Source organism: Halarcobacter ebronensis (assembly GCF_013201825.1).
Taxonomy (GTDB): domain Bacteria; phylum Campylobacterota; class Campylobacteria; order Campylobacterales; family Arcobacteraceae; genus Halarcobacter; species Halarcobacter ebronensis.
The window spans coordinates 692,057-807,399 of record NZ_CP053836.1 but is presented as its reverse complement, the minus strand read 5'-3'; the positions used below and the strand labels follow the sequence as shown (position 1 = coordinate 807,399).

Here is a 115,343-nt window from a genome sequence, read left to right as displayed (position 1 = left end):
ATAAAAGAGTATAGATAAAACTTGCATAAAATTTTCTCATGCTTTATCCCTTGAAGACTCTATTTTTTGTGATTTTGCTAAAAATGCCAACATTATAAACATAATAATAAGCAAAATAACTGATGCTGCTGAACCAAACGGCCAATCCCTAAATAGTAAAAATTGATTTCTGATAAAACTTCCAACTATAAGCTCTTTTGCACCACCTAAAATATCAGGAATAAAGAACATTCCAAGTGCTGGTAAAAAGACCAAAGTACTTCCTGCTATAATTCCAGGAAGTGAAAGAGGAATAATAATTGTTTTAAAAATATTTAGTTTTGAAGCTCCCAAATCTTTTGCTGCTTCTACAAGTTTAAAATCTATTTTTTCTATTGAAACATAAAGTGGAAGTATCATAAAAGGTAAAAGAGTATATACCATACCAATAAAAACTGCAACTTCTGTGTACATTATCTGTAAGGGTTCATTTATAAGTCCAAGGCTAAGTAAAAAAGCGTTTAAAAGACCTTTTGTTTTTAGTATTGCAATTAAAGCATAGGTTCTAACTAATGAACTTGTCCAAAAAGGAATTATTACAAGAAGTAGTAGTAAAAACTTATACTTTTTTGGAACAGTTGCTATTATATATGCAAAAGGATAAGCTAAAATCAAAGTCATAACTGTTGTAATAAAAGCCAAATATAAAGAGTCTAAAAATACAGACAAATAGACTGGATTTAAAAGTTTTGTATAACTCTCAGTTGAAAAAGCAAAGGTAAAAAAATCACTTTCGCTTTTTGTTAAAAAACTAATTCCTATTACAAGAAGATTAGGGAAAAGTGCAAAAAGTATTAACCAAAAAACAACCAAAGAGATTGAGAGTTTAGCAAACAATGAGAGTCTATTCATGAGGCAATAAAACCTCCCAACCCTCTACCCAATACAAGAATAGTTTAATTCCAACTTCATAACCTAAAGCATCACTATCCTCGTTGTAAAACTCACTTGCAATAACCTCTTTACCATCTTCTAATTTAACTAAAAGATCAATAGTAGTTCCTTTGTAGATAATATTCTCTAACTCTCCTATAAAAAAGTTATTACTCTTTACATCTTCAAGATTTTTTTCAACTCTAAAATCTTCTGGTCTTATTAAAATAGTGCAATATTCTGTTTTAAATGATTTTTTTGATTTAAGGCTAAAAGTTTTATCACCATAAGCCAAAGAAACACTGTTATCACTCTCTTGCAAAACTTTTGATTCAAAACAATTTGCTTGTCCAATAAATTGTGCAACAAAGAGATTTTTTGGCTCCTCATATATCTCTTTTGGTGTCCCTATTTGTTCAATTTTACCTTTATTCATAACAACAATTCTATCAGACATTGATAATGCTTCTTCTTGGTCATGGGTAACAAATAAAAAGGTGATACCAAGCTGTCTTTGAAGCATTTTAAGTTCAATTTGCATCGCTTTTCTAAGCTTATAATCTAAAGCACTTAAAGACTCATCAAGAAGTAAAATCAAAGGTTTATTTACAACAGCTCTTGCAATTGCTACCCTTTGTTGTTGTCCTCCACTTAATTCATGGGGTTTTTTATTCATAAATTTTGAGAGTTTTACCATCAATAGAGCTGTCTCAACCTCTTTTTTTATCTGCTCTTTTGGAATTTTTTTCATCTTTAATCCAAAAGCAACATTATCAAAAACACTCATATGAGGGAAAAGTGCATAACTTTGAAATACTGTATTTATGGCTCTTTGTTCAGGAGGAAGGGAGTTTATATTTTTTCCATTTAAAATAATCTCTCCACTGCTTGGCTCTTCAAAACCAGCTAAAAGTCTTAAAATAGTAGTTTTTCCACAACCACTTGGACCTAAAAGTGTAAGAAATTCTCCTTCATAAATATCTAAATTTATACTCTTTAATATTGTGTTATTATCGTAATCTTTACACAAATCTTTTAGTATAAATAACTCTTTTGCCATCTTACATCCTAAAAATAAAATCTCGAAAGATTATCACATCTACAATTAATTTTATCTTTTTATGATTACAATAAATCTTCAATTTTTAGAGGTTTTTTAATTCTTTTATATACTTTGTCAAAAGCCCCATTTTCATCACTGTTTTCACATAATACAATCAAATCATCTTTTTGGATATTTTCATTAACAAAAGATATCTGTGCATCACTTAATTTCTCTTCATCAATAATAACTTTAGCTTTAACTTTACTATTTTTATACTCTGTTACTATCTCATTTAGATTTGAAGTCAATTTAAAATCAAAATATTTTTTAATCTCTTGGGCAATATTTAAAAAACCTATTGGATCACTATTATAAAGAATTATTTTCTCTTTTTTTGATTGAGTATTTTTTTCATTACTCTTTATTAAACTATTTTCTTCACTATTTTCTTCACTATTTTTAGGAATTACAGCTTCAAAGGTACTTCCTTTGTCAACCTCACTTTTTACACTAATTTCACCATTTAAAAGTTTTATAAGATCTTTACAAATAGCAAGACCTAAACCTGTACCACCATATTTCCTTGTTGTACTTGAATCTGCTTGTTTAAATCTATCAAAAATATGTTCTAACTTATCAGAAGCTATTCCTATACCTTCATCTTTAACTACTATTTTTATATTTTTATTATCATCTTTTATATCAAAAGAAATCTTTTTACCTTTAGGAGTAAATTTCAAGGCATTTGAGAGAAGATTTTTTATAATTTGTTTAATTCTAGTCTCATCACTATATATAAAATCTAAACTCTCATCTATATGATAAGTAAAATCTATATTTTTCTCTTCTGTTTGAGTACTAAACATATCATAGATATTTCCCATTAGCTCTTTTAAATTTATCTTAGAGTTATCAAGCTCTATCTGTCCTGCTTCAAGTTTTGATAAATCTAAAACATCATTTATTAAAAATAATAAATCTTTACCACATTTGTTTATAATTTCCAAACTCTTTATCTGTTTTTCATCTAAATTTTTAGTGCTATTATTTTTCATTAGTTCGCTAATAACGTTTATTGAGTTTAAAGGAGTTTTTAACTCATGGCTCATATTTGCCAAAAAATCATCTTTTGCTTTTGATAATTCTTCTGCTTCAACTTTTGCTTCATAAAGTTTTTGAGTACTCTCATTTAGTTCATTCATCATACTAATAAAGTTGTGGTTTAGTTGGGAAATCTCTTTAATATCTGTCTTGATAAATTCTATTTTTGAATCTGTAGATTTAATCTCTGAAGTTTGATTAGAGAGTTTGATTAAAGGTTCAGTAATAACATGTGAAAACTTATTGATTCTTTTTAAAAGCATATAGAAAAATACAATATAAAAAAGAAGCAAGAAGCCAATTGCCAAATATCCAATCTGATTTGATAGATTTCTTAAATATTCAATTGAACTAAAAATCTCTTTTTTATCTATTAAAACCATTAACTTCCAGTTTGTAGATTTTACCGTTTGTTGTAGTGTCAAATACTCAGCATTTGCAATATCTAAAGAGGATGAAGAGATATTTTCTCTCATAAGTTTTTTGAAATGTTCCGCAAAAGGAGAACTGTTTTTAAGAATATTAAACTCTTCTGGTTTTTCAATTGTTTTTAATATTTTATCTGTATAAAGGTGCTCTTTTAACTCTTTTAAACCAAGTAAAGCTTCAATCTTTTCTGGCATTGCTATTATCATACCATCGTCACTTACCATAAAAAGATTTGCATTGTATGCTAATTTTGTATTTAAAATATTTTTTATAAAACTATCTATTGTTATATCAAGACCTGTAACACCTTCCAAAAACTCTTTATTATATATTGGAACAATACATGAAAGCATCCAACCATTTCCAGCTGGATCCAGATATGCACCTGTCCACACAGGTTTTTTTTCAGGATTGTGTTTTAAATCAGCCAAATAGTAAAAGTTATAATCTTCCATTTGGATATGGTTTCCATACTGCTCATAAACTTCATCAATAAAAGGGTAGAGTCTATTCATATTGTCCCAACTATTAAAATAAACAGCAACAATTATCGGGTTTATCTGGGTCACACTTTTAAAAGTTGTATCCATACTCTCTGTAAATCTGGCTTTGTCTTTTGCCTTTTCATCCATTTTAGTTTGTGAAGAATAATATAGACTTGATCCAACTTTGTTTGTTTTATAAAATACTCCATTGGGTGCAACTTCAAAAGTTGGTTCACCATTTGGAAGAGAAAAATTATTTGAATTTTTAAATAGTGTTTCATGTTCATTTTGTAGAAGTTTTGCCAACATAGAGACTTCGTTTAACTTATCTTCAATCATTTCAGCTTCATTTTGAAGAATCTCTTTTGCATGTGATTGTGCTTCACTTAAAAGTAAGTCTGTATTTTTTGATGAGATAAAAGCATTAATTGAAAAATATAGAATCAATAATGCAACTTCCACAACCAAAATTGGGATTAGAGAAAATTTAATAAAATGCGAAGACAAGACTTGTTGGAGAAATTTGTTTGCCATTTATAAACCTACTATTATATGTTTTTTTATTATATTGAATAATTCTTTGAATTATACATAAAGATGATATTGGAAAAGTATTTTTACTAAAAATTAATCTTTTCAAATCAAATATTTTTTTTAAAATATAGATTTTTATCACGCCATGAGTCACTAATTTTTAAGATTTTTTAAAGAGATTATCCAATACAATACACTAATTAATAATTATTATTAAAATCATAATTTATCAAAGGACAAAAATGGAAGATTTTATTTTATTAATAATTGCCCTACTAGCACTATTTTATATCTATAAAAAACTTTTTAAAAGTGGTAGTTGCAATTGTGGAAGCAAAAATTGTTCATCAAAAAAATAGAAGAAAATTAAAAAATAGAGATTTCGATTAAAAACTATAATACTTCAAATAGTTCCAATTCCTAAATATCATTATATTAAAAAGAAGGATATAAACTATAAAAAGCCTTAACTATTTTTTATGAAAAATCTTTAAGGATTAGAATGAATACAAATGAGACAAAAACACTAAACCTACTAAAAAAAGGTGAAAAAGCAAGGGTTAAGAAAATCCATGCAAAAGGAAAACTTCTACACAAACTTTTAGATATGGGATTTGTAAACCGTGTTGAAATTGAAGTGATAAGAGAGGCTCCTTTATATGATCCCATGCAGTTAAAACTACACAACTATCATCTAAGTGTCAGAAAAAGTGAAGCAATGTTAGTAGAGATTGAGGATTGTAAATGAATAATATAAAAGTTGCCCTTGCAGGACAACCAAATTGTGGTAAATCTACAATTTTTAATATGGTTAGTGGGATAGAACAACATATTGCAAACTATCCAGGTGTAACAGTTGATAAAAAAACTGGATTTTTTAAATATGGAAACTATAAAATTGAGATGGTTGATCTTCCTGGAACCTACTCTTTTAGTTCATATTCCCTTGAGGAGAGAGTTGCAAAAGAGTTTATATTAAATGAAACTCCAGAAGTTATTGTAAATGTTATTGATGCTTCGAATATAAAAAGAAATCTATATTTGACTTTTCAGTTACTTGAAATTGGAATTCCAGTTGTAGTTGTATTAAATATGATGGATGTGGCAAAAAGAAGAGAAATAGAGATAGACTCAAAAAAAATCTCTGAAATGCTTAATTGTCCCGTTATTGAAGCAACAGGAGCAAAGGGAGTTGGAAGCAAAGAGATTATGAAAAGTATTGTTGATGTAGCAACAAATAAAAAAAGCTATGAAGATTTCAAAATCAATTACGAAGAGTTAGAACCTCACATAAACTCAATTGAAAAGAAAATCCAAGAGAATACTTTTCATCTTAATAAAAGATGGCTTTGTATTAAACTACTTGAAGGTGATACAACTATAATTGAGTATTTAAAAAAAGATTATCCTAAGATTGAAGAAGAGATAGAAAAAGAGTCTAAAATTTTCCATGAAAAGTATGATAAAGATTTTCCTTCATTTTTAGCTTCTATTAGATATGACTCTGCTGATATTATCTACCATAATGCAATTGAAGACAAAAAAAGTGGAATCGAAACTCTAACAGATAAAGTTGATAAAATCATCCTAAATAGATTTTTAGCCCTTCCTATTTTGATTTTACTTATGTTTTTGGTTTATCAAATCTCAATTGTATGGGGATATAAACTTACAGATTATACTTGGCCGATTTTAGCAAGCTTTAAAAATTTTGTTATTGATATTCTTCCCCAAGCAGATTTAATCGATGTTCCTATGATAACAGATTTGGGTGTTTGGATGGTAAATAGTGCAAATGCTTTAATGAACTATATTCCAATATTTTTTATTCTCTTTGCGCTGATTGCAATAATGGAAGATGTGGGATATATGCCAAGAATGGCTTTTATTCTTGATAAAGTATTTAAAAGATTTGGACTTCACGGACAATCAACTCTACCTTTGGTTTTAGGTGGTGCAATGGTTGGAGGTTGTGCAGTTCCTGGAGTTATGGCAACAAAAGGAATAGCAGATGATAGAGCAAGAATGGCAACAATCTTTTCAGTTCCTTATATGAACTGCCTTGCAAAAGTGCCTTTTTATACCCTACTTCTTGGTGCTTTTTTTAAAGCACAGATGGCAATAATGATGTTTTTTATCTCTACAGTTACCCTTTTTGTTGCATTAATTGTGGCAAAACTTCTAACCTCTACAATTTTAAAAACAAGGGAAACTGCTCCTTTTTTAATGGAGTTGCCACCATATCATCTTCCAACAGTAAAAGGTGTTGTAATAAGAGCTGTTCAAAGGGTTTGGATATATATAAAAAAAGTAGTAACAATTGTATTAGCAGTTGCCATAGTTCTTTTTGCCCTATTGCAATTTCCAGGAATAGATGAAACTTCAAAAGCAAATTTTGAAAATGATATTGAAGTAGCATTAACTAAATTTGATAGGGCAACACAAAGTAGCAGTTACTATAGTGAAGTTGATTCAAAACAAAAAGTATCACAACTACTAAACTATTATGATAGTTATAGAGCAAAAAAGATGACTCTTTCATCACCTGAAGAGTCTAAAAAAGTTGATGAAGATTTCCTTCAAAAAAACAGCATATTTTTTAAATTTGTAAAACCTCTAAGGGATGCAGAAGCAAAAAAAATAAATGCAGCATTAAGAAAATTATCAACAGATAGAAAAAGAGTTTTAAGAAGTATAAAAAATGAAAAAATTGAAAACTCTCTTCTTGGAATGGCAGGTCGAGCAATTGAGCCAATAACAAAATATGCAGGTTTTGATTGGAGAATAAATGTAGCTTTCTTAAGTTCTTTTGCAGCAAGAGAGAGTGCTGTTGCAACTTTAGGTTCAATTTATGAAAATAATAAAGCTGATAGCATGAGAGCAGAAGAAGCTATGTCATTAAATAGTGGATATACACCTTTACATGCAGCTGCAATTATTATTTTTATGCTTTTAACTCCACCTTGTATAGCTACAATGATTGTAGTAAAAATGCAAACAAATAGTTATAAGTGGATGCTTTTTGCAATATTTTTCCCAGTTACACTTGGGATAGTTTTATCCTCAATTGTATTTTCAATTGGTTCATATAATAACTACACAGGAGTTGAAGCAATGACATATTTCTATTTTGCCATTGTTTTTATTGCTCTTATAGTGGCACTTTTCCCTAATAAAAATATAAATTGGGAAGGTGGAATAAAACCAAAAATTTCAACGAAATAAAAAATAAATTTAAAAAAGGAGAGAATATGAAAAAAATTTTTATAGGTGTAGCTCTTTTAGCTAGTTCAATGTTTGCCCATACTGCTATTATGAATTGTTTTGACAATGGAGATGACACTATTACTTGTGAAGCTGGATTTAGTGATGGAAGTAGTGCAAGTGGAGTAAATTTTTATCTTCTACAAAATGATAAAAAAGTATTTGAAGCAAAAATAAGCGAAGATAGTGAAATCTCATTTAAAAAACCAGCTGGAACTTATAGTGCAGTTTTTGATGCGGGAGAGGGACATCAAGTATTTGTTAGTGGTTCAGATATAGCTGAGTAACTTAACAAAAGGGGAATAAAAGATTTATTCCCTAAAGTATATTATGCTTTTAACCACTCTTTAGCTTTTGAATACTCTTCAAAATACTCTAAAGAGAAAGGGAATACTCTATTTGCAAAACTTGTTGAGTACTCTTCAGCTTTACTGTTACCAACAATTGCAACTTTTTTCATCTCTTTTATATGTTTTAGAGTAAAAAGAATATCATCCCACAATACTTTGAACTCAACTCCCTCTAACTTTGTAATATCTATTAAAATATTCATAGAAGGGACTTCATAACTTGAAAGTAAAGTCTCTATTTTCTCTTCAAAAGATTTGAACTCATTGTGGGTCAACTTTCCTGTTATTGCCATCTCTGCAAAAAAGCTATTTAAAGATATTGCAACATTTTGATTCTCTTCAACAATTGTTTCACTCTCTTTAGAGTTAATCTTCTCTGGCAATGCTTTTTTACTCTCTTTTTTCTTTGCAGGTTGATATAAAGTGTGATGCCAGTATGAAAATCCTACAAGGGCAACCCCTGCAACCACATGTAGTCTTTTCATAAATTTATTTTTCATATACATAGAAGTTGCAACAGTAATTCCCATTGTTGCTGTCATACCAATTTTAGCAATCTCTTTTTTTGTATCTAAATCAATATCTTTTAATAGATTTAAACTCTTTTTTTCAATTATCTCTTGCTTTTCCATATTACCTCTATTTTTTTAAGCTTATGCCCTTCATAGAATTAATAAGTAATCCTATGGTAGTTCCATTATGCAAAACAGCTGTTGTGATAGGATTAAACAATCCTATTGTTGCACCTGCTAGAATAATAGAGTTTATTCCAACTGTTGTATTAAAATTGTAGTTTATTAGTTTCATTGTCTTATTTGCCAACTCTTTTACTTGGGCAACTGAATCCAAATCATCTTTTAAAAGCCCAATATCAGCTGTTGCTTTTGCTATATCCGCACCTTTACTCATACTAATACCAACATTAGCACTCATAAGTGCTGGAGCATCATTTATTCCGTCCCCAACAAAGGCAACATTAGCACCTTTTTCTTTTAACTTATTTACAATCTCAGCTTTATCTGTTGGTCTCATATTTGCAAAAACTGTATCAACACCAAGCTCTTTTGCTAAAACATCAGCTTTCTCTTGGATATCTCCTGTTAGCATTACAATCTCTTTGACACCAAGGTCTCTTAATCTTTTAATTGTATCTTTGGCATTTTCTCTTACTTTGTCTCGCATACCAATTGTTCCAAGAAGCTCTTTATCATATCCAACATAAAGCATTGTTTTACCATCTAACAAAGCTTTTTCAATCTTATCTTCATATTTAGAGAAATCTATCTTTTCATCATCCTCTAAAAAGTGTCTGCTCCCTATTACAACCTCTTTGTCTTTTACTATAGTTTTAACACCATGGGCAACTATAAACTCAACCTCTTCATGGTGCATATGAACAAAACCTTTCTCTCTTGCTGCTTTTACAACAGCTTCTGCTACAGGATGAAAATAGTGCTCTTCTGCACTTGCAGTTAAGTTCAAAATATCATCCTCTTTCCATTTATCATCAAAAGAGGTTATTGACTCTACTTCAAGCTCTCCATAAGTTAGTGTTCCTGTTTTATCAAAAACAAAAGTGTCTGCGCTACTTAAAGATTCAATAGATTTTGCACCTTTAATCATTACACCATCTTTTCCAGCTTTTGAAATAGATGATTTAAAAGCAACAGGAGTAGCTAATTTAAGTGCACAAGAGTAATCTGCTTGTAAAACTGCTGCCACACTCTCAAAATTTCTATTTATTAGATAAGAGACACCTGCAAGGCCTAAAGTGACAGGAACTAATTTATCAGCTAATTTTGTAGCTTTTAATCCAATTGCTGATTTCTCATTTAAAGAACTAGCTATATAGTTTTTTATTCTAGCTGTTGCCGTATCTTCTCCAACATATTCAGCCCAGATTTTTAATCTTCCATCTTCTACAACCGTTCCAGAGATAACCCTATCACCTCTTTGTTTTGATACAGGTTCACTCTCTCCTGTCATTGAGACTTGATTAACAGAAGCATTTCCAGAAATAATATGTCCATCAATTGCAATTGTATCACCAGCACCAACAATTACAATATCGCCAACTTTTATAGTTGCCGTATCAACTAATTTTTGAGTAAATTTTCCTTTTTCCTCAACTTCAATCCAAGCTTTTGTAACATTTGGTTTTGCTAACTCTTTGATTAAATCATCACTTTTATGTACAGTTGTTTCTTCAATATATTCACCAAGTTCAAGCATAGTATTTGTACTATTTGCTGCTAAATAATCTTTTCTTGCCAAACTTACACCAACTGCCATTGCTTCTAAAACCTTTGAAGTTAGACCTTCAGTAAAAAGCTCCTTTGTTCCTTCAAATAAAAGTGGTTTTGCGGCAAAAAGTGTTATTAAAAATTTAGCTGTATCATTTGAGATAAAACGCTCAGTTCCCAAAGCTGTACCTGCTCTGATTACACCATTTAAGCTTGGTTCTTCATCTTTTATGCAAGGGAAACAACTACTTAAAAAAGTTTCACAAACTTTGTATCTATTTATATCTAGATTAGCTAATAAATCCTCTATTGTACTTAAAGCTTTTCCATCATGTTCAAAAACAATTGAACCAATTTTTTTGTTTATTCTTACTCTATTGATTCCATCAATAGACTCTAAATATTGAATTAAAGAGGAGTTATTAAAATCACTACTTTTTAATTCATCACAATAAAATCTTACACGTTTTGTGGTCTTATGTAAAAGTTTTATGTTGTTACTCATACTCTCTCTTACTCTTGCTCAGCTTCCATCTCAGCTTTTGCATCTTCGAATCGCTCTTTCATCTCTTCAATTCCAGCACTAAAAAGAGCACTTCCCTTTGCAATAGTTTTAAAAATAGCTTTTTGTGCATTTTCATTTGTTAAAAGATATGCACCAACTGCACCCACAACTGCACCTATCAAAAATTTATTTGTATCAAAACTACTTAAAAGATTTGAAGCAGTTGTATCACTATTTATGTATGGATTTTGATTTACTATATTAACATCTTCTGCTTTGTTGATGTATGGATTTGTACCTAATGAACTTTTTTCTTGCATTATTTTTCCTCTTCAATTAACTCTTTTTTACTTAGTTTCTCACTTAGTTTTTCAACAGCATAAATACCCATTGCACCAACTGAAACTGCTGTTAACATTTTTACTACACTACCATTTCCAAGATAGTTTGCCGCAGCAATAGCACTTCCTGTAGCAATTCCACCTTGAGCTGAAAGCTTAATTGAGTTGTTTATAGCCTCATTTTTTGTAGCTTCACCCTTTTTGTATTTATTATAATTTACAGCTGCTGCAAGTGCTCCTGCTGCTAAAGCTCCGCTTACTACATGTCCAGTTACATTTCTTGGAGCACCTGTATTTATTGATAAATTATTTGCCATTAGCTACTTCCTCTTTCTTCTGAATTTTTTCTGTTTTTTTAGATTTTAGACTATCTACTTTGTCTTCAATAGTAGCCTTTATATCTTTGGCAAGTTCTTTAGTTTTTTCAAGACCATCTTCTGCAATTTTTTTAGCTTTTTTTGCACCTTCATCGACACTTTTTCTGATTTTTTTATTGTTGTTATAAGCAACAACAGCAACAGCACCAGCTGCTACACCTGCAATAAATGGTAACATTTTACTTCTCCTTTTTATTTGTTTTTACTTTTTTAAACAAAACTACTGTAGCACCACCTAAAAGTGCACCTAAAGCAAATGGTATAATTGGCATTTTCACTCCTCTTCTTCGCTGTTTTTTCTCTCTTTAGAGATCTGAGAAAACATTGTTGCACCTACTGCACCAACTAAAGCTCCACCAATAAAAGAGATATTTGAGTTACTTAAAAGCTTTAGAATATCCTCTTGACTAACATCTCCTGACGCAAATTTTGAAGCCATAACACTAAATTCATCTAGTTTTCCTAGTGCTTCTTCAATATTATGATTAGAATATTGTTGATAAATATTATTTACATCTACTTTTTCCGCTGTAACATTTAGATGTTTTGCTACATTTTGTCTTAGAGCGGGAAGATGATTGTTGTATGAAGCTGCTTGAAGTCTATACAAAGTATCTAAAACATCTGGATACTCTTTTGAGTAAGAGATTAAATTATCATACATTTTAATATTGTCTATCTCTTCGGCAACAGCAATCTCAGAAGCTTCTAGTATTGAATTTGGTTCATCAACTTTCTCTTCCCAATCATTTATAGGAGCTGGAACTTGATATTTATTTAGTAGTGTGGTAAGCTCTTCATAGTGTCTTATCTCTGCTTCTAAAATATTAGAAAAAGGAGTTATCTCTCCAAATTTTTCTATTACTTTTTTATATGTTTCATAGGCATGATACTCATCATATACAGCAATTCTTAGAACTTGATGAAGAATGGGTTCATCAAAATTTGGATCAACTCTCATTTGTGCTAATATCTCAGCATCTAAATTTGTTGGAACTTCTAATTCTTCTATTGCTGTTTGAGTCTTACTATTTTTTTGCATCTAGTTTACCTCTTTTGAAAGTTTGTTTAAAATCTCTACTATCTCTTCTAGATTTTTTTGATTTATTAAATCTATCCACAAATTATCAGGAAAAATGCCATTATCATACTCAATTGTTATAGAACCAACAATTTTATTAATCTTGATTTTTTTTATACCCTCTATTCTATTTGGAATATCCTCAATATCTTCTAAAGTAATTTTATTACTTTGCTCTTTAATTTTTGGATTAACCCTAACTCTAATTCTACCTTTAATATGGTGAATAAGGGTTAGATAAGAGCTTATTTCTATTAATTTATCAACTGTTACCAAACTTTTCTTTCCTTTTTATGTTCAAAATTATTATATATTAAAATAAATCTAACCTTAAAAATTTTTAAGAATTATTATCAATTGCAAGCCTTGAAGAGTTTGCCATAATTCCAACAGTATGTCCTATATGTATAAGTCCTGCTCCAACTGGCGTTAATCGTCCTAAAGCTGAAAGGGCAACACCTATTAGATTTGTTCCTGTACCTATATAGTAGTTTTGATTTACAACATTAAGACTTTTTTTACTTAAATCATAAAGATTTACAACATCTTCAGGATGAGAGTGTGTAATTGCAATATCAGAAACAGCAATAGCAGCTTCACTTCCCCCTGCTGCAAATGATATTGCAACATCAGCTTTACTCATTGCATAAGTATCATTTACTCCATCTCCTACCATTACAACACCATTGTATCTGTTTTTTAACTCATTTATTGCATCTGCTTTACCTTGTGGTGTTTGATTTGCAAAAACTGAATCAAAACCAAAATCAAGGGCAAAAGCATTAGCAACTTTTACCTCATCTCCTGTTAATAGTGCAATATGTTTAACTCCCCTACTTCTTAAATCTTCAATCATCTCTTTAGTTCCAGGTCTAACTTCATGACTAAAACTTAAAAGCCCTAATAATTTATCTTCTAAAGCAACAAGAACTACAGTTTTCCCACTATTTAAGAGGGTAGTAACTTCATGTTTATGCTCTTTTATTGATACTTTAAATCTAGTTAATAAAGCTTTATTTCCTATTAAAACCCTTTTTCCATCTATATTTGATTTAACTCCAAAGCCTGGAATTATCTCACTTAAAACATCTTGTCTTATCTCTATATTTTTCTCTTTTGCATATTTTACTATAGAGTTTGCGATTGGATGAGAGTTTCTATACTCTGCCATTGCGGCATAAGAGAGAAGAGTCTTTTCATCAATATCATCAAAGGTTAGAATATCATTTATTACTGGTTTTCCTGTGGTTAAAGTTCCTGTTTTATCAAAACAAAACACTTCACTTTTGCCAACACTCTCTAAAGCCTCTCCACCTTTTATCAAAATTCCTTGTTTTGCACCATTTGCAATACCACCACTAATGGCAGTTGAAGCAGCTAATACAGTTGCACAAGGGCAAGACATAACAATCATTGTTGAAAATGCTGCTGTAAAAGAACCTGTTAGGAAAAATGTTCCTACAGTTAAAAGTGTTCCTAATTTGAGTAATTTATTAGCAAGTCTATCTGCTTCTAACTCACTTGGAGATTTTTGCATTAAAGAGAATTCAACCTCTCTCATTGTTCTTGAGATATAAGTTTCATTTCCTAAAGCAATAACATTTATAAATATTCTTCCTCTTTCACAAACAGTTCCGGCAAAAACTTCATCATCTTTTTGTTTAAAATCAGGTTCACTTCTTCCATTTATTATTGCTTCATTTATCTCTGCGCTTCCATCAATTATTACTCCATCAACTGGTATTTTTTCTCCACTTCTGCAAACTAAAGTATCATTTTGTTTTAACTCTTCTATATCTATTTCAATCTCTACACCATCATTTAATATATAGACTTTTTTTACATCTAACTCAACTAGATTTTGTATCTCTTCCCTTGATTTATTGGCAATATACTCTTCTAAAAGCATTCCACCTCTTAAGATATAAATTATCTCAAAAGCTGCAGTTGCTTCACCAAAAAATACTGCAAGAAGAAGAGTGCTACTCATAAAAGTATGAAGTGTGAATTTTTTCTGTTTTATATCTTCATAAGACTCTTTTAATAGTGGAATTGCTGCTATTAAAGAGATAATTCCAACCAAACTAAAAGGAGTTGCAGCGATTGTTAAACCTAATATATTTTCACTAACAAAAATATATATTGCATAACCACTTAATAAAACAAACTCAAAAATCTTACGTTTCCAACTCTTTTCATCATGTTTTTTCAAATTACAATTACTACAACTGCTCTGCTCACATAAGGCATTACTTGCAGGTATTGAAACGCTTATATTAAAAAGTCTGTTTAATTTCTCAAATATCTCATCAAAAGTTACATTTAAAGAGTAGGTAAATACAATTGATTTACAGGCAATATTATCCCTAAAAGAGGTAAAAAGATCTTCAAACTCTTTTTCTATTAGCTGGATATTTGTTTTTGTAGAGAAAATATCTGATTTTAGACGTACTCTATTGCTGGCAATACTTTTTATTATAATTTCATTGGTCATATTAGTATCCTTGTTTTATCATAATAGGATTATGCTTAAATTTAATCTATGTATATAGTGCAATTACTATTCTTGAAGAGTATATTGAGTATAAACTATTTTATGATTCTATTGTATAATTTTAATAATTAGTATCATAAAGAATCATTAAACAAAAGATTTAGTTCAAAAAATTGCTATTTAAATTAGCTTGAATCTTTTTGATTCAAGCTAAAATTTATGCAACTACCTCTTTAGTGATTTTAATAATCCTATCCATTTCAACTTGTTTATGTCTCATTTTCATTATTCTAATAATCGAGCACACACAACTCTTTGGTTGGCTTATATTAGCCTCTTGTATTACTCTGTTTACTTCTGTTCTTAATCTATAATCTGACATCTTCTTCTCCCATCATTTTGATAATCAATATCAAATAATACAAGTTGGTAACTTAATTTTTCATAAATCATTAACTATTTTTATTTTTCTAAAAAACAGATATTTAAGAATTAATAAATTTCTCCAATTATTTATTGATAACCATTATTAATATTAAGTTACTGTTAAGGAACTAGATACTACAATTCTTTCAAATTTTGATAACAATTATTAAAATACTATTTATGAAATTAAGGTAAAGGAAGATAAATGAAGAAAACAAGATTAATTGCAGCTTCTATTAGTGTTGCAGCAGCGTTGGCATTTAGTGGTTGTACTACTAACTCTCAAACTACAGAACCAACTGTAAAAGTTGAAAATAAAGCAGAGAAAATATTAGCTTCTTATGCAAAAATTGCACAAACTAATTATAATGATGCCCTTGAAGATGCAAAAAAACTTCAAATTGCTGTTGATAAATTTGTAACTTCTCCAAGTGAAAAAACATTAGAAGAGGCAAAAAATGCTTGGGTTGCTTCTAGAGAATCTTATGGACAAACAGAGATATTCAGACTATCTAATGGTCCAATTGATGCTGAAGAGGGATGGGTTGCTGAAACATATGGAGCACTTGAGGGACAAATTAATGCTTGGCCTTTAGATGAAAACATGATTGATTATACTATTGATGCAGAGGGGAAAAGAACATCAGGAAATATTATTGACACAGCAGGAAACTTTAATCCAGGTGGAGAAGATTCTACTTCTGTAGATGTTTCAAAAATTACAGTTGATGCAATTACTGCTTTAAATGAAAATGGTGGAGAAGCAAACGTTGCAACAGGATACCATGCAATTGAATTTTTACTTTGGGGACAAGATCAAGATTACTCTAACTTTGTAAAAGATGCAATTACTCACGGGCCATTAACAGCTGGACAAAGACCTCTATCTGATTTTACTACAGACAAAAATGCACAAAGAAGATTAAACTACTTAAAAGCTGCAACAGATAAAATTGTTTCAGATTTAGAAATAGTTGCAGGTGCTTGGAATGATGGTGGATTATATAAAGATGCATTTTTAGGAAAATTATCAGGGGAAAATTCTTCTAAAAATATTCCTAGCCAAACTGCTTTAAAACAAATAATTGCTGGAATGGGTGTATTTATTAAATCAGAACTAGCTAATGAAAGAATTGCAGTTGCTGTATTAACTCCGTCAGAAGAGGATGAACACTCTTGTTTCTCTGATAATACACACAGAGATATTGTACAAAACTATCAAGGTTTTAAAAATGCTTTAACTGCTTCATATATGGGTAAATCATATGGAGTTTCTTTACTTGATGCAGTTCCTAGTGAGCAAAAAGCAAAAATTGAAACATTAATGTCTTCAATTGAATCAAAAATTAAAAGTATAGATGAAGTTGCGAAAACAAAAGAGCATTTTGATTATCAAATACAACCAGATAATCCTCAAGCAAAAGTTATTGTAAAACTTAAAAATGAGATGAGAAAACTTGGTGATGCAATGGTTGATGTTGCTATAGCAAATGGTATCTCTTTAAGTACAGATGATGTTACAGATCCAGAAGAAACAAAACTATAAATCATTTGTATCAAAAACTATTTTAGTAAAAAGCCTTATAGCAACACTTGCTATAGGGCTTTTTGCCGTTAATGGTTTGGGCAAAGATTTATCAAGTGAAAAAAATGAGTCACTTTTACTAAAACCTATTGATGGTTTAAATGATGAAGAGTATGACAAATTTATGTTAGGAAAGAGTTTTTTTAGAATTCCTTGGGTTGAAGCACCAAGTGCAACAACTGCAAGGGATGGTTTAGGACCACTTTTTAATGCTAATACCTGTATTAGTTGTCACCCATCAAATGGGAAAGGAACTCTATATAATACAAATGATGATTTTTCAAGAAGTTTAATTCCAAAATTGTCAATTAAAAGTGATGGTTCAAAAGAGCATAAAAAACAACTTGAACTTTATGGTCTTGTAAAAGAGCCTAATTATGGTAATCAAATCTCAATAAATGGAATCCATGGTGTAAAATTTGAAGCAAAAGCAAATATTACTTTTAGTGAAATAGAAGTTAGATTTCCTGATGGGGAAGTTGATACTATTTTAAAACCACACTATGCTTTAAAAGATTTGCAGTATGGAGAACTTCATAAGGATACCACTCTTACTTTTAGACTTGCACCAACTCTAAATGGAATGGGACTTTTAGATGATATTCCAAATGAACAAATATTAAAAAATGAAGATGAGTTTGACAAAGATGGTGATGGCATTTCAGGAAAAGCAAACTATGTTTACTCTCCTATTACAAAAAAAATTCAACTTGGAAAATTTAGCTGGAAAGCAACCACAACTTCAATAAAACACCAAGCAGCAGATGCAGCAAATAATGATATGGGACTTACAACCATCTATTATCCAAATGATACTTGTACAGATACTCAAGTTGGGTGCAAAAAATCTCCAAAAGCAAGAGATGCTATTGATTTACCAGAGTTAAGACTTGATGCAATGACATATTATATAACCCATAGAAAAACCTATAGTGCAAAAGAGACTAAAGAGTATAAAGAGGGTTTAGCACTATTTAAACAAATAGGTTGCAATAAATGTCATGTGGACTCTTTTACTACAAAAGCTGGAATAAAAATTTCACCTTTTACAGATCTATTGCTTCATGATATGGGTGAAGGTTTAGCAGATGGAAGAAGTGAATTTAAAGCAACGGGAAATGAGTGGAGAACTGCACCTTTATGGGGACTTGCTCTTCATGAAAAAATAAATAAAAAAACCCCTAGACTCTTACATGATGGTAGAGCAAGAGATTTTCAAGAGGCTATTCTTTGGCATGGTGGAGAGGCTGAAAATATTAAAAAAACATATATGAATCTTGAAAAGAAAAAAAGAGAAAAACTAATTAAATTTTTAGAAGAGGTATAGAGATGAGATTAATTAAAGGTTTGTTAATCATTGCAATTACATCAATTCTTTGTTTTGCAGATGATACACAAGAGAATAAAAGTGTTTTAAACTCTTTATATGAAAAAGTTATCTTAAAAGATCTAAATAGTTCACTTAAAAGTATAGATGAGTTAAAAGAGGCAATAAAAAAAAGTGATGTAAAAAAGAGTAAAGAAGGGTTTACAAAACTTGTACAAACATGGAAAAGTGTAGAAACTTTTTATATTTTAGGTGATTTAAATGATGATTTTATTGATACTCCAAGATATATTGACACTTTTCATAATTTAAGTGAAGATATAACTGCCCAACTTGATAGAGCAATAAAAAGTAGTGATGAAGTAAGAGTTGCACTATTTAAAAACTCACTTAAATCAATAAGTGCTTTAGAGTATATTCTTTATAAAAAAGATATAAAAGATAAAAGAGTAAATGAGATAGCTTTAACAATAGTTAATAAAATTGGCTCATATCTTAATGATATAAATGAGGAGTATTTAGCACAAAAAGAGAATTTTTTAAAAGATTTAAAAAAAGCTAACTCAATTACCATAAATGCCATTATTCAAAGTACTTACAAGTTAAAAGAGTGGAGAATTGGTGATATTATGGGTGCTACTAAAAAATATGAAGGGAAACCTGATAATAGTAGAGCTGAATACTATATTAGTAAAAATAGTGCAAATGCAATTGAAGCTATATTAAAAACATACAAAAATATTTTTGATAATAAGAGCTATGAAGATTATGGAGATTATCTACTAAAAATCACAAATGGCGAACAAATACAAAGATTAAGAGAGTCAATAAACAAATCCCTTGAATTAGTTAAAAAAATAGAGAATGATGATCTTTTAAAAGCAGATGATTTGTATGAAGAGATTAGTGAAATTCATGTTATTTTGTTTTTAGAGATAATTGAAGAGTTATCAATAAATGCAAAAATTATTGAAGCAGATGGTGATTAATAGGATTTTATATGCATGATTTATTAATCTTAGAGTACCTAATAGACCCAGATAGAAGAACATACTGGGTCTATTTATTTTCATCAATTGCTATTGGTATGATATATATTGCAGCAAATAGTAGATACAAAAGAGTGAATTTTAGCTCAAAACTGTGGTTACACCCTAGTGCAAAGCTTGATTATTACTATTTTATTTTATCTTACTTTATAAAAATGCTATTAATTATTCCAATAGTAATTAGTGCAAAGAGTGTTGCTTTTTTTGTAAATAAGCAGTTATATTATAACTTTGGTTATAATCATATTCAGCATATCTCTTACGAGACAACACTTGTTCTATATACTATTACACTATTTGTTGTAAGTGATTTTACAAGATATTGGTTACATAGATTTCTTCACACTATTCCTATACTTTGGGAGTTTCACAAAGTACACCATAGTGCAAAAGTATTAAACCCTTTAACTTTTTATAGAGTTCATCCAGTTGAAAATATTCTTTTTGGATTTAGATATTCACTTGGAATTGGAGTTGTTACAGGTGTTTTCATATACTTTTTTGGTTCAAGAATAGGAGTGCATGAAGTTTTAGGAGCAAATATTTTTGTTTTTGTTTTCTCTCTTTTGGGTTCAAATTTAAGACATTCGCATATCCCTTTTGCTTACTTTAAACCTTTGGAAAAGTGGTTTATCTCACCAAAGCAACACCAAATTCACCATAGCAAAAAACATTTTGATAAAAACTATGGAAGTTATTTAGCCGTTTGGGACAGAATTTTTGGAAGTTTAAAACTCTCTTGTGAAGTCAAAACTTTAAAATTTGGATTAAAAAAAGAGCAAATGAATAACTATAATTCACTTAGCAACATCATATTTTATCCATTTGTAAATATTTTAAGAAGGAGAAATTAATGAAATATTTAAAATTAGGTACTCTAATAACTGCTACTATGCTTTTTAGTGCCTGCAATAGTGCTAATGTTTCAAAAGAGGACTTAGCAAAAAAAGTAAAAATGAAAGAGAGTTTGGGGCAGGCTCTATTTTTTGATAAAAATCTATCAAAAAATAGAACTATGGCTTGTGCAACTTGCCACAATCCAGAGGCTGCATTCACAGACAACAGAGATAACGGAGTTGATTCAATGGCGTCTTTAGGAGATGATGGTAAATCTTTAGGAGATAGAAAAGCTCCAATGGCAGCTTATGCAATGTTTAGTCCAAAATTTCATTATGACGAAAAAAAGAAAAAATATATTGGTGGACAATTTTGGGATGGAAGAGAAGCAACTTTAGCAGGACAAGCTGGTGGTCCTCCATTAAACCCAATTGAGATGGGAATGCCTGATAAAAAAGCTGTTGTTGATAGATTAAAAGAGAATGCTTATTATGTAGAGAGTCTAAAGAAGATTTATGGAGAAGATATCTTTAAATCAGTGGATAAAGCATATTTTGCAATGACTGATTCTATTGAAAAATTTGAAATGACAAAGGAGTTTGCTCCTTTTGATTCAAAATATGATAAGTTTTTAAGGGGTGAATATGATTTAACTCCTTTAGAGGATTTAGGAAGATCAATCTTTTTCTCAAACAATAATAACTCTTGTGCAACTTGCCATGTGTTAAAAGGTGAAGATAAAAAGGGTGAAACTTTTACAAATTATGAATACCATAATATTGGAGTTCCAGAGAACAAAGCTTTAAGAGCTAAAAATGGTGTAAAAGTTAAAGATGATGGATTATTAGCAAACCCAAATGTAAATGATGAAAATCAAAGGGGAAAATATAAAGTACCTAGTTTAAGAAATGTAGCTGTAACTGCTCCATATATGCATAATGGTGTCTTTAAAGATTTAAGAACAGTTGTGGAGTTTTATGATAAATATAACAATAAAGACAGAACAATCAATCCTGAAACAGGAAAACCTTGGGATAAACCTGAAGTTGAAGAAACAATCTCTTTAGAAGAGCTAAAAGCTAAAAAGCAAAATGATAGAAAAATTGACGCTTTAGTTGCTTTTATGAAACTACTAACAGATGAGAGATACGAGCACTTACTCAAAAAATAAGAGGTCTTTTTGACCTCTTAATATTATAAAGAAATATTTACTATTTTTTAACCTAAGATTTACTACAATATTATTAAACACAGATGGGATGTTTAGTGGTTAAATACTTTTTTTTAATACTGCTTTTTTTTAATATTACTTTTGCCTCAACCTTAGAATCCTTGTTAAAAGAGTATGAAGACACTTCAAAAGAGTCTTTAGAAACACTTAATGAAAAGATGGGATATGCAATAGTTTACTCTCAAAAAGAGTTAAAACTTATGCAATATAATAGATTAAGTGATATTTTAAAAGAACTTCCAATTCTAACACTTAACAGAAGTAAACATGGAGCAAATAATTTATCTCTTGTTGGAAGTAAAGCAGAAACAAGTGGATATTTTAGACTTTTTATAAATGACCATGAAGTAAGTTCAACATATACCCAAAGTCCTTTTTTAAACTGGTATGACTTACCAATAAGCCTTGTTGATCATATTGAAGTATATTATGGTGAGGGCTCTTTTACTTTAGGTAATGAAACTGGAATGAAGTTTATTAGAGTCTATACAAAAAAAGGTACAAAACAAAATGGTGGAAATTTAAAAACAACATTTACAAATAGGAATTCAAACTCACAAGAGATGAGTTACTCTGACTTTTTGGAAAATGATTGGTCATATTTTGCCTATTTTGCAAATCAAAAAGACTCTTTTGAAAGATATAATAAAAATGACGATTTAGATGCAAATAGCAAAAGACAATACTTTTTTATGGATTTTTCAAACTCTACTGACAAAATTAATATAGGTTATAACTCAACAAAACAAGATAGCTATCAAGGTCTCTCTTTTGATTCAAATAGTGATGATGGGAAAATCAACTCAGAAAACTTTTATATTAACTATTCAAAATTTTTTTTAAAAGACAAATCTTTAAAATTGCAACTTTCAACAGATATAATAAATAGTAAATATGAAGAGAGTAATAGTGATGGTTTAGCAATTGTTGGTGTTACAGGATACCTTGGAAGATTTATAAAATCATATAATGAAAATACGCAACTAATAGAAAAGAGTGCTTCTTTATCAAAAAATTTTAACTATAAGAACAATAACCTTTTTACCGCTATCAATGTTAAAAATAGTAGATATAAAGTAAAAAATAGAACAATAAATAACGCAACAGAGATTGGAGCATTAAGTAGTTTTGATGAAGAAACCTCTTACTCTATTGCTTTCCAAGATGACTATAAAATCTTAGATAATCTTGTTTTAGTAGGAAACTTTAAATTTGAAAAATATTTAAGAAATGGTAATATGGATGATAGTAATGAAAAGTTATATAGAATTGGAGCTATTTATTTACCAACAAAAGATTTAGGATTTAAAACATTTTATACAATAAGCCATGTACCTCCAAGTTTTTATGATGTTGATTATGCCTACAGAAGTAATCCAAAATTAGCATCGCAAGAGTATAAATATTTCACCGTTGAGGGTACATATACTTTAAATAAATCAAAATTTGCTTTAGACTATTTTAATGTACATATTGATGACTATATCTATTATGCTGACCCTATAGGTTTTATAAATGTTGATCATACAATTAAAATAAATGGTTTCATTTTTGAATATATATATAATCTTGATAGAAATAGTAAAATCCAATTTAACTATTTTGTAAGTCAACTAACTGAAATAAAAAATAACTACACAGATGGTGGATATCTAAAATATATGCAAGATCTTGGTAATTTTAGTTATTTTGCTTCTGTTATTTATAGAAAAGGTTTTGAATATACTAATGTAGATTTTAGGGATAGTTATGAGCTAAGTTTAGGAGCAAGTTACACTATTAATAAAAACTTAACATTTAGTGTAAAAGGGACAAATCTATTAAATAAATCAACCCAATCAGCTTTAAGGGATTATACAACAAGCTATACAAATCCTAAGATCTATTTAATTGATGATAATGATAGAACTATTTCATTTAGTATGGAGTGGAAATTCTAATGAAAAAGATATTATTAATCCTCCTACTATCTCTTAGTATAAATGCCCAACAACACTACACTTATTTGATTGATGAATATGACAAAGTAATAGAACTAGAAGCTAAAATCATAAGCAAAATTGCAAAAGATATATTAAAAGATAAAGAGATAAATCTATTTATACCTGATATAAAAGATATTGATAAAAAAGTCTATTCAAAAAAAGTACATATTGTTGATAGTTGTGATAAAGCAAACTTTATATTTGTTAAATATACAAGCAATTTAGGAAATTGTTACAAGATAAATGAGAAACATCTTTTTACAAATAATTACAAAAGACTTTTACATAATCATCAATATGTTGGTGCATTTTTTTGGAGTAAAAGTAGACCAAATATTATATTTATAAAAGATAGACTCTCTAAAAATAATATTATATTATCAGATGAGTATAAACAGTTTGTAGAAGATTATAATGAAAACTAAATCTATTACCAAAAATCCAAAATATTTAATCCTTTTTTCACTTTTTATGTCCCTTTGTATGGGTTTATTGCTCTATGGCACAATTAAATTAGAAAAAAAACTCTCAAGTAAAATGCTTGAGATATCAATCTCTGATGTAATTTCAATCTCTCAAAATAGTTCAGAGGCTATATATTGGCTTCTAAAAGATAGTAAAAACTATGTTAAAGATATAAAAGAAAATGTTGAGTTACACACTAAGATTGAAAGATTTTTAACAATTTTACTTACAAAAAATATAAAATACTCCTATCTTGTTTATAGGGATAAAAATGGAATATTTAGATTTCTAGTAGATGGAACAAAAGGTGAAGAGAAGGCTTTTATAAACCAAAAATTTGATGTTGATAACCCAAAATGGTTAGAGATATATGAAACTAAAAATCCCCAACTAATAAAACAACCCCTATTACACCAACTCTCAATTACTTACTTAATTCCTATTATCTATGAAAACAGAGTTGAACTGATTTTGGCTATTGATTTTTCTGTAAAAAAGATTGAAGATATTAATAAAATCATAACCGTAATAAAATATATTATTGCGGGAATTATATTTATTATTCTTTCTATAATTATTGCTCTTATTATCCAAACTGCAAAATATATTTCAGTAAAACACACTGCTTTTGTGGATAGTTTAACAAATGTTTACAATAGGAACTATCTGCAAGAATCAAAAGACTTTATAAATCTTTCAGACTTTATATTAGCTGCTTTGGATATTGACCACTTCAAGCAGATAAATGACTCCTACGGACATACAGTTGGAGATAGGATTCTAAGACAAATTGCTGATGTAATTAAACATGCAACAAGGCAAAATGATGATATTGTTATAAGATATGGAGGAGAAGAGTTTCTTATATTAATAAAAAATAAAAGAAAAAACAATGTTCTTCCTCTTGATACTTTAGAGAGAGTCTTTAGCAATATCCAAGAGTATAAGTTTAGAATTTCAAATACTGAGACTATAAATGTGACTGTCTCAATTGGTGTAAATTTAGTACCTGGTAAATCAAGAACTTTTCAAGATGCTTTTAAACTTGCTGATATAGCTTTATATAATGCAAAAAATAAAGGACGAAATAAAATAGAAATCTACTCAAATGAGCAAAAAGATGATTTTTATATGACAATAAATGAGATAAAAGATGCAATAGAAGAGAATAGAGTAACTTGTTTTTATCAAAAAATAATTGATAATGATACAGACAAATTATCACATTATGAAGCTCTTCTTAGAATTATTTCAAAAGAGGGAACAATAATTACCCCTGATAAAATTCTTCCAGTAATAAAAGGTACTTTTATCTCACGAAACATAACTAAACGTGTTTTGAAAATTTGCTATGAAAAACTTAAAACAAATCCTGATTTGGCTTTAAATGTAAACTTAAATCCACAAGATATTATCAATGACTCTATATTATCAATTCTAAAAGATTATGGAAAAGATAAAAATATTTCAACTAGGCTTGGAATTGAGATAGTTGAGAGTGAAGATATTGTAAATTATAAAGATGCAAAAACAAATCTTCTAATACTAAAAGAGTTGGGTTATAAAATCTATATTGATGATTTTGGAAGTGGTTACTCAAACTTTATCTACTTAACTGAGATTAAAACAGACTTTATCAAAATAGATGGGAATATTATCAAAAAAATATTAGAAGATGATATCTCATTTTTAGTTGTAAAAAGTATTGTAAGCTTTGCAAAAGAGGCAAAAATAAAAGTTATTGCAGAGTATGTAAGTGATGAAAAAATATATGAAAAGATTCGTGAGTTAGGGATTGAATATTCACAAGGGTTCTATTTTCATATTCCAGAAGAGTTTAGCAAATTAAAGAGATAAATAAAAGGAGAAAATCTCCTTTTATTAGTTTTACTACTTACTATTTTTTTTGAAAGAAAAAAGAGATTATCTCTTTTTATCAAATGACAAATTCGCGACTTTTGTATTTTAAAATGTATATTGTAAAGTTAAACCAAATCTATTGTAATCATCATCACTATCTTGCGCATTTACATCCACATATAATGCCCCAAGAGAAATAGACTCAGTTATATTATAATCTACAGTTAGGTTTAGCTCTTTCTCTTCATTTGAACCATATTCAGTTTTTCCATAAAGTGCCCCTAACTCAACTCCAGCAATCTCATATCCAAGAGAGAAATATGTAGTATCTGCATCTGCTTCATATACTTGGTTTCCATCTTCAAAAGGACTTATATTATCTCCTAATGAGTCCATATATCCTGCACCTTGATCTTTATCAGTTGAGATATAACCTAGTTTTAATCCTACATTAGCAAGATTTAATCTACCCTCTAAATGGTAAATTTCTCCATCTTCTGATAGATTTTCAATATCACTTTGTGCACCATGTAAAGTAACACCAAAAAGATCTGTATCATAATCAACTTTTAAACCATACCATTTAGCTAAATTATCTGCATCATAAAAATATGGATTTAAAACTAAACCTTCAATTCCTTCATATTTTACATCTAAAACAGCTGCAAAATCTATATCTTCACCACTATCATTTTTTCCAAAATCATGAAAGTTATCAAGTGCCGCATCTTCATCTGCAATTGCAATTCTTCTTGTAACACCAAATACAACAGTTGTATCAGGAATAGCTGTAATTCCTAAAACAGCAGCTTCATGATAATCGCTTAACCACTCTAAATCGACTTCTTGTCTACCTACAGATAGATTAAAGTATTGATTAGTATAAGAGATCGTAGCAGTATGAAGTAGAGCATCAGTTTGTTCTGATACTTCACCTAAACTCTCAAAATCTCCATCTTCAACTTCTGAGAAATCATGATTTCCTCTAAATCCAAATGTTAATTTAAAACCATTTAATTGGGCAGTTTCAAATCCAAGATTAACAGATCCCATAGAAAAACCTGCATCTTTGTTACTTCCACTGTTATTTTGTCTCTCTGCATGTAGAGTTATATCTCCACTTACAGTACCATCTTTAAATGCCTTTTCAAAACTGTTTTCTGCAACTGCATTACCTGCAAGTAATAAAGATGCCGCCATAGCTAAACTAATTTTTTTCATTAAAATATTCCTTTTTTGTGTGTATAAATAAATTTTTAATATATAAGCTTTTTTTTCTTTCCCTCCTTTTATAGCTTATTTGATATTTGATTACACCAATCTTCTACTCTTTGTTTTGTTAGTTCTGATTGATTATCTTCATCAATTACAAGTCCCACAAACTGACTATCTACTACAGCTGTTGACTCTTCAAATTCATAACCATCTGTTGATGTAAATCCAATAATATTTGCTCCATTATTTTTTACAACTTCATATAAAGTTCCTAATGCATTTACAAACTCATCATAATAGTTATCCTGATCACCTAAACCAAAAAGAGCTACTGTTTTTCCAGAAAAATCCATCTCTTTGAGTTCTTCAAAACAATCTTCCCAATCATCTTGTAAATCACCCTCACCCCAAGTTGAAGCACCAATAATAATAGAGTCACACTCATTCATTTTTGATATACCACTACTTGCAATATCAACTAACTCAAAACCCTCTAAATTTTTTTTGATTGTTTTTGCAACTTGTTCTGTATTTCCTGTACTACTTGCGTAGAATATTGATTTCATTTTTTTCCTTTATCTTAATGTTGAACGCATTGAATATGGTATTAGTTTGATCATATATTCACTACCTGCTAATTCTTCACACTTTATTTGTATGTGTCTGTTAAAATTTTCATTTTTGGGATAGACTAAATATACTTGTTTAAACTCTAAGGTTTTAATGCACTTGACAGCTTTATCAATGTGCTCTTCAATATTTAATTTTTTCGAATTAATCAACTCCCAAAAAGTAAATATTTTAGTGCTTGCAAACTCACTGCTTTTTATATCAATTGAGTCGCTATTTATAAATACTTCTCTTTGTTGCTTTGAACGTAGAATTTTTCCTACAACAAAACTTTTAAAAGTTTTCTCCCCATCTAAGAAAAAAGAGTAATTACAATTTTCCAGTAGAGATATAAGTTTTTTTGCTGTCTCAATAGAGGTCTCTTCTAAAGAGTTTTTTAAAGTAAACCTAGCTTTTATTGAATTTAGATTATTCTCTTTTAAAAAGCTATTGATTTTATTTGTCAATTTTGCATCAACACTTACAAGAGGAGATTTTATATAAGCAGTTTGTTGAAGATTTTTCAATATCTTATTTATAAACATATCAATAAGGGTAAATTTTTTACACTCTTTTAACTCCTCTTTTGAGAACTTCATACTTGAAGGAACATCTTGATTGAAGAGTTTTAGAAACATTACTCTTTTGTTCACATTAGAGTGAAACATATCAAAAGAGGGAAGAAATTCATTTTTTGCATCAAAACCTATTTTACTCATTATCTTTTTCCTATTATTCTAATATCTATATTTGTTGAAAACTTATATTTAATATAGTTTGAGTCTAATATATGTGCAATTGCCAAAAACTCATCCATATCTGCGTTATTAACACCTTTTAAGTTAACAATTCTATTTGTTGTAGCCTCATATCTATAGTTTTTGAAGCTATTTAACTTTACAACTACCCCTTCACTCATGGCTTACTCCTCGCAATTATTCATTTTTAAAAATTTGCAAACTTCACAGTGAATTGAACTTGCACTTCTTTTTGTACAAATTAGAGGTATATTTTTCTTTTTTGCCTCTTTTCTATATTTGTACATTGCATTGTGATTTAAAAAATCTGTTAGCATCAAAATATAATCTGTATTTTGAGGTATCTCTTTTCTACAAGCACTTGATTTTTTTCTTGTGTCCCAATGGGTTACTGAAAAATCTCCAAATTGATCTAAGATACCCTTTATAGTATCGATTTTATCTCCTCCAATTATAAGTACTGACATCTTTTTCTCCTCTTTTTTGATAATAGTTATCAAAATATTACACTTTCAAACCTTAAAGTTTTATAATTTTGAGAATTGTTATCAATAAAATTTAATTAATCAAATAAGTCAATTTTTTATATAATGTCATTTTAAATTTATGGAGATAATATGTATTCAACTATTCTAAGAACCCTCTTTTTTATTGCCCTACTTTTGGCATCAACTTTAAATGCTCAAATGTCACTTTTACAATCAAATACTACTGAAGAGCAAACAAAAGAGAAAAAAAGTGTTGATGATAGGCTAAAAGAGCAGTTTGATGTTGCTCAAAAAGTGATTGATAATATTAATAGTGAAGTCTATCTTCTAAAAGAGTTTAATAATAAAGATTACAATACAAGAATAAACTATTTAGAAAATAGAATAAATATAAACCAAAGAGAAAACAATGATATAGCAGTAAAAAGAGATGAGATTGAACTTATATATTTAAATGAACAAAAAAAGTATGATGAGACTCTAAAAGAGCTTATTGATGCAAAACACACCTTTAAAGATAAAAAATATTTTTTAAATGTAATTGAAAAGAATTTAAACTTTCTAGAGAAGAGTGATATAAATAAATATAAACCTTATTTTGACCAAGAGAAGAATAATGTAAATCCTGTATCAATTGATTTAGTTGAAAACTACAAAAAACTTGTAGAACAGACAAATCAACAGATTTTTATCTTAACTTATTTAAAAGACAATATAAACAAATTTAGAAAATCAAACTTTTTTATTGACAATTTTAATGTTCAATACCTTATTACTTTGATTGATAATACCTCTTTTATCTCTTCTATCTCTAAATTTACATCTTACCACTTTAACTTTTCAATAGGTGATATTGTTGTTGTATTGTTAATCTTGCTTTTTTTCAAACTTTTTATTACAAAATTTATAGATATATTTATTGCCATATTAAATAAAATTTTTATAAAACCTAAAAAAAGCAAATATGCTGATAGTGATGAAGAGGAACAAGAGGTTCAAGAATATATTGAAAACTCTATTGAAAAGCCATTAATTATAGGTCTTTATACTTTATCTATTCATCTGTCTTTACATATTTTAGTAAAAGATGCAGAGCTTTTAAATAAAGTCATTCCTTGGATAAATACTTTTTATATGGGACTATTTACTTGGGCAATCTACTCTTTAATCTCAAATAGTATTACAAATTTTGCACAGCATTTAGTTGAAAAGTATCCAAATGTAAGAAGAGAGATGATTGTTTTTCTACTAAGGATCACAAAAATACTACTTGTCTTTTTTGTAATACTTTTTCTCTTTACCCAATTGGGCATTGATATAAAAGCAATAGCAGCTTCACTTGGGGTTGGGGGTATCGCTATCGCTCTTGCTGCAAAAGATACTTTAGCAAACTTCTTTGGCTCTTTAAATATTATGAGCGATAACTCATTTTCCCAAGGAGATTGGATAATTGCAAACGATGTTGAAGGAACAGTTGTTGATATTAGAATGAGAACAACAAGAATAAGAACTTTTGATAATGCAATGATTACAGTACCAAATTCAGAACTTGCAAATACACATATTAAAAACTTCTCAAAAAGAAGAATTGGTAGAAGAATTAAGATGACACTAAATATTACCTATGAGAGTTCTATGAATGATATCTACAATCTAAAAAATGATATTTTAGATATGTTACAAAACCATACTGGAATTGCCAGTGAAAGAACAATAAAAGAGAGTAGAAGCAGAAAATTTGAAGCCATAAAAAGAGAAGATTTACATGGAGTAAAAAGAAATCTTATGGTTTATATTGATGAATACGGTGGAAGTTCAATCAATATTTTAATATATTGTTTTGCCAGAACAACAGATTGGGAAGAGTGGCTTGGCGTAAAAGAAGATGTTATTATGAAAATAAATCAACTTGTGAAGAAAAACAATTGTGATTTTGCATATCCTACACAAACACTATTTGTAAAAAACTAAGTTAATTATAGTTCTTAGGAACTATAATTTTAAATACAGCACCATCTCTTTTTGTATCTTTATACTCAATGGTTTCATTATAGACTTCAATTCTTCCTTTTAATCTATTTATAATAATATCTCTTACCATAAATAGACCAATTCCAGTTCCAAGCTTTTGATGTTTGGTAGTAAAATATGGCTCAAAAATTCTATCCATAACTTTTTTATCAATACCACCTGCATTATCTTTTATTAAAAAAATAAAATTATCCCTCTCAAGATAGTTTTCAATAATTACAACTTTATTCTCAAGTTTTTTCTCTATAAATGCATCTTTTGAATTATTCAACAAATTGATAATAGTTTGAATCAATTCATTAAAAGGTGCTTTTATCTCAAACTCTTGACTGTTTACTATTTTTAAATCAATTCCATAAGTTGAAAAGTTTTTTAATACAAAATTTTCAACTTTTGAGAAAAGGTTGGTATTTGTAAATTTTACAATCTTATTATCAACTTTAAAAAAGTTTTGAAGTTCATTTATTGTTTGTGATAGATATTGAGAGGTCTCTACTATTGCAGTCATTCCCATATCAAAATCTTTATCAGTTAGAATATTCATATCTTTTTGTAGTTTCATTCCAGAAGCAGCTGTTGAGATTGTACTTAAAGGTTGTCTCCATTGGTGAGCAATATTTTTTAACATCTCTCCCATTGATGCCAGTTTTGACTGATTGAAAAGAATCTCTTCATTCCTTCTTTTTTCCTCTTCAAGTTTTAGATAATCTGTCATATCTTCCCCTGAACAAATCATTCCTGAAGGTCTTTTATTCTCATCATATATATATCTTCTTCTCCAAAGGATTGTTCTATCACTACCATTTGAACAAATAACATCATATTGAATCTTCTCAAAAATATTTGTCTCTTTTTCCATGGCATCAAGGAAGTGTTCTATTTGTTCATCCCTATCTTTTTGACTTACAAAGTTTTTAAACCAATTTTTTCCTAAAAGCAAAAACTCTTCTAAATTTAAAATCTCAGAAGTTTTTCTATTTACTAAAGTGATATTACCTTGTCTATTTAAAACAACTATTGCCACATCAACAATATCTAAATAGAGTTGCATTCTTTTTGTTTGCTCTAAAATTGTATCTTGAATCCCTTTTCTTTTTGAGATATCAGTAATAAATCCAAGGGTATATAAAAACTCTCCATTATCATCTATAATATGATTAATAAAAACCTCTACCCAGACTATTCTCCCATCTTTTTTTAGGTATCTTTTCTCTATATTATAGTTTTTTACTTTTTTATTTTTTGATTGATTATATATTAAAAGGCTTCTGTCTTTATCATCATCATATGTGATTTCAGAAAAATCAAGTTTTAGAAGTTCCTCTTCTTCATAGCCTAAGATTTCACAAAATTTATTATTGACTTTTTCAAATTTACCATTAGAATCTAAGTAGATAATTCCTACTTTTGCATGTTCAAATAGATAGTTGTAGTCGTTTAATATTTTGTTTTTAGAGTTCATCTATGCTTTTATCTCTCCACTAAAAGATCTGCTTTGCTTTTGAGTTCTTTTTGTAAAAACTCTTCTTCTCTTTTTGTAAATTTTTTATTTTTATTATTTTTTATTATATCTTTATTTTTTATTATTTCTCTTTTATTCTCTTCTTCTGTTTTGCTATTTCTAAATAAACCTAAAAAGAGATAGATTGAAAAAAGAATATTAAATATTATAACACTCCACTTTGTAAGCAGTGCAATTTCCAAATACTCTAATCTATTTTTTAGAGTTAAATACTCTACAACATCAGAATAAATTGAGTTTGCAAAAAGAGCTATAAGCAGTAAAAAAATTATGCTTATTACTTTTCTTCTAAACTTATATAAGTAGTACCAAAATAGTGCAGATTTTACCTGTTTAAACATATCTATCCTATATCAAAAAATCTAAACCCAAAATTGCAAGGGCTGCAACCAAAGATTTAGTTTTTAAATCATCTTTTATTTTTCTCTCTTCATCCAATATTATTATTTCAAGCTCTTCATCACTGTAATCATCAAAACTTTTATGGTGTTCTGCAAGTCTAGCTTTTGTACTTAAAACAGCCTTTTCTCTAATCTTCTTTTTTACTGCTTGTTTTAACTCTTTACCTTTTATAGAAGGGTAGTCAAAAGCTTTTGTAATATTTTCAGAAGCAACACTTAGAAGTTTGCCTGAGCTGGTTTTTATTCTATTTTTTATTCCCATTAGCTTTCCATTTAGTTTTGTTTATTATATCACTCTTTTCTTAACAGATTTTCTTTTAACTCTGAGGCTGTTTTTATAATATCTATTCCATATTTAGAGCGAAGTTGCTGTATTTTATTGCTTAGTTCTCTTTTTTTGATATCCTCTTCATACTCAAAAATATTGTATGTAAATGACTTCTCATCTGAAAAGTTTGAAACAGTAAGATTAAGTTGGATTACTCCATGACTCTTATGGGTATCATTTTTTAAAAAGAGCTCTCTCATTTTTGTCTTAAAATCACTTTCGTTAAATATCCTATTTACATTTATATGATCTTTTGTTTTTATTTTTGATTCATATTTTATATAAATGGCGTAAGTTAGTGGATTTACATTTGACTTTTTAACTATAAAGCATAAATATCTACTTAGAATAATCACTCTTCTAATAAGCTCTTGCCTATCATAAATTGCATCAAAAGATCTCCCTATACCAATTGATTTTTTATCCCTATGTTGTTGAAGTTTAGTGTCATTTATTCCACAAATTCTATTATAAAGTTCAATACCAGGTTTTTTCCAAGAGTAAAAAAGATTTTTTTTTGCTTTTATATCCCCTAAGGTTTTTATTCCATACCCTTTTAATCTCTCTTGATATCCTTTCCCTATTCCAGGAAACTCCCCTATTGGAATATTTTTTATAAAGCTGTCCATATGTTCATCTTTTATATATTTTATTCCATCTGGTTTTGCATACTCAGTAATAAGTTTTGCCAAATATTTAGAAGAGGCAATACCAATTGAGATAGGAAGTTTTAGTTCCTCATATATCTTCTTTTTTAAATAATAGGCAAAATCAACTACCTCATCCTCTTTTAAATAACCTCTAACATCTCCAAAAAATTCATCAATAGAGTACTGTTCAACCAAAGGTATTTCATACTCCAAGATTTTAAAAAGTTTTTGTGAAAGTTCATGATACAAAGGATAATTTGGAGGGATCATCTTAAGATTTGGGCAGAGTTTCAAAGCCTCATTTACACTCATAGCTGTTTTAACTCCAAAGCCTCTGGCTTCATAAGAAGAGGTTGTGATAATACCTCTTATTTTTCCATTTTCATCTACAAAATAATCTTGGAAACTCTTTTGTCCCTCATTTGTTAAAATAGTACTTACAAAAGCACCACTATTTTCACTAACTCTTCGAACCTCCTTTTGGGTTGAAAAAATATTCAAGTTGCTTCTTCCTCCAACTGCAACAGGGATATTTTTTAGGCTCTCATCTATAGTTCTATGGGCAGATACAAAAAAACAGTCTAAATCTAGGTGTATAAACATAAAATTATTATACCATTTTTTATTTCATATTGTAATAAAATTACAATATGAAATATTATAAATATTTTTTTAACTCTTTTTGAAACTCTTCAAAAAGCTCTTTTCTCTCACTTTGTTCTAATTTCTTATTTTCCAATTTTTGTAGAATATCACAAAGCTTTTCTAAACATACATTCAAACAAGAGTTTTTAATATAGTGTGCTTTTTGTGAAACTTCCTGAGAATCATCTTTATTTATTGCAGTTTCTAACTCTTTTACATGCTCCTCTATTTCACTTTTAAACTTATTGATAATCAGATTAACAACATTTTCACTAACACCTAGTTTTTGAACTATCTTTGTTACATCAATCCCCTCTTTTGAGGCTACAGTCTCCTCTTCATTTTGTTTCTTTTCATCAATTTCATAACTTAAATAGAGTCTTAATAACTCTTTTAATTCCATTGTGTTTATTGGCTTACTTAAATAACCATCCATCCCCAAACTTAAAAATTTCTCTTTGTCCCCTTTTATTGCATTTGCAGTTAATGCAACTATTGGTGTATTCTCTATTTTATGATTCTCTTCATAGTTTCTAATCTTTCTAAAAGCCTCTACTCCATCCATTATTGGCATATTAATATCCATTAAAACCAAATCATATTTAGCATTTTTATAAGCTTCGAGAGTCTCTAAACCATTACTTTTTATATCAAACTCTATTTGTAAATCAGTTAAGATATATCCAATCAACTCTTGATTTGCACTATTATCTTCTGCTATTAGAACTCTTCCTTTAAACTCTTTCTCTTTTAATTCTTTTGTCTCATCAATATTAAAAACTCTTTTTTGGGATTTTTTTAATAACTCTTCTAAAGTATCATTAATTTTTGAAGCATAAAAAGGAAGCGCCAAACCTATCTCATTTGAATCAAATTTAAAGCTATTTAAGTCACTCTCGTACTCAAAAATTGTTAGTTTTGGTATCTCTTTATACTCTTTTCTAAAACTCTCAATCTCACTTTTATCACAAACTATAACATCAAGATCTTTTTTTGTACTATTTATCTCTCCAAATAGAGTCAAGTATCTTTTAATATTATGGAAAAGTTCACTATTTTCATCACTGATTTTGAAATTGATTTTGCTTGAAAACTCTTCTTTGTCATTTAGCTTTTTTGTACAGATTTTTGTATCTAAAGTAAAGTAGAATTTTGTACCTTTGTTTTCAACACTTTCAATTTTAACACTAGAGCCCAAAGCTTCAATTATATGTTTACAAATACTAAGTCCTAAGCCAGTTCCTTCAAATTTTCTATTTGTTTTATTATCAACTTGAATAAAAGGATCAAAAATAGTCTCTAACTTATCTTTTGGTATTCCTATTCCACTATCACTTACTTCAAATTTGATTTTAGCGCTATTTGAACTAATATCTACCAATGAGATATTTAAAGTAACTACACCTTTTTCATGGGTAAATTTAATTGCATTACTTAAAAAGTTTGATAATACTTGTCTTATTCTAATTGAGTCAGTCATAATACAAAGTGGAATCTTTGGATCAATACTAAAAATAAGTTTTATATCTTTTTGAGCTGCTTTTTTAGAGAACAGTTCTACTACATGTTCACCAATAGAATAGATATCACTTTCATCCAATAAAACTTCAAAATTACCACTCTCTATTTTTGAGATATCTAAAATATCATTTATAATTGCAAGTAAAGAGTTTGCACTTGTTTGAATAATTGTTGCTTGTTTTTTCTCTTTTGCATCAAGTTTTTCAGAGTTGCTTAAAACCTCAGAAAAACCTATTATTGCATTTAATGGAGTTCTTACTTCATGGCTCATATTTGCCAAAAATATAGATTTTGTTGCATCTGCACTTTGTGCTTTCATCTCAGATTCCACAATATCTGTTACATTAAATCTTATTGCCAAAAACTCTTCTATCTCATCATTTAAATCAAGTAGTGGAACAATTGTTGTTACAACATAATAAGCTGAACCATCTTTTGCCCTGTTTTTTATCTGACCTTTCCAAATTTTTTTACTATTAATTGTCTCCCACAACTCTTTGAAAATGCTCTTTGGCATATCACTATGTCTTACAATATTATGGTTTTTTCCTAATAGTTCCTCTTTTTGGTATTGAGAGATTTTTATAAACTCTTCATTTACATAAGTAATCTTACCGTTTGGATCTGTTTTAGAGACAATTGCACTAAAATCTACCGCTTTTTTATACTGATTTAAAAGTTTAACTGTACTATTTAAAGATTCTGTTCTCTCTGCTACCTCTTTTTCTAACTCCTGTTTTACTATTTTGTAATCTTTTGATCTAATAATTGCTATTACTATATAGTGTGCACCTAAAGAGACAAGTACAAAGATAAAGATATACATAAGAGCATTTAACTCTTCTGGAGTTAATAAAACACCATCTTCAAAAGGCAAAATAATCTCTATCGCACCTCTTACATCATTTATTTTCCAATCTCTTTTTGGACTATCTGCTCTACTGTTGTGACAATCTACGCAACTATTATCCAACATAATATCAGCAACAGCCACCCTTAAAGAGCGTTTACCATTTATTAATACATCTTTTTTATAGATTTCATCTGGATTATTTAAGAGAAAAGCTAAAGACTGCTTTTCAATACTATTTAATTTTCTATTTGCTCTATTTGGAAAAGGATAAGAGCTATACATCTTTATTTCCATATCATTTGATGGGAGAATTAAAGCTAAATCATGTACTAAAGTCTCTGCAAGTGGTATGGTGTGATAATTCTCCTTATAATTATAATCTACATTTACAGAATTTTTATCAATCTTGTCAAGGACACTACTTGTATAATAAACTCTTATTTTTTTAAGATAGTTTAATGTTTTTAAAGCCTCTTTGCTCATATGTTCAGTTTTATTTTCATAGGAATGTTTTGGTACCAGATAAAAAACTACAAAAGAGAGAAATATAGAGATTGCAAAAATAGGTCCTATGTACGGATTTAATATTGGGAAAAAAATCTTTCTTAATTTCATAACACACCTTATATGAAGGACTATATAGTATTTTAGTATTTAGAAACTTAAATCAAAGGAAGAGTTTTATGAACTATATTTTGGTATAATTCAAAACTTATTATAAAGGATAAATAATAAAACTAGAACCTTGTAGAAACTGTAAAAGTGAAATTCAACCAAAACTTAGACGTTGCCCCTACTGCGGAATTTTAAACCCCACAGTAAAGCTAAAAGAGATATTTATTACAATTGCATTTATACTTATAGTAATGTCTATAATTACCTACTTTATACCAGCACAATAGACTATAAAGTAGCTTTTCTAATCATTCCAAATAGAAATCCCAAACCAAGTCCTATAAAGTGAGAGTACCAAGCAATTGGAAGTCCTATTAGTATTGGTGCAACTGAGATTATTAAAATCCAAGTAATTATCCCATTTCTTTGAAACTTATCAAAAAAAGCAATATATCCCATAAGAACACAAATAGCCCCAGAGGCTCCAACAAGATTTACCCCATTGTCCAAATAGTAGATATACAAATAACTAATTAGTGAAGTTAAAATTCCACCAACAAAATATATTGTTAGAAACTCTTTTTTGCCTCTATATCTCTCTATTAGATTTCCAAATTGATAAAGTACAAACATATTCATGGCAATATGTCCAAAACCACCATGGGCAAACATAGAACTAAGAGGCTGCCAAAAAAAGCCACCCTGGGTAAAATATAGATTAAGCCCTAAAAAAAGACCTCCGTAGTTCATATTTATCTGTATTAAATATACTATAACTGTAATTGCAATTACAATGTTTGTTGCTGTTAAATCTTTAGTTTTCAACATAATTTTTATATACCTTCATAGAGCAATCTACCCTATCTTTGATTGCATTTTTATACATAAACTTAATATCACTCTCAAATCTTAATAACTCATTTGAGTTTATACGAAAAGAGCTTATAAGTTTTCCTGCATATAAATTTTCATCTTTTTTTTCATTTTCAATTAATTCAACTCTTATTTTTAGATATTTTTCCAACTCTTTTTTAGCAGGATTTTTTATATTATCTACATAATATTGTTCAAGCTCTTTTAAAGAGATAGCTTTTTCTACTGTTGATTTATCATCTTGGCTCTTTAAAAAAGAACTCTCTATTTTGTAATAGCCTTTATCCAAAGCTTTTACGGATTTTTTTAGAAGTTTTCTATCTGTTACAACTACTCTTGTTGGAGTCTCTTTTTCACACTGCAACTTTTCTAAGACTTTAGGTTTTTCTTCTGTTATATAGTTTGTATAGATTGTAATTGTAATAGAGATTATAGCAATTGAGGCGAAGGTAAAGAAGTTGTTAACAACTTGACTATCCCTTCTGTTTTCTCTTCGCATAAAGTTAAACCAATGCCTCTTTTAAAACATCCTCAATTGTATCAACTGCTTTTATTACCATAGTCTCTTTTACTTCATCAGGAATTTCATCTAAATCCCTTTGGTAATTTTTTCTTGGAATAAGCGCAAGTTTCATTTTTGCTTTATGTGCAGCAATTAGTTTCTCTTTTAATCCTCCAATTGGAAGAACTTTTCCTGTAAGAGTTAATTCACCTGTCATTGCAAGATCAGATTTAACTTCTCTTTCACTTAAAATTGAAGCAATAGTTGTTGCCATAGTTATACCAGCACTAGGTCCATCTTTTGGAGTTGCACCTTCTGGAATATGAAGATGAATATCATATCTTTTATAAACTTCACTTGGATCTAAAGCAATTTTTTCTGCTTCTTCAGTAGGAGTTTTAGGAATGATATTTTTATTTATTTTTAATTTTTTATTATCAATTAGAAGTTTAACAACAGAGTATGAGATTTTAGATGACTCTTTCATTACATCACCCATATTTCCTGTTACACTTAAACTACCTTTTCCTTTTAATTTAACTGCTTCAATTTTTAAAACATCTCCACCAACAGCTGTCCAAGCCAAACCATTTGTTAGCCCAATAGAGTTCTTTTTGTCTGCTGGATCAATCTCAAAGATAGGATTATCTAACAACTCAACAAGATTTTTTGTATTAATAGAAACTTTTTTTAGCTCTTTGTTTTGAAGTAGTTGTTTTACTGCTTTTCTAAATAGTTTTGCAAAAACTCTTCTTAGATTTCTAACTCCAGCTTCCCTTGTATATTTAGAGATTATCGCTTCAATTGTTGTATCAGATAAAGAGACTTCACTCTTTTTAAGCCCATGTTTTTCAAGCTCTTGAGGAATCAAATAGTCTTTTGCAATATGAAATTTCTCATTTGGAGTATATGAAGACATCTCAATAAACTCCATTCTGTCTCTTAAAGGAGCTGGAATTTTTCTTGCATCATTAGCAGTTGCAACAAAAATAACCTGTGATAAATCAATAGCAAAATTTAAATAAAGATCTCTAAACTCATTGTTTTGTTCTGGGTCTAGAACTTCCAACATAACAGCAGTTGGATCGCCTCTATGATTTGCACCAAGTTTATCAATCTCATCTAAAACCATAACAGGATTCATACTTTTTGCGTCAGTTAAACCTTTTACAATTCTTCCTGGCATTGCTCCAACATAAGTTCTTCTATGACCTCTTAACTCGTTTACATCTTCCATTCCACCAAGAGCAACTCTAACAAGTGGTCTTTTTAATGCTTTTGAGATAGAGTTTGCAAGTGAAGTTTTACCAACACCTGGAGGTCCTACAAAACATAAAACAGTACCTTTTGATTTTAGGTTTTGAATATTTCTCTCTTCAAGCATCTCTTTAACTGCAAAATATTCTGCAATTCTCTCTTTAGGTTTTTCTAAAGAGTAGTGATCATCATTTAATTGATCTTCAACATTTTTTACAGAGATTTTTTCATTTGAATATACTCCAAAAGGTATCTCAAGCACATTTTCAATATATGTTTGAAGTAAAGCACTATCAGGAGAATCTTGGTGCATTCTACTTAATTTATCAATCTGTTTTTTAGTCTCTTTATAACCATCTTTTGGCATTGAAGATTTTAACTTTTTAAGTTTTTTCTTATAAGCTTTTATCTCCACGTCTTTTTGGTTATCAGTTCCAAGCTCTTTTTGAATAGCTTTAATTTGCTCTTTTAAAAAGTAGTCTTTATGAGTTTTTTCAATTTTTGAGTTTACTTTTTGAGTAATCTCTTTTTGAATTTTAAAACTCTCAATCTCTTTTTTTATAGTTTCAATTATATCAAGAAGTCTTTGCTCAACATTTGTTTGTGAAAAAAGACTATAAGCTTCATCTTTTTTAACTCTTAAAACAGAAGATATCAAATCTGCAATTCTAGTTGCGTCATCATTCTCTTCTATTGTTTTTATTAAATCAACTGGAAATTTTGAATTAATTCTTGATAGTTTTTTTACTTGTTCTCTTAAAACATCTATAATTGAAGCAATACTCTCTTTAGATGACTCTTCATCAACAAGTTTGTCTACATAGGCAACAACAGGACGATTTTCATCAAATTTCTCTATTTTACCTTTTATTAGCCCTTGAAATAAAACTTTTATTTTTCCATCAGGGAGACTTACTTTTCTCATAATATTTCCTACAACACCCACGTCATAGAAACTACCGCTCTCTCTTTTCCCTTCAAATCCTGGTTTACTAACAGAAACTATTACTAATTTATTCTGTTCTATCGCCTCTTCTACTGCTTTTATATTCTGTTCATTTGATAAAAAAAGTGGCGCTATCATAAAGGGATATAAGAATATATCATCTTCAATAATTAATGGTATTTCCTGAGGGAAAGAATCATAATTCTCTAATTCCATCTACTCTCCTAAATATTTTTATTAAAATAAATTTTTTTCAAATGGATATCTATAAAAAGGAGTGTCTACTGGTTCAATCTCTTTTGGATCAACCCAAGATTTTTTAACTTTTTCATTATAGTATTCAGATGCCTTTGGTTTATCAATTCTTTCATATAAATCAGCAATCTCTTTATCAAGTGTTGCTTTTGCCATATAAAGTCTTGCACTCATTGTATTTACAAGTGGCGTATATGGAGATCTAGGAAAAGTTTTTCTAAACTCATCAATTTGTGTTATAGTATCTTCTACTAATTGTTGGTCTCTTAAATCATAAACAAATCCCATAAAGTTTGCTTTAATTTTTAAGTATCTTACATAATCTATATTTTTACTATAAGCAAATCTTTTAATATACTCATCTAAATAGAAATTTGCTAGTTCATACTCCTCTTCACTCATATGCGCATCAGCTAACACAAGTAAAGCAGTTGAAAGAAGTGGTGAGTTTCTATGTTCACTCTCTAAAGAGATATAAGTATCATCAGCATCTTCTAAAAATCCTGTACTTATCTCATCCATCATCTGATTGTACCAATACAATGCAGGTTTATTAAACTCTTGCACTTTATCTGATTTTTGTGAACAAGCAGAGAGGGCAAAAACCAATCCTGCAGCTAAAAATAGACTACTAAGCTTAAAATATTTATCCATTTAACTAATCCTTTTTCATCTTAAAAGAAGTATTCTATCCAATAAAACCTTGCTATTTTCTTACTTTTTTTGACCTTATTTTCTTTATTGGTTATAATATAAAAATTAATTAAATTAAGAGGTAATCTATGAAGTTAACACTTATTGGAAATGGCTTTATGGCGCAAGCTTTGGCTAAAGGATTAGTAAATAATTTTGAGGTTGAAGTTATAGGAAGAGATATTAACAAGTTAGAAAAACTTAAACAATATATTCCAAAAATTGAAATAAAAGAGTTATCAGATATAGAAGATATTACAAATAAAAATATAATCTTTTGTGTAAAACCTTATGCTCTTCAAAGTGTAGCAGCAAGACTAGAAGGAAATGCAAATATTCTTTTTTCTATACTTGCAGGAACAACTTTAGAGAGTCTAAAAAAACAGATAAAAGCTAAATATTATATAAGAACAATGCCAAATGTAGCGGCTTCGGTTAAAAAATCTGCAACTACAATAACAGGAGATAAAGAGGCTGCAAAAGTAGCCCTTGATATCTTCTCTTTAATAGGTAAAGCAATTTGGGTTGATACTGAAAAACAGCTTGATATTGCTACAGCTGTTGCAGGTAGTGGTCCAGCATTTTTAGCTTTAATTGCTGAATCAATGACTGATGGGGCTGTTAAAGCTGGACTTGATAGAAAAACAAGTAGTGAACTTGTTCATGGACTTTTTGAAGGTTTTTCAGAGCTTTTAAAAAGCAGCCATCCTGCAATTATCAAAGATTCAGTTATGAGTCCAGGGGGAACAACAGCGGCTGGTGTTGCAGTTTTAGAAGAGGGAGCAATTAGAAGCAACTTTATTAAAGCTGTGGAAGCAGCACACAATAAAGCTATAGAGATTGGAAAAAAATAGTTTTACTCTTTTAGAGACGCTAATAAGCCTACTTTTACTAAGTGTTATCGTAGTGGGATTTTCTAAATACTCCTACTACGAAAACTTTGATGAACACTTTATGCTTCTAAATAATCTAGAAAACTCTTTTACAACAAATAGTTATAGTTCTAGTTTTATTAAAGAGAGTAAAAAAATCACTATTATAATAAATGACAGTGAACTAAAAAAACAAAAAGTAGAAAAAATATCTTATAAAGATGACAAAGTGGGATTGTTTAAATATGAGATTAACTAAAGCTTTTTCACTCTTTGAACTTATTTTAGTAATCTTTATATCTTCAATTACTCTAATTTTGACTCTAAAATTTATAAAAGAGATAAACCTAACCCAAATAGAGAATCAAAATCTTGCAATTTTAAAAACAGATATGTTAAGTACAAAAATTATTATTGAAAAGAATTTACCTCAAATTATAAACACTCTAAACTATTCTAATAAAACACTATATTTTGGTAATGCTGTTTTATTAGACAATGTTACAAAGTTTAATATGCAAAACGGCACAAATATATTAAATATTCATATAGAACTTGATAATAAAATTTCACAAAATTGGAGTTTTAAACTATGAAAAACTCTTTTGTACTTCTTTTTACTCTTATTTTAATTTTTATATTTTCACTGCTTTGCACTAATATTTTTGAGACAAAAGCGATTGCCTCAACAAACATCATAAATCAACATAAATATATTCAAGCAAAAAATCATCTTAAATTTCTAGAGGAGTATATTTTATATTTGCCAACATTAGAGAGTATAAATAAAATAGAGATTCCAGACGAGAGTTTTAATATAAGTGCAAATATAAAAAGAGTTGATAAAAAGTATGAAATAGAGATGATTGTAAAAAATTTAGATTCAGATATACGAGTCTATAAAAAGATTATCAAATAATCTTTTTATAAAATAACATCTAACACTTTTTTTGCTAGATGTAAAGCTTTGCTTCTATGGGAAAACTCTTTTTTAACTTCATAGGGAAGTTCTCCTAAAGTTTTATCAAAACCTTTTGGAATAAACATGGGATCATAACCAAAACCACCCTCACCTTTTTCACAAGACAGAACTTCTCCATACATCCACCCATGAACACTGTAGGTTTGTTTTTTATAGACAATAGCTATACAAGCTGTATAATAAGCTGGAGTTTTATCCAAGTTTTTCTCTTTTAATTTTGATATCAATTTTGCATTATTTTGTTTATCTGTAGCATTTTCTCCTGCATATCTAGCTGAGTAGATCCCTGGTTCATTATTAAGTGCTGGAACACTTATTCCACTATCATCAGAGATAACAATAACATTTTCATCGTTTATTTTTTCATATATCTCTTGAGCTTTTTTTATTGCATTTCCTTGAAAACTATCTCTGTCTTCAATTACTTCATACTCACCAATTAACTCTTTATATGCAATAACTTCTATATTTGATAACAATTTTCTAAACTCTTCAAGCTTTCCTTTATTAGCTGTAGCTAAAACTATTTTCACAATTTTCCTTTTAACACAATTATCAACAATTATTCTATATAATCGTCCTTTATCTTAACTAATGGAAATTATATATGATTAAATCTATTTTACCACTTAGTTCTATTATAGCTCTAAGATTTTTCGGACTTTTTTTAGTTCTTCCAGTTTTATCTGTTTATGCAATCAATCTTTATGGTGCAACAACAACTTTAGTTGGTATAGTAATAGGTGGCTATGCCCTTACTCAAATGATTTTTCAAGTTCCTTTTGGAGTAATGAGTGACAAACTTGGAAGGAAAGGAACAATCATAACAGGTCTTGTTCTTTTTGGTATTGGTTCAATCTTTTGTGCAATTGCAAATGATATTTTACTACTTATGCTAGGAAGATTTTTACAAGGAGCTGGTGCAATTGGTGCAGTGGTAAGTGCAACAATTAGTGACCTTGTAAAAGAGGAAGAACGTTCAAAAGCAATGGCAATCATGGGAATGTCAATTGGTATTAGTTTCGCTGCAGCAATGGTTTTAGGACCTACAATTGGTGCATTAGCTGGAGTTCAAACTCTATTTTACCTAACAGCAGTTATTGCATTTGGTTCAATTTTTGTACTTATTAAATTTGTTCCAGATCCACCTAAGATAACTCACTCATATCCTGATGATAAACAACTACTTCAAGTGTTAACAAATATCAACCTAATCAAAATGAATACCACAAACTTTTTACAAAAAGGTTTAATGACTTTTGCATTTATGATTATTCCAATGATATTAACAAAAAACTTTGGATGGCAAATGAGTGAACTTTGGATGGTTTACCTACCTTCAATGATTTTTGGTATTTTAGCAATGGGACCAGCGGCAATATTTGCTGAGAAAAAGAGCAAATTCAGAGAGATACTCTCTTTAGGTATTGTCTTTTTTGCTGTTTCATATCTTTTAATGGGATTTAGTTCAAGCTCAATTATGTTTGTAATTGGTGTAGTTATCTTCTTTATTGGATTTAATATGCATGAACCAATTATGCAATCACAAACTTCAAAATATGCAAAAGTACACCAAAGAGGTCTAGTTTTAGGTATTTTTAACTCATTTGGATATTTAGGAACTTTTCTTGGAGGAGTTTTTGGAGGTATTTTCTTTGGTAAAGTATCTTTATCAACTTTAGCTATTACAATTACAATTATTTGTGTAGTTTGGATAATTCTTATTTTAACAATGAGAAATCCAGGTAAAAACAAACAACTATATGTTCCTCTAAATGAAGGAACAAAAAGAAATACTGGGAGATTGGACAAAGAGTTAAATCTACATGAATGGTATATCAATGAGACTGAAAATGTTATTGTAATCAAGTATGATAATAATATCTTGGATGAGGATACTATTTTAAATACACTTAAACAGTAATATATTATAATCTAAAAAATTACTCAAAAGGAAGTAAAAGTATGAAAAAAATCATTCTTGTATCTTTTTTCATTATTTTGCTTCCCCTGTCTATAATAATTGCAAATAAAACTTACAATATTTCAGAAGAGAAACTAGAACAAATCGCACTTAAATATGGCCAAAAAGCCAGAAAAAGAGTTGAGCTTTGGGATAGTGTAATTGAAGGTGCAAAAAATAAAGATATACTTCATAAACTAAAAGAGGTCAATGACTTTTGGAATAAAGTTCAATATAAAAGAGATATGGTAGTTTGGAAAAAAAACGACTACTGGGCTGCACCTTTTGAGTTTTTAAGTGTTGGCGCTGGAGACTGTGAAGATTATGCAATTGCAAAATATTTTAGTCTTAGAAAACTTGGTGTACCTGATGAAAAACTTAGAATTACTTATGTTAAGCTAATCAAAGCAGGTACAAAATATGAAGAAGCACATATGGTTTTAACTTATTACCATAGTCCAGAGTCAACACCTATTGTACTTGATAATGTAGATAGAAAACTAAAACTTGCAACAAAAAGAAAAGATTTAAGACCAATTTACAGTTTTAATGCAAATGGACTTTGGCAAGCAAAAAATAAGGGACAGACATCAGTTAGAGTTGGAGAGAACAACCTTAGAAACTGGAAATCAATGATGAGTAGAATTTAAAAAGGGGTATTTATGTCTTTATCAAAACAGCTGTATTTAATTATTGCTTTTATATTTTTTATAATATTTAGCGGTAATTTTTTAATTAGTGTAAAAAATATGAAAGAGTATTTGGAGCTTGAAGCAACAACAAAAGCTCAAGATACTGCTACTTCTATTGGAATGAGTTTAAGACCTTTAATAAAAGATAAACATGACTCAGAAATAGAGTCTATTATAAAAGCTATCTCAAATAGCGGTTTTTATAAAGAGATTAGACTTGAAGATGCAGATTTTACAATTTCAAGTAATGACTTGATGAAAGCTTCAACTGATTTGGATGACCTAAATTGGAATATAAAAAAAGTATCCCTTGATCCAAAATTTGGTCGTGTTGAAAAAATAGAATCGGATGAAGTTTTAAATGAACAGCTTTTAAAACTTGAAAATGATAAAGAAGATATTGGTTTAGTTGAGAGTGACAATAGCCAAAGATTTAGATATATTCCAAGTGAAACCTATAAAAAAGGTGGTGTTATAACTTTTGATTTCACTGCTACAAAGGGTGAAAATAAAAGAATCGATACCTTTGCAAATATCTCCCTTGATAAAATTTTGATAAAAGAGAATAGAGAAGTTAAGTTTGACTATGTTCCTGAGTGGTTTATTAAATTAATACCTATTACCCTTGAAGAGAAGTTTAGTGAAATTTCAAATGGCTGGAATACCTCAGCTATTATCTATGTAAGTCCAAACCCTGGGGAAGCTTATGCAAAACTTTTTGAACAAGCAAGAAACTCTATAATCTATGCAGTAATTGCTTTTATACTCTCAATGCTACTTCTTTTGGTTTTTGTACAATTCCTTCTTAGACCTCTTAAAACAATTGAAAAACTTGCAAAAAATATTGCAAAAGGACAGTTTGGAGTTATTGATCCCCTACCTTGGACAATTGAAATAAAAAATGTCTCAATTGCAATGAATGATATGTCAAGAAAAATAGAAGCAATGATAAATAAACTTACAAATAATCTTGCAAATCTATCTAAAAAACTCTCAGAAGATGACTTAACAGGACTTAGCCTAAAGCAGACTTTAGAGACTGATATAAAACAGATGTTTATAAAAAAAGAGAATGGTTATGTTTTTGATATAAAAATAGATAATCTCTTTGGGTATGTAAAAACACACACGAATGATGAAGTTGATGAGTATATTAGAAGTTTTGCCTCAATTTTAAAAAAATCAGGAAAAGAGTCTAAAGCATATAGAATATTTGGTTCTGAGTTTTTACTTATTGCCAAAAATTGTGATTATGAAAAGGCAAAAAAACTTGCTTCAAAACTAAAAATGGATTTTGATTTATTGGGAGAATCTCTAAATCTAAAAGAGGTTGCACATATAGGTGGAACTCCTTTTAATGAGCTTGGAACAATAAATGAGATGAGACATTCAGCAAATGAAGCGTATGAAAAAGCCAAACTAATTGGTCCAAATGAATTTTTTGTAAATGATAAAAGTAGCCTTTCAAGAGATATGAATACTTGGAGAGATTTAATCATTGATATTATTGAACATAAACAGTTTGATATAGATTTTATCAATGATACTTACAGTTTAGAAGATAGTGAAAAACTAATTATGCAAGAAGCCTTTACAAACGTAAAAGATAAAGAGGGAAATCCAATTGCAATTGGTTCATTTGTCTCAATAGCAGAAAAATATGAGAAAATAGTTGATTTTGATAAGGCAGTTATTGCAAAAATTATTCATTTTATACAAATCAATAATGTAAGCCATGATATTTGCATAAACCTATCTTTGGACTCAATAAATGATAGTGATTTTATCAAATGGTTAGAGGTTGAAATTCAAAAAAATGCTACTATTGCATCTAAACTTATATTCTCACTTTCTGCTTATAGTGTGGCAAAAGATACAGAAAAAGTAAAAGAGTTCTGCAACTTTATTCATAGTTGTAACTCAAAAGTTATTATAAAAAGATTTGAGAGCAAATTTATCTCAACTGAGGATTTAAAAGAGTTTAACCTAGATTATATAAGACTTGCAAGGGATTACACTGATGAGATTCATAAAGAGAAATCAAAAATAGATTTTGTTGAGTCAATTAATGAACTTGCAAACCTTCTTAATATCAAAGTTTGTGCAGAGGGCGTAAAATCTGATAAAGATTATGAGACAATCAAAGAGCTTAAGCTTTTTGCTTCAAGTTAAAAAACTAGATTTTAAGCTTCAGCCAATTAATAATATAAAAAAGAGGATAACAATAATATTTAATAGTTTGTTATTCTCTAACTTTATTAGTAAAATATGCTCTTGAATCAACACTTAGACCAATAAAAAACTCTATTTAAAAAAGGTGCCTATCCCCCTTTACTCCTTAAATATAAATAGTTTTATGATAGAATATTAGAATATATATAAAGGATATAAATCTTGCAGTTAAAACAGTTTAATATCTTAATAAAACTATTGTTTCCTATGATTATAGGTTTATTTCTTATCTCTATTATTTCTATTGGTTCAGATTTTTTCAATCTGGAAAGAAGTATAAAATCTGAAGCAAAAAGCTATTTTCACAATACTTCAATTACAATTGATTATATATTAGAAAAAAATATTGATTTGATGAAAACTCTTACTTTTCAAATAACAAAAAATAAGACAATAATGAAAGAATTTGAAAATAATAATAAAGAAGGACTTTTTAAATCTTTATCCGTTTTATTTGAACACTATCATATAAATCATAATATAACTCATTTCTATTTACATAAAAAAGATCAATATAAATATTTATCAATACATAATACAAATAAATATAAACATTTAACTACAAAAGTTACTTTAGATGAAGCAATAAATTCATCAAAAACAGTTAGTGGTATTGAATTTGATATGAGACATCATTTGACTCTTAGAGTTGTTTCTCCTGTCATAAAAGATGGGAAAGTTTTATTTTATATTGAATTAGGTAAAAAAATAGAAAAAATAATAAAAGAATATACTAAAGATTCGAATGCATATATTATTTTTACAATAAATAAAAAACATATAACACAAAAAGATTTTATTAAATGGTTAGACAAAAACGACAAAGAAAGGTCTTTTGATGCTTTAGAAAACTATTACATATTAGATTCAAGTATTCCAAAAATTGATAGAGCATTAGAAGAGGATTTAAATAATCATTTAAACTTTAATAGTCAGTTTGTAGAAAATGAGGGTAAAAAATATATAATTCATAGTCAAAGTTTTTTGGATACTAATAAAAAAGAGTTAGGGAAGCTTTTTATTTTAAAAGATATAACAAATCAATATAAAACTTTATACAGTTCAATTTTAGATACAACAATTATAACTTTTATTATATTTCTTATAACCATCTGGTATTATTTTAGACATATAAAAAAGACAGAAAGTGAATTAAATCATGCATATAAATATGTTCAACAATTATCTGCAAAAGATGGTCTTACAAAGCTTTATAATAAACAATACTATATAGATAATGTCTTAAAACTAATTCAAAATTTTTCAAGATTTAATTCCTATGTGAGTTTTATTTTAATAGATGTTGATAATTTTAAGAAGTATAATGACAATTATGGACATTTAAAAGGAGATGATATCCTTATTCAAGTTTCTAAAATTATAAAAGATATTTTTAAAAGGGATACAGAATATTGTTTTAGAGTTGGTGGAGAAGAATTTTTGATTGTTAGTGCAAGTAAAGACGAAGAAAATGGCAAAGAGATGGCAGAGATTTTGTGCAAAAAAATACAAGATAAAAACTTAGAGCATAAATTTAATGAAAATTTTGATGTAATTACAGTCTCAATAGGATTAGTAACAAAATATATTTCCCATAATATTAAAATAGATGTGTTATATGATAATGCTGATAAAGCTTTATATCAATCTAAACAAAATGGAAGAAATAAAGTAACAGTTTTTAAATAAAAGAAAGACAAAGATAGCAGCAAAAAATAATATTATAGATATTTATTATCAAATCATTTTTTACTCATAAACAATATCTTTTTCATCTTCATCAAAATCATCTTTATAATCTTTGCATTCTAGATTTAAAAATCTATAAATGGTATCACTTTCATATGTTGAAGCAATTTTTTCTATCATAGTATAAAGTTCATCTTTACAATCATTAAAAGAGAAAGGAACATCATCTAAGCTGCATGACTCATCTTTTTTCTCATATAACCAAGCAACTCCCTCTTTTGTTTTAAGCCAGATTGCAATTTTTTTATAATAAGACAAAGTTTCAAACTTTTTGGATAAGTGAGTAAGCACCTCTCTTTTTATAGAGTTTTTTATCTCTTTTTCTTGAGTCTTATCTTGAATTACAACACAATACTCTTCCCAAAGATTTTCCAAACACTCTCTTCTTTCATCAAGAGCATAAACTTTTGTATCAGCTTTCAGCTCTTCTATAACAATTGATACAATCTTATGATTTAAGTCGTATGCTAAATCAGAAACAATTTTTTCTTCAATTTTCATAGTAACTCCTCTTGTTTTTAATCTTAACACTATAAATTATAAGAGGGCTTGAAAGCTCAAAACTAATTATTTTTTTAATGTTAAACTATAATTAATAATCATGTAATATAATTTTCTTTTAAATAAAAAAGGATTTTAATGTTTGAGAGGATGCTACGGTTCTTTGTTGAAAATTCAAGAATGAACTATACTCTGTTTGTGTTAGTATTTGCTGTTGGAATTTGGTCATATAATAACACTCCAAAAGAGATTTTCCCTAGTTTTGAGCTTGATATGATTTCAGTAAAAGGATCATATAGTGGAGCTTCTGTTGATATTTTAGATAGAATGGCTGTATCAGAGATAGAGGACAACATTAAAAATCTTGATAGTATTGATACTATTACTACAGTTATCAGCCCTGGTAGTTTTACAATAATATTGGAGCTTAAAAAGGGCGTAAATAAATATAATGAATCAAACAAAGTTAAAGATGCCATAACTTTAGTTAAATCAAATTTACCTTCTGATATGGATGAACCAATAGTAAATGTAATGGAGAGGAAGAGATCTTTAATTGATATTACTTTAACTTCACAAAAATACTCTACTGATGAACTTAAACCTTTCGCAGATAGATTGGAAAGCAAACTTTTAGGAGTTGAGGGAGTAAAAGATATAACAATCTTTGGGGATTCTGATAAATATTACCAAATCTTGCTTGATGATAAAAAAATAGAAGCTTTAGGAATTAGCAAAAGTGCAGTTTTTGATGCAATCTCTACAATTTCATATATCTTTCCAATAGGTAAAATTGAGGGAGATAAACACTACTACCTCTCAACTTTCAATGGTGCAAAAACTGCAAAAGCTTTTGAAAGCACTTTAATAAGAGTTCAAAATAAAAATATCTATCTAAAAGATATAGCTTCAATTTACAAAAAATATGAAGACTCTTCAACCCTTTACTCTTTTAATGGACAAAGTGCTATCTCTTTAGCAGTTGAGCAGAGTGAAGCAGCGGATGCAATAAAAATTGTACAAAAGATAAAAAAACTTCTTCCTGAAATAAATAAGTCAAATCCTGATGTAAAAATTTCAATTGCAGATGACAATAGTGAAAGAATCTTAGACAGATTGAATATTGTTTTATCAAATATTATTTTAGGAATTATTCTTATTACAATCTTAGTAATGCTCCTTATTAATTTTAGAATGTCTTTTATTATTGTAATAGGTATTCCAACCTCTTTTGTTTTAGCAGCGCTTTATATCTATCTATCTGGATACACAATAAATATGATTTCACTTGTTGGTGTTTTGATTGCAATTGGTATAGTTGTTGATGATGCAATTGTTGTAAGTGAAAATATACAGCAACATATTGAAGAGGGATATGAACCAAAAGAGGCAGCTATTTTGGGTGCAAAAGAGATGGTTAAACCTGTAACTATGGCTTCAATTACTACACTCTTCTCTTTTCTTCCAATACTTATGATAAGTGGAACAATGGGAGAGGTTATGAAGCTAATCCCTATTGCTATTTCTGCACTAATAATTGCTTCACTTATTGAATCATTTATTTTCCTTCCAATCCATGCAGCTCACACACTAAAAGCAAATGCAAAAGTTACTTCTTGGGAAAAAGCAAATGAGATTTACAATAAAATACTTCATTTTTTTATGGCTTGGAAAAAGAGCTTCTTAATCACTTTTATAATTTTTGTTCCTCTTCTTACTTTTATGGCAATAAAATCTTCAAAGTTTCAGATGTTTCCAAAGTTTGATGCAACAGATGTAAAAATCTCAATCAAAGCAAATGAGAATACAAAACTAGAAGATGCTTTTAAAATAGTTCAAGCAATTGAGCAAGATATAATGAAACAAAAAGATAGATTTTTTGTAAGAAGTATAGATTCAGTTGCAGGATATAGAAAAGATACAGGGGATAATAGAGAAGATTACCCTTATGTTATGTATATGACAGTTGAGCTTCAAAAACTAAAAGCTGCAAACTTTTTGGATAAATATGTAACCCCTTATTTAAGTTTATATTATGACAATGAGGGAAGAACAAGAACAAAAAACTCAAGAGAAATTTCGTCTGACTTAAAAGATTTTATTGATGAAATGGATTTCAAGAAGAGATATAATCTAAGTGAAATAGTGGTTCTTGAAAGAAGAGTAGGTCCAGTAAAAGCAGATATAAAAATTGGACTTGTTTCAAATGATAATGAAAAAATTATAGCTGGAATTAATATGTTACAAAAACATATTGAGTCTATAAAAGGTGTAAAATCTCTTTCAAATTCACTTAAATTTGGAGTTGATGAGATAAAATTAAAAGTAAATAACTATGGGGAACAACTTGGAATTGATGAAGCTTTTATAGGTTCTTTTTTATCTAATATGTTTTTATCAAAGAAAAAAGCTGTATCTTTTGATGATACAGATATGTTGGATATAAAAATAGAGAGTTTAAACAAAGATGATTATGAGACTTTAAAAAATGTTGAAATTCCACTTGGTGATGGAACTTTTGTCTCTTTAAGTCAAGTTGCGCAATTCCAAGTTATTAAAGGCTTTGAACAACTTATAAAAGATAATGCAGAGAGAAATTTCTATGTATTTGCCAATGTAAATCCTGATATTATAACTGCAACTGAACTTCTTGATGAGATTCAACCAACCCTAGATAAAATTAAACAAAGTGGAATCAAAATCATTTTAAAAGGGGAAGCAGAAAAACAACAAAGTTTAAAACATGATATGCTTTTAGCTTTGGGACTTACTGTTATTCTAATTATGCTTTCAATGTTATATCTATTTAACTCTTTTAGGGAAACATTTATTTTAATGAGTGTAATTCCTTTTTCTCTACTTGGGGTTTTAATAGGACATAAAGTAATGGGATTAAATCTCTCTATGCCTTCACTTATTGGTGCCCTTGGTCTTGCTGGAGTTGTAATTAATGATGGAATTATTATGATGACCTATCTTAAAAAAGCTAAAGCATTAAGTGATGTATTTTATAGGGCAACAAAAAGGTTTAGACCAATAGTACTTACAACTGTCACAACACTAATGGGAATGTGTTCACTTATATTTTTCCCAACAGGACAAGCTGTAATCTTCCAGCCTATTGCAATTGCATTGGGATTTGGTCTTCTTTGGGGAACAATTTTAAATCTTCTTTATCTACCTGTTATCTACTCAATTTCCCATAGACTAAAAGGGGATAAATAAAGGGCTATTTTTTAATAGCCTACTTTTTTATAGCTTCATAGGCAACTAAGATTTTTTTTCTTTCAATTCCCCATCTATAACCACTCATAGCTCCTGATTTTGCTAAAACTCTATGGCAAGGGATTAAAAAGCCTATATGATTAGAACCAATAGCACTTGCAACTGCACGTACTGCTTTTGGTTTATTTATACTATTTGCTATATCTTGATAGGTTGTTATTGTTCCACTTGGGATATTTAACAAAGCTTTCCAAATATTTATTTGAAAATTTGTCCCTTTTACAAATAGATCAAACTTCTCTTTTTTTACAAAGATTTTATCTAAATACTCTATTGCTTTTTGTGAGTCTTCTATTAGATTTGCTTTTGCCCAAATCTCTTTAAATCTATTAAATATTTGTTCTTTGTTGTCATCTACAAAACCAAAATAACAAACCCCTCTTTTAGTAAACCCAATTAAGGCTTCCCCAAAGGGAGTAGAACCATATCCATAGGTGATATCTACATTTTTACCAAACTCTTTATACTCTTTTGGAGTAACACCAATAATATTTACAAACAGATCATGAAGTCTACTTGAACTTGAAAGTCCCATTTCAAGTGAACTATCTAAGATAGATTTGGATTCTTTTAGATGTTCTTTTGCATAATTCAAAGTAACTGATTGCAAAAACTGTATAGGGGTAACTCCTACATACTCTTTAAATACTCTTATTAGATGGTATTTACTCATACCTATATATTGGGAGATTTCATCGATTGTTGGTTGCTCTTTGAAGTTTTCATCAATATATCTTATAACTTTTTTAATTTTTTTATAATTTTCGTTCTCTTTTGATAAATTATCTTTCATAAAATACCTTGATGAATTTTTCTAAAGTGAGATTAACTCACTTTAGATTTTTATTAGTAAGTGGATTTAGTGTAAATTACAAAATCTCTAGCTAACTCTTTTAATTCTTGTTTAATATTCTCTTGTAATTGTGTGTTGTTTATATCATCTAAAACATCACAAATTTTGTTTGCAATAATCTCAAACTCTTTCTCTTTCATTCCTCTTGCAGTTAATGCTGGAGATCCTATTCTAATACCTGAAGTAATAAATGGACTTCTTGTTTCTCCTGGAACTGTATTTTTATTTACTGTTATCCCTGCATTCCCTAATGCTGCATCTGCATCTTTCCCTGAAAAATCTTTATTTAAAAATGATACTAAAATCAGGTGATTATCTGTTCCTTCTGAAACTATATCATAACCTCTTGAAACCATAACTTTTGCTAAAACTTGTGCATTTGCTTTAACTTGTTTTGCATACTCTTTCCATTTTGGATCAAGTACTTCTTTAAATGCAACAGCTTTTGCTGCTATTACATGAACAAGTGGTCCACCTTGAATCCCTGGAAAAATTGCAGAGTTTATTTTTTTTGCAATCTCTTCATCATCACAAAGAATCATACCACCTCTTGGTCCTCTTAATGTTTTATGAGTTGTAGTTGTAACTACATGTGCATAAGGAAATGGGCTTGGATGTTCATTTGCTGCAACTAATCCTGCAATATGTGCTATATCTGCAAACAGGTATGCTCCAACTTCATCAGCTATCTCTCTAAATCTTTTAAAATCTATCTCTCTAGGATAAGCAGAAGCTCCACAAACAATAATTTTTGGTTGAACAATTTTAGCAATCTCTAAAACTTTATCATAATTGATTCTACCATCTAATTCAACTCCATAATAGAATGCTTGATAGTTTTTACCAGAAAAGCTTGGTTTTGATCCATGAGTTAAGTGTCCACCATGGCTTAGATCCATACCTAGAATTTTATCTCCTGCTTTAATAAGTGCTGCATAAACTGCACCATTTGCTTGACTTCCTGAGTGAGGTTGAACATTTGCATATTTACAACCAAATATTTCACATGCTCTATCAATAGCTAATTGTTCAGCTTTATCTGCAAATTCACATCCACCATAATATCTTTTATATGGATATCCTTCTGCATATTTATTTGTAAATACTGATCCCATTGTTTGCATTACTGCTGGGCTTGTGAAGTTCTCACTTGCTATCATCTCTAAGTGGTCTGTTTGTCTCTCTTTTTCAGCCTCTACTAAATCAAAAATCTCTTTATCTGCTTCTTCTAATGTTGCATCTGAAATAAAACTCATGGTACAAACTCCAATATCAAATTTTTCAAAAGTATAACCAAAGAAAAAAAATCACACAATCCAGATATTGCTAAATTATAAAAATATAAATATTTTAAGGGCTGAAATACTTAAATCTTTAGGTTCTTCTCCTAAAGCTTTTAGAGAGTTTTCAACACTATCAATCATTTGTGTTAACATAACTTCAAAAGAAAAATTCGAATGATCCAAAAGGGTCTCTTTGCTATTTTCAATATGCCAAAGATGTTTTATCTCTTCATAAGATAGATTTGAATTCTTCTTTAATCTGTGTTCCAATTCAATTTGCCAATTATTTTGCCAAGTTAAAAAAAGATACTCCCCATTTATATCCCTATCAACTTTTATTTTCCATCTTATAATTTGTAAATTTCTATAAAGCTTGTTTAATTTCTCTTTTTCAAATTGCATTGCAGTTAATTTATGTGCAACTTTAAAGTCAAAGGCATTACTAATCATATAATAGATTGCTAAAACTAAATAATCATTTCTATTTTCTATCTTATCTTTACTAAAGGCAATTTGTAAATACTCTTTATAATCTTCTAAAATTTTACCTTTATATTTTAATAAAAAATTTGCATCAGTATTTTTAATTAGTGTGTAGATTCTACGTTCATCATTTTTACTATATGCACTTGGATTTCTAATATCTAACTTTTTTTTGAACTTTACTAATAGTTCTTGCAGTCGTTTTTGATCTTTGGTTATAAGTGTTGCTGCATTTGATTGAATAATACTTGTAAGCTCTTCTTGGGTTGAGGCACAACCACTAAAAATAAGAAAAGCAGATAGGATAAAACTATATTTAAAAAATTTTATCACTATCTATTCTCCTTTTAAGCCTGAAGCGAGTTTAATTCATTGGTGATTTTTTCTAATCTTGTTTTTATCTCTTCTAGTGCTTTTTTATTCTCTTCAACTACATTTTGTGGAGCGTTTGCCACAAATCTTTCATTTGATAACATTCCATTTAGTTTATCAAACTCTTTCTGTGCTTTCTCTTTTTGTTTTTCAAGTTTTGAAACAATAGCACTCATATCAATTTCAGCTGTTGGAATATAAACCTCTAAATTATTACTTACATCAGTTACTGAGTTCTCTACTTTTGAAGAAACAAACTCAATATTTTCTACTTTTGCTAGTTTTTCAATAAATGGTTTTGCAACTTCATTATCAATACTTTTATCAATTTTTATATATGCTTTTGCAATTTTAGAGTTACCCATATCTATTACAACTTTTGCTCTTCTAATAGCTGTAATTGCCTCTTCAATTAAAGAGAACATCTCTTCACTTTTTTCATCTCTTTTTATATCTTTAGGGAAATTCATAATCATAACTGATTCTCCCTCTTCAAGAGTTGTTCCACTTAATTTGTGATATAAGAAATCTGCAATAAATGGCATAAATGGTGAAATCATTTTAAGAGTCTCTTTAAATACTGCACCTAGTTCCACAATTGACTCTTTTGAAGCTTTAGAGTACTCAATTCCCCAGTCACAAAACTCAGTCCATACAAATCTATAAAGAATTGAGGCTGCTTCATTAAATTTATAAGATTCTAAAGTTTCTCTTACTTCATTTACTGCAACACATAGTCTGCTTTGCATATAAAGACCAAGTGGTGTTTTAACTTCAATATCTTTTAAATCTGGGAAAGTATCAACATTTAGACTTAGAAAATTTGAAGCATTATAGAGTTTATTTGTAAAGTTTCTAAATTGCTCTAAATTTTTTGCTCCAAGTTTAATATCTCTTCCTTGAACTGCTAAAAATGCCAGTGTAAATCTAATAATATCAGCACTATGCTCTTCAACCATATCAAGTGGATCAATTACATTTCCCTTTGATTTAGACATTTTTTGCCCATTTTCATCCCTAACTAAAGCGTGCATATAGATATCTTTAAATGGAAGTTCTCCCATAAAGTGTTCACCTAACATCATCATTCTAGCTACCCAGAAAAACATAATATCAAACCCAGTGATAAGAAGACTATTTGGATAAAAATCTTTTAAATCGCTATTTTTAAAAGTATCTTCCATTTGTCCATTGTTTCCCCATCCAAGAGGTGAAAATGCCCAAAGACCAGAACTAAACCAAGTATCAAGAACATCTGGGTCTTGAGTATATTTTTTACTTGCACATTTTGGACAAGATTCTGGTTCATCAGCTTTATCTGCCCATTGATGACCACAACTTTCACAAGTAAATACAGGAATTCTATGTCCCCACCAAAGTTGTCTACTAATACACCAATCCCTTAACTCATCCATCCAAGCTCTATATGAGTTTAACCAATGTGAAGGGTGAAATTTTGCTTCACCAGCGTAAGTTTTTTCAATACTCTTTTTAGCAACTTCACTTCTTACAAACCATTGTTTAGAGATATATGGTTCAACAATATTTTTACATCTATAGCAATGCCCCACTTGGTGAATATGCTCTTCAATTTTTACAATAAAACCCTCTTCTTGCAGTTTTTTTACAATAACAGGTCTTGCTTCAAGTCTCTCTAAACCTTGAAACTCTCCACAATATTCATTTAAAATACCCTTTTCATCAAAACAGGTAATAAACTCTAAATCATGTCTTTTACCAACTTCGTAGTCATTTTGGTCATGGGCTGGTGTTACTTTAACAACACCTGTTCCAAATGCCATATCAACATGTTCATCTGTAATAATTTTAATTTTTCTATTAGTTAAAGGAAGAGTTACCTCTTTGCCAACAATATTTTTATATCTCTCATCTTCTGGGTGAACCATAATAGCTGTATCCCCAAAGTATGTTTCAGGTCTAGTTGTTGCAACTGTAACATGTCCACTTCCATCTGAGAAATGATAGTTCATATGGTAAAACTTACCATTTACCTCATCATGTTCAACCTCAATATCAGAAAGTGCCCCATCGTGTGTACACCAGTTAACCATATAGTTGTTTTGTACAATCATACCTTCGTTATAAAGATGAACAAAAGCCTCTTTAACAGCCTCTTTTAGTCCATCATCCATAGTAAATCTCTCCCTAGACCAAGCTGGACTTACCCCTAATTTTCTCATTTGATGAACAATATTTCCACCAGATTGTTCTTTTTGTTGCCAAGCTCTTTCAAGGAATTTTTCTCTACCTAACTCCTCTTTTGTTGTACCTTCAGCCAATAACTGTTTTTCAACAATATTTTGTGTAGCAATACCTGCGTGGTCTGTTCCTGGTTGCCAAAGGGTTTTGTACCCATCCATTCTTTTAAATCTTGTAATAATATCTTGAAGAGTAAAAGTTAAAGCATGTCCTATATGTAAACTTCCTGTTACATTTGGAGGAGGCATCATAATAGCAAAAGTTTTTTGTTTTCCATTTGCATCTGCTTCTTGAATAGATTTGTTTCCATCTACCTCAAAGTATCCCCTATCTTCCCAAATCTTATAGTATTTGTCTTCAACTTTTGATGGTTCGTACTTATCACTCATTTAATATCCTATTTTGATTTATCATCTGTTCTTTTTAAAAATATTCGCGATTATATCGAAAAGTTGATTTATCTTTGGTAAGGTGAAGTTTATCTATTAAAAATTAGTTCTCTTCTTCATTTTTAATAAGTCCAGCCTCTTTTAAAAAGGGTGAGTGAATAAAGTCTATTTTTTTGATTTTGTCATATTTTGCGTAACTTAGGTATAAAATATCTTTTGCCCTTGTAACTGCTACATAAAAGAGTCTTCTCTCCTCTTCCAAACTTCCACCTTTTGACATCAGTTTTCTATTTGGGAATCTTCCATCCATCAGATCAATTACAAAAACCTCTTTAAACTCTAAACCTTTGCTTGCATGAACAGATAGAAGATTTACCCCTTCCCCTTCACTCATTTCAGAGCCACCTAAAATCATAGAGTTAACAAATTTTGACAAATCTTGAAAATTTTTAGAGAGGGTTCTTAGAAGCATCACTTTTCTATTTATTTTTGCCAAAGCTTTTGTTTTTTGTATATCATTTATTTTCCCATCTTTTTGAGTTGCTCTTTTGGTTGCAAGCATATCTTTTATTTTTGAGTATAACATTGAACCAACAATACTAGCAACCATTGATTCAGGAACTTTTGTTCTTCTTACTTGTTTAATAAGCAAATAAAAATCATAAATATATTTAGCCCCATCAACTGTTAGTTTTGGATGTTTTAAAATTGGATTACTTAAAAAGTTCTCTTCAAAATTACAATCTTTAAATTTAGAGATTGAACCCAATTCTAAAAAATCATCAAAAAGTCCAAGCTGAATATTTTTGATTCTATTTGTCTCAAAAGGGTTTGTAATGCTTTGGTTTGGTTGAAAAAGACCTTTCATGATATCTCCATCTCCAAGTCTGCTAAGGGCATCAAAAATATCTTTTGCTATTGCTTTTCCAATCCCTTTTCCATACTCTAAAACATGAATAAAAGCCATCATATCATTGTGACTTAATTGCATAACCAAAATATCAAGTACAAACTTTATCTCAACAGAGTCAAAAAATGACATTCCACCTTTTCTCTTTGCTGGAATTCCATACTCTCTTAAGTTTGCTTCTATTCCATCTGCACTTGAGTTGTTCCTAAAGATAATTGCAATTTCATTGTGTGAAGTGCTACTTTTAGAGATTAGATCAGAGATATGATGATATTGTTGGAAAAGCTCTGTAAAAGCTAAAAGTTTTGGGGCTATAGTAACATCTGTACGCATAACTTGCAGATGTTTTTCATAAACCCTTTCATTGTGTTCAATTACTTTTGTAGCCAAATCCAAAATAGGTTTTGTTGATCTATAGTTTTTTCTTAATGTAAAAACTTGTGCATCTTTATATCTTTGTGAAAAAGTTGAGATAATACCAATATCAGAACCATTAAAGGCATAAATACTTTGGTCATAATCTCCCACACAAAAAAGCGATTTTGGCTTAAAGGCATCCAATAATCTTCCTTGCAAAGGGTTTGTATCTTGATATTCATCAACTAAAATCTCTTTAAAATCAAACTCAGTATTTTTTAAAGTATCAAGCATAATTGTTAACAAATCATCAAAGTTTGCATAACCATACTTTATTTTCAGCTCATTAAACTCTATTACCACATCTTCATAGATTGCTGTATAGATCTCATGGGCTTCATTTTTATTTTTTATCCAAGTTGCAAAATCTTCACCCTCATTTGAGTTTAAATATAAAGAATAGATATCGTATAAATATCCCCCATCATAAGGATTTGCTTCATCACTTCTATCATAAAAAACTCTCTTTTCATAAAGAGATTTAAAAAGTGTCTTTAATTCACTTGGCTGTTTTAGTGTAATATTAATATTTAGTTGTTTTAAAAGTTTATATGAAACAGAGTGAAAAGTACCTGCCATTATCTTTTGGGCAATCTCTTTTCCAAAAAACTTTGCAACCCTTGCAACCATCTCTGCTGCTGCTTTATTTGTAAAAGTTAATAATAATATCTCTTCAGGTTTTACCCCATGGTTTATTAAATTTGCAATTCTTCCTACAATAGTAGAGGTTTTACCCGTTCCTGCGCTAGCAATAATAAGATTATACCCTGTAGGGCAAGTTGCAGCACTTAGCTGATCTTCATTTAGATTTGATAAAGGCATATATAGAATAACTCTTTGATAGTTTTTGTATGGCGAATGTTAGCACTAATGTTCTTTAATCTGGGTAAAAAAAAAGCTCCTTTTTCAAGGAGCTTCTTCACACACAAGGAAACAAATTGGAAAATTTAAAAATTCGCAGTTTTTAAATTATTAAGAAGAATTCGCACAACTTCTTAATCCATAAAGAAATTATAAAGGATGAGCATTAATAATAGAGTAATGAAAAGTTAACCAAGAGTTAATGTTACTATGAAGTTAAAAAAAGGGAAAGCTTTAAAAGCTTTCCCACTCGTCAGAATCGTCATTTTGTGGGACATATACCCTATCTTTTTTTGATTCTTGTTTTTTATATTCTAAAATTTTTTCATGGTAAGTTTTTGCATTTTTTACCTCTTTTGGAAGAACATCCCTTGCCCTTACAAATTTGCCATTTTTACATTTATGCTCTTTTATTTTATCAAGGTAGAAAAACACTTTTGAAGTATTATCTTCTATATCATGGGCAATATTTAAAAGTTCTTTATCCCTTTTATTATTTGCATCAACATCAATATATTTTTGCACATTTTTGTGAATATTTTCATGTACTTTAAGAAGTTCTTCCCAGTCAGCATTTTTTGTATATGGTTCATTTGCATGTTTTTCTATCCATTTACCCAAATCACACTCTGTACAAGTTTTTACTTTCCAAGTTTGACCATTTCCAACTTTACTAAAGTTATTCTCTTTGAAAATAATATGGTCAAGTTTTAGTTTTGTTGTATCAAAAACTAAATTTACATCACAAACAAAATCTTTTCTTTTTTTATCAAACTTAGTTCTTTCAACAATTGATACAAGATTTGATGAGAGTTCACTTAGTGCCATAGCTTTTTGCGATACACTTTCAGATGAGTTTGCATTCTCTTGGGTTGCTTTATCAAGTTGATTAATAACATCATTGATTTGTCCCATTCCCTGTCTTTGTTCACCGGAAGCCTCAGAAACTTCTGTCACTAAACTTGCGACTTCTGATACTTTTGAGTTTAAGAAGTTGAAACTTTCTACCATTTTATCTGCTGTATCTTTCCCCTCTTTTGTTTTCTCTTGGGCAAAAGTTACTATCTCTTTTATCTTTTTAGCAGCTTCAGCAGATCTTCCTGCGAGATTTCTTACCTCTTGTGCAACTACAGCAAAACCTTTTCCAGCTTCACCAGCAGTTGCAGCTTCAACAGCAGCGTTAAGTGAAAGAATATTTGTTTGGAAGGCGATTTGATCAATTATTGTAATAGCTTCAACTATATCATTTGTTGCTTGGTTAATTCCTTCCATTGCTTGACCAGTTTTATGTGCCAACATATCATCTTGTTTACTTGTACTCTCTAAATCTTTTGCAATTGTCATCATTTTTTGAGTTTTTTCATCTGTATGTGAAATTGCTGATGTGATCTCTTCTATTGCTGCTGCTGTTTCTTCCAATGAGGCTGCTTGTTGGGTAGAAGATGATGATAGCATCTCAGAAGTTCTTGCAAGCTCTTTTGCACTTTGAGCCAATCTTGTACTTGTATTATCAACCATACACAAAATTTCAGAGATTGATACACCTAAAGCATTTGTTCCTTTTATTAATGAACCAATATTCCCTGAGCTTGTTGTCTCAATTTTATACTCATATTTTGCATTTCCATACTCAATAATTGCATTTGTAATTAGAGCAAGATTATCTCTTGTAACTTTTAACATCTCATTAACATTTTGTTTAAGCTCTTCTACTTGTGCCGAGTTTGCAACCTCTTTTATCTCATAAGTATAAAAACCTTCCCTTGCCTTATGCACAATATCAATTGCTTCATCTATAACTTTTGCATCTTTTTTTATACCATCCTCTATTTGTTGAAGATAACTATTAAAATTCAAGGCAACCTTTCCTATCTCATCTTCCCTTGTTACTTCAACTCTATTTGAGGTATCTGAATTTCTTGAGATTGATAAAATTGCACTATTTAGCTGATTAAGTGGTTCTATTATAATTTTAGTTGAAAAGATTTTTATAATTAAACTTGTAATAATAAGTATTGCAACAATAAGTGTTAGAGCTATATAAATGATTTTTTGTGCATCCATAACAGAAGCATCAACAATATTTAAATCCTCCCCAACAACATAATATCCAATTTTTTTATTTGAATAATCAATAATTGGTTTTAGTGTTACAAAATAATTATCTTTTACTAAATAACCCTTTTGTTCAATACTTTTTAAATCTAAAGTAGCTGCAAATTCTGCAAAATCTTTATTAAATGATTTTTGATTTAAAGCATATTTTCCAACACTTTTTAAACTATTTACATTTTCACTAAAAACAATACTTTTATCTAAAAGCATAAGAAGATGAGCATTATTATATTTACTCATATCTTTGATTATTGAGTTATATCCCGCTTTAAACTCTATACTACCTAAATATTCACCATTTTCAATAATTGGAGCAACACCAACTAAATTCACATTTGAAACACCAATTTCAGTTCCAACAACTGCTTTTTTTTCATTAAAAACTGTTGAGATTGATCCCCTTTTTGAAAGTAATTTATCACCATTTTTTTCAGGTTTCCATGATCTTAAAAATGATACTCCATTCTCATCATGGATATGAATCTTTATATTTTTAAAATTTGTATTTTTTTTAAAATCAGCAGAAAGTGTTTGTAAAATTGAAACTAATTCTTCTCTATTTTTATTTTTTAATGCAACTTTGATTCTTCCATCATTTGCAATTGATATTGCATTTGATATACAGATCTCTTCTTTTGCCAAAAGTTTTTGTTCCACTATTGAGTTTAAACTATTTGCAGATTTATTATAAACATCAATCTTTATGCCACTTATATAAAAAGAAAAAATAATCATTGTGATTACCAATCCAACTAAAGAACTTATTAATATCAATAAGTTTAATTTATTACCTATTTTCCAATTATTCATCTATACAACTCCCTAACATATCTTAAAAAAACTATAACTAAATTAGTTGTATAAATAACTTAAAAATAATATTCTTCTAATTCAAATTATTTATATTAATAATCTGTTGTAGAAGTTTAAAAAAACCAATTAATAAAATGATTCCTACAAAAAAAATCTCTAAGATAGATAAACTTTTTTGAGCCATAATAAAATGTATGGTTGTTAAGACCAACACTAAATAGATTACTTTATGATATTTATGATACTTTTTAAAAAGAGCTGAAGAGGAGGTAAATGCCATAAAAAGAAGAAGTAAAAAAGAGCTCATTCCAAGAAAAATAAAAGGCTTTTCAAAACTCTCTTTTAAGATAGAATCAAAGTCTACTTGCATATCCAAAATAATGAAATTTAGAAAATGTAAAAATGCATAAAAAAATCCGCTTAATCCAACTATTTTTCTATATTTTATTAGATTTAGATACTTTTTTATCAAAGATAATGAAGTGGTAATAAGAAGTAAAATAAGAGATGAAAATCCAGTTATTGTATATATATACTTTATTGGATCAGCCACATCATCAAAATAAAATAGCTTTAGTAAAAGATAAAAAAGAGGAAATAGTAAAAATAGTATTAATAAAATTTTATTCACATTTATCCTTAAATATATTTAGTTAAATCCATATCTTTATAAAGATGTGCAACCTCTTTTTCATAGCCATTGAACATCAAAGTATTTTGTTTAAAAAAACTTCCTAACACTCTCTCTTTTTTTTGTGACCATCTTGGATGATCCACATTTGGATTTACATTTGCATAAAATCCATACTCTTTTGGATTCTCTTTTTGCCATGAGTTTAAAGGTTCTTTATCAACAAAAGAGATTTTTGCAATTGACTTTATTGATTTAAACCCATATTTCCAAGGGACAATAAGTCTAAGTGGTGCACCATTTTGTTTTGGCAGGCTTGAACCATAGAGTCCAACAGCTAAAATAGTTAAATCATTCATTGCTTCATCCATTCTTAGACCTTCAACATAAGGATATGAAATAGCAGAGAAATATTTTCTTGCTTGATCTGGAAACATCTCATCATCAAAAAGAGTTTCAAAATAGATATATTTTGCACTTGAAAGAGGTTTTACATATTTTATTAAATCTGAGAGTTTAAAACCAATCCAAGGTACAACCATAGACCAGCCCTCAACACATCTAAATCTATATATTCTCTCTTCTAAATCAACTTTTTTTATAAACTCATCAAATCTTAAAATCATCTCTTTTTCAACAAGCCCATCAATTACAATATCCCAACTGTTTGTATTTAGTGTATGAGCCAAAGGTTTAACACCCTCTTTGCTTGTTGTAAACTCATAAAAATTGTTATATGAGGTTATTTGTTCATAGCTATTTAGTTTTAGATTTTGAGGATTTTTATCCTCTATATATTTTAAAGTTTTTATTGGTAACTGCTCTTTTGCCAAAGCTTCAACTATTGAACTAGAGCAAACCAAAGAGGCAGCGCCAAGTTTTAGAAAAGTTCTTCTCTTTTCAAAAATCTCTTTAGGGGTAACTTCTTTTTCATCTATATGCCAAGATTTTTTATTAATAATATTCATTTAAAATCCTTTTGTTTATATTTAGAATTTTAAAGAAATAGTGTTAAAGTTTTGTGTAGAGGTTTAAAAAGAGAGGAATCTCTCTTTTTAAAAATTAAATTGAAGATAATGCAGCTTGATAATTTGGTTCTTCAGTAATTTCTGGACAAATCTCTTTATATTTTACAACACCAGCGTCATCTGTAACAAAAATTGCTCTACAAGTAACTCCAGCAAGTGGTCCATCGGCGATTAAAACTCCGTATGCATTTGCAAACTCTTTATTTCTAAAATCACTTCCAACTTTTAAATTTTCAATACCTTCAGTTGTGCAAAATCTTCCCATTGCAAATGGCAAATCCATAGATACAACTACAACTTCAGCATCAGATTTTGCAGCCTCTTCATTAAACTTTCTAGTCTCTGCTGCACAAACAGCAGTATCAAGTGAAGGAACTACAACAATAACTTGTGCTTTTCCACCAATTTGAATATTAGATAAATCTTGTCCTACAACATTTATCATTGGAGCTTTATCACCTACATTAACTTCTGTACCTGCTAAGTTTACAGGATTTCCTTTAAGATTAGTTGTTGCCATCTCTTCCCCTTAGTTAAATTGGCGAAATTATAATATAAGATTTTAAAATATATCTTAATTATAAATTCTTAAAATATTTTATCAGTATTTTTATATTAGTAACTTAAAATTACTCTTAAAACAATTTATGTAGTAATTTTGTAACAAATGGTATTATTTAACTTTGATTGAGTTCTCTAAAAGCTCTATTTTATTCTCTTCTATTAGCTTTGTTAAAGAGGCTTTAAAGGCCTTTCTACTTAAACCAAAACTCTTTTTTATATCTTCAGGAGTGCTTTTATATGTGAAGGTCATTTCGCCCCCATTTTTACTTAAAATATCCAAAATTCTATTTGCATCATCATCTTTTTTTTCTTCACCAATTTTTTGCAAAGAGATATCAAGTTTTCCATCTTCTCTTAAGTTTTTTACATAGGCTTTTTTTCTATCTCCAATATTGATTTTTTCAAAAATCTCATTGTGATAAATCAAACCTTCATAGGCATTGTTTACAATAACTTTAAAACCTAAAGGAGTTTTCATATAAAGAAGAATTTCAACTTCACTATGGTTTTCCAAGTTTGCTGGAAACTTCTCAAGAACAAACTTTTCTGTTCCTATTAATCTGTTAGTTTTTTCATCTTCAACTATTTGAATAACTTTTCTGCTACCTACATTAAAGGTTGATCTTTGTCTATTTTTAGGAACAAGTAAATCTTTTGTTAATCCCATATCCAAAAAAGCACCAAATTTTGTACTATCAACAACTTCTAAGCAAACAAAATCATCTTTTTTACCATAAGGAGTTAAAGTAGTTGCTACTAATCTATCTTCACTATCTGTATAGATAAAAACCTCTAGCGTAGAGTCTATTTTCATCTCTTGTTTTACATAACAGTTTGGAAGCAAAACCTCTTGTTCATCTAGTGAACAAAGATATAATCCAGGTTCTGAAACTCTATTTACCTTTAGGGTATTAATTACACCCAATTCTATTTTTTTATTCATTTTTTTCCTAAAAATTTAAAAAGTAGTAGAGATATAACTCCTACAACTATTATACTAGCTCCAGAACTAATATCGAAGTAGTATGAGATACAAAGACCAATTAAAGTAAATAGTGTAGCTATAATTGAACTTAATATCATCATTGAAGATAGTTTTTTTACAAACATCTCTGCTAAATATGTTGGAATAGTTAAAAGTGCAATTACAAGGATTAGTCCAACTACTTTTATAGCTCCAACAACACTAAGAGCGGCTAAAATAAGAATTAGTGTATAAAAAAACTTTACATTTATTCCTCTTAACTGAGCAAACTCACTGTCATATGAAACTGCCAAAATCTCTTTATAAAACAAAAGCACAAGAGTTATAATAAAAAAATCTAAAATAACAAGATATATTAAATCCTCTTTTGAAACTGCTATTATAGAACCAAAAAGATAACTCATTAAATCTACATTGTACCCAGGAGTTAAATCAACAAAGATAATTCCCAAAGCCATTCCAAATGCCCACATAATACCAATAATTGCATCTATTCTATTTCTGTTTTTTAATGTTAATAAAGAGATAATTACAGCTGTAGCAATTGCAAAAATGGTAGCTCCAAAAAGAACAGGAACTCCTAAAAATATTGCAAGACCAATCCCTCCATAAGAGCTATGGGCAATTCCTCCTGCTAGAAAAGTGATTTTATTTGCAATTACCAAAGAACCAATTATTCCAGCAGCTATTGAGACTAAAACTCCAGAGATTATTGCATTTTGTATAAAATCATATTGTAATGCCTCAAACATTAGTGTACTCCATGGGTATGGTTACAACAGATCTCTGTTTTACCTAAAGCTGATAAGAGTTCAACTTCACATAAATGTTCATCACAGATTTCAATACTATCATCAACTTTTAAATGGTGATAAACTAAAGTTTTATTTATATGGGCAACATTTTTTGCATAGTTTAGTAAAACTGAAATATCATGGCTTACAACTACTATGCAGATTTTTTTATTTAACTCTTTTAAAAGCTCATAAATCTCTTTTTGACCCTTTACATCAATACTTGCTGTGGGTTCATCCAAAAGCATAACTTTAGGTGTGGTACAAAGAGCTCTTGCAATAAATACCCTTTGTCTTTGTCCTCCACTTAAATCCCCTATTTTACTATTTGCATAATCTTGCATTTCAACTTTTTTTAGAGAATCCATTGCACAAGCAATATCCTCTTTACAATATCCAAAAAGTTTTTTCTTTGTAATTTTATGCCCCATTAAAACTACTTCTAAAGCAGTTATAGGAAAATCTGTATTTAAATTTGTATTTTGTGGAACATAACCTATCTCTTCATTTTTAATATTTTTAATTACTGTTCCATTTTTAACTTTTAATAGATTGAGTATAAGTTTTAAAAGAGTTGATTTTCCGCCACCATTAGGACCAATAATAGCTAAAAAATCATTATCTAAAATATCTAAATTTATTCTTTCCAATACATTAACATTTTCATATCTATAAGAAAGCTCTTTTATCTCTATTAATTTATTCATTATTATCTTGCAAACCCTTTATTTGTGCGAATTATACAATAATCAATTGTCAATTTAGATAAAAGTTAATTTTTTGGGAAAATTTAAACCAAATCTCTCCTAAATATTCATGAAAGGCAAGTGATGTTTTAGATATATTAGCGGCTTCAGGAAAAGATAAATAATCAACCTTTGCTTTACTATGATAGTCTGTTGGAGCTGCAATTGGATTTAGACCAAAAGATTTAAAAATATTCATTGCCCTTGGCATATGTGAAGCTGAAGTTACTAAAACAAAAGTTTTGTCTCCAATTCTCTCTTTGGCATATTTTGCCTCTTCTATTGTATCTTTTGCCTCTTCTTGTGTTAAGATATTATTCCCTTCTACACCTAAAGCAAGAGCAGTATTTTTTGCCATAATAGCATGGGGTGTTTTATCTTTTCCCCCATATCCAGATACAATGAGTTTTGCATTTTCTAGTTTCCTATAGATTCTAATACCTTCATTTAATCTAGTTAAACCTGTTCTTGACATCTGTGAAACAACAGAACGTTTCTCATCTGTTTCATGATCATTGCCTAAAACTAAGACATACTCTATTTTAGAATCTATATTCAAATATGAGTTATATTTTGTCTCTAAAGAGTTTATTAAAGAGTTAGAAAAAGGTTCATAAGAGATTAAAAAAGTCCAAAGAAATGTTAGGATTAAAAAAAGTTTTGCTTTTGTATATCTATTTAAAAGAAGATAAAAAAGTGCAATAAAAAGCAGTATCATAGAGATGGAAAAAGGCATAAAAAATATTGAAATAAGTTTCTTAAGGGCAAATAACATTTTAAACCTTCTCTTTTAATAAAAATGAACTATATCCAACAACACTTGTATCATCTTTTGTTCTATCATAACTTGTACAGTAATGAAGTAGTTCAAACTCTAAATCTTTTTTTATTGAAGATTTAACTAAAGCTTTTACTCCAACTTTTCCACAAGCTTCACACCCCTTATCAAAAAGCTCTAAATCTCTTTTTAAAATAGCATTAAGACAGATATTATCTAATCTCTTTGCCTCTTCAAGTTTATAAAAATGACTTAAATCTGTACTAATAACTATTAAATTATCTTTATTTTCTAAAAGTTCATCTACTAATTTTGACAACTCATTAAAATCAAGTTTTCCATATACAAGCTCAACTATTTTTATATCTTCAAAATAGTTTTTAATAAAAGGAGCTTGGGTCTCAGTAGAGTGTTCCTTGTGGGCTTCTGGTATAAAAGTTAAAAAAGAATAAGCTTCTTTTAGTTTTAAAGAGTACTCTAAATCTATTTTTAAATCTCCAAGGGGTGTTTTAAAACTCTCATAAAGGGCAATTGAAGCTCCTTCTATATAGATTTTATGGCTAGGTCCAATCACAACAACTCTTTTATATCTATTTTTTGAAGAGAGATTGTAAGCCAAGTTTGCAGTAAAACCACTATAGATATATCCAGCATGTGGCACAATAATTGCTCTAACCTTTAAGTTATCACTAGCATTTTTCAAAGAAAAACTCTGGTTAAAATACTCTATAAACTTATCTATCTCTTCTTTGCTTTTTGGATAAAAACTTCCTGCAACAGCCATCTCTCTTTGACCCATAACTACTCCTTAAAAATCCCTTCTAGTGGTTTTCTACAATTATTGCAATTGCCATTTTCTACTCTATATGATTTTACATTGAAATACTCTCTTGAGATTAATTTATTGCCACAATTATCACAAAAAGTATTGTTTTCAAAACCAATATTTCCTATATAAACATAATTCAAGTTCTCTTCTTTTGCTATTTCATAAGCACTTTTTAGACTTTGTAAAGAGGTTTTTGGAAGAGTTAACTCTTTGAAATCAGGATGAAAAGCAGAAATATGCCAAGGAACATTCACTCCCAAATTCTCTTTTATAAATTTTGCTATATTTCTTATTTCTTCATCAGAATCATTTCTTGTTGGAACAAGCAAAGTAGTAATCTCTAGCCAAATTCCATTTTTCTTGAAGTGTATTAAATTTTTTAAAACTTTTTCTAAATCTCCACCTAGTTTTGTTTTGTAGTAGTTGGCATTAAAAGATTTTAAATCAATATTTGCAGCATCAATTAAACCTTTCATATCATCTATTACCTCACTACTTTCATATCCATTACTTACAAAAACTGATTTTAAACCTCTCTTTTTTGCTTCAAGGGAAATATCTTTTGCAAAGGGATAAAAAATTGTTGGTTCGTTGTATGTATAAGAGATAGATTCACAGCCCCTTTGTAAAGCAATCTCAACAATCTCTTTAGGTGAAATATAGTTTGATTTATCTATATTTTTCTCTTGGGATATTCCATAGTTTTGACAATAGTTACAATGAAAGTTACATCCAACTGTCCCAAGTGACAAAGATTTTGAACCAGGCAAAAAGTGATAAAGAGGTTTTTTCTCTATTGGGTCGATATTAAAAGCACTTACATGTCCATATACCAAACATTCAATCTCTTTTCCGTTGTTTTTATTAACACCACAAACTCCAACTTGATTCTCTTTTAGTTCGCAATAGTGTGAACATAAAAGGCATATAAGTTTAGAAGAGTCTGTAGAAGAGCTTTTGTAATAGTTCATTTTTTTACTCTTTTATTTTTATTGCTTCGTAGGTTTCTATTTTAGGATATGTTGAGAGTTTTTGCGGATTTAATCCAGCTTTTTGACACAAATGAACCATAAACTCTTCAAAAGTTGATAACTCATCCCAAACTTGTGGTAAAAAAGTAGCCCTATGACCATCAAGCTGAAGAATTACTCCATGTTTTTTGGGTATTAGTTTACTTTTTAAATCTTCAAAATCTTTATACTCTAATGGCTCTGGTTTTGTTAATATTGATATCTCAATTCTTATTTTTTCAAACTCATTTTTAGTTAAAGGATTAAATCTAGGATCAGAAAAAGCTGCTGCTTTTGCATTATTTATAAGATCATCAAAAAGAGTTCTATGGGCAATTAAAGAGCCAATACAACCCCTTAATTTGCCATTTAGTGTTAGAGTTACAAAGGTTGCTTCTTGTTCTTTTAAAAAATCATAATTTTCTAAATAGCTCTCTTTATTTACCTTTTTATTTTCAAAAGTAGTTTCTATTGCTTCTTTTGCAATTTTAAGTAAAACTCTATTTTTTTCACTCACACTACTTCCTTATTTAAGGTTACATATCTCTTTTATTGCTTTGATAAAAAGATCACTATCATTTAAACATTTACAAACTTTATAATCTAAAACTCCTATCTCTTGGGCTTTCTCTTTATACTCAATACTTAATTCAAAATCTGTTTCAGAGTTATCAATCAAAAAAGCAATTGGATAGATAAGAACTTTCTCATTTCTATATTTTGTTAAAGCGTCATCAAGGGAAGGTTCAAGCCATTTTAAAGGTCCAACTTTTGATTGATATGCCAAAGAGATAGATTTGAAATTTATCTTTTTCTCTTTTAAAATTGCAGATAAAATTTCAACATGTTCATTTATCTGTTTTTCATAAGGATCACCACTATCTACAATTTTTTGAGGGAGCCCATGGGCTGAAAAGATTAAATTATACTCTTCATACTTTTCAACACTATTTTTAATTGTATCAACAATAGCTTCATTAAAAGTTCTATTTTGATAAAAAGGTTCAATCACCTCAATATGAAACTTTCTTCCAGCAGCCTCAATAAAATCTTCAACAGAAGATTTTGTTGTAGTTGTAGAGTATTGGGGATACATAGGAAAAAGTATCACATCTTTTGCTTTTTTATTTTCAAGTTCTTTTACAACCTCATTTGCAAAAGGAGGAGTATATCTCATTGCTTGATGTACACAAACCTCATCTAATTCATCATTTAATCTATGAACCAATTTTTCTGTTAAAGGATTTATAGGAGATCTATTTCCAATTTTTTCATAGTTTTCCCAAGCTGAGTCTTTTCTTGATTTTACAATAAATTTAGCAATCAAAGATCGCAGGAAATTGCTTTTTACAGTTAAGATATTTTTATCATTAAACATATTTGTTAAAAAAAGCTCTAATTCATTCTTATTTCTTGCTCCACCCATATTTAAAAGAACTAAACTCTTTTTACACTCTTTTATCATAATTTTATCCTTAAATTTCATTCAAATTTATAATCTTGTCACTGCACCATTTTGCAAGTGTCATGTCATGTGTAATCAACAGTATTGCACAATTATTTAATTGTTCAATTATTAACTTCATAACCTCAACTGCAATAATATTATCCAAAGCTGAAGTTGGTTCATCCACAAGTAAAAGTTCTGGTTGCATTAATAAAGCTCTTAATATAGAACATCTTTGAAGCTGTCCTCCACTTAATTCATGTGGTTTTTTATCAAGTAGTTTTATATCTAAAGAGAGCTGATCAAGCCTTTTTTTAAGCTCTTCCTTTAAAACTTTTAAATCTTTATGTACAACATCTTTTAATTGTTCTAAAATAGTAAATGAGGGATGAAAAGAGTTATACGGATCTTGATAAATTGAACTTATTCTACCAACATTTATCTTTCCTTTTAAAGGAGTAAGATTTTTACATATTAGTTCAAATAAAGTGCTTTTCCCACTTCCACTTGATCCAACTATTGATACTAATTCACCTCTATTCAAAATCAGATTAAAATCTTTATAAATTAACTTCTCTTTATCATACCCAAAAGTTAAATTATCTATCGTAAGTGCCTCTTTTTTGCTCATTATTCATCCTATTTTAACGATAACTATATACAAATTTAGATTAAAACTTAACTAAATTACACACCTAAAAAATTATAATATATTTTTATGCATTATCATTGTTCTACATAAGCTTAATACAAGATTAAATTGATAAAATTTGGTTTTATTATTTAAGGAGAGAACGTAATGAAGAAAATTGTTTTAGGAACAATGATTGCTGCTGCATCTTTAATGGCTGCTAGCTATGCACCTTGTGCTGCATGTCATGGGGCTGCTGCTGAAAAAGCTGCACTAGGGAAATCACAAGTAATCAAAGGTTGGCCAGTTGAAAAAACTGTTGCTGCTTTAAAAGGTTACAAAGATGGATCTTATGGTGGAGCAATGAAAGGTGTTATGAAAGGTCAAGTTGCAAGACTTTCTGACGCAGACATTGAAGATTTAGCAAAACAAATTGCTGCATTTTAATCAGTCTATATGAAAATTTATAGAAAAGTGAACTACTCTTGTGGTTCACTTTTTTTTTGGCTTTTTTGAGCCTCTTTTTTCTTATCCTCTTTTTTTACTGCATCATTTAAATCTTCAGTACTATCAAAAAGAAGACCCCCCATCATCTTTTCACTATCATCAAACTGTCCACCCTTTGCACCCCAAATAAACATACCTAAGACTGCAAAAGAGAGTATAACTCCAACAACTAACATCATTAAAAGAGTGTCATTTATCATCTATCTTCCTAACCTTTTAATTTGATTCTCATTGAGTTTGCAACAACTAATAGTGAACTTAAACTCATAGATAGTGCAGCAACTAATGGTATTACAAATCCAGCCATTGCAAGAGGAATTGTAATCATATTGTAAATCAAAGATAATAGCAGGTTTTCTTTTATAAACTTATATGTTCTTTTAGAGATCATAAATGCAAAATTAAGACTCTTTAATGAACTATTTAATAAAACTATATCTGAAACAGAGATTGTAATATCTGCTGAGTTCCCCATTGCAATAGAGACATCAGAACTAGCTAAAGCGACAGAATCGTTTATCCCATCTCCTGCCATAACAACTATTTTACCCTCTTCTCTTAGCTTTTTAATATAGTTTGCTTTCCCTATTGGATCAATATTAGAGACAACTTTTTTAATTCCTACTTTTGAAGCAACATTTTTTGCTACACTCTCATTGTCTCCTGTTAGCATTACAATATCTAAACCTTCTGCTTTTAGATTTTCTACTAACTCTTTTGCATCTTCTCTTATCTCATCTGCAAGTTCAAAGGTTGCAATAACTCTTCTATTTATAGCAAAAATATATACAGAGTTTTGGCTCTCAAAGTTGTAGTTGATTCTATTATCTTTTATTAGTTCCATATTCCCACCAATAATATGAAATAGTTTATCATCTACATTTGTATATTTAGCAACCATACCTTTTGCTTGAATATTTTTAACATCTATAATATTTTTAAGTTCCAAATTATCATACTTTTTCAAAAGATATTTTTTTACAGATTTTGAAATGGGGTGGCTTGAAGCATCTAAAAGGGAATAAAGAAGATTTAATTTGTGAATATTATCATCTAAAATTCTTGCTTTTTTAACTTTTAGCTCACCTTTTGTTATTGTTCCAGTTTTATCCATAACCAAAGTATTAGCCTTTGCCATGGTCTCTATAAATTTTGCCTCCTTAAACAGAAGCCCTTTTTTAGCAAGTTCAGAGATACCAATCAAACTTGCAATAGGAGTTGCTAAAGCTAAAGCACAAGGACAAGCAATAACAATTACAGAGATTGCAACAATAAATGATTTTTCAAAATGGTTTGTATTTTCATAATCAAAGCCTAAATCTAAACCAAAAAAGTACCAAACCAAAAAAGTAAGTAATGAAAGGGATAAAATTGAAACTGTAAACCCTTTTGAAACTTCATTTGCTTTATACTCTATCTCTGGTTTTGAACTCAAAGAATCCTCAAGAAGGGTTACTATTGAATTAAGTGTTGAGTCTTTATATGTTTTTGTTGTTTCATATCTAATTAGTGCATCATTATTGATAGTTCCACTATATATTGTATCTCCCATCTTTTTAAATACAGGAACAGATTCACCTGTTAAACTTGACTCATCAAAAGTTCCTTCACCACTAATGATTTTTCCATCAATGCAAACTTTTTCTCCACTTCTTATCTCAATAATATCACCCAATTCAATATTATTTAGTGCAATTGCTTTTTTAACTCCATCTTTTACTACAGTTGCTTCAAGGGGAATAGAACTTTTAATTTTATCCAAAGTATCAACTGCACTTTTCTTTCCAATAACTTCTAAATATTTACCAACTAAGACAAAGGTAATAATCATAGTTACAGAGTCAAAATAGCTCTCCCCTTTTCCTCCAAAAAGAACATAAAGTGAGTAAATATATGTAAGAGTAGCTCCTGAACTAACTAAAAAGTCCATATTTAAAACTCGGTTTCTTAAACCATAATATGCACCCCTAAAGAAAATCCATCCTGAATAAAAAAGAACTGGTGTTGTAAATACAAGCTCTGCAATATGTATATACTCTCTTATTTGTTCATCGATTCCTGTAAAAAATCCAGTATATTTGGCAACTGAAAGCATCATAATATTAACACTTGCAAAAACGGCAACCATCATTCTTATAAAATAGTCTCTTTTTGATTTTGCAGCTTGTTCATCTGCTACTGTTGAGTCATAAGCATAGGCATTGTAACCAATACTTCTAATTTTTAAAATAATTTGTGAAAGTTTTATTTTTTCATTGTCCCAAACAATTTTAGCTTTGTTGTTTGTGAAGTTTATATCCGCACTAATTATACCCTCTGTTTCAAAAAGAACTTTTTCATTTAACCAAACACAAGCGGCACAATGAATACCTTCAATAATTAAGTCAATCTTGTTATAACCATTTTCTGTAGTTTTTATAAAAGTATCTTCAAAGCTTTTTGTATCGAATCTTTCAACATCATCTTCAACTTCAATTGGTGGAGCTATTGTTTTGTTTCCTAGCTTTTCATAAAATGAGTCAAGTCCATCATCTTTTAAGATATGATAAACTCCTTGACACCCTTTACAACAAAAATTTAGTTCTCCCTCTTTAATCATCACTTTCTCGTCAAACACAAGATGACAGTGATTACATTTAACATCAGCCACAAATTTTCCTAAAATAATAAATTAATAATCAGTAATTATATTAAATGCTTATTGGTTAACATTTTTATAAAAGATATTATAATATTATATCGTAATAAGTTTGGAGTAAGTCTTAATGATATCAAATGTATCGATACTAAAAAATATAACAATTTTATACGCAGAAGATGAAGAGGCTCTAAGAGAGATAACCTTAAATATTTTAAAGGGTTTTACAAAGAAGCAATTTGTCGCGCAAAATGGTGCTGAAGGTTTAGAACTATTCAAGCAAAATGAATCAGAGATTGATTTAATTATCACAGATGTTAATATGCCTATTATGAATGGTCTTGAGATGATTAGAGAGATAAAAAGAATAAATCCAAACATTCCTATAATTGTAGCAACTGCATTTTCTAATACCGAATACCTTTTAGAAGCAATTGATATTGGGGTTGATAAATATGTTCTAAAACCAATTGATATGAAAAAACTTCTACAATTGATGAGTCAATCTCTTTTATACCATGAGTTAAAAGATTTATATATTGACAATCTAACACATCTTCCAAATAGAAATAAATTAAAAAAAGATTTAGAGGATTCTAATAAAGATTTAATTGCAATGATAAACATTGACAAGTTCTCTACAATAAATGACCTTTTTGGAGAACATAATGGGGACCAAGTCTTACTTAAATTCTCTGATACCCTACAAAAATATTTTAATAAAGAGTTATTCTCGATCTATAGAGTTGAAGCGGATAAATTTTTAGTAATCTCAAGAGAGTACGATTTAGATACCCAGGAGTTTTACAACCTTTGTAAAAAATTTGAAGATTTTATTGAAGAGGATCCTGTTTGTATTGATGAGCATGAGATTGATTTGAATATTACAATTGGTATTGCAAAAAGTAGTGATGGAAATGCCTATAAATATGCTCAAAGAGTTATCGCATATGCAAGAAAAAAATTTGAACCTATTTTAATTTACAATGACTCTTTTAATATCCAAGAATCTTTTGAAGAGAATATTAAATGGATTAAAAAGATTAGAAATGGTGTAAGAAACGGTAACTTCAAAGCCTACTTCCAACCAATTGTTGATACAAAAACAAAAGAGGTTTATAAATACGAAGCCTTAGTTAGATATATTGATGATGATGGTACAGTTGTATCTCCATACACATTTTTAGATATTGCAAAAAAAGCAAAGCTTTATCCAAATATTATAAAAATCATGATAAATGAGGCCTTTAATCTTATTAAAAATAAAGATAAAAGAGTTGCAGTTAATATCTCTTTTGAAGATATTGCAAGTGCTGCAACAATGAGTTATGTCTATAATGTAATAGAAAACAACAAAGAGTATGCTTCTAAATTAGAGTTTGAAATTTTAGAATCTGAAGAGATTTCTGATTTTTCTGAGGTTTTTAAATTTATTGAAAATATGAAAAAATATGAGTGTAAAATCGGAGTTGATGACTTTGGTGCAGGATACTCAAACTTTAATATGCTTGTAAATTTGGATATTGATTTTGTAAAAATTGATGGCTCTTTAATTAGAGGAATTAATGAATCAAGAAACCAACAAATCATTGTAAGAACAATAGATGAGTTTGCTAAAAAATTTGGATTTAAAACTGTTGCAGAGTTTGTATCAGATGAAAATATCTATAATGAAGTAAAAGAGATTGGAGTAAGTTACTCTCAAGGGTACTATTTTGATGCCCCTTTAAGTTATAGTGAAATTAGTTAATAAGCCAATTATTAACTATTTCATCACTAAATAATCTAGATTTTATTCTTGTAATATTTGCAATCGCAATTAACTCTTTTGAAGCCTTTTCTAAATCATCGTTTATTATTAAATAGTCATATTTTTTGAAAGATTTGATTTCTGTTTTAGCGTTTTCTATTCTTCTTTCAATTACCTCTTTTGAGTCAGTATTTCTACTATTTAATCTATTTTCTAACTCTTTTAATGAAGGTGTTGTAATAAAAACTGAAGTAACTATATCATCAAGTTTTTTTCTAACTATATTGTGCCCTTGTACATCTATATCAAAAATTACAAGTTTTCCTTCATCTACAGCAGCTCTTATAGGCTTTAGTGAAGTTCCATAGTAGTTTCCATGAACATTTGCCCACTCTAAAAACTCACCTTTTTTAATCCCCTCTTCAAACTCTTCTTTCGTAATGAAGTAGTAATCAACTCCATCTTTTTCACCAACTCTTGGTTCTCTTGTTGTTGATGAAATTGAAAAAGAGTAGTCCTCAATCTCTTCATACACTTTTTTTAGAAGTGTTGATTTACCGCAACCACTTGGTCCCGAGAGAATAAGTATTGCACCTTTTTTTCCCATTATTTACTAACCTTTAAACACATTGTTATATTTACATCTTCGCCGTTTGAGAGTCTATCAATTACACCTTGGTCAAATTTTTGTAAAAAAGGTTTTAACTCAGCAATTGAATAGTTATTTAAAATAAGTCTTCTTGGTTCATCATCTTTTGGTTTTTGCTCCAAATCAAACTCATACTCTTTTACTTCATTTAAAGCATCATCAATAATTGAACTAATATCTTTCCAATCATTTTCATCAACAGGCATATTGTAATTAGATGATAACTCATCATCATGCAACAAATCACTTATTTTAGTTAATTCACTATTATCTAAAACACCACCATTATTTAGTGAAGCAATAGTTACTATGCTCTCATCACTCTCTTCTTCTATATCACTTGCAATATCATCAGCTAGAGATTCCACATAATTTGAAATAACTTTTTCTTCATCAAAACCATCTTCTATAAACTCTTTTTTTAGTCTATTTTCTACTTTTTCATCATCTTTAATAAACTCAACTTGCTCTTTTAATAACATCTCTAAAGTTGCTGGAAGGAAAGGTCTGTTTATAATAAAATCTCTTGCTTTATCAAAAGGAAGTTCTTCACTAACAATTGCAGCAAGTTTTTTTGTATGGCTTTTAAAAGAGTTAAAGCTCTCGTTTACAAACTCTTCATCAATTACCATAATATCGCTGTTATCACTTGTATTTAAGTTTTCACTAACCAAAAGTTTTATACCCATTTTTGCACATACAAGTGTGAATATTTTTTCTATAATTGGTGTTTTTGTCACTAAAATCAAATTCATTATTTCAACTCTTTTAACTCTAAGTTTTCTAATTTATAGACTTTATCACACTGCATTGCCAACTCATTTTCATGGGTTACAAGAATCATGCCAGAGTCATTCTCTTTTATATATTCATGAAGTGTCTGCATTACTATTTGTGCTGTCTGCTTATCAAGATTACCTGTGGGTTCATCTGCAAATATAATTTTAGGTTTTTTTGTAAGAACTCTTGCAATTGACAGCCTTTGTTGTTGTCCGCCACTTAGTTCACCAACACCTTGTTTTAGAACAAAATCAATATTTAGCCTTTTTAACAGCTCCTCATCAATACTGTTTCCACTTAAAAGTGTAGCAACCTCTAAATTATCATTTGCAGTAAAACCTCTAAAGAGGTAATGTGCTTGAAATATTATACCAAAATCTTCTCTTCTTATATTTAAAAGCCTCTTTTTTTTACTTTTATATATATCTTCTTTATTATAAATTATTTCACCAAATTTTGGTTTTAAAAGAGAACTTAATATATTTAATAGTGTAGATTTACCGCTACCACTAATTCCTATAATAGCAATTGACTCTTTTTTTTCTAATGTTAGATTTATATTTTCGAAAAGTTTATAATCAAATTCGTGAGTTAGATTTTTTGCTTCAAGCAGTATATTTTTGTCAGAGCTTATGGGTGTTTGTTTGTTTATTGTTTCACCCATTACTCTGACTTCTTATTTCGCTATTGCTTATTTACCCATTTGAGCTGCAACTTCTGCTGCGAAATCTTCTTCTTTTTTCTCGATACCTTCACCAAGTTCGAATCTTACATACTCAACAATCTCTATTGATGAATCAACAGCTTTAATAGCTTCTTCAACACTCATAGAATCATCCATAACGTATGTTTGAGATAATAGTGCGTGAGTTTTATCTAATTGAGAGTTATCTTCAATCCATCTTGCAATTTTACCTGTAAGAATGTTTTCAATAATTTTTTCTGGTTTACCTTGCGCAAGTAACTCATCTCTCATCTCTTTTTTAGCTGCTTCAATTGCCTCTTCAGTTAATTGTTGTCTTGTAACAAACTGAGGGATATTTTTAAGAGGTTTTTTAAGTCTTACTAACTCTTCATTCTCTTTTTCAATATCAGCAATAATAGCTTTATTTTCAGATTCAATAAAATCTGCATCTAAATCTTTATATGAAATAACAGTTGGTTTCATTGAAGCTGCATGCATTGCAACTTTTTTTAATAAATCAACAGTTTTTTCTTTTGCAGCATCAGAGCAAGTTGCTGCTAAAATAACACCAACTTTACCCATATGAACATAACCATTTACAACACCATTATCAGTTGAAATAGTTACCATTTTTCTAGCAACAATGTTTTCACCGATAGTTGCAATTTTTCCATTTAAATACTCTTCAAAAGTTGTACCATTAATAGTTGTTTTTAATAATTCAGAAGACTCAGTACAACCATGTGCTTGAACATGAGAAGTGATCTCTTTTGTTAAATTAATAAATTGGTCATTTTTTGCAACGAAGTCAGTTTGTGAGTTAACTTCAGTCATAGTTACTTTAGTAGAGTCCTCATTAACTAAAATTGTAATAAGACCTTCTGCAGCAACATTACCACTTTTTTTAGCAGCTTTTGCAAGACCAGCTTCTCTTAAGAATTTCATTGCATCATCAATATTACCATCACACTCATTTAAAGCGTTTTTGCAATCAAGCATTCCTGCACCAGATTTTTCTCTTAACTCTTTGATTAGTTTTGGAGTTGCTCCTGCCATCTTATGCTTCCTCTGTTTTTTCTTCAGTTTCTACTGCTTCAGCTTCACCTTCTGCTACAGCTTCTGCAACTACTTCTTGTACCTCTTCTTCAGATACTGGAGCTTCAAGTTCTGTACCAGTCTCGTCTGCTAACGCAGCTCTACCTTCGTTCATTGCTTCTGCCATTTCATCACAAAATAGTTGAATTGATCTAATTGCATCGTCGTTTCCTGGGATTGGATAGTCAACAACATCTGGGTCACAGTTAGTATCAAGTGGTGCTACAACTTTGATTCCTAATCTTCTAGCTTCTTGGATAGCGATTTTTTCTTTTACTGCATCTAAAACAAACATTAAATCTGGAAGTTTGTTCATCTCTTTAATACCACCAAGATAAAGTTCTAATTTTTCTTCTTTTCTTGTAAGCATTAAAGCTTCTTTTTTAGTTAAAAGGTCTAATTGACCCTCTTCTCTCATTTTTTTAATTACTTCTAATTTTCTAATTGATTTTTTAATTGTTCCGTAGTTAGTTAACATTCCACCTAACCATCTGTGGTTTACATAAGGCATTCCACATTTAATAGCTGCATCTTTTACAGCTTGACTAGCTTGTTTTTTTGTACCAACGAAAATCATTGTTTGACCTTCTGCTGCTGCATCTCTAACTACATTGTATGTATATCTGAAATATCTTAACGTTTTTTGTAAGTCAATGATATAGATATTTTTTCTTACACCGAAAATGAATTTTTTCATTTTTGGATTCCATCTTCTTGTTTGGTGTCCGAAGTGTACACCACACTCTAATAGGTCTTTCATAGTAACCATAGTTTTTCCTTGTTTTATAATATTATGTCTTCTTTTTTCACACAAAAATAAATTTTGCTAAAAAGAAGCAAAAACCTAAAGAGAACACACGAGTTGTTCTTTTTTAAGTCATCTGGGTTTAGCCTCTGTGCCCCTTAATGGCAAGTACAATTAACTTGTCACAACCCATACCAGGATTGACACATGAGAGGTTTTCTATTTAAAATAGAGTCGTGATTTTATCTAAGTTAACTTTAATACTTCTTTAAGTTAACATTTTTTGATAAATATTTATATTTTTCTCTTTTATTTTTGCTAAAATTTTTCAAAAAAGGATATTTATGCTTTTTCCAAATATTTTTAAAGAAGAATCAATAGAGGTAAATGGTGTTAAAATAAATTTTAAACACACAGGAATTGGCAAACCCCTTTTATTAATCCATGGCTATCCTCAAACTCACATTATGTGGCATAAAATTGCCCCTACTTTAGCAAACTCTTTTTATATAGTTTGTCCAGATTTAAGAGGATATGGGAAAAGCTCTAAACCAAAGGGTTTAGAAAACCATGAAAACTACTCTAAAAAAAATATGGCAAAAGATATGGTTGAACTTATGAACTATTTAGGATTTGATAAGTTTTTTGTAGCTGGACATGATAGAGGGGCTAGAGTAACTCACAGATTATGTTTAGATTATCCAAATCAAGTTTTAAAAGCTTGTGTTATGGATATTGCTCCAACTTTTCATATGTTTGAAAATACAGACCAAATTTTTGCAACAGGTTATTACCACTGGTTTTTTCTAATACAACCAGATAATCTTCCTGAAACTATGATAGAAGCTAATCCAGAATATTATCTAAAAGAGAAACTAAAAAGATGGAGTGCAAAAGATGTAGCCTTTGAAAAGAAATTTGACAGTGAGGCTTTAGATGAGTATGTAAAATGTTTTGATAAAGAATCTATTCATGCAACTTGTGAAGATTATAGAGCAGCAGCAACTATAGATATGAGTGATGATAGGAAAGATAGAAATAGAAAAATAGATACACCTCTTTTGGTTCTTTGGGGAGCAAAAGGGTTTATAAATAGAACTTACAAGGTTTTAGATGTTTGGAGTGAATATGCCACAAAGGTAAGTGGCAAGGCACTTGATTGTGGGCATTTTTTGCCAGAAGAGAAACCTTTGGAGGTTATAGATGAGTTGGAGAGGTTTTTCAAATAAACATTTAAATTCAATTATTATCTAATATTTCATTAAATGCTGAATAAAAAACTTTTTCTAAATACATATTTTGTTTATTAGAAAAAAATATTGATATATGTTTTTTTTGGTCAGTTTTCTTTTGTTTAAAAAACTCAATGATTTTCTCAAAAGAATTATCTATTAAAATTTCGTAATCAATTATTGAAAGAATTATAACATTGTCTATAAATTCATAATTAATATTATCTTTTAGAAGTTCTATTCTACTTTCCAATAAAAGAGTATGAGTATGTATAACAATAATGGCATATTTATTTTCTACACTTATATGATCAAATGTTGATTTAATTTGGCTAAATGCTTTATTTATAGTCTCAATAAAATTCTTCTTAATGTGAGGTAAGTCTCCATTTAGAATCATTTCATCATTCACTGGTAATAATTTACTTTCAATTACAATTGTAGAATTATCTTTTAATAAATAATATTCTGCTTTTTCTTTTTTAATTTCAGTAATCAATTCATTACATTCATATATATATTCATTATGTCTAAATTTAGTTAACCTTCTAGTATAATTTTCGAATGTATTTCCAAACTCACGCTTAAAATTTTGTGGTTTTACTTGTAAATCATTCAATGTTTTAAAGAGCTTATATGTTAAAGACTCTATCAGTGCATTTAAAGAAGGTATAAAATAAAAATCATCAGATAAATCAATAATTGGAAATTGTTCAATTAATCTTGTTGTCTTTATTTTATCTTTAGTATTTCCTAATTCTTTTGATTTTAGTCTATACTGTTTGATACTGATTGACATAATATTTATAAACTTATTAAAATTCTTAGCTGTTATTTTAGAATCATATTCTTTTAGTAATCTAAAAATACTACTAAAATCAAAAGGTTTATATATATTGTGTTTATCAATATTTAGTGCCGTAAAAAATAAAATTTGTTTAGGAGATAATCCAAAAAATTGTTTAAGTAACATTTCTTTATCTTTAAACAAATCTAATAATCTTCCAAAATTATTAACTGCAGGGGAGTATCTTCTTAATTGTTCATCAGCATATCTTGATAAAGCAATATTTAAAGATGAATTTCAATCATTTTTAAAATTTTTTTCATTATCTTTACTATTTAAATATAGTGATACAAATTTTCTATAATCAAATTTTGTAGGTAATGCATTGATATTTACTTTTGTATTTTTATAATCAGAAAAACGAATTGCTAAATCTACAATAATTAAATACCAATTAGGATTCTGTAATAAATTTCTTTCTGAATCATTATGCTCAATTTTTTTTATTTTATCGTCAGTCATATTCTCTAAAATTTTTATAAACACTAACCATTCAAAAGTAGTATATGTTTTAATGTGATTTATAATTACTTTATTATTATTCATTAATATAACCTATTCACAATATTTAATTTGATATTGATTTTTCTTAAAATTTATTAACTAATCATATAAACATATATAATACTAGATTTTACTTTTTTATGTACTTATTTATTTCTTTTTTTTATAATAAATACAGCATTTCTTTAAAGCCTAAAGGCTTTCACTTTAATACTTTTTTGTAGAAAAAAGTATTGCAAAAACTACCAACGTCTTCACTGTTTGCTACGCAAATTCCCTCAAAGAGAAACAAAATATTTATTGCGTTGCGGAACTTATATAATACATTTAAGGGAATATGATAATATATTTCCTTAAATGTATTATATAAGTTCCGCAGGTCAGAAAATTATATCTATATTCAAGGAACTCTGAAAGAGCTTTAACATCGTGTCTGGTTGCTTTTGGCGCAACCTTTTTCAACAAAAAGGTTGTAAGCGCTACTCTCGTAAGAGAGAGCAAGAGAACTTGTGATACGCGAAGCGTACACAAGAAAGGTTTTATTAAAGAATAAAAGGAAACCTCCTTTTATTCCTAAGCACTTATTGCTTCCCTAACCTCTACCTCAGCAAAATCAGTTACTATATTATACCCATGATTTAAAGCTAGTGCAATTGAACCACCAATTGAACCACAAATATCTCCTGCAAGATAAACCCCTGCACTATTTTTATTCTTTTCATCTATAAAAGGTTTCTCATTTTCATCTAAACTAACACTGCAACTTTTCAAAAACTCTTTTGGAGTAACTCCACCTAAAGCATAGATTATTCTGTCATATTTCCCTATTGTTCCATCATTATAAAAAACTTTAAATTTTCCATCTTCATCTTCTATTTTTTCTATATCAACCCCAAGTTTTGCTTCAATTTCACCATCTTCTATACAATTCATAAGATTCTTTACATTTTTTGGATTTGCTTTTGTAATCTCTTCTCTTCTATAATTAAAAGTTACCCTATTATCTTGATGAATAAAATATGCATATTCACAAGCACTATCTCCACCACCTACAACTAATACATCCTCATTTCCTTTACAATCAGATATTGTGTGGTTTGCTTTTAGTTTTAAACTTGATGGAATTTTATAGTCTGGTTTATTTGGTTTTCCCATTTTCCCTATTGCTACAACAACTCTTTTTGAAAAATATGTTTCACCTGTAGTTGTCTCTATTTTAAATCTATTTTTTAGCTTGCTTACCTTTGAAATCTCTGTATTAAATTTTGCATCAATTAACTTTTTTCCCAAAGACTCCTCAAACAGATCAAGTGTACTCTCTTTTGTTCCATCTTGAAAATCTATATGACCTTTTAGCTCTACTTCTATTCCTTTCCAATCCTTATCAACTGGTTTATTATCATTAAAATATTTTCTAATTGTTTGAGAGTGATTATCACCTTTTTCAAACATTAAGATTTTTTTAACACCGAAGATGACTGCTTCACATGAAGTTGCAATTCCTGCTGGACCAGCACCAATGATTGCTATATCGTATACACTTTTCATATCAATCTCCTTAGTTTTTTTATATTATATATAACCCATTATACCTCTTGAAATAATTTATTTAAAAATTTATTGTCTATAAATTAATCAAAATTTTTTGAGTCTAAAGTGAGTTTTAACTACCCTAGTTAACTACTATTTTAAGGTTTTTTTAAGGTATTATTTTAAGCTGTTAAAACCTTTCTTTTGATAGAATATCTAACTTAAAAAAGATATAAAAGAAGTATTGATGTCACAAACAAAAATCACAGAGATAAAAAATGAGATAGCTAAAGTTGTAGTGGGGCAAGAGGATATGATAAACTCAATCCTAATTGGTCTTTTAACAAATGGTCATATTTTACTTGAAGGGGTTCCAGGTTTAGCAAAAACAACTACTGTTAAAACAGTAGCAAATGTTGTTGATCTAAAATTTAAGAGGGTTCAATTTACACCTGATCTGCTTCCAAGTGATATTATTGGAGCTCAAATTTTTGATATGAAAACAGGTGATTTCAAAATCAAAAGAGGTCCCATATTTACAAATCTTCTTTTAGCAGATGAGATAAATAGAGCTCCAGCAAAAGTTCAATCAGCACTTTTGGAAGTTATGCAAGAGAGACAAGTAACAATTGCAGATGATACTTTTATAGTGGAATCACCCTTTTTAGTTCTTGCTACTCAAAATCCAATTGAACAAGAGGGAGCTTATAGTTTGCCTGAAGCCCAACTTGATAGATTTATGTTTAAAATAGTTGTTGGGTATAACACAAAAGAACAAGAGTATGAGATTGCAAAAAAAGTTACTTCAAATGAGATTTTAGAACTAAATAAAATCATCACCAAAGAGGAGCTTCAAACTTTAAAAAAAGAGGTTCAAAATATCCATATTGATAAAGAGCTTGAAGAGTATATTGTAAATATCATTTGTGCAACAAGAGAGCCTGAAAATTATGGCTTAGAAGAGATAAAAGAGTATATACAATTTGGGGCAAGTCCTAGGGCAACTATTGATATGTTTAAAGCTGTAAAAGCCATGGCATATATAAGAGGCAATGAATATGTAACTCCTATTGATATAGCACTGGTTGTTAAAAATGTATTAAGACACAGAATAATCTTAAGTTACGAAGCTGAGGCTTTAGATATACAAGTGGATGATTTGATTCATAAAGTATTAGAGAAGATTGATATACCATAAAGATGAACCAAACTTTAAAAAAGATTTTAATAAAAACAAAAAGAAATATCTTTTCAGAAATTATAGGAAATAACTCCTCTTTATTAAAAGGGGAAGGTTATGACTTTTTAGAGTTAAAAGAGTATGAATATGGAGAAGATGTTAAAAATATTGATTGGTTGATTTCTGCAAAATTTTCAAAACCCTTTGTAAAAGTTTTCCATGCACAAAAAGAGTTAAATATAAATATTATTCCCATACTTAGTGGCTCTATATATTTTGGAACAAAAAAATTCAAACAAGATTTGGTAACTGAAATTTGTTCAATTTTGGGTTACTCTTGTGTGAAACAGGGGGATCCTTTTAGCTCTTTTATAGCAAATGAGAGTGTTGAACTTTGTACAAAAAAATCAAAAAGAAATTTTGCAGTTACAAAGATGAGTGAAGCTATTTTTAACTATAAATGTATAGGTAAAAATAGTAACCTAAATATGATAATAGATGAACTTTTTAAAAAAATAAAAAAAAGGTCAATCATCTTTTTAATTGGAGATTTTTTTGATATAAAAGGGGTTGATTTTAGACTTTTAAGCAAAAAACATGAAGTTATAGCAATAATAGTTAGAGACAAATTTGAAGAATCCCCTTTTGAACTAGGAAATGTTAATTTAGTTGATCCCCAAACAAATCAAGTCTTTGATGGAAATATAAATGGATCTATTGTAAAAGAGTATAAAAAAAGAGTTAAACAAAATGACAGCAAACTTTTAGAGCATTTCCAAAAGTGTGGAATAAAGTTTACAAAAATCTATACAAATGAAGAGCCCTTGCCAAAACTTCTGAGGTTGATGAGATAATGAATGATTTAAAAATAAATGATATAAAAGAGTTAGTGGATATTCCTGATTATTCACTATATCTTTATATGTTTCTTTGGATTTTAGCTTGTTTAGTTCTTTTTGTTTTAGTTTTTATTCTTATTAAGTTTATTAGTAGTAGAGGAAAAAACAAAAGAAAACTCTACTATAAAACTCTAAAAGAGTTGGATTTAAGTGATTCAAAAAAAGCCTCTTATGAAATAACAAAATATGTAAGACTTTTAAGCCATAGTGATAGGGAAAAAAAGTTAGCTCATGAATTAATAGAAGAGTTGGAAAACTACAAATATAAAAAAGATGTTAAAGAGTTTGGAAGCAATGCAAAGATTCTATTTGGTAGATTTATGGATAATGTAGATGTATAATTATTTACTTACTATAAAATTTGAATATCCTTATTTGCTTCTGTTAATACTACTCTTTATATTTTGTTCAATCTTTTGTAAAGCAAAAATTCCAACCTATATAATGCCCCATCTTAATATTTTTGAACAAAGTAGACATAAATCTTTACTTCTTACAACTATACTAAAATATCTAGTTATTGTTGGTTCTATTATTGCCTTAAGTTCTCCATATAGACAACTAGATACACAAATTATAAAAAATGATGGTATTGATATTGTTTTAAGTCTTGATACAAGTGGCTCTATGAATGAAAAAGGATTAAATACCGAAAATCAAAATGAAAACAGATTTAATGTTGTAAAAGATATTGTTAAAGATTTTATCCCAAAAAGAGTAAATGATAATATTGCAATAGTAGTTTTTGGAACTTCAGTTATGATGGCAACACCACTTAGTTTTGACAAAGAGGCTCAAAAAGAGATTGTTGACTATTTAGAAGTTGGAATAGTGGGGGATAGAACAGCTATGATTGATTCTTTAGCCTCAAGTGTAAATATTTTAAAAACTTCAAAAGCTAAATCAAAAATTGTAATACTTCTTAGTGATGGAGAGGATAATGCGAGTAATATCCCTTTGGAAGTGGTAATTAAACTTTTGGAAAAATACTCAATAAAAGTCTATACAGTGGGAATTGGAAACTCAAATAAAATTATATTAAATCAAATCTCAAAAGCAACAAATGGGAAATCATATATTGCATACTCAAAAGATGATTTAAGAGATATTTACAATGAAATTGACTCCTTAGAAAAAAGTAAAATAGAGAGCAATAAAATCACTTTAAAAGAATATCTCTTCTTTTATCCTCTATTTTTGGCTATTCTTTCTCTGATTTTATATATCTACTTAAAAAATAGAGAATAAATTTTTCTCTATTTTTTTATCTTTAAACTCCTTTTTAAATCATTTCAAAATTTTATTTTTCTTTAAGATTCACATTAGAACTCTATTAGAGTGACTTCTTATAATTACAATATAAATTCATTTAAGGAGTAAAAAATGATGTTAAAAAGAAAAGTAGGAGCATTGCTAATAACAGCAGTAGCACTATTAGGAGCGGATTTTCAAGAGGGAGTAAATTATACTAAATTAGATCAACCTCTAAATGTGGAAAAAAACACAATAGTAAAAGTATTTAGTTTTACTTGTCCATTTTGTTATAAATATGATAAAGCAGTAACAGAACCAGTAATTACACAAGTACTTAAAGATAAACCAGAGGCAAGCTTTGAAGTATGGCATTTGTATTCAAAAGGTAAATATGGACAACAAGGTTCAAACCTAATGGCAGTAGCACGTGCAAGAGATATAAAAGCAGGTATCACAAGTGTGTTTGATAAACATGGATTACTTAAAAAAATGAAATTTACATACTATAAAGCATACCATGATAAAAATCAAAGATGGGATAGTGGTGAAGATGATTTCTATAAAGCAGGATTTGAGATTTTAGGGATTTCAAGTAAAGCAGATTTTGAAAAAGAAGTTGCATCACCAGAAGTACAAGAGTTACTAAAAAGATGGGAGCCTGCATACCCAATTGCAAAAATCCAAGGGATTCCAGCATTTGTAGTAAATGGTAAATATTTACTAAAAACACAAGCTATAAAATCAAGAGATTATATGGTTGAGTTAGTTGAATATCTTCTAAAAAAATAAGGAGATAAAAGATGAATTGTAAAATAACAGATTTTTGGAGAGATTTAAAAACCTCTCCAATAAATACCATTGCAAGATGGCAAGATGCGAGATTTTTGTGGATAGTTATGGCAGCAGCAGCGATGATGCTTCTTTTAACTGCACATAATCTATTTCAACACTATGTATATATGGCACCTTGTGAACAATGTGTATATATAAGATTTGCATTTTTTTGTATGGTTTTTGGAGGGATTATTGCAGCAATTAAACCTTCTCAAATTGTATTAAAAATAGTAGGTTATATCTTAGGTTTTTGGGGAATTATCCAAGGGATTATATATAGTATTAAACTAAATACAATCCACCATGCAGCACATGGAGATGATCCCTTTGGTGTGCAAGGATGTTCAGCAGAGCCAAGTTTTCCATTGGGATTGCCATTAGATAGTTGGTTTCCTGATTGGTTTTTACCAACTGGAGCTTGTGGATTTGATAATCCAATTCCACCAGAAGGTGTAGAGTTTAGTGCTTTACAACAATGGTTAATAGACTTTTATTCAGAAGGGTGGTATTTAATTCCATCTATGCATTTAGTAAATATGGCTCAAGCTTGTCTTTTTGCTTTTATTGTTTGTTTCATTTTACTTGGTGCTATGTGTATCTCTTGGATTATTAGAGATCTTTTTAGAAAAGATAATAATCAAACTTTGGCGGAATAATAAAAATAAAAAGAGGAGATAAACTCTTCTCTTTTGTTTATAACAAAAGTTGAAGTATAATAAATATTCTAAAAAAGATAGGTGCATGTCAAACTTTAAATATTTTAAGAATTTTTTTCATAATCTAAATAGATATAAACTCTATCATATTGTGATACTTCTCACAATATCTTACTTCCTTATGCTTGCAAACAGCTTTTATAATATAAAAAGAGATATAAAAAACTTAGCTGAAAAAAATCGTATTTTAATATCAAAGGATATTGAATATGCAATCTCCTCTTGGCTTGAGGAGAGAATAAACAATATTGAAACAAGTAGCAAGTTTTTTGGATATAACCAAGTTTATAAAAAAGAAGAACATATTAAAAATCTATTAAATATTTTACTAAATAATAATCTCTATTTTGATACAGTCCAAACTCTTGTAGAAGGTTATTACTTTTATGGAGATAAAAGGCTCTACCATGATTATAAAAAAGATCCTAATTTTATTTCAAAAGAGTTTAACATTGAACCTCTTAAAACAGAATGGTATATAAAAACTAAAACTGAATTAAAAACTACTATTACAACAATGAAAATACATGGAGAATTACACGAAAAAACTATTAATATTTGTACTCCAATAATTTATGAAGAGAAATTTCAAGGTGTGCTTTGTGGAGTAATTAAAACTGAGTCAATTTTTAATAAGATACAAAAACTAAAACTAAATAATAAAACATACTATTTTATTAGTGATAGAAAAGGGAAAATTCTAACTACTTTAAAAGATGAAAAATTAAAAAATGATGTTGAAAAGAGTTTTTTGAAAGGAAAAATAAAAGATGTTGATGGAAAACAAGAGATAAAAATAGATAATGATTCTATTACTATTGAAAACTTTAAACACTTTAATTGGTATATTGGTGTGGGAATGAAAGATAAAGATATAAGTGAGTTGGGTTTTGCCCAATTAGTAGAAAACGTTGCTTTTTTATCTTTTTGTTTTTTTGCTCTGCTTATATTAGTTAATGCCTCTCATGAATTTTTAAGAAGAAGAACAGCAAAAGCTGAAAGAGAGTATGAATATATTTTAGGAAGACGCTCAAGAATGCAAGAGATAGGTGAACTTATTTCAGGAATAAATCACCAACTATACCAACCTTTAAATTCATTAACTCTACTATTAACAACAACAAAATCAAAACTAAATGATAAAACATTAGATGACGCAACTTTGGATAGTAATCTCTCTATGTGTGTTAAAGCCTCTCAGCTTATGGCTAAAACCATTAACTCTTTTAAAAATTTCTATAGATGTAATGAAGATATTAAACCATTTTTTTTATATCAATCAATAGAAGGATTATTACATATATTACATGTTGATTTATCAAGAAAAAATATTAGAGTTGAATTTGATATTGAACAAATAAAAGAGTTAAAAGTAAACTCTGTTGAAAATTTTATTCAACAAATTTTACTTGTTTTATTACAAAACTCAAAAGATGCTTTAGATGAAAAACTTATTAAAAAAAGAGTAATAAAAATTGAAGTAGAAGAGAGAGAAGATATGGTTTTTATTAAGATTATTGATTGGGGTGGAGGAATAAGTAACCAAGATATAAAAAAACTCTTCTCTGACCATGAAGGGAAAAGTAAAAAAAACCTTGGAAGTGGAATTGGTCTCTTTTTTGCAAAGAAACTTGCCCAAGAAAAACTAAAAGGAGATATTATTCTTGAAAAAAATTATAATCCAACAGTTTTTACTTTCAATTTTAAAAAAGATTTAGAAAGAGACAACGATGAATAAAAATACTTTAAATTTATTAAATAAACTATCTATTTTGGTAGTTGAAGATGATGAACTCGCAAGAATTGCTATAAAACAAGCAATCTCATCATATTGTAAAAATTATTATGAGGCTCCTGATGGTTTAATTGGACTTGAAAAGTTTAAAAAAGAGCAAGTAGATATTGTAGTAACTGATATTCATATGCCAGGAATTAATGGTTTTGATATGATTGAAGAGATTAGAAGATTAAAACCAAAACAGATATTTATAGTTATGACCTCGTATGATACAGATGAAAATTTAATAAATAGTATAAAAGGAGGAGTCTTTAGCTTTTTAAGAAAACCACTTGAAATTGAAGAGCTTCAAACTTCACTTTTAATTGCACAAGGGAGACTTAAATCAAATATTGAAAAGATTAGTGAAGTAGTTGAAATAGATTACCAAAATGAGTATATCTACTTAAATGGCAAACTTATTTTTCTATCATTTAATAATCACAAAATTTTTTGGCTTCTATGCTATAACTTAGGGAACTTGGTATCTTACGATATGATTGAAAACTATGTATATGATTGTGAAAGCATAAATAAAAGTACTCTTCACAATGCAATTTTAAGAATAAAACATCAACTTCCTTCTGTCTCTATAGAAAATATTCAAAGTCAAGGCTACATTCTAAAAACAAACCTATAATTTAAGGAATATTTAATATTCAAGTTATTCTGCTGTTAGCACCCACTTATATACTTTTATTTATAGATTTAGACTTTGTTTAGTCTAAACTTTATAAATAAAGGAGTTTCTTATGAAAGTTAAAAAAATTTTAACATCAGTACTTGTTGCAAGTGCTGTTTTAGCAGTTACACCAACTGTTTCATTGGCTTTAGGAGGGCCTAGTGGTCCAAAACTCGACTATCAAATCCCAGGGAAATTAGGCTATGTTATGATGGATCCCTATGGATATGCTCCATTAACAGCTGTAATTACAGATGGAGGGTATAAAGTTAAAGATGCACATGTAAAAATTGTACCTAAAAAAGGTGGACAAACAGTAGAGTATGATGTAAATAATGAAAATACAAAACTTTATGCAGGTATCCCAGTATTCGGTCTATATCCAGATTATAAAAACTCAGTTGAAGTTTCATATACAAGAATCCTGGGTACTAAAAGTGAAAAATTTACTGAAACATATACAATTTATGCACCACCAGTATTTCAAACAGGAAACGGAATTAAACAAGGAGGACTTCCATATTCAAGTGTTACTGTAGAAAAAGTTGATAATAAATTTAAAGATAGACTATATCTTCTTAATAATATTCAAGGTAAAGCTGGTGGTAAAAGTTCAAAAGTTGTATGGAACAATCCATCAGGTGGTGCTTTAGAGTGGAACTACTTCTCTAATGCCTTTATTGTAGATACCCATGGTGAAGTTAGATGGTATTTAAATGCTGAAAAATTAATTAATTATGATGACATTTATAATACTGGTATTATGATGGGATTTAAACAAAATAATGATGGTGCACTATCTTGGGGATATGGTCAAAGATATGCAAAATATGACATTATGGGAAGAAAAGTATTTAATAGAAGAATCCCTTTAGCATATAATGACTTTTCTCACTCTTTAGATACTTTAAATAATGGACACTTTCTAATGAGAGTTGGATCAGCTGATTTAAAAAGAGCTGATGGCAAAAATGTTAGAACAGTAAGAGATGTAATTGTTGAAGTAGATGAAAATGGTAAAGTATTTGATGATTGGAAACTATTTGATATCTTAGATCCATATAGAGATGTAGTTTTAAAAGCTCTTGACCAAGGTGCCGTTTGTTTAAATATGGATGCTGACCATGCAGGAGCGACTTTATCATCTGAAGAGTTAGCAAAACTTGATAAATCTGACAACTTTGGGGATATTGTAGGTTCAGGTCCTGGTAGAAACTGGGCACACGTTAATAGTGTTGATTATGACTACAATGATGATAGTATTGTTATTAGTTCAAGACACCAATCTGCTGTAATTAAAATCGGTAGAGATAAACAAGTTAAATGGATTTTAGGTGCTGCAAAAGGTTGGAAAAAACAATATCAAGATAAATTACTTCAACCTGTTGATGCAAAAGGTAACAAAATTGTTTGTGAAGATGAAACAAGTAAATGTCCTGGATACACAGGTGATGGTGACTTTGACTGGACTTGGACACAACATACAGCTTTTGTAATTGATAGTAAATCTAATAAAGATGTTGTATATCTATCTGTATTTGATAATGGTGATGGTAGAGGAATTGAACAACCTGCAATGGCAAGTATGAAATACTCAAGAGCTGTTATTTATAAAATAGATCAGAAAAAAATGACTATCCAACAACTTTGGGAATATGGAAAAGATAGAGGTATTGATTGGTATTCACCAGTTACTTCATTAACTGAGTATCAAACAGATAAAGATTCTGTAATGGTTTACTCTGCAACTGCTGGTATGGGTGAATACGATTTTAAAGCAGGTAGAGCTTTAGGGGCACCTCAACCAGAAATTGATGAATTTGAATGGGGTAAAAAAGAGCCTTCTGTAAAAATCAAATTTAAAGGTACAGGTGCTGGATACCAAGGTATGCCATTTAGCATTCAAAAAGCTCTTTCAAAATAATCTCTTCTTCTCTCCTAGCTAATTATTTTCAGTCAGCCTTTTTGGCTGGCTGTTTCTCCTAATTTTAAAAATTTTATAGCCAGCATAATGCTGGCTATTCTATTTCTTTAATTTATAAATTTAAGCAAAGTTTAAAATAAATGTTATGTTTGCATTAAAACTTGGTAATAAAATTTTATTAAATCATATAAAAGGAGATAATATGAAATTAATTAAATTAAGTCTTGTTGCATTTGTACTTGGCTGTTGTACAAATGCATTAGCTGCTGATAATATTACCGATGCATTTAAAAATGGTAGTGTTAAAGGTCAATTAAAAGTATGGTATTGGGATAAAGATATTGATAATGCAGGAAATAAAACTGGCAGTAGTATTTTTAATACTGCCCTTGAATTAGGTTATCTTACTGACTCTTACTATAATTTTAAGTTTGGAGCAACATTTCAAGCAAATGCAACACCTTTTGCAAGTGATGATGCAAAATCTATGTATGTTAATGAAGAGTATGCTTCTGGTTCAGTACTTTCAGAAGCATTTATTGATTATACAGCAAATGGTTTTGATATAAAAGCTGGTAGACAATATATTGTAAGCCCTCTTATCAATGGTAACTTTGCAAGGATAAATAGAGAATCATTTGAGGGTGTAAGTCTTATGAATAAATCTTTTAAAGATACAGATTTGTTTGCACACTTTATACAAAAATTCCAAGGAAGGACTTCAAATGTATCTGGTGATGGAATAGGAGATGCTCCTAAATTTAGAAAAAAAGTTGTTTTAGGTGGTGCTGGCTCTTATGGTTATGAATTTGATGGAGCATATGCTTTTGGATTTAAAAATAGATCAATTGATAATCTTCAAATTACAGGGCAATACTTAAATATTCAAGATCTAGGAAATAATAGTTCATCTCCAACTGCTAGTGATGATTTATCTATCTACTACAGTGAATTAAACTACTCTATTCCTGTTGGTGATTATAAATTTGGAATTGATTTAAGATATAGAAAATCTCAAACAGGGGAAAAACTTGATTCATTAAACTGGGAAGGAGATATTAGCGAAATTAGACTATCTGCTTCTGGATTTGCTGGTTTTGGTTTTGATGTAGCATATTCAACAGTTAGTGATAGCGATAGAGCTATTTTAGGGATGGGACTTGGAGCTTTAACATATACTTTCCCATTAATTAGAGGTCCTTATGTTTATGCAAGTCAAGCAGGAACAGATAGTTATAGTTATACTTTAAAATATAATTTTGCAAAAGCAGGTGTTCAAGGTTTAACAGGACAACTTAAATATGTAACAGCAGACAGAGATGATGACTATGGGAATAAAGCTGATTATAAAGGTTATGGAGGAGCACTATTATATAAAATTCCTCAACTAAAAAATGTAACTGCAAATTTAGTATATTTTTCACTTGATGAAAAAATTGCAGATAACAGAACAGATGAACTTTGGTTAAAACTAAACTACAGTTTTTAATAAAGAAGATAGAGAAAACTCTATCTTCTAAACCTAATAATTAATCATACTATCCATACTTTTTAGCTATCATTTTATTAACTATTTATATCTATTTATAAAATATAAAAACTAAGGTAAATTTTGGAAGATAACAAAATAGATGAACTAAAAAATGCTATGGGAAGTGCGAACTTAAGCCAAGAACAACTACAAGAACAGTTAAAACAAAAGATTCAAAAAGCTAGCAAAACAAGAGCATTATTTGAAAAAGGAAGTGCTAAAAGAGCTACTTTAAATAGTTTTAAACATATAAAAAAAAGTGAAAACAATAAGATTTTATTGGTTTTATTAAGTATCACTGCCATTTTAATTTTTATTGCCATATATATATTTAACAAAGAGACAAAAAAAGAGGAACCAGTCTATACAAAAGAGACAAAAAATAGATTAAGCTTTAAAGAACTCTATGATTCAAAAAATTATGCAACCTATAACTGCTATGAATTTAAAAGTGGAAAAATCTCTTTTCCAATTAAAGAGTGCAAAGAGGAGATGGATAAATTTTTACTGGACAATAGAAATGCAAATAGATTTGAAATAGTGCCTCTTATCTCTGAAAATGACTCTATTATCTATAAAAGTATAGAAAATGATATTAAAAACCAAGAAGAAGCACTAAATAAAAAAGTTAAAGAGTATCTCTTTATTGGACTTGCAACAGAGAGAATTTTAGAGAGTGTTTGGTATATCAAAAAAATATTAGGAGAAGATACTATTGTTACCTCTTCCCAATATTATGTAAAATCAGAAAATGAAAATGAACAAGGAGTTATTATTAGAGCATACCATTAAAGGTGCTTTAATACCTCATCTTTGTCCACTAAAGGAAACTTCTTATCATATATTATTTGATAAGGCTCATCACCTTTTCCAAGGATTAAAACAACACTGCTAGGATTCTTTTTACCTAGTTCAACTGCTTTTTTAATAGCCTCTTTTCTATTTACCTCAACTATTAGATTATCTTTTTTTTCTATTCCAACACATATATCTTGGATTATTTCATCTGGATCTTCAAATCTTGGATTATCAGAAGTTACGATAATAGTTTTTGCAAAGTTGGCAGCAACTTTTCCCATCAAAGGTCTTTTTTGTTTATCTCTATTTCCCCCTGCTCCAAAAACAGCAATAATATCTTTATGATTAAAACTTTCAAAAATCTTTTTCATTCCATCTGGAGTGTGGGCAAAATCTACAATTACAAAAGGATCACTAGAGATTATCTCCATTCTTCCTTCCACTCCTGCAAAATTTTCTACTACATTGCATATTTCATCTAATGAGTTATCTGTAACCATATCAACACTTGCAACTGCTGCCATAATGTTATAAATATTAAAAATTCCCATAAGCGCGGAAGTAAAAGAGTGTACTTCTGAAATTTTATTAAACATAACATTTGTACCATTTGTAAATGAATATGCGCTGACTTTATATGTTGAAGGTAGCTCTAAACCATAGGTTAAAGCATTTTTAGGATTAAATTTAACTACTGGATCATCTTTGTTTATAAGTTTTTTACTCTCATCACTAAAAAATGAGTTTTTTACATTTATATACTCTTCTATTGTTTTGTGATAATCTAAATGGTCTCTTGTTATATTTGTATGAACTTTTAGTTCAAAATCTAATCCTTCAACTCTTTTTTGTTCAATCGCATGGGAACTAACTTCCATTACGAAAAATTGACAACCCTCTTCTAAAGCCTTTTGTATATGGGCAAAATTTCCAAGTTGCATAGGAGTTGTTAAAGTATAATCCTCCATCTTTTCATCATTTATATAAAAACCTCTTGTACCTTGAAGTGCAACTTTATATCCTAAATCAAGAAGTATAGAGTATATTGCAGCAGTAGTTGTTGTTTTGCCATTTGTACCTGTAACACCAATTATTTTTATTGCTTTCATATCAAAATGAGTTGTTAAGTCTTTTGCCTCTATAAACTCTTCACATCCGTTACTTTTTGCATCTTCTACAAATTTTTCATTCTGTTTTGAGATTACAAAAACTGTACCTTTTTTCGCCTCTTTTGAATTATCTGTGTAGATCTTATTATTTATGGTCAGTTGCAATTTTTTTCTCTTCTAGTTTTTTATATAGTTCTTCTATTTTTGAATCATAGGAAAAATACTCGTTAAATCCATCTAAATAGCTGTATGCAGTACTATTAAAGTCATTATCAATAAGTTTTGTTACAAAATCAAAAAAGTCCTCTTTTGTCTCTATTGCAACTTTTGTTGAAAACATAATATCTTCAAAAGCAATTCTAAAAGAACCTCTTGATTCAATAAGAGTTTTAAAATCCTCATATCTAATTGCATCCAAAGACTCTACAGTTGAATTTGTTAACTCTTCTAAAATATGCATCATCTTATCTACATCGCCATCGTATGCATTTACAGTATCTTCTACATAAGCTATTGCCGTATCCAAATTCTCATTTTTTGCAACACTGAAATAATCAAACAAAGAGAGTCCTTTCTCTTCGTCTTCACTTGCAATATCACAAAAAAGAGCAAATATTGGATACTCTCTATTTTTTGGGAAAAATGATGATAGTTGTGAATATAAAAATAAAGCTTTGTCATAACTTTTTTCTAAAAAGTAGTTATTAGCTTCATTTAATAATTTATTCTCATTTATCATTCAAGCTCCTGTAATTTATCTTCCATACCTTGTGGTACATTTATTATTTTTAGTTCTGGATGGATTGCTGCTTTTAACTCTTTTTCCACTATAAACTTTAGTGTACTTCCACTTGCACTACATCCAACACATGCACCTTGCAGCTGAACATAAACTTTTCCATCAATTATATCTAGTAAAACTATTGCTCCACCATCTTTTGCTAACATTGGAGCAATTCTACTCTTTATTATTGAGCCAACTGCAGGTTTTAAATCTTCATCGCTAAAGGGCATCATTTCTCTTTATCAACCTTTTTACTTTTTTTATTTACATATATTATTCCAATTGCTGTTAACATTAAGATTACAACAATTGTGTAAATTATAAACGAAAGTGAAATTTCAGACTCAAACATAATTATTTAACAACACTTTCACATCTACTACAAAGATGTTCTTCACTACTTGAAGTAAATTTCCAACATCTTGGACATTTAGCATTTTTTGCTTTTGTTACACTAAATTTGAAGTTTTCTACTTCAAAAGTAGCCAATACTTCATCTTGTTTTTCATTTGTAATTGAGCTAACAAGGAACCAATCTTCCATTTCAACTCTCTCTAGACTTAAAATATCTTCACAATTTGTTGATATCTCTAACTCTAATGTTGATTTTATTATTTTATCTTTTTTTAGTGTATCAATTGCTTCACTAAATTTATCTTTTGCTACTAATAGAATCTCTTCATTTAGTTTTGATTCAACTTCTTCTAACTCAACTTTTTCAAAATCAAAAATATCTTTTGCTTCACCTTTTATAAATTTAGGTGCAAACTCAATTAGCTCATCCATTGTATATGTAAGGATACAAGCTAGAGTTGAGATAAGTTTTTTCAAAATAATTGCCATTGCACTTTGAGAAGCAACTCTATGAATATCATTTTTATCATCACAATATAATCTATCTTTACAAACATCTAAATAGATACCAGAAAGGTCAACAACTAAGAAGTTGTTTAATTTATTTAACCCTTTTGAATACTCATATACAGAAAATGCTGCATCGATTTCATCAAAAGTTTTTTTAGCTCTACTTAATACCCATTTATCTAAAATTCCCATTTTATCAACAGATACTATCTCTTTTAAGTCATTTATATTTGCAAGTAAAAATCTTGCAGTATTTCTAATCTTTCTATATAGTTCTGCATTTTGTTTTAAGATGTTATCTGATATTTTTTGGTCATTTTGATAATCACTCATTGCAACCCATAATCTAAGTATCTCAGAACCATATTGTTTCATGATTTTCGCAGGATCAATTACATTCCCCTTTGACTTAGACATTTTTTCACCTTTTTCATCCATAGTAAATCCATGAGTTACTAAAGCTTTATATGGTGCAATCTCTTGTGAAGCTAAAGTTGTCAAAAGTGAAGATTGGAACCAACCTCTATGTTGGTCACTTCCTTCTAAATACATATCAGCAGGGAATGTTCCTGCATCATAATTTCTACTTCTTAAAACTGCATTTTGTGTTGAACCAGAGTCAAACCATACATCTAGAATATCCATAGTTTTTTCTAAATCATCTGGATTTAATCCACTTCCAGGATATAAAAGCTCTTCAATACTTAAATCATACCAAGCATCGCAACCTTTTTGTTCAAAAATCATTGCTGTATAGTTCATAACTTTTTCATCAAAAATTATCTCATCAGTTTTTTTATTTCTAAAAAATGCTATTGGCACACCCCAATCTCTTTGACGTGAAATACACCAGTCAGGTCTTCCTTCAAGCATTGCTTTAAGTCTATTTCTTCCCCACTCAGGGTAAAACTTAATCTCATTTACAACTTTTAAAGCATTCTCTCTTAGAGTTTTATTCTCTTTACCATATTTATCATCAATAGAGATAAACCACTGTTTTGTTGCTCTAAAAATAATAGGTTTGTGAGTTCTCCAACAGTGAGGATATGAGTGAACAATATCAACTCTTTTTAAAAGTGCTTTATTTTCAAGAAGCTCTTCTAAAATCATCTCATTTGCTTTAAAAACATGCATTCCTAAATATTTGTCTGTATCTCTAAATAGTTTTTCTCTTACAATTGTTTCATCATATTTACCCTCAGCATCAACAGGCATAAGAACATCAAGACCATATCTTAGACCAACTTTGTAGTCATCTTCTCCATGTCCAGGAGCTGTATGAACTGCACCTGAACCTGATTCCATCTCAACGTGCTCACCTAAAACAATTTTAGATTTTCTATCATTTAAAGGATTTATCGCAAAACTATTTTCTAAACTTTTAGGATCGATTGTTTCAACAACAGTTCCAGAGATTACTTCATTTTCTACAAGTGAATTATAAAGTTTTTTTGCAACTATAAATTTATCACTTGTTAAAACATACTCCTCTTCTGCATTTAATGCAATTCCTGTATTTGCAGGAAGTGTCCAGGGGGTTGTAGTCCAAATAATTAAACTTGCATCCATTTTTTCATGTTTAAATGCCACAAAAATTGATGGAGAGGTTTTATTTTCATACTCAACCTCTGCTTCAGCAAGTGCTGTTTGTGCTGCCCAAGACCAATAAACAGGTTTACTTCTTTGTACTAAAAGTCCTTGTTTTGCAATGGCACAAAGTTCTCTATAGATATTTGCTTCAAATTTAAAATCCATAGTTAAATATGGGTTTTCCCAATCACCTATTACACCTAATTTTTTAAACTCTTCCCTTTGAATATCTATAAATGTTGTAGCATGGGCTCTACAAAGTTCTCTAATTTTTGATTTTGGAAGCTCTTTTTTCTTAGTTGCTCCTATTTTCTCTTCAACTTTTTGTTCAATTGGTAATCCATGACAATCCCATCCTGGAACATATCTTACTGATTTACCATCAAAATAGTGATACTTAACAATAATATCTTTCAAAATTTTATTTAATGCATGACCAATATGTATATGTCCATTGGCATATGGTGGTCCATCGTGTAGGGTAAAAGAAGGTTTTCCTTCTCTGTTTTTTTTCATTTTTTCATAAACTTTTGAATCTTCCCAAAGTCTGTATCTCTCAGGCTCTTTTTGTGGAAGGTTTCCTCTCATTGGAAACTCAGTGTTTGGTAGTAATAAACTCTCTTTATAATCCATCTTAAATACCTTAATTTTACTATTGTTATATATATTCTATAAATCGCAGATTATATCTAATCTTATGTTAATTTTTTATAATAAGTTTTCCATCTTTACCATGTACAACTTTTTTTCTTTGTACACAATATTTATACATTTTACTATTTGATTGCTTTATTATTTAGTTAAAAGTTACAAATGTACTCATTTTGAACATCCTCTTAATTGATGAAAAAACAATAAAATGTTACTATAAAACATAATTTTGGCAAAGTTATCATTTTCACTTCTTCTTTCTTATGAAAATGTCTATTAATATGCTAAAATCGTTAAAAATCAAAAGTACAATAGGACGAAAGTAAATGAATACAAAACATTATGATGTAGTAATTGTAGGTGGTGGTATCTCAGGGGCTGCACTCTTCTATGAGTTAGCAAGATACACCGATGTAAAAAGTGTATGTATGCTAGAAAAATATGAGGATTTAGCAACTTTAAACTCAAAAGGAACAAGTAACTCACAAACTATTCACGTGGGTGATATTGAAACTAACTATACACTTGAAAAAGCAAAAATAACAAAAAGAACTGCAAATATGATTGTTAAATTTAACCTACAAAGAGGGTTACAAGACAAAATTATGTTTGCTCATCAAAAAATGGCATTAGGGGTTGGTGAAAAAGAGGTAAATTTTATTAAAAATAGATATGAAGAGTTTAAAGAACTTTTCCCTTATTTAGAACTTTGGGATAAAGAGAGACTAAGAGAGCTAGAGCCTAAACTAGTTTATGCTGATAAAGAACAAACAAAAGATAGACCAGAACCAATTTTAGCAATGGGAACTCAAAGTGAATATACAACTGTTGATTTTGGTGCAATGACAAAAGAGCTTGCAAAAGCGGGACAAGAAGAGAAAGAAAAACTAACTGATATATACTTTAATGCTGAAGTAGATGAGATAGAAAAAGTTGGAGATATTTATAAATTAACTACTACAAGTGGTTCAGTATTTACTGCAAATTTTGTTGTTGTAAATGCGGGAGCTCACTCACTATATCTTGCACATAAAATGGGATATGGAGATCATATGGGATCATTATCAATGGCTGGTTCATTTTATATTACAAATGGAGAGTTTTTAAATGGTAAAGTATATATGGTACAAAATCCAAAACTTCCATTTGCTGCACTTCATGGTGACCCAGATATTTTATGTGATGGGAAAACAAGATTTGGACCAACAGCTCTTGCACTTTTAGTTTTAGAGAGATATAAAGGTGGAAAATCATTCTTCCAATGTCTTAAAACTATGAATATAGATGGAAATATTTTAAAAATTTTCTGGGATCTATTAAAAGATTCAGATATTAGAAACTATGTATTTAAAAACTTCTTATTTGAAGTTCCTGGTATAAATAAAGGCTTATTTGTAAAAGATGCAAGAAAAATTGTACCTTCATTAAGTACGGAAGATATAGAGTATGCAAAAGGTTTTGGTGGAGTTAGACCACAAGTTTTAAATAAAGACCAACAAAAATTAATGCTTGGTGAAGCTTCAATTAACCCAGGTGATGGAATTCTTTTTAATATGACTCCAAGTCCAGGTGCAACTTCATGTTTAGGTAATGCAGAAAGAGATATAAAAATAGTTTGCGAATACCTTAATCTTAAATTTGACGAAGAGAGATTTAAAGAAGAGTTAACAGACGATAACAAGTAAAAGAGACCCTCTCTTTTACTTTAAAGATAACAAAATGAAAGACTTATTATATATCACCCAAGAAGAACTCATAGAGTTTCAAAATCTACTCCGAGAGAATAAAAAAACAATCACAACTGCTGAAAGCTGCACAGGAGGATTAATTGCCTCTTCAATAACACAAATATCTGGTTCATCAGATATCTTTAATGGTGCAGTGATTACCTACTCAAATGAGATTAAAAGTCAAGAGTTAAAGGTAAAAAAAGAGACTTTAGAAAAATTTGGTGCAGTGAGCAAAGAGGTTGTTGAAGAGATGTTAGATGGTGTAATAAATAAATTTAATGCAGATTTTGCAATTGCTGTAAGTGGTATAGCAGGGCCAAATGGTGGGACAAAAAACAAACCAGTTGGAACAGTTGTTATTGGTATTTCAAGTAAAGAAAATAAAAAAGAAATTGAGGTTTGTCTCTTTGATGGAACAAGAAGTGAAGTTCAAAACAAAGCTGCAAAATATTCTTTAAAAAAACTTTTCAATTTTTTTCAAAAAAGTCTTGACAAATAGAAAAAAAGTAAGTATAATTCCACTCCATTTTAAGAAGATGCACTTCTTATAATTTGGTATTTGACCCGTTAGCTCAGCCGGTAGAGCATCTCCCTTTTAAGGAGGTGGCCGAAGGTTCGAATCCTTCACGGGTCACCATATACTTTTCTACTTAATGTAGAGATTTTTTTGTGGCCCCTTCATCTAGCGGTTAGGATTCAAGGTTTTCATCCTTGCCACAGGAGTTCGAGTCTCCTAGGGGTCACCATTTTTTTCGGTCGATTAGCTCAGTTGGTAGAGCGCTACCCTTACAAGGTAGATGTCATAAGTTCGAGTCTTATATCGACCACCATTTTTTCATTGTTGGCCCCTTCATCTAGCGGTTAGGATTCAAGGTTTTCATCCTTGCCACAGGAGTTCGAGTCTCCTAGGGGTCACCATTTTTAATCAAGGTGCGGCCGTAGTTTAGTTGGTTAGAATGCCTGCCTGTCACGCAGGAGGTCGCGAGTTCGAGTCTCGTCGGCCGCGCCACTTTGATTATTGACCCGTTAGCTCAGCCGGTAGAGCATCTCCCTTTTAAGGAGGTGGCCGAAGGTTCGAATCCTTCACGGGTCACCACTGGTCGATTAGCTCAGTTGGTAGAGCGCTACCCTTACAAGGTAGATGTCATAAGTTCGAGTCTTATATCGACCACCATGAACTTAATATGTTCTTTGCGCGTTAAGCGCTTTTTTTTTGCTAAGTGTGCGGCCGTAGTTTAGTCGGTTAGAATGCCTGCCTGTCACGCAGGAGGTCGCGAGTTCGAGTCTCGTCGGCCGCGCCACTTACCTTCCTTTTTAATCAATCATTTTTATCTATTTTTTAATATTTTTAAGTTATCCTTTAATCTATATAATACGCAAGGTTATTAATGATTAAAGCAAAATCCCTTTACCATCTTATTTTATACAGTATCTTTTTTATTATAATTTTAACCTCCTCTTTTACCTTTATAATTATTGAAAATGCTTTTGATGAATTTCAAGAGAAAATTAAAATAATAAAAACGGACTATGAGAATAAACAAAAAGATTTAATAGAAGCTGATGTAAAAAAGAGTCTAAAATTTATTAACTACTACTACAATAAATTCAAAGATATAAAAAGTGAAAATGAGATAAAAAATGATATTCTTGAAGCTTTAGAAAAGATGCGAGAGAATGAAAAACTAAACAATTATCTCTTTATTTATGACTTTGATGGAACATCAATTTATTATCCAATTTCAAAAGAGTATATAGGTAAAAATCTTTATGAGTTTAAAGACCCTTCTGGGAAAAAGGTTATAAAAGAGTTAATTGATATCTCAAAGAAAAAAGATGGCGGATTTGTACAATATATTTGGTATAAACCAGAAATAAAAGATGATGCCCTTAAAATCTCCTATGCTCACGCATATGAACCTCTTAATTGGACAGTTGGAAGAGGTATCTACCTAGATGAAATTAATAAGATTGTCCAAATAAAAAAAGATGAATATGATGAAAAGATATCTAACTATATTCTTCAAATTGTCTCTTTAACTGTTATGTTAGTTCTTTACTCTATTTTTATTTACAAAAATGCAACCATATTGATTGTTAACGATGTAAAAGAGATAGGGAAATATTTTAAAGAGTCACAAAAAGATGATCTTAGAATTAAACAGGACAGACTTATTTTTGGAGAGTTTAAAGTTATTGCAAACTATGCTTATGATGCAATGCACAATATCAAAGATAAAAATACAATGTTAAGGGATATAAATAAACACCTTGAAGAGACAGTAAATCATCAAACAAAAGAGCTTCAAAATCTAATTGATTCACAAAAGAAGTTTTTGAAAAACTCTGTACATGAGATAAATACTCCATTGTCTATTATAAGAACAAATATAGATCTACTTAAAATGAATACTTTAAAAGAGGAAAATAAATATATATCAAATATTGAAAGTGGCGCTAAAATCATTCAATATATATATGATGATCTTTCCTATTTAATAAAAAAAGACAGAGTTGATTATCCAAAAGAGTACATTGATTTCTCTTTATATTTGAAAGAGAGACTAAACTTTTTTGAAGGGATAGCTACTTCAAATGATTTACATTTTACAACTAATATTGATGAAGATATATATATTAAATTTAATAGAATAGAACTTCAAAGAATTATAGATAATAATATCTCTAACTCAATAAAATACTCTTATGCAAAATCTGCTATTTATGTAAGACTTACATATTTTAAAAATGATTTTATAGAGTTTAGCGTAAAAACAAACTCAGAAAAAATTGAAAATATAAATAAGATTTTTGATGATTTTTATAGAGAAAATAACTCTCGAGGAGGCTTTGGACTGGGGCTTAGGATTGTAAAAGAAATATGTGATAAAAATTTGGTTATAATCAAACTTGAATCTACTGACACTGAAACAAAATTTACTTATAGGTTTAGAATAAATGAAAATACTACTTCTTGAAGATGAATTAATGTTGAATAATGCAATCTCAGAATATCTAAGAAGCATTGGGCATATGGTTGAAAGTTTCACTGATGGTGAAGAGGTAATAAATAGTATAGATATAAGTTATGACTTACTTGTACTAGATATAAATGTACCTAAAAAAGATGGGTTTGAGATTTTACAAGAGCTTAATATGAAAAGAATCTATATTCCAACAATATTTATAACAGCTTTAAATGATATAGAAGATATCACAAGAGCATATGATTTGGGTTGTAGAGAGTACATTAAAAAACCTTTTCATTTAGAAGAGTTAGGAATTAAGATAAATCAAATACTAAAAAAAGACCAAAAAACAACTTCTCATATTAGATTTTCAGAGAATTACTCTTATTCAAAAGATAAAAAGACTCTATATTTTAATGGTGAACCTCAAACTTTAACTAAAAAACAGCTTGATATTATTCATATTTTGGCACTTAATATAAATATGATTGTTGACTTTGAAAAGTTTAGAATGGATATTTGGAGTGGAGAAAATATTGACAATCCAACTATAAGAGCAGAGATTTCTAGACTAAAAAAAGCACTAAAAGAGGATTTTATAAAAAATATTAGAGGTCTTGGTTATAAAATTGATAGATTTTATTCAGTTTAATCTTATTCGGTAAATAGGCTTCTTTGAAGCTTATTTGCTACACTAATCCTACGTTTAAAAAAAAATATTTTTCATTGCTACATTTTTGCTATAGTTGAGGCTTATACTTTTATTGTTGAATTACTAAAAAGATTATATTTTAGTAAATTAAAAAAAAGGAGTATTACATGAGTCCTGAGAAAGCTCAAGCTTATTGGAAAGAAAACATTTCAACTATACTTAAATTATTAGTTGTATGGTTTATTGTCTCTTTTGGTTGTGGAATTCTATTTATTAATGAACTTAATCAAATTGAAATTTCTGGTGTTAAATTAGGGTTTTGGTTTGCACAACAAGGTGCAATCTATGCATTCGTTATATTGATTTTTGTTTATGTTGCAAAAATGGCATCAATTGATGAAAAATATGGCGTACATGAATAGGAGTCATAGATGGAATTACAAACATTAATATATTTATTCGTAGGCGTTTCATTCGCACTATATATTGGTATTGCACTTTGGGCAAAAGCTGGTTCTACTAAGGACTTCTATGTTGCAGGTGGTGGTGTTCATCCAGTTGCAAATGGTATGGCTACGGCTGCAGACTGGATGTCAGCTGCATCATTTATTTCAATGGCAGGGATCATTGCATTTAAAGGTTCTGATGCGAGTGCATACTTAATGGGTTGGACAGGTGGATACGTTCTACTTGCAATGTTACTAGCTCCATATTTAAGAAAATTTGGTAAATTTACTGTTCCTGACTTCGTGGGAGATAGATACTACTCAAATGTAGCAAGAACTGTTGCTGTTATTTGTGTAATCTTTATTTCATTTACATATGTTGCAGGACAAATGAGAGGGGTTGGTATTGTATTCTCAAGATTTTTACAAGTTGATGTAAATACAGGTGTACTTATTGGTATGGCAATTGTATTCTTCTACTCTGTACTTGGTGGAATGAAAGGTATTACTTATACTCAAGTTGCACAATATTGTGTAATGATTATGGCATATTTAATTCCTGCAATCTTCTTATCTTTACAGATTACAGATACATTTTTCCCACAATTAGCACTTTTTGGTCAAACAACATTTGCTTTTGATGATGGAGTAAAAGTTATTCCTGAAGGAACATACTTATTACATGCCTTGGATACAGCCATTACAGACCTTGGATTTAAAGCTTATACTGAGCCAGGAAGTTTATGGAATATGTTTATGTTAACAACTGCACTTATGCTTGGTACAGCTGGTCTTCCACACGTTATTGTTAGATTTTTTACAGTTCCAACTGTAAAAGATGCTAGAATCTCTGCTGGTTGGGCACTTGTATTTATTGCAATTATGTATACAACTGCATCTTCAGTTGCTGCATTTGCTAGATTAAATTTAATCAAAAATGTACAAAATGTTGAATATAAAGCGTTTGTTGCTGGTGAATTAAAACACGCAGATGGAACTCCAAATCATGGTAAATGGTTCAACACTTGGGAACAAGGTGGATTATTAGCATGGACAGATAGAAATGGAGATGGTAAAATTCAATATGCTCCAGGTGATGCATTTGATGGTAAAGGTGGAAAACCTGTATTTGATGGAACGAATGTTGGTCCAAATGGTGAAAGAGCTACAACTAATGGTAAACCATTAGCAAATACTGGAAAAATTGAAAATGAATTATATGTTGATAGAGATATTATGGTTCTTGCAAATCCAGAGATTGCAAACTTACCTAATTGGGTTATTGCATTCATAGCTGCTGGGGGTCTTGCAGCAGCACTATCAACAGCAGCGGGATTATTACTTGTAATTGCATCAGCAATCTCTCATGACTTAATGGGACAAGTAATATTTAGAGATCCAGAGACTGGAAAATCTAAATTAACAGAAAAAACTGAATTAACTTGGGCAAGAATTTCAGCGGTAGTTGCAATTTGTGTGGCAGGTTATTTAGGAATTAACCCTCCAGGTTTCGTTGCACAAGTTGTTGCTTTTGCATTTGGTCTTGCGGCAGCTGCATTCTTCCCTACAATTATTCTTGGAATATTTGATAAAAGAATGAATAAAGAGGGTGCAATTGCAGGTATCCTAACAGGTCTTATCTTTACATTCGGGTATATTGTATACTTCGTATTCTTAGGTGGAAAACCAGAAGATTATTTCTTAGGAATTGCACCAACTGGTATTGGTACAATTGGTACAATCTTACACTTAATAGTGGCATTTGCTGTATCAAGAATGACGCCAGAACCACCGCAACATGTTCAGGAACTAGTAGAGTCTATTAGATTACCTAACAACGCTGGGGAAGCTCACAATCACTAAAAAAGTTCAACCTTCGGGTTGACTTTTTTATAGTGCTTTTTTTTATCACTTATCTTAAGGGATAAAAAAGAGTACTCTTCTTTAGATTATCTTTACTATAATAAATTAAACTAAATCAAGGAGATTTGATGAGTCTTCGAGATCAAAAATCTTTTCTTTCAAATATACACCCCTTTGAACTCTTGGCAGAAGAACAAATGGACAAATGTATTAGACACATGGATATTGCATACTATGCAAAAGGAGAGGTTTTAATAACTCCAGAAAAAATTCCTAATCACTTTTTTATTGTAATTAAAGGGATTGTCCATGAGTATAAAGAGGATGAGATATTGATGGATTTCCATCAACAAGACTCTTTTGACGCGAACTCTTTAATCTATGGGAAAACAAACAATAGCTTTAGGGTCTATGAAGATTTAATCTGTTATGAAATCGAAAAAACAATATTTCTTGAACTAATTGAACAAAATGAAGGATTCAAAGATTTCTTTTTAAACAATCTAGTTAATAAATTCCAAACACTAAAAGAGAAAGAGTATAAATCAGAACTCTCTTCTTTTATGATTGCAAGAGTACATGATACTATACTTCATCCTGCTTGTATTGTTGAAAAAGGAACTACCCTAATTGATGCAATTGAAAAATCAATGGAATATGCAACTTCTACAATTCTTGTAAAAGGTGAAAATGAGTATGGAATTATTACAGACTCACTTTTAAAGGTAAAAGTTCTTTTAGAAGGAAGAGATTTAAATATACTTGTTGAAGAGATTGCTATTTTCCCTTTGATTACTATCAATCAAGATGATTATCTTTTTGATGCCTTAACTCTTCTAATCAAAAAAAATATCAAAAGAGTTGGTGTTGTTGACAATAGTGGCAAAATGTTAGGAACACTGGAACAAATTGATGTTTTATCTCATTTTGCAAACCACACTTTTGTTGTTGATACAAAAATAAAAAATGCAAGAAATCTAGAAGAGTTAAAAGATGCAAGTGGTGAGTTAATAAGTACCATAAGAACACTTAATGCAAAAGGTGTAAAAGTAAATCATATTTCAAGTTTAATAGGTCAGCTAAATACTAAAGTCTATAAAAAGATTTATAAATTTATTGTTCCTAAAGAGCTTCAAAAAGATGCTTGTTTTATTGTTATGGGAAGTGAAGGGAGAAATGAACAAATTATAAAAACTGACCAAGATAATGCATTGGTTGTAAAAGATGGAATAGATGTTGAACAATATAGACCATATATGCAAGAGATGACTAAAACATTAATAGATTTTGGTTATCCACCATGTGAAGGCAATATTATGGTTAGTAACCCATTTTGGTGCAAAACTGTACAACAATATAAAAGTGAAACAGCAAGATGGATTGAAGCACCAGCCATGCAAAACTACATGGATTTGGCAATATTTTTTGACTCTTTTGCAGTTGCAGGAGAAAAAGAGTTACTTATAAATTTAAAAGATGACTTGTTTAATAAACTTCACGATAAAGATGTTTTTATGGCATATTTTGCCAAAGCAACACTAACTTTTGATACTCCAAGTACAGTTGCAAATTTTATGACAAAAACTTACTTTATAGATATTAAAAAGACTGGAATATTTCCAATAGTTCAAGGGATTAGAAGCTTGGCTTTAAGGGAAAAAATCAGAGAAACTACAACAGTAAAAAGAATAAAAATCTTAAATCAAAAAAAAGTTCTAGAAAATCAGATGGCAAATGAACTTTTAGAAGCTTTTGAAGTTCTAAATACCCTAAGACTGAAATCTCATCTTCACCAACTACAAGATAAAAAGAAGATAAACAATGAGATAGATACTCACGCTCTAGGGAAAATAGAGAGGGATCTATTAAAAGATAGTTTTAAAATTGTAATCAGCTTTAAAAAATTTATTATCTACACGTTTAGAATAGAAAAGATTTTATAATGTTAAAAAAATTTATGAATAAAATTCGAAAGAATAGTCTAAAGGACAAAAATTTTGAATATCTTTTTAATGAACCACCAAAAGATGAATATGTGTGTTTAGATTGTGAAACAACAGGATTAAATCCAAAAAAAGATGAAATTTTATCTATTGGTGCAGTTATAATCAAAAAAAATAAGATTTTAATGAGAGATACTCTAAATATCTTTGTAAAACCCTCTAAAGGTATAAATAGTGCATCAATTAAAATTCATCAAATAAGACCTGTAGATTTAGAAAATGCCTCTGAACCAAAAGAAGCAATTTTTAAACTTCTTGAGTTTATAGGAAATAGACCAATAATTGGTTATTACATAAAATTTGATATTGCAATTATTTCTAAATATACAAAAGAGTATATAGGAATATCTCTTCCTAATCACCAAATTGAAGTTTCATCAATGTACTTTAAAACAATAAAAAGAAGAAGTGAGTATGAATTTGTTGATTTGAAATTTGACACAATTATGAAAGAGTTGGATATTCCTGAACTTGGAAAACATGATGCACTAAATGATGCGCTTATGACCTCAATGATTTTTCTAAAACTTAAGGATAAAGCACCTGCTAACACAACTTTTTATACTGGTTAAAGATTCGATTTTATGGGTTTCGTAGCATTAAAATAGCATTTTATTTTCATCTTGTAACTATTAGTTACTAACTCTTTTCAACAACTTAAATTTTACTTAAAAATCATTTCTTGATTTTGTCTAATTTACAAAAAAATGTATAATTTTTCAAGTTTTAGTTATTAATGTTTGCAACGTAGAGTAAATAATTGACTAAAAATAAAAAAGGGAAGGATAATTTATGAATGATGAATTAGTAGCAAAAATCAAAGCAAATCCTAACTATCAAGAGTTAGTAAAAAAAAGAACAGGCTTTGCCGTAAAACTTGGAATTTTTGTTTTGGTAATGTTTTACTCATATATTCTAACAATCGCATTTAACCCATCAATTCTTGGAACAAAAACAGGAGATGGAGTTATGACTATAGCATACCCTATTGGGATTGCAATCATTGTTATTAGTTTTATAACAACTTTAATATATGTGGCAAAAGCAAATGGTGAGTATGAAGATTTGATTGAAAAAGTAAGAGAAGATGTAAAGGATGAATTATAATGTTTAAAATATTTGCAATTTTATCAGTTTTAGCAGTTGCACTATTTGCAGGGGGAGATGCAACTTTTGAAGCAACAAAAAGAGAGTTGAATATCCCTGCAATTATAATGTTCTTTATCTTTATTGGTGGAACTTTAGGTATCACTTATTGGGCGGCAAGAAGAACAAAATCAGCTAGTGATTTTTATACAGCTGGGGGAGGTATCTCTGGATTTCAAAATGGTATGGCGATTGCAGGGGATTATATGTCTGCGGCATCATTCTTAGGTATCTCTGGACTTGTTTATCTAAAAGGTTATGATGGACTTGTTTATGCGGTTGGATTTTTAGTTGGTTGGCCTGTTATTTTATTTTTAATGGCAGAAAAACTAAGAAACTTAGGTAAATTTACTTTTGCAGATATTGCTGCATATAGACTTGGACAAAAAGAGATTAGAACACTAGCTGCTTTTGGTTCATTGGCTGTTGTTACTTTATACCTAATTGCACAAATGG

108 protein-coding genes and 8 tRNA genes (2 of these 116 running past the window's edge) are annotated in these 115,343 nt (G+C 29.2%); 54 read left to right on the top strand and 62 right to left on the bottom strand.

Annotated features, from left to right (window positions below):
* The 4 genes from potC to AEBR_RS03990 all read right to left on the bottom strand — a co-directional run.
* Positions 1-40: the start of a spermidine/putrescine ABC transporter permease PotC gene (potC, locus tag AEBR_RS04005; protein WP_129087508.1), read on the bottom strand. Its footprint begins 716 nt before the window's first position; 40 of the gene's 756 nt are visible here — the first part of the coding sequence; it begins with the start codon at positions 38-40; its stop codon lies beyond the left edge, outside the window.
* Complete coding sequence (gene potB, locus AEBR_RS04000; protein WP_129087507.1) at positions 37-891, bottom strand: spermidine/putrescine ABC transporter permease PotB; 855 nt, start codon at positions 889-891, stop codon at positions 37-39. Before potB ends, potC begins: the two co-directional genes overlap by 4 nt.
* Positions 884-1,972 (bottom strand): spermidine/putrescine ABC transporter ATP-binding protein PotA, encoded by a 1,089-nt coding sequence (potA, locus tag AEBR_RS03995; protein WP_129087506.1) that lies wholly within the window; start codon positions 1,970-1,972, stop codon positions 884-886. Before potA ends, potB begins: the two co-directional genes overlap by 8 nt.
* Before the next feature lie 65 nt (positions 1,973-2,037).
* Positions 2,038-4,506, bottom strand: coding sequence for a sensor histidine kinase (locus AEBR_RS03990; protein ID WP_129087505.1), 2,469 nt, complete (start codon positions 4,504-4,506; stop codon positions 2,038-2,040).
* A gap of 242 nt (positions 4,507-4,748) precedes the next feature.
* On the opposite strand from AEBR_RS03990, the gene AEBR_RS03985 reads away from it, so the two are divergent.
* The 4 genes from AEBR_RS03985 (at position 4,749) to AEBR_RS03970 (ending at position 8,057) form a co-directional block, all read left to right on the top strand.
* Positions 4,749-4,865: a FeoB-associated Cys-rich membrane protein gene (locus AEBR_RS03985; protein WP_128981597.1), complete on the top strand. Its 117-nt coding sequence runs from the start codon at positions 4,749-4,751 to the stop codon at positions 4,863-4,865.
* A 143-nt stretch (positions 4,866-5,008) separates the two neighbouring features.
* Positions 5,009-5,254: a FeoA family protein gene (locus AEBR_RS03980; protein ID WP_128981595.1), complete on the top strand. Its 246-nt coding sequence runs from the start codon at positions 5,009-5,011 to the stop codon at positions 5,252-5,254.
* Positions 5,251-7,731, top strand: coding sequence for a ferrous iron transport protein B (gene feoB, locus AEBR_RS03975; RefSeq protein ID WP_129087504.1), 2,481 nt, complete (start codon positions 5,251-5,253; stop codon positions 7,729-7,731). Before AEBR_RS03980 ends, feoB begins: the two co-directional genes overlap by 4 nt.
* A gap of 26 nt (positions 7,732-7,757) precedes the next feature.
* A complete protein-coding gene (locus AEBR_RS03970) occupies positions 7,758-8,057 on the top strand; it encodes a hypothetical protein (protein ID WP_129087503.1) in 300 nt (99 codons plus the stop codon).
* A gap of 41 nt (positions 8,058-8,098) precedes the next feature.
* On the opposite strand, the gene AEBR_RS03965 is transcribed toward AEBR_RS03970, so the two are convergent.
* The 9 genes from AEBR_RS03965 to AEBR_RS03925 form a co-directional block, all read right to left on the bottom strand.
* A complete protein-coding gene (locus AEBR_RS03965) occupies positions 8,099-8,752 on the bottom strand; it encodes a SpoIIAA family protein (protein WP_129087502.1) in 654 nt (217 codons plus the stop codon).
* Between the two features lie 7 nt (positions 8,753-8,759).
* Entirely contained in the window at positions 8,760-10,868 is a 2,109-nt protein-coding gene (locus AEBR_RS03960; protein ID WP_129087501.1) for a heavy metal translocating P-type ATPase, read from the bottom strand.
* A gap of 8 nt (positions 10,869-10,876) precedes the next feature.
* A complete protein-coding gene (locus tag AEBR_RS03955) occupies positions 10,877-11,188 on the bottom strand; it encodes a hypothetical protein (protein ID WP_129087500.1) in 312 nt (103 codons plus the stop codon).
* A complete protein-coding gene (locus tag AEBR_RS03950; protein WP_129087499.1) occupies positions 11,188-11,526 on the bottom strand; it encodes a magnetosome protein MamC family protein in 339 nt (112 codons plus the stop codon). The genes AEBR_RS03955 and AEBR_RS03950 overlap by 1 nt, the downstream gene beginning before the upstream one ends.
* Positions 11,516-11,764 (bottom strand): hypothetical protein, encoded by a 249-nt coding sequence (locus AEBR_RS03945; RefSeq protein WP_129087498.1) that lies wholly within the window; start codon positions 11,762-11,764, stop codon positions 11,516-11,518. The genes AEBR_RS03950 and AEBR_RS03945 overlap by 11 nt, the downstream gene beginning before the upstream one ends.
* A 96-nt stretch (positions 11,765-11,860) precedes the next feature.
* Positions 11,861-12,628, bottom strand: a complete 768-nt coding sequence (locus AEBR_RS03940; protein WP_129087497.1) for a ferritin-like domain-containing protein — start codon at positions 12,626-12,628, stop codon at positions 11,861-11,863.
* Complete coding sequence (locus tag AEBR_RS03935) at positions 12,629-12,943, bottom strand: HMA2 domain-containing protein (protein ID WP_129087496.1); 315 nt, start codon at positions 12,941-12,943, stop codon at positions 12,629-12,631.
* A gap of 64 nt (positions 12,944-13,007) precedes the next feature.
* On the bottom strand, positions 13,008-15,161 hold the full coding sequence (locus AEBR_RS03930) for a heavy metal translocating P-type ATPase (protein ID WP_129087495.1): 2,154 nt from the start codon (positions 15,159-15,161) through the stop codon (positions 13,008-13,010).
* A 217-nt stretch (positions 15,162-15,378) separates the two neighbouring features.
* Entirely contained in the window at positions 15,379-15,543 is a 165-nt protein-coding gene (locus AEBR_RS03925) for a hypothetical protein (protein ID WP_164969498.1), read from the bottom strand.
* Positions 15,544-15,792: 249 nt separating this feature from the next.
* Here AEBR_RS03925 and AEBR_RS03920 point away from each other — a divergent pair, with 249 nt between their 5' ends.
* The 8 genes from AEBR_RS03920 to AEBR_RS03885 all read left to right on the top strand — a co-directional run bounded on the left by AEBR_RS03920 (position 15,793) and on the right by AEBR_RS03885 (position 25,923).
* Positions 15,793-17,133 (top strand): imelysin family protein, encoded by a 1,341-nt coding sequence (locus AEBR_RS03920; RefSeq protein WP_129087494.1) that lies wholly within the window; start codon positions 15,793-15,795, stop codon positions 17,131-17,133.
* Complete coding sequence (locus AEBR_RS03915; RefSeq protein WP_228712182.1) at positions 17,102-18,499, top strand: di-heme oxidoredictase family protein; 1,398 nt, start codon at positions 17,102-17,104, stop codon at positions 18,497-18,499. The genes AEBR_RS03920 and AEBR_RS03915 overlap by 32 nt, the downstream gene beginning before the upstream one ends.
* 2 nt (positions 18,500-18,501) lie before the next feature.
* Positions 18,502-19,488 carry an imelysin family protein gene (locus tag AEBR_RS03910; protein WP_129087492.1) on the top strand — a complete coding sequence of 329 codons (987 nt, stop codon included), beginning with the start codon at positions 18,502-18,504 and terminating at the stop codon, positions 19,486-19,488.
* Positions 19,489-19,499: 11 nt separating this feature from the next.
* On the top strand, positions 19,500-20,402 hold the full coding sequence (locus AEBR_RS03905) for a sterol desaturase family protein (RefSeq protein ID WP_129087491.1): 903 nt from the start codon (positions 19,500-19,502) through the stop codon (positions 20,400-20,402).
* A complete protein-coding gene (locus AEBR_RS03900; RefSeq protein ID WP_128981565.1) occupies positions 20,402-21,556 on the top strand; it encodes a cytochrome-c peroxidase in 1,155 nt (384 codons plus the stop codon). Before AEBR_RS03905 ends, AEBR_RS03900 begins: the two co-directional genes overlap by 1 nt.
* A 95-nt stretch (positions 21,557-21,651) precedes the next feature.
* Positions 21,652-23,556 (top strand): TonB-dependent receptor plug domain-containing protein, encoded by a 1,905-nt coding sequence (locus AEBR_RS03895; RefSeq protein WP_164969497.1) that lies wholly within the window; start codon positions 21,652-21,654, stop codon positions 23,554-23,556.
* Positions 23,556-24,026, top strand: coding sequence for a hypothetical protein (locus AEBR_RS03890; protein WP_129087489.1), 471 nt, complete (start codon positions 23,556-23,558; stop codon positions 24,024-24,026). Before AEBR_RS03895 ends, AEBR_RS03890 begins: the two co-directional genes overlap by 1 nt.
* Complete coding sequence (locus AEBR_RS03885) at positions 24,016-25,923, top strand: EAL domain-containing protein (RefSeq protein WP_129087488.1); 1,908 nt, start codon at positions 24,016-24,018, stop codon at positions 25,921-25,923. Before AEBR_RS03890 ends, AEBR_RS03885 begins: the two co-directional genes overlap by 11 nt.
* Positions 25,924-26,031: 108 nt before the next feature.
* On the opposite strand, the gene AEBR_RS03880 is transcribed toward AEBR_RS03885, so the two are convergent.
* The 5 genes from AEBR_RS03880 to AEBR_RS03860 all read right to left on the bottom strand — a co-directional run bounded on the left by AEBR_RS03880 (position 26,032) and on the right by AEBR_RS03860 (position 28,975).
* Positions 26,032-27,147, bottom strand: a complete 1,116-nt coding sequence (locus tag AEBR_RS03880) for an Opr family porin (protein WP_129087487.1) — start codon at positions 27,145-27,147, stop codon at positions 26,032-26,034.
* 68 nt (positions 27,148-27,215) lie between these two features.
* On the bottom strand, positions 27,216-27,707 hold the full coding sequence (locus AEBR_RS03875) for a flavodoxin (RefSeq protein ID WP_129087486.1): 492 nt from the start codon (positions 27,705-27,707) through the stop codon (positions 27,216-27,218).
* A gap of 9 nt (positions 27,708-27,716) precedes the next feature.
* The gene (locus tag AEBR_RS03870; RefSeq protein ID WP_129087485.1) at positions 27,717-28,469 is read right to left on the bottom strand and encodes a hypothetical protein; all 753 of its coding nucleotides are present in this window, start codon (positions 28,467-28,469) and stop codon (positions 27,717-27,719) included.
* A complete protein-coding gene (locus AEBR_RS03865; RefSeq protein WP_128981551.1) occupies positions 28,469-28,669 on the bottom strand; it encodes a hypothetical protein in 201 nt (66 codons plus the stop codon). Before AEBR_RS03865 ends, AEBR_RS03870 begins: the two co-directional genes overlap by 1 nt.
* Before the next feature lie 3 nt (positions 28,670-28,672).
* Positions 28,673-28,975 carry a DUF2325 domain-containing protein gene (locus tag AEBR_RS03860; RefSeq protein ID WP_129087484.1) on the bottom strand — a complete coding sequence of 101 codons (303 nt, stop codon included), beginning with the start codon at positions 28,973-28,975 and terminating at the stop codon, positions 28,673-28,675.
* Between the two features lie 150 nt (positions 28,976-29,125).
* On the opposite strand from AEBR_RS03860, the gene AEBR_RS03855 reads away from it, so the two are divergent.
* Entirely contained in the window at positions 29,126-30,967 is a 1,842-nt protein-coding gene (locus AEBR_RS03855) for a mechanosensitive ion channel family protein (protein ID WP_129087483.1), read from the top strand.
* A gap of 1 nt (position 30,968) precedes the next feature.
* On the opposite strand, the gene AEBR_RS03850 is transcribed toward AEBR_RS03855, so the two are convergent.
* The 9 genes from AEBR_RS03850 to AEBR_RS03810 form a co-directional block, all read right to left on the bottom strand.
* Positions 30,969-32,489, bottom strand: coding sequence for a PAS domain S-box protein (locus AEBR_RS03850; protein WP_129087482.1), 1,521 nt, complete (start codon positions 32,487-32,489; stop codon positions 30,969-30,971).
* An 8-nt stretch (positions 32,490-32,497) separates the two neighbouring features.
* A complete protein-coding gene (locus AEBR_RS03845; protein ID WP_129087481.1) occupies positions 32,498-32,890 on the bottom strand; it encodes a hypothetical protein in 393 nt (130 codons plus the stop codon).
* Positions 32,891-32,897: 7 nt separating this feature from the next.
* Complete coding sequence (locus AEBR_RS03840) at positions 32,898-33,212, bottom strand: hypothetical protein (RefSeq protein ID WP_129087480.1); 315 nt, start codon at positions 33,210-33,212, stop codon at positions 32,898-32,900.
* 29 nt (positions 33,213-33,241) lie between these two features.
* On the bottom strand, positions 33,242-34,531 hold the full coding sequence (locus AEBR_RS03835) for a Y-family DNA polymerase (protein ID WP_129087479.1): 1,290 nt from the start codon (positions 34,529-34,531) through the stop codon (positions 33,242-33,244).
* Between the two features lie 55 nt (positions 34,532-34,586).
* Positions 34,587-37,562, bottom strand: coding sequence for an ATP-binding protein (locus AEBR_RS03830; RefSeq protein ID WP_129087478.1), 2,976 nt, complete (start codon positions 37,560-37,562; stop codon positions 34,587-34,589).
* Positions 37,563-37,850: 288 nt separating this feature from the next.
* Positions 37,851-38,390: a rhomboid family intramembrane serine protease gene (locus tag AEBR_RS03825; protein WP_129087477.1), complete on the bottom strand. Its 540-nt coding sequence runs from the start codon at positions 38,388-38,390 to the stop codon at positions 37,851-37,853.
* Positions 38,377-38,934 (bottom strand): hypothetical protein, encoded by a 558-nt coding sequence (locus tag AEBR_RS03820; protein WP_129087476.1) that lies wholly within the window; start codon positions 38,932-38,934, stop codon positions 38,377-38,379. Before AEBR_RS03820 ends, AEBR_RS03825 begins: the two co-directional genes overlap by 14 nt.
* A gap of 4 nt (positions 38,935-38,938) precedes the next feature.
* Positions 38,939-41,356, bottom strand: a complete 2,418-nt coding sequence (gene lon / locus AEBR_RS03815) for an endopeptidase La (RefSeq protein WP_129087475.1) — start codon at positions 41,354-41,356, stop codon at positions 38,939-38,941.
* 21 nt (positions 41,357-41,377) lie between these two features.
* A complete protein-coding gene (locus tag AEBR_RS03810) occupies positions 41,378-42,049 on the bottom strand; it encodes an outer membrane protein assembly factor BamD (protein ID WP_128981529.1) in 672 nt (223 codons plus the stop codon).
* 128 nt (positions 42,050-42,177) lie between these two features.
* On the opposite strand from AEBR_RS03810, the gene AEBR_RS03805 reads away from it, so the two are divergent.
* The 4 genes from AEBR_RS03805 to AEBR_RS03790 are packed head-to-tail and all read left to right on the top strand — an operon-like array spanning position 42,178 to position 43,879.
* A complete protein-coding gene (locus tag AEBR_RS03805) occupies positions 42,178-42,942 on the top strand; it encodes a pyrroline-5-carboxylate reductase (protein ID WP_129087474.1) in 765 nt (254 codons plus the stop codon).
* Positions 42,929-43,219 carry a hypothetical protein gene (locus tag AEBR_RS03800; RefSeq protein ID WP_129087473.1) on the top strand — a complete coding sequence of 97 codons (291 nt, stop codon included), beginning with the start codon at positions 42,929-42,931 and terminating at the stop codon, positions 43,217-43,219. Before AEBR_RS03805 ends, AEBR_RS03800 begins: the two co-directional genes overlap by 14 nt.
* Entirely contained in the window at positions 43,206-43,556 is a 351-nt protein-coding gene (locus AEBR_RS03795) for a hypothetical protein (RefSeq protein WP_129087472.1), read from the top strand. The genes AEBR_RS03800 and AEBR_RS03795 overlap by 14 nt, the downstream gene beginning before the upstream one ends.
* Entirely contained in the window at positions 43,553-43,879 is a 327-nt protein-coding gene (locus AEBR_RS03790; protein ID WP_129087471.1) for a hypothetical protein, read from the top strand. Before AEBR_RS03795 ends, AEBR_RS03790 begins: the two co-directional genes overlap by 4 nt.
* 5 nt (positions 43,880-43,884) lie before the next feature.
* Here AEBR_RS03790 and rdgB read toward each other — a convergent pair whose 3' ends face one another.
* Positions 43,885-44,475 carry an RdgB/HAM1 family non-canonical purine NTP pyrophosphatase gene (rdgB, locus tag AEBR_RS03785; RefSeq protein ID WP_129087470.1) on the bottom strand — a complete coding sequence of 197 codons (591 nt, stop codon included), beginning with the start codon at positions 44,473-44,475 and terminating at the stop codon, positions 43,885-43,887.
* Positions 44,476-44,549: 74 nt separating this feature from the next.
* On the opposite strand from rdgB, the gene AEBR_RS03780 reads away from it, so the two are divergent.
* From AEBR_RS03780 to AEBR_RS03765, 4 genes are all read left to right on the top strand, one after another.
* Complete coding sequence (locus AEBR_RS03780; RefSeq protein ID WP_129087469.1) at positions 44,550-45,866, top strand: MFS transporter; 1,317 nt, start codon at positions 44,550-44,552, stop codon at positions 45,864-45,866.
* A gap of 41 nt (positions 45,867-45,907) precedes the next feature.
* Complete coding sequence (locus tag AEBR_RS03775) at positions 45,908-46,555, top strand: transglutaminase-like cysteine peptidase (RefSeq protein ID WP_129087468.1); 648 nt, start codon at positions 45,908-45,910, stop codon at positions 46,553-46,555.
* 12 nt (positions 46,556-46,567) lie between these two features.
* Positions 46,568-48,769 (top strand): bifunctional diguanylate cyclase/phosphodiesterase, encoded by a 2,202-nt coding sequence (locus tag AEBR_RS03770; protein WP_129087467.1) that lies wholly within the window; start codon positions 46,568-46,570, stop codon positions 48,767-48,769.
* Between the two features lie 222 nt (positions 48,770-48,991).
* Positions 48,992-50,518: a sensor domain-containing diguanylate cyclase gene (locus AEBR_RS03765; protein ID WP_129087466.1), complete on the top strand. Its 1,527-nt coding sequence runs from the start codon at positions 48,992-48,994 to the stop codon at positions 50,516-50,518.
* Positions 50,519-50,578: 60 nt separating this feature from the next.
* Here the strand turns inward: AEBR_RS03765 and AEBR_RS03760 are convergent, their stop codons facing one another.
* A complete protein-coding gene (locus tag AEBR_RS03760) occupies positions 50,579-51,079 on the bottom strand; it encodes a hypothetical protein (RefSeq protein ID WP_129087465.1) in 501 nt (166 codons plus the stop codon).
* A 138-nt stretch (positions 51,080-51,217) separates the two neighbouring features.
* On the opposite strand from AEBR_RS03760, the gene AEBR_RS03755 reads away from it, so the two are divergent.
* On the top strand, positions 51,218-54,304 hold the full coding sequence (locus tag AEBR_RS03755; protein WP_129087464.1) for an efflux RND transporter permease subunit: 3,087 nt from the start codon (positions 51,218-51,220) through the stop codon (positions 54,302-54,304).
* Between the two features lie 19 nt (positions 54,305-54,323).
* Here the strand turns inward: AEBR_RS03755 and AEBR_RS03750 are convergent, their stop codons facing one another.
* The 18 genes from AEBR_RS03750 to AEBR_RS03665 all read right to left on the bottom strand — a co-directional run bounded on the left by AEBR_RS03750 (position 54,324) and on the right by AEBR_RS03665 (position 74,523).
* On the bottom strand, positions 54,324-55,157 hold the full coding sequence (locus tag AEBR_RS03750; RefSeq protein ID WP_129087463.1) for a bifunctional helix-turn-helix domain-containing protein/methylated-DNA--[protein]-cysteine S-methyltransferase: 834 nt from the start codon (positions 55,155-55,157) through the stop codon (positions 54,324-54,326).
* 53 nt (positions 55,158-55,210) lie between these two features.
* On the bottom strand, positions 55,211-56,473 hold the full coding sequence (locus tag AEBR_RS03745; protein WP_172658845.1) for a serine hydroxymethyltransferase: 1,263 nt from the start codon (positions 56,471-56,473) through the stop codon (positions 55,211-55,213).
* Positions 56,474-56,548: 75 nt separating this feature from the next.
* Complete coding sequence (locus AEBR_RS03740; RefSeq protein ID WP_129088363.1) at positions 56,549-57,316, bottom strand: hypothetical protein; 768 nt, start codon at positions 57,314-57,316, stop codon at positions 56,549-56,551.
* Between the two features lie 14 nt (positions 57,317-57,330).
* Complete coding sequence (locus AEBR_RS03735) at positions 57,331-59,964, bottom strand: valine--tRNA ligase (protein WP_129088362.1); 2,634 nt, start codon at positions 59,962-59,964, stop codon at positions 57,331-57,333.
* Positions 59,965-60,067: 103 nt separating this feature from the next.
* On the bottom strand, positions 60,068-62,113 hold the full coding sequence (locus AEBR_RS03730; RefSeq protein WP_129088361.1) for an ATP-dependent helicase: 2,046 nt from the start codon (positions 62,111-62,113) through the stop codon (positions 60,068-60,070).
* 273 nt (positions 62,114-62,386) lie between these two features.
* The gene (locus AEBR_RS03725; RefSeq protein WP_129088360.1) at positions 62,387-65,077 is read right to left on the bottom strand and encodes a methyl-accepting chemotaxis protein; all 2,691 of its coding nucleotides are present in this window, start codon (positions 65,075-65,077) and stop codon (positions 62,387-62,389) included.
* 76 nt (positions 65,078-65,153) lie between these two features.
* Positions 65,154-65,711 carry a ferric reductase-like transmembrane domain-containing protein gene (locus tag AEBR_RS03720; RefSeq protein ID WP_129088359.1) on the bottom strand — a complete coding sequence of 186 codons (558 nt, stop codon included), beginning with the start codon at positions 65,709-65,711 and terminating at the stop codon, positions 65,154-65,156.
* Between the two features lie 8 nt (positions 65,712-65,719).
* Entirely contained in the window at positions 65,720-66,679 is a 960-nt protein-coding gene (msrP, locus tag AEBR_RS03715; protein ID WP_129088358.1) for a protein-methionine-sulfoxide reductase catalytic subunit MsrP, read from the bottom strand.
* A 94-nt stretch (positions 66,680-66,773) separates the two neighbouring features.
* Positions 66,774-67,259, bottom strand: a complete 486-nt coding sequence (tpx, locus tag AEBR_RS03710; RefSeq protein WP_129088357.1) for a thiol peroxidase — start codon at positions 67,257-67,259, stop codon at positions 66,774-66,776.
* A 153-nt stretch (positions 67,260-67,412) separates the two neighbouring features.
* The gene (locus tag AEBR_RS03705) at positions 67,413-68,246 is read right to left on the bottom strand and encodes a CvfB family protein (protein ID WP_129088356.1); all 834 of its coding nucleotides are present in this window, start codon (positions 68,244-68,246) and stop codon (positions 67,413-67,415) included.
* Entirely contained in the window at positions 68,243-69,040 is a 798-nt protein-coding gene (locus tag AEBR_RS03700) for a metal ABC transporter permease (RefSeq protein ID WP_129088355.1), read from the bottom strand. The genes AEBR_RS03705 and AEBR_RS03700 overlap by 4 nt, the downstream gene beginning before the upstream one ends.
* Positions 69,040-69,789, bottom strand: coding sequence for a metal ABC transporter ATP-binding protein (locus AEBR_RS03695; protein ID WP_129088354.1), 750 nt, complete (start codon positions 69,787-69,789; stop codon positions 69,040-69,042). The genes AEBR_RS03700 and AEBR_RS03695 overlap by 1 nt, the downstream gene beginning before the upstream one ends.
* A gap of 49 nt (positions 69,790-69,838) precedes the next feature.
* The gene (locus AEBR_RS03690; protein WP_129088353.1) at positions 69,839-70,603 is read right to left on the bottom strand and encodes an ElyC/SanA/YdcF family protein; all 765 of its coding nucleotides are present in this window, start codon (positions 70,601-70,603) and stop codon (positions 69,839-69,841) included.
* A 1-nt stretch (position 70,604) separates the two neighbouring features.
* Positions 70,605-71,405 carry an AmmeMemoRadiSam system protein B gene (amrB, locus tag AEBR_RS03685; protein WP_129088352.1) on the bottom strand — a complete coding sequence of 267 codons (801 nt, stop codon included), beginning with the start codon at positions 71,403-71,405 and terminating at the stop codon, positions 70,605-70,607.
* Between the two features lie 2 nt (positions 71,406-71,407).
* A complete protein-coding gene (amrS, locus tag AEBR_RS03680; RefSeq protein WP_129088351.1) occupies positions 71,408-72,406 on the bottom strand; it encodes an AmmeMemoRadiSam system radical SAM enzyme in 999 nt (332 codons plus the stop codon).
* A gap of 4 nt (positions 72,407-72,410) precedes the next feature.
* The gene (gene amrA / locus AEBR_RS03675; protein WP_129088350.1) at positions 72,411-72,962 is read right to left on the bottom strand and encodes an AmmeMemoRadiSam system protein A; all 552 of its coding nucleotides are present in this window, start codon (positions 72,960-72,962) and stop codon (positions 72,411-72,413) included.
* A gap of 9 nt (positions 72,963-72,971) precedes the next feature.
* Complete coding sequence (gene hemH, locus AEBR_RS03670; protein WP_129088364.1) at positions 72,972-73,907, bottom strand: ferrochelatase; 936 nt, start codon at positions 73,905-73,907, stop codon at positions 72,972-72,974.
* 13 nt (positions 73,908-73,920) lie between these two features.
* Entirely contained in the window at positions 73,921-74,523 is a 603-nt protein-coding gene (locus tag AEBR_RS03665) for an ATP-binding cassette domain-containing protein (RefSeq protein WP_129088349.1), read from the bottom strand.
* A gap of 168 nt (positions 74,524-74,691) precedes the next feature.
* Here AEBR_RS03665 and AEBR_RS03660 point away from each other — a divergent pair, with 168 nt between their 5' ends.
* Entirely contained in the window at positions 74,692-74,970 is a 279-nt protein-coding gene (locus AEBR_RS03660) for a c-type cytochrome (protein ID WP_129088348.1), read from the top strand.
* 32 nt (positions 74,971-75,002) lie between these two features.
* On the opposite strand, the gene ccoS is transcribed toward AEBR_RS03660, so the two are convergent.
* Positions 75,003-75,230 (bottom strand): cbb3-type cytochrome oxidase assembly protein CcoS, encoded by a 228-nt coding sequence (gene ccoS, locus AEBR_RS03655; protein ID WP_128983525.1) that lies wholly within the window; start codon positions 75,228-75,230, stop codon positions 75,003-75,005.
* An 8-nt stretch (positions 75,231-75,238) separates the two neighbouring features.
* Positions 75,239-77,680: a heavy metal translocating P-type ATPase gene (locus tag AEBR_RS03650; RefSeq protein WP_129088347.1), complete on the bottom strand. Its 2,442-nt coding sequence runs from the start codon at positions 77,678-77,680 to the stop codon at positions 75,239-75,241.
* Between the two features lie 115 nt (positions 77,681-77,795).
* On the opposite strand from AEBR_RS03650, the gene AEBR_RS03645 reads away from it, so the two are divergent.
* Positions 77,796-79,418 (top strand): EAL domain-containing response regulator, encoded by a 1,623-nt coding sequence (locus AEBR_RS03645; protein ID WP_129088346.1) that lies wholly within the window; start codon positions 77,796-77,798, stop codon positions 79,416-79,418.
* On the opposite strand, the gene gmk is transcribed toward AEBR_RS03645, so the two are convergent.
* The 5 genes from gmk to rpsB are packed head-to-tail and all read right to left on the bottom strand — an operon-like array spanning position 79,411 to position 83,396.
* A complete protein-coding gene (gene gmk / locus AEBR_RS03640) occupies positions 79,411-80,025 on the bottom strand; it encodes a guanylate kinase (protein WP_172658844.1) in 615 nt (204 codons plus the stop codon). The two genes, AEBR_RS03645 and gmk, sit on opposite strands and share 8 nt — an antisense overlap.
* Positions 80,025-80,822: a hypothetical protein gene (locus AEBR_RS03635; RefSeq protein WP_129088345.1), complete on the bottom strand. Its 798-nt coding sequence runs from the start codon at positions 80,820-80,822 to the stop codon at positions 80,025-80,027. Before AEBR_RS03635 ends, gmk begins: the two co-directional genes overlap by 1 nt.
* On the bottom strand, positions 80,822-81,511 hold the full coding sequence (locus AEBR_RS03630) for an ABC transporter ATP-binding protein (RefSeq protein ID WP_129088344.1): 690 nt from the start codon (positions 81,509-81,511) through the stop codon (positions 80,822-80,824). The genes AEBR_RS03635 and AEBR_RS03630 overlap by 1 nt, the downstream gene beginning before the upstream one ends.
* Positions 81,512-81,538: 27 nt before the next feature.
* Entirely contained in the window at positions 81,539-82,588 is a 1,050-nt protein-coding gene (gene tsf / locus AEBR_RS03625) for a translation elongation factor Ts (RefSeq protein WP_129088343.1), read from the bottom strand.
* Position 82,589: 1 nt separating this feature from the next.
* Positions 82,590-83,396 carry a 30S ribosomal protein S2 gene (gene rpsB / locus AEBR_RS03620; RefSeq protein ID WP_129088342.1) on the bottom strand — a complete coding sequence of 269 codons (807 nt, stop codon included), beginning with the start codon at positions 83,394-83,396 and terminating at the stop codon, positions 82,590-82,592.
* Positions 83,397-83,716: 320 nt separating this feature from the next.
* Between rpsB and AEBR_RS03615 the strand changes: the two genes are divergently transcribed.
* Positions 83,717-84,601, top strand: a complete 885-nt coding sequence (locus tag AEBR_RS03615; protein ID WP_129088341.1) for an alpha/beta fold hydrolase — start codon at positions 83,717-83,719, stop codon at positions 84,599-84,601.
* A gap of 10 nt (positions 84,602-84,611) precedes the next feature.
* Here AEBR_RS03615 and AEBR_RS03610 read toward each other — a convergent pair whose 3' ends face one another.
* The 3 genes from AEBR_RS03610 to AEBR_RS03600 form a co-directional block, all read right to left on the bottom strand.
* Complete coding sequence (locus AEBR_RS03610; RefSeq protein WP_129088340.1) at positions 84,612-85,595, bottom strand: hypothetical protein; 984 nt, start codon at positions 85,593-85,595, stop codon at positions 84,612-84,614.
* A gap of 93 nt (positions 85,596-85,688) precedes the next feature.
* Positions 85,689-85,997 (bottom strand): hypothetical protein, encoded by a 309-nt coding sequence (locus tag AEBR_RS03605; RefSeq protein ID WP_129088339.1) that lies wholly within the window; start codon positions 85,995-85,997, stop codon positions 85,689-85,691.
* A 531-nt stretch (positions 85,998-86,528) separates the two neighbouring features.
* Entirely contained in the window at positions 86,529-87,503 is a 975-nt protein-coding gene (locus AEBR_RS03600; RefSeq protein ID WP_129088338.1) for an NAD(P)-binding domain-containing protein, read from the bottom strand.
* A gap of 229 nt (positions 87,504-87,732) precedes the next feature.
* On the opposite strand from AEBR_RS03600, the gene AEBR_RS03595 reads away from it, so the two are divergent.
* The 11 genes from AEBR_RS03595 (at position 87,733) to AEBR_RS03545 (ending at position 99,074) form a co-directional block, all read left to right on the top strand.
* Positions 87,733-88,683: an AAA family ATPase gene (locus tag AEBR_RS03595; protein ID WP_129088337.1), complete on the top strand. Its 951-nt coding sequence runs from the start codon at positions 87,733-87,735 to the stop codon at positions 88,681-88,683.
* 2 nt (positions 88,684-88,685) lie between these two features.
* Positions 88,686-89,519, top strand: coding sequence for a DUF58 domain-containing protein (locus tag AEBR_RS03590; protein ID WP_129088336.1), 834 nt, complete (start codon positions 88,686-88,688; stop codon positions 89,517-89,519).
* Complete coding sequence (locus tag AEBR_RS03585; RefSeq protein WP_129088335.1) at positions 89,519-89,905, top strand: hypothetical protein; 387 nt, start codon at positions 89,519-89,521, stop codon at positions 89,903-89,905. The genes AEBR_RS03590 and AEBR_RS03585 overlap by 1 nt, the downstream gene beginning before the upstream one ends.
* On the top strand, positions 89,898-90,812 hold the full coding sequence (locus tag AEBR_RS03580; protein ID WP_129088334.1) for a vWA domain-containing protein: 915 nt from the start codon (positions 89,898-89,900) through the stop codon (positions 90,810-90,812). Before AEBR_RS03585 ends, AEBR_RS03580 begins: the two co-directional genes overlap by 8 nt.
* Before the next feature lie 135 nt (positions 90,813-90,947).
* Positions 90,948-91,607, top strand: a complete 660-nt coding sequence (locus AEBR_RS03575; protein WP_129088460.1) for a thiol:disulfide interchange protein DsbA/DsbL — start codon at positions 90,948-90,950, stop codon at positions 91,605-91,607.
* Between the two features lie 11 nt (positions 91,608-91,618).
* Positions 91,619-92,308: a protein-disulfide oxidoreductase DsbI gene (gene dsbI, locus AEBR_RS03570; RefSeq protein ID WP_129087988.1), complete on the top strand. Its 690-nt coding sequence runs from the start codon at positions 91,619-91,621 to the stop codon at positions 92,306-92,308.
* A gap of 85 nt (positions 92,309-92,393) precedes the next feature.
* On the top strand, positions 92,394-94,106 hold the full coding sequence (locus AEBR_RS03565; RefSeq protein WP_129087989.1) for a sensor histidine kinase: 1,713 nt from the start codon (positions 92,394-92,396) through the stop codon (positions 94,104-94,106).
* On the top strand, positions 94,099-94,785 hold the full coding sequence (locus AEBR_RS03560; RefSeq protein ID WP_129087990.1) for a response regulator transcription factor: 687 nt from the start codon (positions 94,099-94,101) through the stop codon (positions 94,783-94,785). The genes AEBR_RS03565 and AEBR_RS03560 overlap by 8 nt, the downstream gene beginning before the upstream one ends.
* Before the next feature lie 112 nt (positions 94,786-94,897).
* Positions 94,898-96,751, top strand: coding sequence for an aryl-sulfate sulfotransferase (locus AEBR_RS03555; protein ID WP_129087991.1), 1,854 nt, complete (start codon positions 94,898-94,900; stop codon positions 96,749-96,751).
* Positions 96,752-96,953: 202 nt separating this feature from the next.
* Positions 96,954-98,240 (top strand): OprD family outer membrane porin, encoded by a 1,287-nt coding sequence (locus AEBR_RS03550; RefSeq protein WP_164969518.1) that lies wholly within the window; start codon positions 96,954-96,956, stop codon positions 98,238-98,240.
* Positions 98,241-98,363: 123 nt separating this feature from the next.
* Complete coding sequence (locus tag AEBR_RS03545) at positions 98,364-99,074, top strand: hypothetical protein (RefSeq protein WP_129087993.1); 711 nt, start codon at positions 98,364-98,366, stop codon at positions 99,072-99,074.
* Here the strand turns inward: AEBR_RS03545 and AEBR_RS03540 are convergent.
* From AEBR_RS03540 to ileS, 5 genes are read right to left on the bottom strand one after another with little or no spacing between them, the layout of a single operon-like run.
* A complete protein-coding gene (locus tag AEBR_RS03540) occupies positions 99,071-100,354 on the bottom strand; it encodes a UDP-N-acetylmuramoyl-L-alanyl-D-glutamate--2,6-diaminopimelate ligase (RefSeq protein ID WP_129087994.1) in 1,284 nt (427 codons plus the stop codon). The two genes, AEBR_RS03545 and AEBR_RS03540, sit on opposite strands and share 4 nt — an antisense overlap.
* A complete protein-coding gene (locus AEBR_RS03535; protein ID WP_129087995.1) occupies positions 100,335-100,928 on the bottom strand; it encodes a hypothetical protein in 594 nt (197 codons plus the stop codon). The genes AEBR_RS03540 and AEBR_RS03535 overlap by 20 nt, the downstream gene beginning before the upstream one ends.
* Positions 100,925-101,206: a NifU family protein gene (locus AEBR_RS03530; protein ID WP_129087996.1), complete on the bottom strand. Its 282-nt coding sequence runs from the start codon at positions 101,204-101,206 to the stop codon at positions 100,925-100,927. Before AEBR_RS03530 ends, AEBR_RS03535 begins: the two co-directional genes overlap by 4 nt.
* Positions 101,203-101,325, bottom strand: a complete 123-nt coding sequence (locus tag AEBR_RS15545) for a hypothetical protein (RefSeq protein WP_267284947.1) — start codon at positions 101,323-101,325, stop codon at positions 101,203-101,205. The genes AEBR_RS03530 and AEBR_RS15545 overlap by 4 nt, the downstream gene beginning before the upstream one ends.
* Positions 101,326-101,327: 2 nt before the next feature.
* A complete protein-coding gene (ileS, locus tag AEBR_RS03525) occupies positions 101,328-104,060 on the bottom strand; it encodes an isoleucine--tRNA ligase (RefSeq protein ID WP_129087997.1) in 2,733 nt (910 codons plus the stop codon).
* Positions 104,061-104,404: 344 nt separating this feature from the next.
* On the opposite strand from ileS, the gene AEBR_RS03520 reads away from it, so the two are divergent.
* The 18 genes from AEBR_RS03520 to AEBR_RS03435 all read left to right on the top strand — a co-directional run.
* Positions 104,405-105,763, top strand: a complete 1,359-nt coding sequence (locus AEBR_RS03520) for an FAD-dependent oxidoreductase (RefSeq protein ID WP_129087998.1) — start codon at positions 104,405-104,407, stop codon at positions 105,761-105,763.
* Between the two features lie 34 nt (positions 105,764-105,797).
* On the top strand, positions 105,798-106,307 hold the full coding sequence (locus tag AEBR_RS03515; protein WP_129087999.1) for a CinA family protein: 510 nt from the start codon (positions 105,798-105,800) through the stop codon (positions 106,305-106,307).
* Positions 106,308-106,369: 62 nt separating this feature from the next.
* Positions 106,370-106,445, top strand: a tRNA-Lys gene (locus AEBR_RS03510).
* A gap of 34 nt (positions 106,446-106,479) precedes the next feature.
* A tRNA-Glu gene (locus tag AEBR_RS03505) sits at positions 106,480-106,554 on the top strand.
* 8 nt (positions 106,555-106,562) lie between these two features.
* A tRNA-Val gene (locus tag AEBR_RS03500) sits at positions 106,563-106,638 on the top strand.
* A 13-nt stretch (positions 106,639-106,651) separates the two neighbouring features.
* Positions 106,652-106,726: transfer RNA gene (locus tag AEBR_RS03495), tRNA-Glu, on the top strand.
* Between the two features lie 14 nt (positions 106,727-106,740).
* Positions 106,741-106,817, top strand: a tRNA-Asp gene (locus AEBR_RS03490).
* Between the two features lie 11 nt (positions 106,818-106,828).
* Positions 106,829-106,904, top strand: a tRNA-Lys gene (locus tag AEBR_RS03485).
* Between the two features lie 2 nt (positions 106,905-106,906).
* A tRNA-Val gene (locus AEBR_RS03480) sits at positions 106,907-106,982 on the top strand.
* A 50-nt stretch (positions 106,983-107,032) separates the two neighbouring features.
* Positions 107,033-107,109 (top strand) — tRNA-Asp (locus AEBR_RS03475).
* 87 nt (positions 107,110-107,196) lie between these two features.
* Positions 107,197-108,786: a sensor histidine kinase gene (locus AEBR_RS03470; protein ID WP_129088000.1), complete on the top strand. Its 1,590-nt coding sequence runs from the start codon at positions 107,197-107,199 to the stop codon at positions 108,784-108,786.
* The gene (locus tag AEBR_RS03465; protein WP_129088001.1) at positions 108,767-109,429 is read left to right on the top strand and encodes a response regulator transcription factor; all 663 of its coding nucleotides are present in this window, start codon (positions 108,767-108,769) and stop codon (positions 109,427-109,429) included. The genes AEBR_RS03470 and AEBR_RS03465 overlap by 20 nt, the downstream gene beginning before the upstream one ends.
* Positions 109,430-109,596: 167 nt before the next feature.
* Entirely contained in the window at positions 109,597-109,851 is a 255-nt protein-coding gene (locus AEBR_RS03460; protein ID WP_128982259.1) for a DUF4212 domain-containing protein, read from the top strand.
* Between the two features lie 9 nt (positions 109,852-109,860).
* The gene (locus tag AEBR_RS03455; protein ID WP_129088002.1) at positions 109,861-111,738 is read left to right on the top strand and encodes a sodium:solute symporter family protein; all 1,878 of its coding nucleotides are present in this window, start codon (positions 109,861-109,863) and stop codon (positions 111,736-111,738) included.
* Between the two features lie 128 nt (positions 111,739-111,866).
* Entirely contained in the window at positions 111,867-113,681 is a 1,815-nt protein-coding gene (locus AEBR_RS03450; RefSeq protein ID WP_129088003.1) for a DUF294 nucleotidyltransferase-like domain-containing protein, read from the top strand.
* Positions 113,681-114,313 (top strand): 3'-5' exonuclease, encoded by a 633-nt coding sequence (locus AEBR_RS03445; protein WP_129088004.1) that lies wholly within the window; start codon positions 113,681-113,683, stop codon positions 114,311-114,313. Before AEBR_RS03450 ends, AEBR_RS03445 begins: the two co-directional genes overlap by 1 nt.
* Positions 114,314-114,533: 220 nt before the next feature.
* Positions 114,534-114,848 (top strand): DUF485 domain-containing protein, encoded by a 315-nt coding sequence (locus AEBR_RS03440; RefSeq protein WP_129088005.1) that lies wholly within the window; start codon positions 114,534-114,536, stop codon positions 114,846-114,848.
* Positions 114,848-115,343: the start of a cation acetate symporter gene (locus tag AEBR_RS03435; RefSeq protein ID WP_129088006.1), read on the top strand. It continues 1,154 nt past the right edge of the window; the window shows 496 of its 1,650 coding nt (coding positions 1-496); its start codon is at positions 114,848-114,850; the stop codon falls past the right edge of the window. Before AEBR_RS03440 ends, AEBR_RS03435 begins: the two co-directional genes overlap by 1 nt.

What these genes read in the sequence shown, in the direction of transcription:
- tsf (WP_129088343.1), bottom strand. Translation starts at nt 82,588, where the DNA reads ATGGCAGGAGCAACTCCAAAACTAATCAAAGAGTTAAGAGAAAAATCT.
- potA (WP_129087506.1), bottom strand. Translation starts at nt 1,972, where the DNA reads ATGGCAAAAGAGTTATTTATACTAAAAGATTTGTGTAAAGATTACGAT.
- AEBR_RS03810 (WP_128981529.1), bottom strand. Translation starts at nt 42,049, where the DNA reads ATGGATAAATATTTTAAGCTTAGTAGTCTATTTTTAGCTGCAGGATTG.
- AEBR_RS03965 (WP_129087502.1), bottom strand. Translation starts at nt 8,752, where the DNA reads ATGGAAAAGCAAGAGATAATTGAAAAAAAGAGTTTAAATCTATTAAAA.
- feoB (WP_129087504.1), top strand. Translation starts at nt 5,251, where the DNA reads ATGAATAATATAAAAGTTGCCCTTGCAGGACAACCAAATTGTGGTAAA.
- AEBR_RS03440 (WP_129088005.1), top strand. Translation starts at nt 114,534, where the DNA reads ATGAATGATGAATTAGTAGCAAAAATCAAAGCAAATCCTAACTATCAA.
- AEBR_RS03750 (WP_129087463.1), bottom strand. Translation starts at nt 55,157, where the DNA reads ATGAAAGATAATTTATCAAAAGAGAACGAAAATTATAAAAAAATTAAA.
- AEBR_RS03760 (WP_129087465.1), bottom strand. Translation starts at nt 51,079, where the DNA reads ATGAAAATTGAAGAAAAAATTGTTTCTGATTTAGCATACGACTTAAAT.
- dsbI (WP_129087988.1), top strand. Translation starts at nt 91,619, where the DNA reads ATGAATTGTAAAATAACAGATTTTTGGAGAGATTTAAAAACCTCTCCA.
- AEBR_RS03515 (WP_129087999.1), top strand. Translation starts at nt 105,798, where the DNA reads ATGAAAGACTTATTATATATCACCCAAGAAGAACTCATAGAGTTTCAA.
- AEBR_RS03970 (WP_129087503.1), top strand. Translation starts at nt 7,758, where the DNA reads ATGAAAAAAATTTTTATAGGTGTAGCTCTTTTAGCTAGTTCAATGTTT.
- AEBR_RS03770 (WP_129087467.1), top strand. Translation starts at nt 46,568, where the DNA reads ATGTCTTTATCAAAACAGCTGTATTTAATTATTGCTTTTATATTTTTT.
- lon (WP_129087475.1), bottom strand. Translation starts at nt 41,356, where the DNA reads ATGGAATTAGAGAATTATGATTCTTTCCCTCAGGAAATACCATTAATT.
- AEBR_RS03780 (WP_129087469.1), top strand. Translation starts at nt 44,550, where the DNA reads ATGATTAAATCTATTTTACCACTTAGTTCTATTATAGCTCTAAGATTT.
- AEBR_RS03910 (WP_129087492.1), top strand. Translation starts at nt 18,502, where the DNA reads ATGAGATTAATTAAAGGTTTGTTAATCATTGCAATTACATCAATTCTT.
- AEBR_RS03665 (WP_129088349.1), bottom strand. Translation starts at nt 74,523, where the DNA reads ATGAGCAAAAAAGAGGCACTTACGATAGATAATTTAACTTTTGGGTAT.
- AEBR_RS03630 (WP_129088344.1), bottom strand. Translation starts at nt 81,511, where the DNA reads ATGGGTGAAACAATAAACAAACAAACACCCATAAGCTCTGACAAAAAT.
- AEBR_RS03855 (WP_129087483.1), top strand. Translation starts at nt 29,126, where the DNA reads ATGTATTCAACTATTCTAAGAACCCTCTTTTTTATTGCCCTACTTTTG.
- AEBR_RS03950 (WP_129087499.1), bottom strand. Translation starts at nt 11,526, where the DNA reads ATGGCAAATAATTTATCAATAAATACAGGTGCTCCAAGAAATGTAACT.
- AEBR_RS03615 (WP_129088341.1), top strand. Translation starts at nt 83,717, where the DNA reads ATGCTTTTTCCAAATATTTTTAAAGAAGAATCAATAGAGGTAAATGGT.
- AEBR_RS03820 (WP_129087476.1), bottom strand. Translation starts at nt 38,934, where the DNA reads ATGCGAAGAGAAAACAGAAGGGATAGTCAAGTTGTTAACAACTTCTTT.
- AEBR_RS03980 (WP_128981595.1), top strand. Translation starts at nt 5,009, where the DNA reads ATGAATACAAATGAGACAAAAACACTAAACCTACTAAAAAAAGGTGAA.
- AEBR_RS03860 (WP_129087484.1), bottom strand. Translation starts at nt 28,975, where the DNA reads ATGTCAGTACTTATAATTGGAGGAGATAAAATCGATACTATAAAGGGT.
- AEBR_RS03555 (WP_129087991.1), top strand. Translation starts at nt 94,898, where the DNA reads ATGAAAGTTAAAAAAATTTTAACATCAGTACTTGTTGCAAGTGCTGTT.
- AEBR_RS03700 (WP_129088355.1), bottom strand. Translation starts at nt 69,040, where the DNA reads ATGTTTGAGGCATTACAATATGATTTTATACAAAATGCAATAATCTCT.
- AEBR_RS03790 (WP_129087471.1), top strand. Translation starts at nt 43,553, where the DNA reads ATGAAAAACTCTTTTGTACTTCTTTTTACTCTTATTTTAATTTTTATA.
- AEBR_RS03755 (WP_129087464.1), top strand. Translation starts at nt 51,218, where the DNA reads ATGTTTGAGAGGATGCTACGGTTCTTTGTTGAAAATTCAAGAATGAAC.
- AEBR_RS03835 (WP_129087479.1), bottom strand. Translation starts at nt 34,531, where the DNA reads ATGTTTATACACCTAGATTTAGACTGTTTTTTTGTATCTGCCCATAGA.
- AEBR_RS03890 (WP_129087489.1), top strand. Translation starts at nt 23,556, where the DNA reads ATGAAAAAGATATTATTAATCCTCCTACTATCTCTTAGTATAAATGCC.
- AEBR_RS03985 (WP_128981597.1), top strand. Translation starts at nt 4,749, where the DNA reads ATGGAAGATTTTATTTTATTAATAATTGCCCTACTAGCACTATTTTAT.
- AEBR_RS03745 (WP_172658845.1), bottom strand. Translation starts at nt 56,473, where the DNA reads ATGAGTTTTATTTCAGATGCAACATTAGAAGAAGCAGATAAAGAGATT.
- ccoS (WP_128983525.1), bottom strand. Translation starts at nt 75,230, where the DNA reads ATGATAAATGACACTCTTTTAATGATGTTAGTTGTTGGAGTTATACTC.
- AEBR_RS03635 (WP_129088345.1), bottom strand. Translation starts at nt 80,822, where the DNA reads ATGAATTTGATTTTAGTGACAAAAACACCAATTATAGAAAAAATATTC.
- AEBR_RS03470 (WP_129088000.1), top strand. Translation starts at nt 107,197, where the DNA reads ATGATTAAAGCAAAATCCCTTTACCATCTTATTTTATACAGTATCTTT.
- AEBR_RS03900 (WP_128981565.1), top strand. Translation starts at nt 20,402, where the DNA reads ATGAAATATTTAAAATTAGGTACTCTAATAACTGCTACTATGCTTTTT.
- ileS (WP_129087997.1), bottom strand. Translation starts at nt 104,060, where the DNA reads ATGGATTATAAAGAGAGTTTATTACTACCAAACACTGAGTTTCCAATG.
- AEBR_RS03590 (WP_129088336.1), top strand. Translation starts at nt 88,686, where the DNA reads ATGAACCAAACTTTAAAAAAGATTTTAATAAAAACAAAAAGAAATATC.
- AEBR_RS15545 (WP_267284947.1), bottom strand. Translation starts at nt 101,325, where the DNA reads ATGTTTGAGTCTGAAATTTCACTTTCGTTTATAATTTACACAATTGTT.
- AEBR_RS03530 (WP_129087996.1), bottom strand. Translation starts at nt 101,206, where the DNA reads ATGATGCCCTTTAGCGATGAAGATTTAAAACCTGCAGTTGGCTCAATA.
- AEBR_RS03450 (WP_129088003.1), top strand. Translation starts at nt 111,867, where the DNA reads ATGAGTCTTCGAGATCAAAAATCTTTTCTTTCAAATATACACCCCTTT.
- AEBR_RS03605 (WP_129088339.1), bottom strand. Translation starts at nt 85,997, where the DNA reads ATGAATAATAATAAAGTAATTATAAATCACATTAAAACATATACTACT.
- tpx (WP_129088357.1), bottom strand. Translation starts at nt 67,259, where the DNA reads ATGGCAACAACTAATCTTAAAGGAAATCCTGTAAACTTAGCAGGTACA.
- AEBR_RS03865 (WP_128981551.1), bottom strand. Translation starts at nt 28,669, where the DNA reads ATGAGTGAAGGGGTAGTTGTAAAGTTAAATAGCTTCAAAAACTATAGA.
- AEBR_RS03690 (WP_129088353.1), bottom strand. Translation starts at nt 70,603, where the DNA reads ATGTTATTTGCCCTTAAGAAACTTATTTCAATATTTTTTATGCCTTTT.
- potB (WP_129087507.1), bottom strand. Translation starts at nt 891, where the DNA reads ATGAATAGACTCTCATTGTTTGCTAAACTCTCAATCTCTTTGGTTGTT.
- AEBR_RS03460 (WP_128982259.1), top strand. Translation starts at nt 109,597, where the DNA reads ATGAGTCCTGAGAAAGCTCAAGCTTATTGGAAAGAAAACATTTCAACT.
- AEBR_RS03880 (WP_129087487.1), bottom strand. Translation starts at nt 27,147, where the DNA reads ATGAAAAAAATTAGTTTAGCTATGGCGGCATCTTTATTACTTGCAGGT.
- AEBR_RS03725 (WP_129088360.1), bottom strand. Translation starts at nt 65,077, where the DNA reads ATGAATAATTGGAAAATAGGTAATAAATTAAACTTATTGATATTAATA.
- AEBR_RS03705 (WP_129088356.1), bottom strand. Translation starts at nt 68,246, where the DNA reads ATGAATAAAAAAATAGAATTGGGTGTAATTAATACCCTAAAGGTAAAT.
- AEBR_RS03585 (WP_129088335.1), top strand. Translation starts at nt 89,519, where the DNA reads ATGAATGATTTAAAAATAAATGATATAAAAGAGTTAGTGGATATTCCT.
- AEBR_RS03915 (WP_228712182.1), top strand. Translation starts at nt 17,102, where the DNA reads ATGTTACAGATCCAGAAGAAACAAAACTATAAATCATTTGTATCAAAA.
- AEBR_RS03870 (WP_129087485.1), bottom strand. Translation starts at nt 28,469, where the DNA reads ATGAGTAAAATAGGTTTTGATGCAAAAAATGAATTTCTTCCCTCTTTT.
- AEBR_RS03845 (WP_129087481.1), bottom strand. Translation starts at nt 32,890, where the DNA reads ATGTTTAAACAGGTAAAATCTGCACTATTTTGGTACTACTTATATAAG.
- AEBR_RS03825 (WP_129087477.1), bottom strand. Translation starts at nt 38,390, where the DNA reads ATGTTGAAAACTAAAGATTTAACAGCAACAAACATTGTAATTGCAATT.
- AEBR_RS03550 (WP_164969518.1), top strand. Translation starts at nt 96,954, where the DNA reads ATGAAATTAATTAAATTAAGTCTTGTTGCATTTGTACTTGGCTGTTGT.
- AEBR_RS03645 (WP_129088346.1), top strand. Translation starts at nt 77,796, where the DNA reads ATGATATCAAATGTATCGATACTAAAAAATATAACAATTTTATACGCA.
- AEBR_RS03735 (WP_129088362.1), bottom strand. Translation starts at nt 59,964, where the DNA reads ATGAGTGATAAGTACGAACCATCAAAAGTTGAAGACAAATACTATAAG.
- AEBR_RS03920 (WP_129087494.1), top strand. Translation starts at nt 15,793, where the DNA reads ATGAAGAAAACAAGATTAATTGCAGCTTCTATTAGTGTTGCAGCAGCG.
- AEBR_RS03455 (WP_129088002.1), top strand. Translation starts at nt 109,861, where the DNA reads ATGGAATTACAAACATTAATATATTTATTCGTAGGCGTTTCATTCGCA.
- AEBR_RS03465 (WP_129088001.1), top strand. Translation starts at nt 108,767, where the DNA reads ATGAAAATACTACTTCTTGAAGATGAATTAATGTTGAATAATGCAATC.
- AEBR_RS03875 (WP_129087486.1), bottom strand. Translation starts at nt 27,707, where the DNA reads ATGAAATCAATATTCTACGCAAGTAGTACAGGAAATACAGAACAAGTT.
- AEBR_RS03940 (WP_129087497.1), bottom strand. Translation starts at nt 12,628, where the DNA reads ATGCAAAAAAATAGTAAGACTCAAACAGCAATAGAAGAATTAGAAGTT.
- AEBR_RS03600 (WP_129088338.1), bottom strand. Translation starts at nt 87,503, where the DNA reads ATGAAAAGTGTATACGATATAGCAATCATTGGTGCTGGTCCAGCAGGA.
- AEBR_RS03695 (WP_129088354.1), bottom strand. Translation starts at nt 69,789, where the DNA reads ATGAATAAATTAATAGAGATAAAAGAGCTTTCTTATAGATATGAAAAT.
- AEBR_RS03945 (WP_129087498.1), bottom strand. Translation starts at nt 11,764, where the DNA reads ATGTTACCATTTATTGCAGGTGTAGCAGCTGGTGCTGTTGCTGTTGTT.
- msrP (WP_129088358.1), bottom strand. Translation starts at nt 66,679, where the DNA reads ATGAATATTATTAATAAAAAATCTTGGCATATAGATGAAAAAGAAGTT.
- AEBR_RS03885 (WP_129087488.1), top strand. Translation starts at nt 24,016, where the DNA reads ATGAAAACTAAATCTATTACCAAAAATCCAAAATATTTAATCCTTTTT.
- AEBR_RS03925 (WP_164969498.1), bottom strand. Translation starts at nt 15,543, where the DNA reads ATGTCAGATTATAGATTAAGAACAGAAGTAAACAGAGTAATACAAGAG.
- AEBR_RS03850 (WP_129087482.1), bottom strand. Translation starts at nt 32,489, where the DNA reads ATGAACTCTAAAAACAAAATATTAAACGACTACAACTATCTATTTGAA.
- AEBR_RS03955 (WP_129087500.1), bottom strand. Translation starts at nt 11,188, where the DNA reads ATGCAAGAAAAAAGTTCATTAGGTACAAATCCATACATCAACAAAGCA.
- AEBR_RS03795 (WP_129087472.1), top strand. Translation starts at nt 43,206, where the DNA reads ATGAGATTAACTAAAGCTTTTTCACTCTTTGAACTTATTTTAGTAATC.
- AEBR_RS03565 (WP_129087989.1), top strand. Translation starts at nt 92,394, where the DNA reads ATGTCAAACTTTAAATATTTTAAGAATTTTTTTCATAATCTAAATAGA.
- AEBR_RS03840 (WP_129087480.1), bottom strand. Translation starts at nt 33,212, where the DNA reads ATGGGAATAAAAAATAGAATAAAAACCAGCTCAGGCAAACTTCTAAGT.
- AEBR_RS03830 (WP_129087478.1), bottom strand. Translation starts at nt 37,562, where the DNA reads ATGAAATTAAGAAAGATTTTTTTCCCAATATTAAATCCGTACATAGGA.
- AEBR_RS03535 (WP_129087995.1), bottom strand. Translation starts at nt 100,928, where the DNA reads ATGATAAATGAGAATAAATTATTAAATGAAGCTAATAACTACTTTTTA.
- amrB (WP_129088352.1), bottom strand. Translation starts at nt 71,405, where the DNA reads ATGGGTCAAAGAGAGATGGCTGTTGCAGGAAGTTTTTATCCAAAAAGC.
- AEBR_RS03520 (WP_129087998.1), top strand. Translation starts at nt 104,405, where the DNA reads ATGAATACAAAACATTATGATGTAGTAATTGTAGGTGGTGGTATCTCA.
- AEBR_RS03730 (WP_129088361.1), bottom strand. Translation starts at nt 62,113, where the DNA reads ATGCCTTTATCAAATCTAAATGAAGATCAGCTAAGTGCTGCAACTTGC.
- AEBR_RS03805 (WP_129087474.1), top strand. Translation starts at nt 42,178, where the DNA reads ATGAAGTTAACACTTATTGGAAATGGCTTTATGGCGCAAGCTTTGGCT.
- AEBR_RS03445 (WP_129088004.1), top strand. Translation starts at nt 113,681, where the DNA reads ATGTTAAAAAAATTTATGAATAAAATTCGAAAGAATAGTCTAAAGGAC.
- AEBR_RS03960 (WP_129087501.1), bottom strand. Translation starts at nt 10,868, where the DNA reads ATGAGTAACAACATAAAACTTTTACATAAGACCACAAAACGTGTAAGA.
- AEBR_RS03775 (WP_129087468.1), top strand. Translation starts at nt 45,908, where the DNA reads ATGAAAAAAATCATTCTTGTATCTTTTTTCATTATTTTGCTTCCCCTG.
- amrS (WP_129088351.1), bottom strand. Translation starts at nt 72,406, where the DNA reads ATGAACTATTACAAAAGCTCTTCTACAGACTCTTCTAAACTTATATGC.
- AEBR_RS03930 (WP_129087495.1), bottom strand. Translation starts at nt 15,161, where the DNA reads ATGACCAATGAAATTATAATAAAAAGTATTGCCAGCAATAGAGTACGT.
- rpsB (WP_129088342.1), bottom strand. Translation starts at nt 83,396, where the DNA reads ATGGTTACTATGAAAGACCTATTAGAGTGTGGTGTACACTTCGGACAC.
- AEBR_RS03660 (WP_129088348.1), top strand. Translation starts at nt 74,692, where the DNA reads ATGAAGAAAATTGTTTTAGGAACAATGATTGCTGCTGCATCTTTAATG.
- AEBR_RS03595 (WP_129088337.1), top strand. Translation starts at nt 87,733, where the DNA reads ATGTCACAAACAAAAATCACAGAGATAAAAAATGAGATAGCTAAAGTT.
- AEBR_RS03575 (WP_129088460.1), top strand. Translation starts at nt 90,948, where the DNA reads ATGATGTTAAAAAGAAAAGTAGGAGCATTGCTAATAACAGCAGTAGCA.
- gmk (WP_172658844.1), bottom strand. Translation starts at nt 80,025, where the DNA reads ATGGGAAAAAAAGGTGCAATACTTATTCTCTCGGGACCAAGTGGTTGC.
- AEBR_RS03580 (WP_129088334.1), top strand. Translation starts at nt 89,898, where the DNA reads ATGTATAATTATTTACTTACTATAAAATTTGAATATCCTTATTTGCTT.
- AEBR_RS03560 (WP_129087990.1), top strand. Translation starts at nt 94,099, where the DNA reads ATGAATAAAAATACTTTAAATTTATTAAATAAACTATCTATTTTGGTA.
- AEBR_RS03905 (WP_129087491.1), top strand. Translation starts at nt 19,500, where the DNA reads ATGCATGATTTATTAATCTTAGAGTACCTAATAGACCCAGATAGAAGA.
- AEBR_RS03990 (WP_129087505.1), bottom strand. Translation starts at nt 4,506, where the DNA reads ATGGCAAACAAATTTCTCCAACAAGTCTTGTCTTCGCATTTTATTAAA.